The 115,343-nt window shown below is 59.6% G+C and carries 108 protein-coding genes and 1 tRNA gene (2 of these 109 running past the window's edge); 57 read left to right on the forward strand and 52 right to left on the reverse strand.

All coding sequences use genetic code 11. The features are described from left to right. Both FY152_08990 and FY152_08995 read right to left on the reverse strand, forming a co-directional pair. Positions 1-42, reverse strand: partial view of a dual specificity protein phosphatase family protein gene (locus tag FY152_08990; GenBank protein ID UXS32218.1) — the start only. It extends 519 nt beyond the left edge of the window; the window shows 42 of its 561 coding nt (coding positions 1-42); its start codon is at positions 40-42; its stop codon lies beyond the left edge, outside the window. Between the two features lie 213 nt (positions 43-255). Then, positions 256-708 (reverse strand): hypothetical protein, encoded by a 453-nt coding sequence (locus FY152_08995; GenBank protein UXS32219.1) that lies wholly within the window; start codon positions 706-708, stop codon positions 256-258. A 408-nt stretch (positions 709-1,116) separates the two neighbouring features. Here FY152_08995 and FY152_09000 point away from each other — a divergent pair, with 408 nt between their 5' ends. Beyond that, the gene (locus tag FY152_09000) at positions 1,117-1,749 is read left to right on the forward strand and encodes a porin family protein (protein ID UXS32220.1); all 633 of its coding nucleotides are present in this window, start codon (positions 1,117-1,119) and stop codon (positions 1,747-1,749) included. Positions 1,750-1,963: 214 nt separating this feature from the next. Beyond that, on the forward strand, positions 1,964-2,335 hold the full coding sequence (locus FY152_09005) for a hypothetical protein (GenBank protein ID UXS32221.1): 372 nt from the start codon (positions 1,964-1,966) through the stop codon (positions 2,333-2,335). A 157-nt stretch (positions 2,336-2,492) separates the two neighbouring features. Here FY152_09005 and FY152_09010 read toward each other — a convergent pair. Then, positions 2,493-2,568, reverse strand: a tRNA-Ile gene (locus tag FY152_09010). 181 nt (positions 2,569-2,749) lie between these two features. Between FY152_09010 and FY152_09015 the strand changes: the two genes are divergently transcribed. Continuing rightward, on the forward strand, positions 2,750-3,493 hold the full coding sequence (locus tag FY152_09015) for an SIMPL domain-containing protein (GenBank protein ID UXS32222.1): 744 nt from the start codon (positions 2,750-2,752) through the stop codon (positions 3,491-3,493). A gap of 176 nt (positions 3,494-3,669) precedes the next feature. Here the strand turns inward: FY152_09015 and FY152_09020 are convergent, their stop codons facing one another. Both FY152_09020 and FY152_09025 read right to left on the reverse strand, forming a co-directional pair. Next, positions 3,670-4,017, reverse strand: coding sequence for a hypothetical protein (locus FY152_09020; GenBank protein UXS32223.1), 348 nt, complete (start codon positions 4,015-4,017; stop codon positions 3,670-3,672). Between the two features lie 128 nt (positions 4,018-4,145). Further along, positions 4,146-4,568 carry a YjbQ family protein gene (locus FY152_09025; protein ID UXS32224.1) on the reverse strand — a complete coding sequence of 141 codons (423 nt, stop codon included), beginning with the start codon at positions 4,566-4,568 and terminating at the stop codon, positions 4,146-4,148. A gap of 254 nt (positions 4,569-4,822) precedes the next feature. Between FY152_09025 and FY152_09030 the strand changes: the two genes are divergently transcribed. Beyond that, positions 4,823-7,375 (forward strand): GAF domain-containing protein, encoded by a 2,553-nt coding sequence (locus tag FY152_09030; protein ID UXS32225.1) that lies wholly within the window; start codon positions 4,823-4,825, stop codon positions 7,373-7,375. Between the two features lie 189 nt (positions 7,376-7,564). Here the strand turns inward: FY152_09030 and FY152_09035 are convergent, their stop codons facing one another. The 3 genes from FY152_09035 to FY152_09045 form a co-directional block, all read right to left on the reverse strand. Beyond that, positions 7,565-8,488 (reverse strand): DUF930 domain-containing protein, encoded by a 924-nt coding sequence (locus FY152_09035; protein UXS32226.1) that lies wholly within the window; start codon positions 8,486-8,488, stop codon positions 7,565-7,567. Positions 8,489-8,745: 257 nt separating this feature from the next. Continuing rightward, on the reverse strand, positions 8,746-10,800 hold the full coding sequence (gene rpoD, locus FY152_09040; protein UXS32227.1) for an RNA polymerase sigma factor RpoD: 2,055 nt from the start codon (positions 10,798-10,800) through the stop codon (positions 8,746-8,748). A 394-nt stretch (positions 10,801-11,194) separates the two neighbouring features. Beyond that, positions 11,195-13,180 carry a DNA primase gene (locus FY152_09045; protein ID UXS32228.1) on the reverse strand — a complete coding sequence of 662 codons (1,986 nt, stop codon included), beginning with the start codon at positions 13,178-13,180 and terminating at the stop codon, positions 11,195-11,197. A 174-nt stretch (positions 13,181-13,354) separates the two neighbouring features. Between FY152_09045 and FY152_09050 the strand changes: the two genes are divergently transcribed. Then, positions 13,355-13,648: a BrnT family toxin gene (locus FY152_09050; protein UXS32229.1), complete on the forward strand. Its 294-nt coding sequence runs from the start codon at positions 13,355-13,357 to the stop codon at positions 13,646-13,648. Further along, complete coding sequence (locus FY152_09055; GenBank protein UXS32230.1) at positions 13,611-13,940, forward strand: BrnA antitoxin family protein; 330 nt, start codon at positions 13,611-13,613, stop codon at positions 13,938-13,940. Before FY152_09050 ends, FY152_09055 begins: the two co-directional genes overlap by 38 nt. 326 nt (positions 13,941-14,266) lie before the next feature. Here the strand turns inward: FY152_09055 and FY152_09060 are convergent, their stop codons facing one another. Together FY152_09060 and FY152_09065 are read right to left on the reverse strand one after the other, a co-directional pair. Beyond that, complete coding sequence (locus FY152_09060) at positions 14,267-14,776, reverse strand: GNAT family N-acetyltransferase (protein ID UXS32231.1); 510 nt, start codon at positions 14,774-14,776, stop codon at positions 14,267-14,269. Positions 14,777-15,016: 240 nt separating this feature from the next. Beyond that, positions 15,017-15,469, reverse strand: a complete 453-nt coding sequence (locus tag FY152_09065) for a GatB/YqeY domain-containing protein (protein ID UXS32232.1) — start codon at positions 15,467-15,469, stop codon at positions 15,017-15,019. 335 nt (positions 15,470-15,804) lie between these two features. Here FY152_09065 and carA point away from each other — a divergent pair, with 335 nt between their 5' ends. Further along, a complete protein-coding gene (gene carA, locus FY152_09070; GenBank protein UXS32233.1) occupies positions 15,805-17,010 on the forward strand; it encodes a glutamine-hydrolyzing carbamoyl-phosphate synthase small subunit in 1,206 nt (401 codons plus the stop codon). Positions 17,011-17,110: 100 nt separating this feature from the next. Here carA and FY152_09075 read toward each other — a convergent pair whose 3' ends face one another. Next, on the reverse strand, positions 17,111-18,508 hold the full coding sequence (locus FY152_09075; GenBank protein ID UXS32234.1) for an MATE family efflux transporter: 1,398 nt from the start codon (positions 18,506-18,508) through the stop codon (positions 17,111-17,113). 360 nt (positions 18,509-18,868) lie between these two features. Here FY152_09075 and FY152_09080 point away from each other — a divergent pair, with 360 nt between their 5' ends. Then, positions 18,869-20,938, forward strand: a complete 2,070-nt coding sequence (locus FY152_09080; GenBank protein ID UXS33249.1) for a HAMP domain-containing protein — start codon at positions 18,869-18,871, stop codon at positions 20,936-20,938. A 284-nt stretch (positions 20,939-21,222) separates the two neighbouring features. Beyond that, entirely contained in the window at positions 21,223-21,702 is a 480-nt protein-coding gene (locus FY152_09085; GenBank protein UXS32235.1) for a DUF2938 domain-containing protein, read from the forward strand. A gap of 38 nt (positions 21,703-21,740) precedes the next feature. Here FY152_09085 and FY152_09090 read toward each other — a convergent pair whose 3' ends face one another. Further along, on the reverse strand, positions 21,741-22,670 hold the full coding sequence (locus tag FY152_09090) for a zinc metallopeptidase (protein ID UXS32236.1): 930 nt from the start codon (positions 22,668-22,670) through the stop codon (positions 21,741-21,743). Between the two features lie 98 nt (positions 22,671-22,768). Beyond that, positions 22,769-23,254 carry a DUF2306 domain-containing protein gene (locus tag FY152_09095; protein UXS32237.1) on the reverse strand — a complete coding sequence of 162 codons (486 nt, stop codon included), beginning with the start codon at positions 23,252-23,254 and terminating at the stop codon, positions 22,769-22,771. Between the two features lie 49 nt (positions 23,255-23,303). Here FY152_09095 and FY152_09100 point away from each other — a divergent pair, with 49 nt between their 5' ends. Next, a complete protein-coding gene (locus FY152_09100) occupies positions 23,304-24,158 on the forward strand; it encodes a response regulator transcription factor (GenBank protein ID UXS32238.1) in 855 nt (284 codons plus the stop codon). Positions 24,159-24,315: 157 nt separating this feature from the next. Continuing rightward, complete coding sequence (gene carB, locus FY152_09105; GenBank protein UXS32239.1) at positions 24,316-27,804, forward strand: carbamoyl-phosphate synthase large subunit; 3,489 nt, start codon at positions 24,316-24,318, stop codon at positions 27,802-27,804. Between the two features lie 106 nt (positions 27,805-27,910). Here the strand turns inward: carB and FY152_09110 are convergent, their stop codons facing one another. From FY152_09110 to FY152_09120, 3 genes are all read right to left on the reverse strand, one after another. Then, positions 27,911-29,050 (reverse strand): diguanylate cyclase, encoded by a 1,140-nt coding sequence (locus FY152_09110; GenBank protein UXS32240.1) that lies wholly within the window; start codon positions 29,048-29,050, stop codon positions 27,911-27,913. A gap of 146 nt (positions 29,051-29,196) precedes the next feature. After that, positions 29,197-30,645 carry a UdgX family uracil-DNA binding protein gene (locus FY152_09115; protein ID UXS32241.1) on the reverse strand — a complete coding sequence of 483 codons (1,449 nt, stop codon included), beginning with the start codon at positions 30,643-30,645 and terminating at the stop codon, positions 29,197-29,199. Continuing rightward, a complete protein-coding gene (locus tag FY152_09120; GenBank protein UXS32242.1) occupies positions 30,645-31,877 on the reverse strand; it encodes a putative DNA modification/repair radical SAM protein in 1,233 nt (410 codons plus the stop codon). Before FY152_09120 ends, FY152_09115 begins: the two co-directional genes overlap by 1 nt. A 221-nt stretch (positions 31,878-32,098) precedes the next feature. Here FY152_09120 and greA point away from each other — a divergent pair, with 221 nt between their 5' ends. Together greA and FY152_09130 are read left to right on the forward strand one after the other, a co-directional pair. Then, a complete protein-coding gene (gene greA / locus FY152_09125) occupies positions 32,099-32,575 on the forward strand; it encodes a transcription elongation factor GreA (GenBank protein ID UXS32243.1) in 477 nt (158 codons plus the stop codon). 91 nt (positions 32,576-32,666) lie between these two features. Continuing rightward, positions 32,667-33,722: a glycosyltransferase family 4 protein gene (locus FY152_09130; protein UXS32244.1), complete on the forward strand. Its 1,056-nt coding sequence runs from the start codon at positions 32,667-32,669 to the stop codon at positions 33,720-33,722. 31 nt (positions 33,723-33,753) lie between these two features. Here the strand turns inward: FY152_09130 and FY152_09135 are convergent, their stop codons facing one another. Beyond that, complete coding sequence (locus FY152_09135; GenBank protein ID UXS32245.1) at positions 33,754-34,221, reverse strand: Lrp/AsnC family transcriptional regulator; 468 nt, start codon at positions 34,219-34,221, stop codon at positions 33,754-33,756. A gap of 265 nt (positions 34,222-34,486) precedes the next feature. Here FY152_09135 and trxB point away from each other — a divergent pair, with 265 nt between their 5' ends. The 4 genes from trxB (at position 34,487) to FY152_09155 (ending at position 38,517) form a co-directional block, all read left to right on the forward strand. Further along, positions 34,487-35,461, forward strand: a complete 975-nt coding sequence (gene trxB, locus FY152_09140; GenBank protein ID UXS32246.1) for a thioredoxin-disulfide reductase — start codon at positions 34,487-34,489, stop codon at positions 35,459-35,461. 24 nt (positions 35,462-35,485) lie between these two features. Beyond that, positions 35,486-36,382, forward strand: coding sequence for a LysR family transcriptional regulator (locus tag FY152_09145; GenBank protein ID UXS33250.1), 897 nt, complete (start codon positions 35,486-35,488; stop codon positions 36,380-36,382). A gap of 600 nt (positions 36,383-36,982) precedes the next feature. After that, positions 36,983-37,273, forward strand: a complete 291-nt coding sequence (locus FY152_09150; GenBank protein ID UXS32247.1) for a helix-turn-helix transcriptional regulator — start codon at positions 36,983-36,985, stop codon at positions 37,271-37,273. 131 nt (positions 37,274-37,404) lie between these two features. Continuing rightward, positions 37,405-38,517 (forward strand): alkene reductase, encoded by a 1,113-nt coding sequence (locus tag FY152_09155; GenBank protein UXS32248.1) that lies wholly within the window; start codon positions 37,405-37,407, stop codon positions 38,515-38,517. A gap of 58 nt (positions 38,518-38,575) precedes the next feature. On the opposite strand, the gene FY152_09160 is transcribed toward FY152_09155, so the two are convergent. Together FY152_09160 and FY152_09165 are read right to left on the reverse strand one after the other, a co-directional pair. Further along, positions 38,576-38,965 (reverse strand): hypothetical protein, encoded by a 390-nt coding sequence (locus FY152_09160; protein ID UXS32249.1) that lies wholly within the window; start codon positions 38,963-38,965, stop codon positions 38,576-38,578. Beyond that, positions 38,965-40,002: an NAD(P)H-binding protein gene (locus tag FY152_09165; protein UXS32250.1), complete on the reverse strand. Its 1,038-nt coding sequence runs from the start codon at positions 40,000-40,002 to the stop codon at positions 38,965-38,967. The genes FY152_09160 and FY152_09165 overlap by 1 nt, the downstream gene beginning before the upstream one ends. A gap of 89 nt (positions 40,003-40,091) precedes the next feature. On the opposite strand from FY152_09165, the gene FY152_09170 reads away from it, so the two are divergent. Beyond that, complete coding sequence (locus FY152_09170; GenBank protein ID UXS32251.1) at positions 40,092-41,036, forward strand: LysR family transcriptional regulator; 945 nt, start codon at positions 40,092-40,094, stop codon at positions 41,034-41,036. 19 nt (positions 41,037-41,055) lie between these two features. Here the strand turns inward: FY152_09170 and FY152_09175 are convergent, their stop codons facing one another. Beyond that, positions 41,056-41,322 (reverse strand): DUF2188 domain-containing protein, encoded by a 267-nt coding sequence (locus tag FY152_09175; protein UXS32252.1) that lies wholly within the window; start codon positions 41,320-41,322, stop codon positions 41,056-41,058. A gap of 195 nt (positions 41,323-41,517) precedes the next feature. Here FY152_09175 and FY152_09180 point away from each other — a divergent pair, with 195 nt between their 5' ends. Beyond that, positions 41,518-42,624 carry a calcium:proton antiporter gene (locus FY152_09180; protein UXS32253.1) on the forward strand — a complete coding sequence of 369 codons (1,107 nt, stop codon included), beginning with the start codon at positions 41,518-41,520 and terminating at the stop codon, positions 42,622-42,624. Between the two features lie 99 nt (positions 42,625-42,723). On the opposite strand, the gene FY152_09185 is transcribed toward FY152_09180, so the two are convergent. Continuing rightward, positions 42,724-43,413 (reverse strand): hypothetical protein, encoded by a 690-nt coding sequence (locus FY152_09185; GenBank protein UXS32254.1) that lies wholly within the window; start codon positions 43,411-43,413, stop codon positions 42,724-42,726. 218 nt (positions 43,414-43,631) lie between these two features. Beyond that, positions 43,632-44,834 (reverse strand): pyridoxal phosphate-dependent aminotransferase, encoded by a 1,203-nt coding sequence (locus FY152_09190; protein ID UXS32255.1) that lies wholly within the window; start codon positions 44,832-44,834, stop codon positions 43,632-43,634. Positions 44,835-45,044: 210 nt separating this feature from the next. Here FY152_09190 and FY152_09195 point away from each other — a divergent pair, with 210 nt between their 5' ends. From FY152_09195 to FY152_09210, 4 genes are all read left to right on the forward strand, one after another. Continuing rightward, a complete protein-coding gene (locus tag FY152_09195) occupies positions 45,045-45,974 on the forward strand; it encodes an EAL domain-containing protein (GenBank protein ID UXS32256.1) in 930 nt (309 codons plus the stop codon). Between the two features lie 212 nt (positions 45,975-46,186). Further along, on the forward strand, positions 46,187-46,432 hold the full coding sequence (locus FY152_09200; GenBank protein ID UXS33251.1) for a hypothetical protein: 246 nt from the start codon (positions 46,187-46,189) through the stop codon (positions 46,430-46,432). 183 nt (positions 46,433-46,615) lie between these two features. Continuing rightward, a complete protein-coding gene (locus FY152_09205; protein ID UXS32257.1) occupies positions 46,616-47,518 on the forward strand; it encodes a DMT family transporter in 903 nt (300 codons plus the stop codon). A 444-nt stretch (positions 47,519-47,962) separates the two neighbouring features. After that, complete coding sequence (locus tag FY152_09210; GenBank protein UXS32258.1) at positions 47,963-48,178, forward strand: cold-shock protein; 216 nt, start codon at positions 47,963-47,965, stop codon at positions 48,176-48,178. A 95-nt stretch (positions 48,179-48,273) separates the two neighbouring features. Here the strand turns inward: FY152_09210 and FY152_09215 are convergent, their stop codons facing one another. Continuing rightward, positions 48,274-48,918 carry an MBL fold metallo-hydrolase gene (locus tag FY152_09215; GenBank protein UXS32259.1) on the reverse strand — a complete coding sequence of 215 codons (645 nt, stop codon included), beginning with the start codon at positions 48,916-48,918 and terminating at the stop codon, positions 48,274-48,276. 233 nt (positions 48,919-49,151) lie between these two features. On the opposite strand from FY152_09215, the gene FY152_09220 reads away from it, so the two are divergent. The 4 genes from FY152_09220 to FY152_09235 all read left to right on the forward strand — a co-directional run bounded on the left by FY152_09220 (position 49,152) and on the right by FY152_09235 (position 52,730). After that, positions 49,152-49,757: a DUF1236 domain-containing protein gene (locus FY152_09220; GenBank protein UXS32260.1), complete on the forward strand. Its 606-nt coding sequence runs from the start codon at positions 49,152-49,154 to the stop codon at positions 49,755-49,757. A gap of 215 nt (positions 49,758-49,972) precedes the next feature. Next, on the forward strand, positions 49,973-50,500 hold the full coding sequence (locus FY152_09225) for a MarR family transcriptional regulator (protein ID UXS32261.1): 528 nt from the start codon (positions 49,973-49,975) through the stop codon (positions 50,498-50,500). A 2-nt stretch (positions 50,501-50,502) separates the two neighbouring features. Then, positions 50,503-51,216, forward strand: a complete 714-nt coding sequence (locus tag FY152_09230; GenBank protein ID UXS32262.1) for a response regulator transcription factor — start codon at positions 50,503-50,505, stop codon at positions 51,214-51,216. A 134-nt stretch (positions 51,217-51,350) separates the two neighbouring features. Continuing rightward, positions 51,351-52,730 (forward strand): two-component sensor histidine kinase, encoded by a 1,380-nt coding sequence (locus FY152_09235; protein UXS32263.1) that lies wholly within the window; start codon positions 51,351-51,353, stop codon positions 52,728-52,730. A 114-nt stretch (positions 52,731-52,844) separates the two neighbouring features. Here FY152_09235 and FY152_09240 read toward each other — a convergent pair whose 3' ends face one another. The 5 genes from FY152_09240 to FY152_09260 all read right to left on the reverse strand — a co-directional run bounded on the left by FY152_09240 (position 52,845) and on the right by FY152_09260 (position 55,395). After that, positions 52,845-53,186, reverse strand: coding sequence for a tRNA-binding protein (locus FY152_09240; GenBank protein UXS32264.1), 342 nt, complete (start codon positions 53,184-53,186; stop codon positions 52,845-52,847). 11 nt (positions 53,187-53,197) lie between these two features. Further along, complete coding sequence (locus FY152_09245; GenBank protein UXS32265.1) at positions 53,198-54,016, reverse strand: pyrroline-5-carboxylate reductase; 819 nt, start codon at positions 54,014-54,016, stop codon at positions 53,198-53,200. Positions 54,017-54,018: 2 nt separating this feature from the next. Beyond that, positions 54,019-54,519: a hypothetical protein gene (locus tag FY152_09250; protein UXS32266.1), complete on the reverse strand. Its 501-nt coding sequence runs from the start codon at positions 54,517-54,519 to the stop codon at positions 54,019-54,021. A gap of 433 nt (positions 54,520-54,952) precedes the next feature. Next, entirely contained in the window at positions 54,953-55,216 is a 264-nt protein-coding gene (locus tag FY152_09255) for an accessory factor UbiK family protein (protein ID UXS32267.1), read from the reverse strand. Between the two features lie 20 nt (positions 55,217-55,236). Further along, complete coding sequence (locus FY152_09260; protein ID UXS30547.1) at positions 55,237-55,395, reverse strand: hypothetical protein; 159 nt, start codon at positions 55,393-55,395, stop codon at positions 55,237-55,239. A 130-nt stretch (positions 55,396-55,525) separates the two neighbouring features. On the opposite strand from FY152_09260, the gene FY152_09265 reads away from it, so the two are divergent. From FY152_09265 to FY152_09290, 6 genes are all read left to right on the forward strand, one after another. Further along, entirely contained in the window at positions 55,526-56,338 is an 813-nt protein-coding gene (locus FY152_09265; GenBank protein UXS33252.1) for a prolipoprotein diacylglyceryl transferase, read from the forward strand. A 15-nt stretch (positions 56,339-56,353) separates the two neighbouring features. Continuing rightward, positions 56,354-57,454, forward strand: a complete 1,101-nt coding sequence (locus FY152_09270; protein ID UXS32268.1) for a class I SAM-dependent methyltransferase — start codon at positions 56,354-56,356, stop codon at positions 57,452-57,454. A gap of 150 nt (positions 57,455-57,604) precedes the next feature. Next, a complete protein-coding gene (pgeF, locus tag FY152_09275; protein UXS32269.1) occupies positions 57,605-58,399 on the forward strand; it encodes a peptidoglycan editing factor PgeF in 795 nt (264 codons plus the stop codon). Beyond that, the gene (locus tag FY152_09280) at positions 58,400-59,551 is read left to right on the forward strand and encodes an aminopeptidase P family protein (protein ID UXS32270.1); all 1,152 of its coding nucleotides are present in this window, start codon (positions 58,400-58,402) and stop codon (positions 59,549-59,551) included. A 90-nt stretch (positions 59,552-59,641) separates the two neighbouring features. Beyond that, positions 59,642-60,394, forward strand: a complete 753-nt coding sequence (locus FY152_09285) for a hypothetical protein (GenBank protein ID UXS32271.1) — start codon at positions 59,642-59,644, stop codon at positions 60,392-60,394. A gap of 220 nt (positions 60,395-60,614) precedes the next feature. Next, positions 60,615-61,547 (forward strand): ribose-phosphate pyrophosphokinase, encoded by a 933-nt coding sequence (locus tag FY152_09290; protein UXS32272.1) that lies wholly within the window; start codon positions 60,615-60,617, stop codon positions 61,545-61,547. Between the two features lie 313 nt (positions 61,548-61,860). On the opposite strand, the gene FY152_09295 is transcribed toward FY152_09290, so the two are convergent. Genes FY152_09295 through FY152_09310 form a run of 4 tightly spaced genes read right to left on the reverse strand, consistent with a single transcriptional unit; the run spans position 61,861 to position 65,329 of the window. After that, the gene (locus FY152_09295; protein UXS32273.1) at positions 61,861-62,709 is read right to left on the reverse strand and encodes a phosphatase PAP2 family protein; all 849 of its coding nucleotides are present in this window, start codon (positions 62,707-62,709) and stop codon (positions 61,861-61,863) included. Continuing rightward, positions 62,699-64,207, reverse strand: a complete 1,509-nt coding sequence (locus FY152_09300) for a glycosyltransferase family 39 protein (GenBank protein UXS32274.1) — start codon at positions 64,205-64,207, stop codon at positions 62,699-62,701. The genes FY152_09295 and FY152_09300 overlap by 11 nt, the downstream gene beginning before the upstream one ends. Continuing rightward, entirely contained in the window at positions 64,182-64,469 is a 288-nt protein-coding gene (locus tag FY152_09305; GenBank protein UXS33253.1) for a lipid A biosynthesis protein, read from the reverse strand. The genes FY152_09300 and FY152_09305 overlap by 26 nt, the downstream gene beginning before the upstream one ends. A gap of 20 nt (positions 64,470-64,489) precedes the next feature. Next, on the reverse strand, positions 64,490-65,329 hold the full coding sequence (locus FY152_09310; protein ID UXS33254.1) for a glycosyltransferase family 2 protein: 840 nt from the start codon (positions 65,327-65,329) through the stop codon (positions 64,490-64,492). A 190-nt stretch (positions 65,330-65,519) separates the two neighbouring features. On the opposite strand from FY152_09310, the gene FY152_09315 reads away from it, so the two are divergent. Continuing rightward, entirely contained in the window at positions 65,520-67,787 is a 2,268-nt protein-coding gene (locus tag FY152_09315) for a methyl-accepting chemotaxis protein (GenBank protein UXS32275.1), read from the forward strand. A 190-nt stretch (positions 67,788-67,977) separates the two neighbouring features. On the opposite strand, the gene FY152_09320 is transcribed toward FY152_09315, so the two are convergent. The 3 genes from FY152_09320 to FY152_09330 form a co-directional block, all read right to left on the reverse strand. Further along, a complete protein-coding gene (locus tag FY152_09320) occupies positions 67,978-69,495 on the reverse strand; it encodes an aldehyde dehydrogenase (protein UXS32276.1) in 1,518 nt (505 codons plus the stop codon). Positions 69,496-69,719: 224 nt separating this feature from the next. Further along, the gene (locus FY152_09325) at positions 69,720-70,679 is read right to left on the reverse strand and encodes a sigma-54-dependent Fis family transcriptional regulator (protein ID UXS32277.1); all 960 of its coding nucleotides are present in this window, start codon (positions 70,677-70,679) and stop codon (positions 69,720-69,722) included. Positions 70,680-70,787: 108 nt separating this feature from the next. Next, a complete protein-coding gene (locus FY152_09330; protein UXS33255.1) occupies positions 70,788-72,869 on the reverse strand; it encodes a bifunctional diguanylate cyclase/phosphodiesterase in 2,082 nt (693 codons plus the stop codon). A gap of 306 nt (positions 72,870-73,175) precedes the next feature. On the opposite strand from FY152_09330, the gene FY152_09335 reads away from it, so the two are divergent. From FY152_09335 to FY152_09355, 5 genes are all read left to right on the forward strand, one after another. After that, a complete protein-coding gene (locus FY152_09335) occupies positions 73,176-73,781 on the forward strand; it encodes a 50S ribosomal protein L25/general stress protein Ctc (GenBank protein UXS32278.1) in 606 nt (201 codons plus the stop codon). Between the two features lie 241 nt (positions 73,782-74,022). Continuing rightward, positions 74,023-76,410 carry an EAL domain-containing protein gene (locus tag FY152_09340; GenBank protein ID UXS32279.1) on the forward strand — a complete coding sequence of 796 codons (2,388 nt, stop codon included), beginning with the start codon at positions 74,023-74,025 and terminating at the stop codon, positions 76,408-76,410. Positions 76,411-76,426: 16 nt separating this feature from the next. Continuing rightward, on the forward strand, positions 76,427-77,140 hold the full coding sequence (locus tag FY152_09345) for an amino acid ABC transporter substrate-binding protein (protein ID UXS32280.1): 714 nt from the start codon (positions 76,427-76,429) through the stop codon (positions 77,138-77,140). Between the two features lie 98 nt (positions 77,141-77,238). Continuing rightward, positions 77,239-77,955, forward strand: coding sequence for an aminoacyl-tRNA hydrolase (locus tag FY152_09350; GenBank protein ID UXS32281.1), 717 nt, complete (start codon positions 77,239-77,241; stop codon positions 77,953-77,955). 7 nt (positions 77,956-77,962) lie between these two features. Beyond that, positions 77,963-78,436: a GNAT family N-acetyltransferase gene (locus FY152_09355; protein UXS32282.1), complete on the forward strand. Its 474-nt coding sequence runs from the start codon at positions 77,963-77,965 to the stop codon at positions 78,434-78,436. Positions 78,437-78,639: 203 nt separating this feature from the next. Here FY152_09355 and clpS read toward each other — a convergent pair whose 3' ends face one another. Next, positions 78,640-78,951, reverse strand: coding sequence for an ATP-dependent Clp protease adapter ClpS (clpS, locus tag FY152_09360; GenBank protein UXS32283.1), 312 nt, complete (start codon positions 78,949-78,951; stop codon positions 78,640-78,642). A 252-nt stretch (positions 78,952-79,203) separates the two neighbouring features. On the opposite strand from clpS, the gene ychF reads away from it, so the two are divergent. The 4 genes from ychF (at position 79,204) to FY152_09380 (ending at position 82,242) form a co-directional block, all read left to right on the forward strand. Further along, entirely contained in the window at positions 79,204-80,307 is a 1,104-nt protein-coding gene (gene ychF, locus FY152_09365; GenBank protein ID UXS32284.1) for a redox-regulated ATPase YchF, read from the forward strand. Positions 80,308-80,629: 322 nt separating this feature from the next. Then, a complete protein-coding gene (locus FY152_09370) occupies positions 80,630-81,106 on the forward strand; it encodes a MaoC family dehydratase (GenBank protein UXS32285.1) in 477 nt (158 codons plus the stop codon). Beyond that, on the forward strand, positions 81,103-81,570 hold the full coding sequence (locus FY152_09375) for a MaoC family dehydratase (protein ID UXS32286.1): 468 nt from the start codon (positions 81,103-81,105) through the stop codon (positions 81,568-81,570). The genes FY152_09370 and FY152_09375 overlap by 4 nt, the downstream gene beginning before the upstream one ends. A 63-nt stretch (positions 81,571-81,633) precedes the next feature. Continuing rightward, complete coding sequence (locus FY152_09380) at positions 81,634-82,242, forward strand: class I SAM-dependent methyltransferase (GenBank protein ID UXS32287.1); 609 nt, start codon at positions 81,634-81,636, stop codon at positions 82,240-82,242. Between the two features lie 42 nt (positions 82,243-82,284). On the opposite strand, the gene FY152_09385 is transcribed toward FY152_09380, so the two are convergent. The 4 genes from FY152_09385 to petA all read right to left on the reverse strand — a co-directional run bounded on the left by FY152_09385 (position 82,285) and on the right by petA (position 85,870). Further along, on the reverse strand, positions 82,285-82,827 hold the full coding sequence (locus tag FY152_09385) for an adenine phosphoribosyltransferase (protein UXS32288.1): 543 nt from the start codon (positions 82,825-82,827) through the stop codon (positions 82,285-82,287). A gap of 217 nt (positions 82,828-83,044) precedes the next feature. Continuing rightward, complete coding sequence (locus tag FY152_09390) at positions 83,045-83,929, reverse strand: cytochrome c1 (GenBank protein ID UXS32289.1); 885 nt, start codon at positions 83,927-83,929, stop codon at positions 83,045-83,047. A 22-nt stretch (positions 83,930-83,951) separates the two neighbouring features. Further along, complete coding sequence (locus FY152_09395) at positions 83,952-85,277, reverse strand: cytochrome b (GenBank protein UXS32290.1); 1,326 nt, start codon at positions 85,275-85,277, stop codon at positions 83,952-83,954. Between the two features lie 14 nt (positions 85,278-85,291). Beyond that, the gene (petA, locus tag FY152_09400) at positions 85,292-85,870 is read right to left on the reverse strand and encodes a ubiquinol-cytochrome c reductase iron-sulfur subunit (protein UXS32291.1); all 579 of its coding nucleotides are present in this window, start codon (positions 85,868-85,870) and stop codon (positions 85,292-85,294) included. Between the two features lie 310 nt (positions 85,871-86,180). On the opposite strand from petA, the gene FY152_09405 reads away from it, so the two are divergent. After that, positions 86,181-87,113 carry a hypothetical protein gene (locus FY152_09405; GenBank protein UXS32292.1) on the forward strand — a complete coding sequence of 311 codons (933 nt, stop codon included), beginning with the start codon at positions 86,181-86,183 and terminating at the stop codon, positions 87,111-87,113. A gap of 9 nt (positions 87,114-87,122) precedes the next feature. On the opposite strand, the gene FY152_09410 is transcribed toward FY152_09405, so the two are convergent. The 3 genes from FY152_09410 to FY152_09420 form a co-directional block, all read right to left on the reverse strand. Then, a complete protein-coding gene (locus tag FY152_09410; protein ID UXS33256.1) occupies positions 87,123-89,099 on the reverse strand; it encodes an ABC transporter ATP-binding protein in 1,977 nt (658 codons plus the stop codon). 375 nt (positions 89,100-89,474) lie between these two features. Next, positions 89,475-91,325 (reverse strand): ABC transporter ATP-binding protein, encoded by a 1,851-nt coding sequence (locus FY152_09415; protein UXS32293.1) that lies wholly within the window; start codon positions 91,323-91,325, stop codon positions 89,475-89,477. 382 nt (positions 91,326-91,707) lie between these two features. After that, positions 91,708-92,583, reverse strand: a complete 876-nt coding sequence (locus tag FY152_09420) for a phosphodiesterase (GenBank protein UXS32294.1) — start codon at positions 92,581-92,583, stop codon at positions 91,708-91,710. Between the two features lie 225 nt (positions 92,584-92,808). Between FY152_09420 and FY152_09425 the strand changes: the two genes are divergently transcribed. Further along, complete coding sequence (locus FY152_09425) at positions 92,809-93,306, forward strand: tRNA (cytidine(34)-2'-O)-methyltransferase (GenBank protein UXS32295.1); 498 nt, start codon at positions 92,809-92,811, stop codon at positions 93,304-93,306. A gap of 172 nt (positions 93,307-93,478) precedes the next feature. Beyond that, positions 93,479-95,131, forward strand: a complete 1,653-nt coding sequence (locus FY152_09430; protein ID UXS32296.1) for a Na/Pi cotransporter family protein — start codon at positions 93,479-93,481, stop codon at positions 95,129-95,131. Between the two features lie 59 nt (positions 95,132-95,190). Here the strand turns inward: FY152_09430 and FY152_09435 are convergent, their stop codons facing one another. Beyond that, positions 95,191-95,466, reverse strand: a complete 276-nt coding sequence (locus tag FY152_09435) for a hypothetical protein (protein UXS32297.1) — start codon at positions 95,464-95,466, stop codon at positions 95,191-95,193. A 129-nt stretch (positions 95,467-95,595) separates the two neighbouring features. Between FY152_09435 and hemF the strand changes: the two genes are divergently transcribed. The 3 genes from hemF to FY152_09450 all read left to right on the forward strand — a co-directional run bounded on the left by hemF (position 95,596) and on the right by FY152_09450 (position 97,311). Then, positions 95,596-96,507, forward strand: a complete 912-nt coding sequence (hemF, locus tag FY152_09440; protein UXS32298.1) for an oxygen-dependent coproporphyrinogen oxidase — start codon at positions 95,596-95,598, stop codon at positions 96,505-96,507. Positions 96,508-96,630: 123 nt separating this feature from the next. Beyond that, the gene (locus tag FY152_09445) at positions 96,631-96,897 is read left to right on the forward strand and encodes a hypothetical protein (GenBank protein UXS32299.1); all 267 of its coding nucleotides are present in this window, start codon (positions 96,631-96,633) and stop codon (positions 96,895-96,897) included. A gap of 228 nt (positions 96,898-97,125) precedes the next feature. Continuing rightward, the gene (locus tag FY152_09450) at positions 97,126-97,311 is read left to right on the forward strand and encodes a DUF1059 domain-containing protein (GenBank protein ID UXS32300.1); all 186 of its coding nucleotides are present in this window, start codon (positions 97,126-97,128) and stop codon (positions 97,309-97,311) included. A gap of 24 nt (positions 97,312-97,335) precedes the next feature. Here the strand turns inward: FY152_09450 and FY152_09455 are convergent, their stop codons facing one another. The 3 genes from FY152_09455 to FY152_09465 are packed head-to-tail and all read right to left on the reverse strand — an operon-like array spanning position 97,336 to position 99,847. Then, positions 97,336-98,592, reverse strand: a complete 1,257-nt coding sequence (locus tag FY152_09455; protein UXS32301.1) for a CCA tRNA nucleotidyltransferase — start codon at positions 98,590-98,592, stop codon at positions 97,336-97,338. Then, positions 98,589-99,221, reverse strand: a complete 633-nt coding sequence (locus tag FY152_09460) for a CoA pyrophosphatase (protein UXS32302.1) — start codon at positions 99,219-99,221, stop codon at positions 98,589-98,591. Before FY152_09460 ends, FY152_09455 begins: the two co-directional genes overlap by 4 nt. Next, positions 99,218-99,847 carry a DUF1285 domain-containing protein gene (locus tag FY152_09465; GenBank protein ID UXS32303.1) on the reverse strand — a complete coding sequence of 210 codons (630 nt, stop codon included), beginning with the start codon at positions 99,845-99,847 and terminating at the stop codon, positions 99,218-99,220. Before FY152_09465 ends, FY152_09460 begins: the two co-directional genes overlap by 4 nt. A gap of 175 nt (positions 99,848-100,022) precedes the next feature. Between FY152_09465 and FY152_09470 the strand changes: the two genes are divergently transcribed. The 5 genes from FY152_09470 (at position 100,023) to FY152_09490 (ending at position 107,384) form a co-directional block, all read left to right on the forward strand. Then, complete coding sequence (locus FY152_09470) at positions 100,023-101,033, forward strand: MoxR family ATPase (GenBank protein ID UXS32304.1); 1,011 nt, start codon at positions 100,023-100,025, stop codon at positions 101,031-101,033. 25 nt (positions 101,034-101,058) lie between these two features. Beyond that, positions 101,059-101,973 (forward strand): DUF58 domain-containing protein, encoded by a 915-nt coding sequence (locus FY152_09475; protein ID UXS32305.1) that lies wholly within the window; start codon positions 101,059-101,061, stop codon positions 101,971-101,973. Further along, complete coding sequence (locus FY152_09480) at positions 101,970-104,780, forward strand: DUF4159 domain-containing protein (protein UXS32306.1); 2,811 nt, start codon at positions 101,970-101,972, stop codon at positions 104,778-104,780. Before FY152_09475 ends, FY152_09480 begins: the two co-directional genes overlap by 4 nt. 1 nt (position 104,781) lies before the next feature. Further along, the gene (locus FY152_09485) at positions 104,782-106,866 is read left to right on the forward strand and encodes a hypothetical protein (protein ID UXS32307.1); all 2,085 of its coding nucleotides are present in this window, start codon (positions 104,782-104,784) and stop codon (positions 106,864-106,866) included. Positions 106,867-106,955: 89 nt separating this feature from the next. Continuing rightward, the gene (locus tag FY152_09490) at positions 106,956-107,384 is read left to right on the forward strand and encodes a GNAT family N-acetyltransferase (protein ID UXS32308.1); all 429 of its coding nucleotides are present in this window, start codon (positions 106,956-106,958) and stop codon (positions 107,382-107,384) included. A 76-nt stretch (positions 107,385-107,460) separates the two neighbouring features. Here FY152_09490 and FY152_09495 read toward each other — a convergent pair whose 3' ends face one another. Continuing rightward, positions 107,461-108,153, reverse strand: a complete 693-nt coding sequence (locus FY152_09495) for an alpha/beta hydrolase (GenBank protein UXS32309.1) — start codon at positions 108,151-108,153, stop codon at positions 107,461-107,463. Positions 108,154-108,307: 154 nt separating this feature from the next. Further along, complete coding sequence (locus FY152_09500; protein ID UXS32310.1) at positions 108,308-109,261, reverse strand: LysR family transcriptional regulator; 954 nt, start codon at positions 109,259-109,261, stop codon at positions 108,308-108,310. A gap of 87 nt (positions 109,262-109,348) precedes the next feature. Between FY152_09500 and FY152_09505 the strand changes: the two genes are divergently transcribed. After that, entirely contained in the window at positions 109,349-110,314 is a 966-nt protein-coding gene (locus FY152_09505) for an MBL fold metallo-hydrolase (GenBank protein ID UXS32311.1), read from the forward strand. 59 nt (positions 110,315-110,373) lie between these two features. Here the strand turns inward: FY152_09505 and FY152_09510 are convergent, their stop codons facing one another. Together FY152_09510 and FY152_09515 are read right to left on the reverse strand one after the other, a co-directional pair. Then, positions 110,374-111,687 (reverse strand): MFS transporter, encoded by a 1,314-nt coding sequence (locus FY152_09510; protein ID UXS32312.1) that lies wholly within the window; start codon positions 111,685-111,687, stop codon positions 110,374-110,376. Positions 111,688-112,027: 340 nt separating this feature from the next. Further along, positions 112,028-112,597 carry an N-acetyltransferase gene (locus tag FY152_09515; GenBank protein ID UXS32313.1) on the reverse strand — a complete coding sequence of 190 codons (570 nt, stop codon included), beginning with the start codon at positions 112,595-112,597 and terminating at the stop codon, positions 112,028-112,030. 296 nt (positions 112,598-112,893) lie between these two features. Between FY152_09515 and FY152_09520 the strand changes: the two genes are divergently transcribed. After that, positions 112,894-113,886 (forward strand): glutathione S-transferase family protein, encoded by a 993-nt coding sequence (locus FY152_09520; protein ID UXS32314.1) that lies wholly within the window; start codon positions 112,894-112,896, stop codon positions 113,884-113,886. A gap of 13 nt (positions 113,887-113,899) precedes the next feature. Here FY152_09520 and FY152_09525 read toward each other — a convergent pair whose 3' ends face one another. Next, positions 113,900-114,391, reverse strand: coding sequence for an NUDIX domain-containing protein (locus FY152_09525; GenBank protein ID UXS32315.1), 492 nt, complete (start codon positions 114,389-114,391; stop codon positions 113,900-113,902). A gap of 66 nt (positions 114,392-114,457) precedes the next feature. Here FY152_09525 and FY152_09530 point away from each other — a divergent pair, with 66 nt between their 5' ends. Continuing rightward, positions 114,458-115,343, forward strand: the 5' portion of a protein-coding gene (locus FY152_09530) for a metallophosphoesterase (protein UXS32316.1). 65 nt of this gene lie beyond the right edge of the window; 886 of the gene's 951 nt are visible here — the first part of the coding sequence; the start codon lies at positions 114,458-114,460; its stop codon lies beyond the right edge, outside the window.

Here is a 115,343-nt window from a genome sequence, read left to right on the forward strand (position 1 = left end):
GCCGATGGCCGTGATTTTCAAAAACTTCAGAACAATACGCAAAACGTCAACCCGCGATAGTCTTCGGACGGGTTGGCAGATGGCATCGCAAACGGGCGAAAACAAGTCGGGCATCCACCACTGCCATATGGGCGCGCCCCACAGGAAACACCTCAATGGCGGCGCCCCCCCTGCGTAGCAGGGCTTTTCAGACGGTCGCGCAACGGCGCGGAAATTCTCAAAATACCGTGATAGCCGCAAGCGGCGTGGACCTGCTCAGTCGAACTCGGCGGAAATGACGGTGACACGCCATTCCAGCCGTTGCGGCTCTACCCTCTCATTGTTGCGCAGCCGGAATGCACGGCATGCGGCGAATGTTTCGCCAGCCTCGATCCGCCTTTCGCTCACCTGATAGGGATCGAAAGCGACGGAGGCGCGGAAGGCAGGCTCGAAGCCCTCAAGCGTATAGGTCAGGCGCTGCACGGCGACATTATTGTCATTGCGGAAGCTGACGCGAATGGGCAACGCCGTATCCGGGCAGGTCGCGTCGAAGCTCGCTGTCGCAACAATATGGTCGAGCCTCTGGCTGCCGCGCCACCAGTCATAGATGACAAGGGCGGCGGTGGTCGCCCAGATCAGCAGCAGGCAGATGACGACGGGTTTGAGATGCCGCGGAAATGCGATGAGAGTAAGAAGAAGAATGGCACTGAGAACGGCTCCGACGATCACGTCGTCCCTCCCCGGTAAAAACTAACCCTCATGCGATCCTGTCCTCCCTTGCGCGTCTGCCCGGCAAAATACCGTTTCGGGCGCGGCGCAATTGCCGCGCCGAAGCAACCGCATCGCGGCAGACATGCACAACTCTATGGTCGTGCCCCCCTCTGTCAAGACAACCAAGCGTGACACCAACTAACCACGCCGACGGATATTCGGCGAAACCGCAAAGGGAACCAAACACCGCCCAACACGTTCGCCGCATCAGAACACCATGACGGGGCAATAAAAAACGCCGCGATCAAGGCGGGATTGGCCGGCATTCAACGAGGACAGGACACCTCTTGGAACCGCTGAACCCCAACCCATATTAAATGCACCTAATATATGCTATGAAGGTCAATCAGCTCAGGGAGAAACACAATGAAAACGCTGATCGTAACGTCACTCTTGGCCCTTTCGGCCAGCACCGCAATGGCTGCGGATGCCGTCTACGAAACGCCGGCGCCTCCGGTTGCGCAGGAAACCCTGCCGGTCTTCACCTGGTCTGGTCCCTATCTTGGTATCCAGGGCGGCGCAGGCTGGGCGAATGGCGATTTTTCGGCTGGCGGCCCCGTCGCGTCGGATAGTTTCGACGGCGGCGTTCTGGGCGCCTTTGCCGGTTACAATTACCAGTTCGACAATAATCTGGTCCTCGGTATCGAGGGCGACGTCGATTATAACTGGAACGACAATGACTATGCCGGCGTGCAGATCGGCACCGACTGGCAGGGCTCCGTCCGCGGCCGCGTCGGTTACGCCTTCGACCGTGCGCTGCTCTATGGTACCGCCGGCTGGACAGCCACGCGCGGTTTCATCGAAACGCCCGGCGCCGGCAAGGACAGCACCACGTTCAACGGCTATACGGTTGGCGCGGGTCTGGACTATGCTTTCACCGACAATGTGTTCGGCAGGCTGGAATATCGCTACAATGACTATGGCGACAAGGACATCTTCGGCGTCAACACCGATTTCGACCAACACACCGTCAAGGTGGGTCTCGGCGTGAAATTCTGATCCCGACCAAGCTATATAATCCCCAAAAGCCCGGCCATTCGCCGGGCTTTTTCACGCCTGGAAGCTCGTACCGTTTCAGACAAATTGATTTTAGCGCGAGGAAAAATATGAACCCCGCAGAAATGAAACATTCACGGACCGTTCAGCAGGCCCATGCCATCATGCGGGCATAATGAGCCTCTATTCCCAAGGCAGGCTTATGGAGTAGCCCTCGATGAAAAAGATAATTCTTTCCACCATTGCCGCGCTGGTCGCCACCGGCAGCGTCTTCGCTTCCTACGGCACCGCCGCCGCGCAGGACTATCCCTATCGTCCGCGCTATGACCGTGGTTACGACCGTGGCGGCCCGCCCCCGCCGCCTTACCGCGAACACCGCCGTCACAATGATGGCGCAGCGATTGCCGGCGGCCTCGCCGCAGGCGTCATCGGCGGCCTGATCGGCGGCGCCATCGCCAACAGCAATAACGGCCCCCGCTACTACGAACCACCACCGCCGCCCCGCCCGCGCTGCTGGTTCGAAGACCGCCGCGTTCCCAATTCCTATGATGGCGGCTGGCATACAGAGAGCATGCGGGTCTGCAACTGACCGCATCGCTGAAAATTTGCACATGATGATCCGATCAGTCGAAAGGCTGGTCGGATTTTTTGTTGGATGAGCAAGAAATATCGAACACAGCGATGATCGACCGGGTATCGATTCGTTGCACGGAATATCGCTGATCGATCCGAAACATTAGGAAAAATGGTGGGCCCGGAGAGACTCGAACTCCCAACCAAGCGGTTATGAGCCGCCGGCTCTAACCATTGAGCTACAGGCCCTTATCGGAACAAGGTGGTCCGAAACACCGGCTTCGCAATGGTTCGAATCCGGTGGGTCACGCTCTAACGTAATTTTTTGAGCCCGACAAGCCATTGATGCTATCGCGGGTGGGTGCTGCCGTATTAGCTACACAATCTAAGGCAATACCCTCTAAAGGGACACAATCAACGAGGAAACACCATGAAGACAAAACAGGCCCGCCTTTTCGCACTCACAGCTTTGGCCGCAGCGGCGATGATACCGCTCTCTGGTCAGGTGCTTGCGCAGGACGCCACCCCGCGCGAAGCCACCATCAGCGTTACCGGTGAAGGCCAGGCGGCCATCGCTCCGGATATGGCGATCCTGTCCTTCAGCGTCGTCAAGCAGGCGGAAACGGCGGCTGCGGCTCTGACTGAAAATTCCAAGGCGCTTGCCAATGTTCTGAAGGCGCTGAAAGAGGCGGCCATAGAAGACCGGGACCTGCAGACCAGCAATTTCTCCGTGCAGCCGCTTTACAAGCATTATGAGCCCAAGGACGGTGTCTATGTCGCGCCCGAGATCACCGGCTATCAGGTTTCCAACGGCCTGACCGTGCGCGTGCGCGACCTGAAGAAGCTCGGCGCGATCCTCGATACATCCGTCAAGCTCGGCATCAACCAGGGCGGCGATATCAGCTTCACCAATGACAAGCCGGAAGCAACCGTCACCGAGGCCCGCAAGCAGGCCGTGGCTGATGCGCTGGCCAAGGCGAAAACGCTGACGGAAGCAGCAGGCGTGAAGCTTGGCCGCGTCATCCAGATCAGCGAGAACATGCAGCGCCCGATGCCCGTGCCGCAGGGCATGATGCGCGCCGCGATGGCGAAGGAAGCCGACAGCGTGCCGATTGCTTCGGGCGAAAACAGCTATAGCGTTGTCGTCAACGTCACCTTCGCGCTCGGCGAATAAATCGTAGCGGGCGACGGCATTGCCCGTCGCCCGCCATCTGCCGCGAAGGTGGTGTAAAGCTGCCGTGGCAACGCACAAAAAGAAACGCCCCTCGCCTGTCTTTCCGGACGAGCGAGGGGCATTTTTTTGATCCGCCAGAAGGGCGGGGGATTTCGGCGGATCAATATCGGCCGTTTTTAGCGGCGGATTACCGGGCAACCGCGCTCATTGGCGAAAACGATGCGGTCACGGCCGTGACGGTCGAAACCCGCAACCACGACACGGCGCGGCGATACATCGACGACACGCGCGCGGCGCAGGCCCATGCGGCTGGCCTTTTCTTCCGCAAACCGCGGCGAGCAACCGAAACGCGGGCGATCCGGACGACCCCAGCCGGGACCGCGACCTCTGTCATGGCCATATCCATCCTGAACCTGAACTCTGAACTGAACATCCGAGCCGGCGGATGCGGCGGGAGCCGTGACGGAAATTCCACCAAGGGCGATGAGGGCAGCCAGGCCGGCTTTTGTAAAGGTGCTGAACATGAACTCACTCCGTTTGTTTCTGCGCCGGCAGGGAACGTCCCCCGGCGATTGGCGAGACCCTAGACCCGCCCGCCTGAACACGGACCGAACCGCATATTCAGCATAGGTTCATGGATGTTAACGGGAAATCAGGCGGAGATATGCAGCACGATTTCACGACGATGCGGCTGGTCACGGTGTTCGAAAAGATAAATGCCCTGCCAGGTGCCGAGTGCGAGCCTGCCCTCGCTGATCGGCACGCCGATGGAAACCGTCGTCAGCGCCGATTTAATATGGGCGGGCATATCGTCGGGACCTTCGAGCGTATGGATCACCCAGCGCATGGAGGGATTATCCGATGGCGGCACGAGGCGGGAAAAGAACATCGTGAGATCGCGCCTCACATCCGGATCGGCATTTTCCTGGATAAGCAGGGAGCACGACGTGTGGCGCACGAAGACGGTAAGCAGGCCTTCATCCATACCCGCGTCCCTTACGAAACGACCGGCTTCGGCTGTAAATTCGTAAAGGCCCTGCCCTTGCGTGGCGATGGTCATTTTCTTCTGCGGCACATTTTTTCCTTCAAATAATTTGGAACAAAATCGTCCCTGCGACCGTTACAACATGTCAAATTGCGTGCGATGACGATTAGGAATACGACAAACAGATGATTGCGACCTATAGAGCAGAACGGAATACCGACGTCACGGTTGCAAGAAACGGGGAAGGGTTGACACTATCATAATGAACTATTCAGGCTCGCCCATCCCCCCACAGAGAAAAGACTTGCATCGCAAGACAGGCACAGGGTGCGAAAGACTGTTTCATGGCGCCCAGTGACTATCATGTCGACCTGACGAATTGCGACCGCGAACCCATCCATATTCCAGGCTATATCCAGCCGCATGGCTGCCTGATCGCTTGCGATAACGCCTTGCGCATGATCGTGCGGCATTCGGAAAACTGTCTCGATCTTTTAGGCTTCGAAGGCAATATAAACGGCAGGACCGCCGAAGAGGTTCTCGGCAAGGATCTCGTTCACGATCTTCGCAACGCGCTCACCGTAACCGGCAGAACCACGCGTCCCGCCATGTTGCCCAACATGGAAATGCGTGACGGTCGCAGCTTCGATATTTCCCTCCACCGCTACAAATCCACCACGATCATCGAATTCGAACCATCCCGCAGCGAAACGCAGCCGCTCGGCACGGCACGCAAGATGGTGGACCGCATTCGCGAGGCGGACAGTGTCGAGAGCCTGATTTCACGAACGACCCGGCTGATAAAGGCGACTTTGGGTTACGACCGGGTGATGATTTACCGCTTCGAGGAGGACGGTTCCGGCAAGGTCGTCTCAGAGGCAAAACAGCCGGAACTGGAAAGCTTTCTCGGACAATATTTTCCCGCCAGCGACATTCCGCAGCAGGCCCGCGCACTCTACCTCAAGAATACGCTGCGCATCATCTCCGATGCCAGCGGGGCCCGGGTGCCGGTGTTGCCGGCCCTCGATGCCTCCGGTGAACCGCTCGATCTGTCCTTTGCGCATCTGCGCAGCGTCTCCCCCATCCATTGCGAATATCTGCGCAACATGGGCGTTGGCGCTTCAATGTCGATTTCCGTGATTGTCGATGGTGCGCTCTGGGGCCTCATCGCCTGCCACCACTATTCACCGCGCGTTCTGACGATGCCGGTCAGGATCGCCGCCGAAATGTTCGGAGAGTTTTTCTCCATGCATTTGCAGGTGCTGAAACAGAAGCGCCGGCTCGATACGGTTAACCAGGCCCATGCCGCTCTCGACCGTTTCCTGCGGCTTGCCGCCCATCACGCCAACATAGAAGAACTGCTGATAGACAGTTTCCAGGATTTTTCCGATCTCATGCCGTGTGATGGCGTCGGGCTTTGGGTTGGCAATAATTGGCATGGCCACGGCGCGACCCCGCCGCACGACGCCATTCCCCGACTGGCGCGCTTTGTCGCCACGGCGTCCGAAGGCAAGGTCTGGGCGACCCATGCCCTGTCGCAAGCCATACCGGAAGCGGAAATCTATGCCGACTGGGCAGCCGGAATGCTCGCCATTCCGCTTTCGCAGGTCACGAACGATTATCTCCTGTTTTTCCGCAAGGAGATCGTGCAAAGCCTGAACTGGGCCGGCAATCCGGAAAAATCCTATGAGACCGGCCCGATGGGCGACCGCCTCACCCCGCGGAAAAGTTTTGCGATCTGGAAGGAAACCGTTCGCCTGCAGGCGCAGCCATGGTCGGAAGCCGATCGGGAAATAGCCGAAGCCGCGAGAATCGCGCTCGTCGAAGTGGCGTTCCACCACAGCGAGCTGATGGCCGGCGAAAGGGAGCGCGCGGAAGTGCGCCAGCGCATGCTGAACGAGGAGCTCAACCACCGCGTCAAGAATGTTCTGGCCATCATCAAGTCGCTGGTCGGCAATCCATCGCAGGAGGGCAAGACCCTGCAGGAATATGTGACCGCGCTGAAGGGCCGCATTCAGGCATTGTCCTTTGCCCATGACCAGATCATTCGTGGCGAAGGCGGCGGCGCGCTGCGGGATCTTCTGGATGCCGAACTCTCACCGCATCGCTCGCCCGAAACCATGGTGAAGCTCACCGGACCGCAGGTAACACTCGATTCGCGCGCATTCTCCGTCATGGCTCTGGTCCTGCATGAGCTGGCGACGAATGCGGCCAAATACGGGGCGCTGGCGCAGACCGGAGGAGAACTGCATGTCCGCTGGGAAATCAACGAGAACGGCGACTGCGAAATGCAGTGGCGCGAAATTCTCCCCGCCAAACTCCTGACACCGTCGCGCGCGGGGTTCGGCACCGCGCTCATCAGCCGCAGCATTCCTTATGATTTGGGTGGACGCAGCACGATGCGATACCTGCCGGACGGGCTGGAGACGGAAATTCTCCTGCCCGCGCGCCACGTTTCAGCAATGATGACGGCCTCCGACGCGAAAACCGAAGACGAAACCGCGCCGCAGACCAGACGTTACGACCGGGAGGAACCCTTGAAAATATTGCTTGTCGAAGACCAGATGCTGATCGCCATGGATGTCGAGAACATGCTGGAGGACAACGGCATCAAAATGATCGAAACGGCAACCTCATCGGCCATGGCCATTGAAAAGCTGAAAAGCTACCTGCCGGATGTGGCCATCCTCGACATCAATCTCGGTTCCGACACCTCCATCCCCGTCGCCCGGGAGCTTCACCGCCGCGGCGTCCCCTTCCTCTTCGCCACCGGTTATGCCGATGGCAGCATGGTGCCGGATGAATTCGGCAACGTGCCGGTTATCAGGAAGCCCTATGATGAGGATGCACTGATGGCGGGGATTGGGTTGCTGGTGGGCGATACGGAGCGGGTGTGACAAGCCCTTGGGTTTGCAGGCAGGGTGCGCTACGTCTCCCCGTCATGCCGGACTTGATCCGGTATCCAGCCACGGCGCGTCTGCGCCGTGAGAGACGAGTCTTTCGCGATCAAAGACTTGATCGCGCTGGACCCCGGATCTAGTCCGGGGTGACGACGTGCGGATGATGAGGCTCAGCCAACCCCACCCTCACTGAAATCTCGTGAAACCCCGCTTTTTCGCGTCTTCGGGCGATATCGCGTTGCCGATTTTAAACCGGAACGCCGTCACCGCGTAGTTTTCCAGATCGACGTCACACTGGAACGACACATCATACCAGGTTCCACCAACGTTGAATGCACCACCAGTCGCGTCGATCGAACTTCCGGAAATCTTACGGCCGGTATCCGATGTCGGTATCATGCCTCTGGCAGCAAAACCCGCATTTTGAATTTGGGCCAGAGCTTCCGTGCTGCAAAGATTAACAATACGGCGGCGGGGCGGCAGATCACCGAACATCTGACGTCTCTGGGCGGGGGAAAGCAGCGACGAAGAAAGCAGACTTTTGGCAGCAGGAAGTTTAGCGGGCTTTTCTTCCGCCACGTCAGCTGGCTTTCCCTCTGTGAGCTTCGCTTGCGGCACGGGTGCTTGATCCGGCTCAGCCACTTGCCTGACGGGCGAAACCGCAATTTCCCCCTGATCGGCGGAGGCCTGAAGATCGCTATTGGCGGCAGCGGGCGCGGGCTTCTCCTCTGCCGTTTTTTCCGGCTGGCTTTCCGGTTGCTCGGAGGGCTCGGTCTTTTCCGCTTCTTCCGCCTTTCCGGGCTTGTCTTCGGGGTTCGACTGCGCCTCTTCCGGCCTCATGGCGATGGCCGGCAACGTCGCCTGAGGCTGCGGCAAAGGCTTTGCTTCCTCGGCCGGCGGCGCTGGCGGTGGTGGCGGAGGCTGCGGCTTCTCCTCCTGCTTTGCCTCTTCCGCACCGGGCGGTTTGCCTTCCTCTGCCTTCTTCTCCTCAGGCGGCGGCACCAGATCGACGCTGATGCTTTCCGGCTCCTGCGGTTCGGCTATCCGTTCCGGCAGTTCGAAAAGGAAGATCGCGACAACGGCAAGATGCAGCAGCACGGAGACGGGCACAGCCCAACCTCTCCACCGCCATTTTTCTGCCGAAACCTGTTCCATCTCATCGAACCTGAGCATTGCCTGTCGAAGCGGAACCGCCGTCACATCAGGACAATGCGTAAAAACAAAGGGATAAAGCATCTGGCTTTTCAGAGAAAAACGGAGCGCTTTATTTTCACACATAAGGCTTGTCGCAGAGTTCGCCAGTGCGGGAAACAAAAAACCCGGCCAGCGCAAACTGACCGGGTTCAATTTTAAAGGAAACAAACAGCTTAGCTGTCGAGGAAGCTGCGCAGCTTTCTGGAGCGGCTCGGATGCTTCAGCTTGCGCAGCGCCTTCGCTTCGATCTGACGAATACGTTCGCGCGTGACCGAGAACTGCTGGCCGACTTCTTCCAGCGTATGGTCGGTGTTCATGCCGATGCCGAAACGCATGCGCAGAACACGTTCTTCACGCGGCGTCAGCGACGCCAATACGCGGGTCGTCGTCTCACGCAGGTTCGCCTGAATGGCGGCATCGATCGGCAGCAGCGCGTTCTTGTCTTCGATGAAGTCACCGAGATGCGAATCCTCTTCGTCACCCACGGGAGTTTCGAGCGAGATCGGCTCCTTGGCGATCTTCAGAACCTTGCGCACCTTTTCAAGCGGCATGGCCAGCTTTTCGGCCAGCTCTTCCGGGGTCGGCTCACGGCCGATCTCGTGCAGCATCTGGCGCGAGGTGCGAACGATCTTGTTGATCGTTTCGATCATATGCACCGGAATACGGATCGTGCGGGCCTGGTCGGCGATCGAACGGGTGATCGCCTGCCTGATCCACCAGGTCGCATAGGTCGAGAACTTGTAACCACGGCGGTATTCGAACTTGTCGACCGCCTTCATCAGGCCAATATTGCCTTCCTGAATAAGATCGAGGAACTGCAGGCCACGGTTGGTGTATTTTTTCGCAATCGAGATCACGAGACGCAGGTTGGCCTCAACCATCTCCTTCTTGGCGATACGCGCTTCGCGCTCACCCTTCTGCACCATCGAGACGATGCGGCGGAATTCGGCGATGGAAATGCCGGTTTCCGTGGAGAGGTTCTGGATTTCCTGACGGATTTCGCGGATCGTGTTGCTTTCCTCGCGGGCGAATTCCTTCCAGCCGCGGGCGGCCAGATTGGCAATCGACTTCATCCAGTTCGGATCGAGTTCCGCACCGTGATACTGCTCGAGGAAGCTGTCGCGCTTGACGCCATAGGATTCGGCAAGGCGCAGCAGACGGCCTTCGTTCTGCATCAGACGTTTGGAAATGTCGTAAAGCTGCTCGACAAGACTGTCGATACGGTTCTGGTTCAGCGACAGCGACTTGACGGCCGTGATCAGCTGATCCTTCAGTTCCTTGTAACGACGCTCCTGACCGGAAGACAGGGTACCTGTGCAGGCAAGGCGCGCCTCAACCTGCTGGTCCTGAAGCTTGCGAAGCTTCTTGTAGGTGTCAGCGATGGTGTCGAGCGTTTCCATGACCTGCGGGCGCAGTTCGGCTTCCATCGCGGCAAGCGAAAGATTGGACTCGTCGTCGTCCTCTTCTTCCTCTTCCGGCGGCAGGCCATCGCCGCCCACGTCAGTCACATCCTCGTCGCCGGTCGGCGCGCGAAGCTTGCGGGTCTTTTCCTTCTCTTCAGCGGCCTTGCGGTCCGCCTCGATCTTTTCCGGGCTCTGGAACTGCGGCGCCGCCTTGGCTTCCGGGCCGGAATAGGTGGTTTCGAGATCGATGATCTCGCGCAGCAGCGTCGTGCCTTCGTTGAGTTCGTCGCGCCAGATGATCAGCGCCTGGAATGTCAGCGGGCTTTCGCACAGGCCCGAAATCATAGTTTCGCGGCCGGCCTCGATACGCTTGGCGATGGCGATTTCGCCCTCGCGCGACAGAAGCTCGACGGAACCCATTTCGCGCAGATACATGCGTACCGGGTCGTCGGTACGGTCGGTCGGTTCTTTCTTCTTTGCGGTCGCAAGTGCGGTGCCGCCGGAAGGGGCCAGTTCACCACCTTCGGAATCGTCGCTGTCGGAATCGCTGTCGTCGTCGCTCGCGGTCGCCTCTTCGGCATCCTCGTCCTCGATCACGTTGATGCCCATATCGGACAGCATCGCCATCGTGTCTTCGATCTGTTCGGAAGTCACCTCTTCGGACGGCAGGACGGAATTCAGCTCGTCCATCGTCACATAGCCGCGCTTCTTGGCGGCCTTGATCATTTTCTTGACCGCGTCATCCGAAAGATCGAGAAGCGGACCGTCCGTCGCACCGTCGCGTTCGTTTTCTGCTTCTTCGTTTTCTTTGACTTTGGTTGCCATCTATCTCGTCGCTTTCCCTGACGCTAACACCTGTTCCGCCGCATCGCCGTCCGCCCCTTGAGCATCCGGCGCATTGCCGCGAATCACTGTCAGACACCTAACGGAGTGATCTTTAATTGCCGATTAACCACGGCAGCCTCAGGCAGAATGCAAAGACAGTGCACCCGGAAATGCTTGCTCATGCAATTTCTATCCGCCAAGGCTCATTCCACCTTACTTTTCCTGAAATGGTGATTCCCGCTATTTCCCGTCGCGTCAAGCCTTTAGGGGCGAGACAGCCAAGGAAATTCGTAAAAAAGGCCGCATTTTGCGGGTTATCACCAGACTACCCCCTATTTAGGACGCCTGCCGCAAAAGGCAACCCCACACGCCTTTCAATTATTCCCGACCGCCCCTACCCATGGCCGAAGGCAGGCCCCTTCACCCGCCCGGACATGACCCCGAAACCGTCGATAATCGCCTCCTGATTTTCCATGCGGCCGATTTCAAGCTGCACTTCGGCCAGCGCCCGCACCAGAAGTGTGCCGCGCTCGTCATCCGTCGCCTCGGCGATTTCCCGTTCCAGCTCCCGTTTTTGCCAGAGCAGGGATTTCGTCCTCTTATGCAGCGAAAGCGCCTGCACATATCCTTCCCGCGCATCCTCCATTGCCGCCTGTTCGGTGGCCGTCCACAGCCGGGCATTGCGCACCTGCTGGTCCATGGTCTTCAGCAGCACTTCGAAACCCTGCTGCGACAGGCGTTCGATCAGGCCAGCCCGTGATATGTCGGCAGCACTTTCCGCCGCAAAGGTCAGCACCGTCGACCACAGCCGTTGCAGATCGCGGTTCTCGTAATCAATGGCGGCGATCTCGTCATATTCCTCGAGCAGAAGTTCGGGATGATTGACGATGGTAATGGCAAGGACGCTTTCCCTCAGCGACGGTTTTGTCTGGTGTCCCTTGACCAGACCGGATTGCGCCAGCCGGTCAGAAATGCTGCTGGCCGGTGTGCCCATGGCCCCGCCTCTTCCAGAAGCGTTTCGCTGGAAACCGCGCCCGCCTCCCTGGCCGCCGTCCCGTCGAAAATTCCCGCCCTGCGCCCCAGACGGTTGAAAACGCGGCTGGAAGAAGCCATTCAACCTGTCGCGCATATCCTGCTGGTAAAAACGCCGCACCGCCTCGTCACCGATGACGGCAACGATCTGTCGCAGGCGGCTTTCAAGCTGGGCGCGCTTTTCCGGCGTGTCGAAGGTGACACCGGCGGTCTCCCGGCTCCAGATCATCGCGGCGAGCGGCTTTGCTTCCGAAAGCACCCGGTCAAACGGCGCGCGCCCCTCCAGCCGCACGAGATCGTCCGGGTCCTTGCCGTCAGGCAGAAGCGCGAAGCTCACCGAACGGTCCGGCTTGATATGCGGCAGGGCCAGATCCGCCGCGCGATTGGCGGCGCGAATGCCCGCACCATCGCCATCAAAGCAGAGGATCGGCTGCGGTGACATCTTCCAGAGGAGATCGAGCTGGCTTTCCGTCAGCGCCGTGCCGAGCGGCGCGACAGCATTTTCGACACCGGCCTGATAGAGCGCGATGACATCCATATAACCTTCAACGGCGATCACCGAACCGCCGGCCGCCTGCGAGGCACGCCGGGCACGGGCGAAATTGTAGAGAACATTGCCCTTGTGAAAAAGTTCGGTCTCGTTGGAATTCAGATATTTCGCCACCGCATCCGCCGCCATGGCGCGGCCGCCAAAGGCGATCACCTTTTCGCGTGACGACAGGATCGGGAACATGATGCGGTCGCGGAAGCGGTCGTAGGAGACGGGCACATTTTCATGCACCACCAGCCCGCAGGCTTCCATCTGTTCCCGCGACACGCCTTTGCTTGCCAGATGCTCTTTCAGCGCATTGCGGCTATCAGGCGCAAAACCGAGCCGGAAGGTCTCGATGGTGCGCCCGGTCAGCCCACGATCACGCAGATAGGCCCGCGCCCGCGCGCCCAGCGCCGTCTGCAGCTGGTCCTGAAAGAACAGCGTCGCCATTTCCATGACGTCCTGAAGCGAGGTGCGCTCACGCTCACGCTTTTCCGCCTGCGGATCGGGCTGCGGCATCGCGATGCCTGCCATGTCGGCGACCTGCTGCACAGCCTCTGGAAAACTCAGTCCTTCGAGTTCCGTCAGAAACCGGAAATGATCGCCGGAAACACCGCAGCCAAAGCAATGATAGCGCCCCTTGCGGTCCTCACAATGGAAACTGGGACTTTTCTCGCCGTGGAACGGGCAGCAGGCCCAATAATCACCGCGTGACGTATTCGTCTTCTTCTTGTCCCAGGACACACGTCGGCCAATCACATCGGAGATGTGCACGCGGTCGCGTATCTCATCGAGAAAAGAATTGGAAAAGCGCATGGGTTACCCGTTTGAGGCCAGTCTTTCATATAAGCGCAGAACGGCCGCAATACAAAATGGATAGGTAAAGAATACCCACTATTCACAGGCGGCGTTGACATTAATGTATATACAGACGAATATACGCGAGCCGCACATGAGTGCCTTTGAACTGGAATCGGTTTCAGGCGGCTCATGGACATTGTGACGAGAGATTTCATTTCCTTTGAATGGGATGAAAACAAGCGGCTGATTAACATTCAGAAGCACGGTATCGACTTTCCGAGGGCGGCAAGAGCGCTTTCGCAACCGCATCTGGAAAGTCGCTCCGATCAAAACGGAGAGAGTCGCATTCTGGCGATATGCCCGGAAACAGACGATCTGATCGCAATTATCTATACGATGCGGGGAGATATCTGCCGGATCATATCAGCGCGGGCGACGAGGAAAAATGAGCGAAGAACGTATCGTCAGATATTCTCTGGATGAGATCCGGGAAAAGATCGCCAAGGGCGAAGATCGAACCGACTGGGCGCGTGTCGATGCCATGACCGACGAGGATATCGAACGCGCCACACGCGACGATCCGGACTGGGCAGGCTTCGACGATATCGACTGGTCGAAGGCTGAAGTCGTTTTTCCGACAGCCAAACAATCCATTTCCATCCGCGTTGATCAGGATGTGGTGGACTTCTTCAAGTCCACCGGAAAAGGCTATCAGACACGCATGAATGCGGTCCTGCGCCATTATGTGCATGAGCAGAAAAAACGGCAGGGCTGAAGGCAGCAAATCGCCATCGCGCCTGCTTCCGGCAAATTTGTGGCAGTGCACCATCACCAAAAATTATGTTTTTGTAATTTGAGCCGCCCGCTGCGGCAATGTAAAAACATACCTGAAGGCAGTGCTTGATCTCCGCATAAATCTGCCGACGCCCGCAGGCACGTCCCCCGAAAAAAGCCTGTGAAGGACCGCATTTTGATCCGCCGGAATGCGCTTTCGTCGGCAGAAAAAAGGCAGGGTAGCCATGGCTACCCTGCCTTTACTTTTCTCAACATGCGGAAGCATCCGTTTGCAGTCCTTCGGTGCCAGACTAGCAATGCTCCGTCCTATGCCGCGACATGAAATCGGATGATGGCGCCATTCCATTCGGGACGATCCCAGTCCAACTCGGACATGCTGTTTTCAACCGCACTTTTGCGGATCGCACCTTGCCAGAATCTCAGTGCAGCAACGTTCTTTCTGGCGACAGCGACCTCCCAGGCTCCCGGATGCTGTTGAAAAAGTCTTTGCGCCGCAATCAGCCCAAATCCCTGACCACGATACTTACGCACGATGAAGAACTCGGCGACGGAATAGTCGGTAGGCAACGTCGAATGGCTCGCGTCATTTATGAGTGCAAAGCCAACAGGTCTTTCATCTGCCTTTAACAAGAAGGCCGACCAGTGAGGACGATCGAAATAAGCATCGAGTGGATAGTCGGGAAATCGGCCATTTTGCTCAAGTTCCCCACGCGGCGTCCCCGCCCAGAACTGGGAAAAATCATGCGTATATAACTGCATCAGGTTTTGGAAAACGGATGCATCGGCTGGCGATGCTACATCGAGGCTGAAATTCAAAAAAGTGCTCCGTTATTGATGTCCTGCGCCGAGGAGGCCTTACGGGATGTGACAGGCAGAAGGCGCTATCGCGATGCCCCTTTGACGCGTCCGGACCGGGTTCTACGCGGCCCTTGATACCTGCGCATGACAGCATTTGATCTGCCGCGATATATCGTCGTCAGCACAAAAAAGGCGGGGCACCTGTGGCTGCCCCGCCTTTAATTCTTCTGAATGGCAAAAGCCCGCTTCAGCAAATCCTTACTTCAACAGATCCTTGACGACGCCGGAGGCCTTCGCGAAGTCGATCTGGCCGGGATAGCGTTCCTTCAGCGCATTCATGCATTTGCCCATGTCACGCAGGCCGGACGCGCCGGTCTCGCTGATGACGGCCTGGCACAGTTCGCGTACCTTCTCTGCCGGAATCTCTTCCGGCATGAATTCCTTGATGATGACGATTTCCTCGCGTTCCTGAGCGGCAAGCTCGGGCCGGCCGGCGCCGTCATAGATGCTGGCGGACTCTTCCCGCTGCTTCACCATCTTGGTCAGAATCTGCATGATATCCTCATCGCTGACGGGATCCTTGCCCACGCCGCGATTGGCAATGTCACGGTCCTTGATGGCCGTCTGGATGAGGCGCACGGTCGATGTGCGGCGCGCATCACGAGCCTTCAGCGATTCCTTCAAAGTATTTGCGAATACATCGCGCAGCATTTCTTTTTCTCCTTGGGAAAGCGCATTCCGCAGCTTCTTCATACGGAAACTTTCCACCTTATTTTTCGCAACGACATAAACGAGCAAACCCGCTCAAGCAAATCAAATGCATAAGCCCTTGAATGTACGAAGGTTTAATTCCGCGTAAATCTTGAGCCTGCGGTTGACCGCTTGGGCAGCTTTCGTTATTTTCCGGCACCTGCACGAGATTTTAACGAAGGGTCGGAACGCGAGTTTATCGCGCGCCCCTTTATGTCACGAAGCCTGCGACAAAAATGGCCCCTTACCCCCTGCCTTTCAAGAGGCGGGGTGCGAAGCGGCAGAAACGGAACGAGATGACCGAGACAGCGCCCTGGACTACCCGCAAACCGACCGCAATGCTTGTTCTTGCCGATGGCACGGTGATTGAAGGAACGGGTATCGGCGCAACCGGCAAGGTACAGGCCGAAGTCTGTTTCAACACGGCGCTGACGGGTTACGAAGAAATCCTCACCGATCCCTCCTATCTCGGCCAGATCGTCACCTTCACCTTCCCGCATATCGGCAATGTCGGCACAAACGAGGAAGACATTGAAGACCTGACCCCCGCCGCCCGCCGTGGCGCCGTCGGCGTCATCTTCAAGGCCGACATCACCGACCCGTCGAACTTCCGCGCCGTCAAGCATCTGGACGCCTGGCTGAAGGCCCGCGGCGTCATTGGCCTCTGCGGCATCGACACGCGCGCGCTGACGGCATGGATTCGCGAAAACGGCGCGCCGAACGCGGTGATCGCCCATGACCCGAACGGCGTCTTCGACATCGAGGCGCTGAAGGCGGAAGCAAAGGCATGGAGCGGCCTTGTCGGCCTCGACCTCGCCATCGAAGCCACCTCCGGTCAGTCCTCCACCTGGACGGAAACGCCGTGGGTCTGGAACAAGGGCTACGGCACGCTCGGCGAAGCCGATGCGAAATATCACGTCGTCTGCGTGGATTTTGGCGTCAAGCGCAACATCCTGCGCCTCTTCGCCGGTCTCGATTGCAAGGTAACTGTGGTTCCGGCCCAGACTTCGGCCGAAGACATTTTGGCGCTAAAGCCGGATGGCGTGTTCCTCTCCAACGGCCCCGGAGACCCGGCCGCGACAGGCGAATATGCCGTGCCCGTCATCCAGAACCTCATCAAGAGCGAACTGCCGATCTTCGGCATCTGCCTTGGTCACCAGATGCTCGGCCTCGCCGTCGGCGCAAAGACCGAAAAGATGCATCAGGGCCATCACGGCGCGAACCACCCGGTCAAGGACTTCACCACCGGCAAGGTTGAAATCGTCTCCATGAACCACGGCTTTGCAGTCGACACCAAGTCGCTGCCGGATGGCGTCGAAGAAACCCACATCTCGCTGTTCGATGGCACCAATTGTGGCCTGCGCATCATCGGCAAGCCGGTCTTCTCCGTCCAGCATCACCCGGAAGCATCGCCCGGCCCGCAGGACAGCCACTACCTCTTCCGCCGCTTCGTCAACCTGCTGCGCGAGAGACAGGGCGAAGCAGCGCTCGCCGAGCGCTGATAGGCCGTCCCCATACTCCACGTCATCCTCAGGCTTGACCAGAGGATCCATCGAGACCGGGATGACCAGAGTTACATGTAAGAATCATCACGGCCCGCTATCAGCGGGCCGTTCGCATTTCACGCTTCACCAGAATGACGAAACGCACGGTCAGGAGAACGGCTGCCGTCGAAAGGCCGATCACGAAACCGAACCAGACGCCCCGCCCGCCAAAGCCGAGCGGAAAGGCCATGGTCCAGGCAAGCGCCAGCCCGATCGGCCAATAGGAAATCAGCGCCAGCATCGCCGGAATGCGCGCATCCTTCAATCCGCGCAGCAAGCCCGCGGTGACGGCCTGAATGCCATCGACCAGCTGGAAGATGCCGGCAATCACCACCAGGCTGCTGGCATAGGCAAGCACTTCCGCCGCTTCCGGCAGTTTCGCATCAAGGAACCATTTCGCCAGGAATTCCGGAACCGCCGCAAACAGGATGCCGCCGCAAACTGCAATGCCGCACGCAATCGCATAGACCATGATGGAAGCGCGAACGAGGTTTTTGAAATCGCCCTGGCCGCGCGCTATTCCCACCCGAACGGTTGCGGCCTGCGCCAGACCAAGCGGGATCATGAAGGCGATGGACGCAAGCTGCAGGGCAATGCCGTGCGCCGCCAGCTGCACGGTGCCGATCTGTCCCATCAGAATGGAAGCGGCGGCAAACAGCGTCACTTCGGCAAGGATGGTGATGCCGATCGGCAGGCCGAGGCGCAGCACTTCGAACAGCGCATGCCAGTCCGGCCGCCAGAAGCGCACGAACAGCTCGTATTTTTTCGTTTCCTCACGCGTCTGCACGTAAGCGACAATGAAGATGAAGCTGAAGGCATTGACGATGACGGCAACGACGGCAGCACCATTCATGCCCATTGCCGGCAATCCGAAATGGCCGAACACCAGCGCATAGGCGAGCACGCCATTCATCAACAGCATGATGATGGTGACATAAAGAATGATGCCCGCACGGCCGATGGCACTGACAAGTCCGCGCAGCACATAGAAAAGCAGCGCCGGCAGAAGGCCGAATTTGGCGATGGCGAGATAGTGGCCGGTCAGCGCTGCGACATCAGGGTTCTGCCCGAGATAGATCAGGATGCGCTCGGCATTGAAGAATATCGGCAAAGCGAGCACCCAGTAGGCGATCGCCACCCACATGCCCATGCGCAGCGAGCGGCGGGCCGCCGTCGCATCCCCCTGTCCGTAGGCCTGCGCCACCATCGGCACCACGGCCACGGAAAATCCCGAGCCGAAAATGAAAACGACGAAGAAGAACTGCCCGGCCAGCACCATGGCCGCGAGCTTTTCGGCACCCAGCTGGCCGACGATGACCATGTCAGTGGTATGGATGCCAAGCTGCGCGAGCTGCGCACCGATAAGCGGAATTCCCAGCGCAAGCGTAGCCCTGAAATGCGAAAGCCACGACCCCGATCCGGTGGGAACGGTTTCTGCAACAACCGACGAAGACATTGTAATTCACCTGAATTTTGGCCGTTGCCCGCGAATTGCGCAACGGCAGCAGGTCGATGAATAAAATATTCCCCTCCTGCACGCAACCTTTGCGGATCAATGATCAAAATTTACGCAAATGGCCGTCCTAGGTGCGACATCCGTTCAAGATCGGCCGAAACGGCATGACATAAAACAAATTTAGCCGAATTTTACCATTTCACTTTACCCATTAGAACATCGCGAAGTTCTTTAAAATCATAAGCTGCATGACGCAGAATATTCCCGCCATTGAGGCATGTCTTTCCCATCATTATCCAAGATGAACCGAACGGGCATCTGGTTCCAAGGACGTGTAGCTTGCCAAAAAAAACCAATCTCATGACGCGCATTCTGTTTGCGGCGTCATCGCTTGTCGTCGCCGCCTTTGCAGGCTTTTCTTTCTACATCGATAGCCTCCAGCATCGGGTGACGACGGAAGCCGTGGCGGAAAACATTGATTCTTCCGGCAAACAGGCCGCCCAGAGCATCGCCAACTGGCTGAACGGCCGCATCATGCTGACCGACACGGTGGCGAAAACGCTTGCCAAGCTTTCCGATGACGACGCCAAGGTGCAGTTCCTGCAGAACGATGTTCTGACGGCACAATTCATGTCCACCTATTTCGGCAATGCCGAAACCGGCAGCTTCACGACCTTCCCGAAATTGCCGCTGCCGGAAGGTTATGACCCGCGCAAGCGCCCCTGGTATCTGGATGCCGTCAAGGCCGGCAAGCCTGTGCTGACCGAACCCTATAGCGATGCCTCGACCGGCGGCCTCATCATCACCGCCGCCATTCCCGTTTCCATCGACGGCAAGCTTGCCGGCGTTACCGGCAGCGACTTCTCGCTGGAATCGCTGGTCAACATGATCAAATCGGTCGATGCCGGCACGGATGGATATGCATTCCTCGTCAGCAAGGAGGGCAAGATCCTTATTCACCCCGATCCGAAATTTGTCGACAAGCCGATTACCGATCTCTTCAAGGTCGACACACCGGCGATTTCCTCGGCAATTTCGCAGACGGAGATCGACGGCAAGGGCAAGATCACCAGCTTCATCCCGGTCGCCGGCCTGCCTTCGGTCGACTGGTATCTCGGTTTCGTGGTCGATTCCGATGTCGCCTACAGCGCAATCGGCCAGTTCCGTCTGGCGGCAACCATAGCCACCATTCTCGCTGCCGCCATCATGATCGGCCTGCTTGCCACCGTGCTCAGCCGTTTCATCGTTCGCCCGGTCACGCAGATGACCGCCGCAATGGAAGGCCTTGCGGCCGGCAATCTCAACGTCACCATTCCGGGCCAGGAACGCACCGACCAGATCGGCTCAATGGCCGCGGCAGTCGCCGTATTCAGATCGAACGCCACGGAGCGTCTGCGCCTCGAAGGTGACGCCGAGCAGAACCGCACGCTTTCCGAACAGGAACGCAACGACCGCGAAAGACTGGCGGCTAAAGACGCGGCAGACATCCAGTTCGCGGTCGATTCGCTCGCCAAGGGGCTGGCACATCTTTCGAACGGCGATCTCAACTACCGCATCGACACGCCTTTCGTGACCCGCATCGACCGGCTGCGCGATGATTTCAACAATTCCGTCGCCAAGCTCAATGTTGCCTTGAGCACCGTTGGCCAGAATGCGCGGGCAATCGACGCCGGTGCGGGAGAAATCCGCCAGTCCGCCGACGATCTGGCGCGGCGCACCGAGCAACAGGCAGCCTCCGTGGAAGAGACTGCAGCGGCACTCGAGGAAATCACCACGACGGTCAAGGATTCCGCCCGCCGTGCCGAAGAAGTCGGTCGTCTCGTTGACCGCGCGCGCAACAATGCCGAACAATCCGGCATCATCGTTGAAGACGCCGTTCGCGCCATGGAAGGCATCGAAAAATCATCCTCCGAGATCAGCAACATCATCGGCGTGATCGACGAAATCGCCTTCCAGACCAACCTTCTGGCGCTGAATGCCGGTGTGGAAGCCGCCCGCGCCGGCGAGGCTGGCAAGGGTTTTGCCGTCGTCGCCCAGGAAGTGCGCGAACTCGCCCAGCGCTCCGCCAATGCGGCCAAGGAGATCAAGACGCTGATCAACGCCTCGACGTCGCAGGTGCAGTCCGGTGTCGATCTCGTCGGCAATGCGGGCAAGGCGCTGGAAACCATCGTCCGCGAAGTGCAGGAGATCAACCGCCATATCGACGCCATCGTGACCTCATCGCGCGAACAGTCCACCGGCCTTCAGGAAATCAACACCGCCATCAACACCATCGATCAGGGCACGCAGCAGAATGCCGCCATGGTCGAGGAACAGACGGCGGCAAGCCATGGGCTGGCCTCGGAAGCAGCAGCGCTGAACGATCTGCTCGCGCAGTTCCAGCTCGCCACGGCAACGCGGCGGCAGGCGGAATATGGGCGCGCTGCGTGAGGTGAGAATAGCTCACAGGCGAGACCTACAGACTCCGTCACCCCGGACTTGATCCGGGGTCCACGATCAAGTCCTTGATCGCAAAAGGCTCTCCTCACGGCGCAGACGCGCCGTGGCTGGATGCCGGATCAAGTCCGGCATGACGAAGAGAGGTTTCCGCACTTTTCCGCAATATGATGGCCGGAGCGATCCGGCCATTTTTCTTGCCCATCCCGCCAATAGCCTGTTCCCGCCACCGGCACGATCCGATAGAGCTTGATCGATCATGATTTGCGGAGGGATCCATGCTGGAACTGATTTGGCGCGGCATTGCCATGGGCATTGGCGGCACCGTGTTTATGGATATATGGGCGATCGTGCTACACCGGTTTTTCGGTCAGTCCGCCCCGAACTGGGCACCGGTCGGCCGCTGGTTCTGGCATGTGCCGAAGGGCACGATATTTCACGACAGCATCGCCACGGCCGCACCCTACGAACACGAACTGGCACTTGGCTGGATTTCACACTATGCCGTCGGCATTCTCTACGGCGTGGTTCTCGCCCTGATCGTGCCGGCATCGTGGTTTTCCGAGCCGTCCTTCGTCCAGCCATGGATCGTCGGTATCGTCACGGTCGGCGCGGGCTGGTTCCTGCTGCAGCCGGGCCTTGGCATCGGCTGGGCAGCATCGAAGACGCCCAATCCCACCAAGGTTCGTGTCCTCAACCTCGTTGCCCACACGGTCTTTGCGCTCGGCATGTATGCCGTGGCGCTTTTACTGCGTTGAATAAAAAAGGGGGCTGAAAAGCCCCCTCTTACGTCTGCTCAGATATTCGCCGAGAAGGTGTCGCAATCCTCGACACGGCCGCTCTGGAAACCGCGCTTGAACCATTCCATGCGCTGCGCGGAGGTGCCGTGGTTGAAACTATCCGGCACCACATAGCCTTGAGTCTGCTTTTGCAGGGTGTCGTCGCCGATCTGGTGGGCGGCATTGAGCGCTTCCTCGAGGTCGCCGGTTTCGAGAATGCCCTTCTGCTCGGTGAACTTGCCCCAGATGCCGGCATAACAATCCGCCTGAAGCTCCACACGCACGGACATCTTGTTGGCATCCACCTGGCTCATCGACTGGCGGCGGCGGTTGAACTCCGGCAGGACGCCGGTCAGGTTCTGGATGTGGTGGCCCACCTCATGCGCAATCACGTAAGCCTGAGCGAAATCGCCGGCTGCGCCAAAACGCTGGTCCAATTCCTTGAAGAAGCTGGTGTCGAGATAGACCTTGCGGTCTCCCGGGCAATAGAACGGGCCGCTGGCGGCCGAAGCATAACCGCAGGCCGACGATACCTGGCCCGAAAACAACACCAGCGTCGGTTTCTGATAGGTTTCGCCAGCGGACTGGAAAATGCCGCTCCAAGTATCTTCGGTCTCGGCCAGAACAGTGCGCACGAAAGCCGTCGTTTCGTCTGACGACTGACCCTGCGGACGGGTGCCGGACTGCTGGGTGCCGGATTGCTGCGAGGTGCCGCCATCCAATGAAATATCGCCGCCGGAAAGCAGCGTCAGCGGGTTGATGCCGAGCACCCAGCTGATCAGGAGAATGACCAGAATACCGCCGATGCCAATACCGCCACCGCGACGCCCGATCGGCACACGCATCCCGCCACGGGAAAAAGGATCGTTACCCGAAGGCCCCGATCCCGCTGACATGCCGCGCCGGTCCTCGATATTGTCCGACTGGCGACGCCCTCTCCATTCCATGCTCTTCTCCCGGCGTATATCGCCTCAACAAGCTGCCTTATAACGGCACTATAATACATCTTGTTCCGGAAGAAAGCAGAGGCGGCAAATGGAGTCTCTCATACGGTTCTGCGTCTCTTCCTCAACACTGTCAGAAACAGGAAGGCGAAGACGAGTGCGACGGCGGAAAGAGCCGCAAGACCGGCTTTCCCGTCGAACGCAACCTCATGCATGATGCGTCCGGGAACGAAGGTGAAGCCGCCGGCAATCACGATACCACCGAGATAAACGCTCTGCATGATGCGCATATGGCGTGCGATATCGCCACGGCGCGCGAAATAGACCGATTGCAGGCAGCCATATATGGTGAAAATGGAAAGCAGGTGGATCGGGCTAAAACCGTAAAAAATCCGCAATTCATGAATGAAGAAGGTCGAAACGGACGTTACGATCATCAGCGCCACCCAGACCTTGCCCAGCAGCCGGTGAACGGCGGTGCCCTTGGGGCGAAGAAAAACAAAGGCCCCGAGAAACGCTGCGGGCACAACGGTCAGGACATGGAATTGCACGGCAAGCGGTGCATCTAACAAAGGCTGGAGTGACATGGGTTTACTGTTCTGGCCTGGTTGAAATCACCGGCAATTTCGGCAAAACATGCGCGAAAGAAAAATCGATTGGCGTCAATCGCAGGAAAACTTCGTGGATCACCCGTATCTGCAATCCACGCTTCGTGAAATGCACGCCGTCCTGCAATCCCGCAGGCTGTGGCTGACATTTCTTGCCATATTGGCGATCTTCATTCTGACCGGACCTTTCGGGACCAGCGAAACCATGAGCTTCGCCGACCGGCTGCTTTACTGGACGATCGTTCAAACCGGCGCCTGGGCAATCGCCATAGCCTTTTCCATCATCGCCAATGCCGTCCTCGCGGGGAGTATCGAGAGTATGCTGACGCGAATGATGATCGGCTCGCTGCTCTCATCCCTGCCGATCGGATTGTTGCTCGCCCTTACGAACCATGCCTTTTACGACGGGAACATCGGCTTCCTCCCCATAATGAGAGGCAGCCTCACCGCCTTGCCGCTCTGCGCGATCTTTTGCCTGCTGAGCTACCTCACTGCGCGTCAGGCTGTCGAAGCGGCAAAGGACATGGAGGAGGATGAAGACCGCGGCATAAAAAACACCGCACCGCTGCTGGAGCGGCTGTCGCCGCAAAAGCGTGGTGAATTGTTACGCCTTTCCGTGCAGGATCATTATACCGAAATCGTCACCACGCGCGGACGCCAGCTCGTTCTGTTACGCTTTGCCGATGCACTGCGGGAAATCGGCGATACGCAGGGCTTGCAGGTGCACCGTTCCCATTGGGTGGCCGATGCCGGTGTGGTCTCGCTGCTGAGAAAGACGGGACGTCTTTATGTAGTGATGCATGACGGTACGGAAATTCCCGTCAGCCGCTCTTACAGTGCAGCGGTACAGGCCCGTTTTGCCGCCCTTGTCCCTGCCCGTTAAGAGTTTCTGTCGATTCCGGAATTTATGGGGTTCCGTTCTCAAAAACATTTGCCTATAAGCCGCTTCTAGCCTGAAAACATTTGAATTGCGCTCCCCGGCCGGTGATCTTCCACCCTGGCCGGTGTTTTGCGCAACCAAAAAGCGGAACGAGAGAGCCATGCCGAAGCGCCAAGATATCAAGTCCATCCTCATCATCGGCGCGGGACCGATCGTCATCGGTCAGGCATGTGAATTCGACTATTCCGGCACACAGGCCTGCAAGGCGCTGAAGGAAGAGGGTTACCGGGTCATTCTGGTCAACTCCAACCCGGCGACGATCATGACCGATCCGGGCCTTGCCGACGCAACCTATGTCGAGCCGATCACGCCTGAAGTCGTGGCCAAGATCATCGCCAAGGAACGTCCGGACGCGCTGCTGCCGACCATGGGCGGCCAGACCGCGCTCAACACCGCGCTGTCTCTCAAGCGCATGGGCGTTCTCGACCGCTACAACGTGGAAATGATCGGTGCAAAGCCGGAAGCCATCGATATGGCTGAAGACCGCGCCCTCTTCCGCGAAGCCATGGCGCGCATCGGCCTCGAAACGCCGAAGTCCATGCTGGCCAACGCCACCGAGATCAAGGACGCAGACCGCAAGAAGCACGAAGCCGCCCGCACCGAGCTGAAGGGCAAGCTTTCCGGCCCCGATCTCGACAAGGCGCTGGACGATTTGGAAAACCAGTGGAACCTTGGCGAGACCGACCGCAAGCAGCGTTACATGGCCCATGCCATGGCCATTGCCGCCCAGGCCATCGACCATGTCGGCCTGCCGGCCATCATCCGTCCGTCCTTCACGCTTGGCGGCACCGGCGGCGGCATTGCCTATAACCGCTCGGAATTCTTCGACATCGTCTCCGGCGGCCTCGACGCGTCGCCGACCACCGAAGTGCTGGTCGAAGAGTCTGTTCTCGGCTGGAAGGAATATGAGATGGAAGTCGTCCGCGACAAGGCGGACAATTGCATCATCATCTGCTCCATCGAAAACATCGATCCGATGGGCGTCCACACGGGTGACTCGATCACCGTTGCACCGGCGCTGACGCTGACCGACAAGGAATACCAGATCATGCGCAACGCTTCGATTGCGGTGCTGCGCGAGATCGGCGTCGAAACCGGCGGCTCGAACGTGCAGTTCGCCGTCAACCCGAAGGACGGCCGCCTCGTCGTCATCGAAATGAACCCGCGCGTCTCGCGCTCGTCCGCCCTGGCATCGAAGGCGACCGGCTTCCCCATCGCCAAGATCGCCGCCAAGCTCGCCATCGGTTATACGCTCGACGAGCTGGAAAACGACATTACCGGCGGCGCGACGCCCGCTTCGTTCGAGCCTTCCATCGACTACGTCGTCACCAAGATCCCGCGTTTTGCCTTTGAGAAGTTCCCGGGCGCTTCGCCGATCCTCACCACCGCCATGAAGTCGGTCGGTGAAGTCATGGCCATCGGCCGCACCTTCGCGGAATCGCTGCAGAAGGCGCTGCGCGGCATGGAAACCGGCCTCACGGGTCTCGATGAAATCGAAATCCCGGGTTTTGAGGAAGGCGAAGGCTCCAAGAACGCCATCCGCGCCGCCATCGGCACGCCGACGCCGGACCGCCTGCGCATGGTCGCACAGGCGCTGCGCATGGGCATGACGGAAGAGGAAGTTCACGAGAACTCGAAGATCGATCCCTGGTTCATCGCCCAGTTCAAGGCCATCGTTGATACGGAAGCCCGCATCCGCGAGCACGGCCTGCCGCAGGATGCTGAGAACCTGCGCATGCTGAAGGCCATGGGCTTCTCCGACGCCCGCCTCGCCAGCCTGACATCCAAGCGCCCGAAGGAAGTGGCCGAACTGCGCAACAGCCTGAACGTCCGCCCGGTCTTCAAGCGCATCGACACCTGCGCGGCCGAATTCGCTTCGCCGACCGCTTACATGTATTCGACCTACGAAATCCCCTTCGTCGGCGCTGCCCGCTCGGAAGCGCAGGTTTCGGATCGCAAAAAGGTCGTCATCCTCGGCGGTGGCCCGAACCGTATCGGCCAGGGCATCGAGTTCGATTATTGCTGCTGCCACGCCGCCTTCGCGCTGAAGGATGCCGGCTTCGAAGCGATCATGATCAACTGCAACCCGGAAACGGTTTCCACCGACTACGACACCTCCGACCGCCTCTATTTCGAACCGCTGACGGCCGAAGACGTGATCGAGATCATGCGCGCCGAACAGGAAAAGGGCGAACTGGTTGGTGTCATCGTGCAGTTCGGCGGCCAGACCCCGCTGAAGCTCGCCGAAGCGCTGGAAAAGAACGGTATCCCGATCCTCGGCACCGCGCCTGACATGATCGACCTTGCCGAAGACCGCGACCGCTTCCAGAAGCTGCTGATGAAGCTGGACCTCGCCCAACCGAACAACGGCATTGCCTATTCGGTCGAGCAGGCCCGCCTCGTCGCCTCCGAAATCGGCTTCCCGCTGGTCGTTCGCCCGTCTTACGTTCTGGGTGGCCGCGCCATGCAGATCATCCATTCGGAAGGCCAGCTCCAGACCTATCTGCTCGACACGGTTCCGGGCCTGGTGCCCGAGGACATCAAGCAGCGCTACCCGAACGACAAGACCGGCCAGATCAACACCCTGCTCGGCAAGAACCCGCTGCTGTTCGACAGCTACCTGACCAACGCCGTCGAAGTGGACGTCGATGCGCTGTGCGATGGCGAAAACGTCTTCGTTTCCGGCATCATGGAACACATCGAAGAAGCCGGTATCCATTCGGGCGACTCGGCCTGCTCGCTGCCGTCGCGGTCGCTGAGCAAGGAAACGCTCGACGAGTTGGAACGCCAGACGACCGCGCTTGCCAAGGCGCTCAATGTCGGCGGCCTGATGAACGTTCAATACGCCATCAAGGACGGCACGATCTACGTTCTCGAAGTCAACCCGCGTGCCTCGCGCACCGTGCCTTTCGTGGCGAAGACCATCGGCGCGCCGATTGCCAAGATCGCCGCCCGCGTCATGGCCGGCGAGAAGCTGGAGCCGGCGATTGCCGCCTATGGCCAGAAGCCCGATCCGCGCAACCTGAAGCACATCGCCGTCAAGGAGGCGGTCTTCCCCTTCGCCCGCTTCCCCGGCGTCGACATTCTGCTTGGGCCGGAAATGCGCTCGACCGGCGAAGTCATCGGCCTCGACACGGATTTTGCGCTGGCCTTCGCCAAGAGCCAGCTCGGCGCCGGCGTCGACCTGCCGCGCTCCGGCACGGTCTTCGTCTCGGTACGTGACGACGACAAGGAAGGCGTTCTGCCGGCCATCCGCATTCTGGTGGAGAGCGGTTTCAAGGTGCTGGCAACCGGCGGCACCCAGCGTTTCCTTGCCGAGCAGGGCGTCAATGCTGAAAAGATCAACAAGGTGCAGGAAGGCCGCCCGCATATCGAAGACGCCATCCGCAACCGTCAGGTCCAGCTCGTCATCAACACGACAGACAGCAACAAGGCGATTTCGGACAGCAAGTCGCTGCGTCGCGCAACGCTGATGCAGAAGGTGCCCTACTACACGACGATGGCCGGTGCGGAAGCCGCAGCCCTCGCCATTCAGGCGCTGAAGGCCGGCAATCTGGAAGTGAAGCCGCTGCAGAACTATTTCCAATAAGGTCAGGCGCGGAAGCCCCAAAGGGTTTTCCGGCGCGGACATAACAAAACGCCGCGGGTCACCATGCCCGCGGCGTTTTGCTTTGGTCATCGAAGACTGGCAGGCCTCACGCGGCCAGTGCCTCGCGAACGCAATTGCGTCCTTCTGTCTTGGCCCGATAGAGCGCGCGGTCCGCCATTTCCGCCAAAGTCTGGAGATCACACCCCATTTCACCGGTGGTCGCAACGCCGATACTGATCGTCACGCCGACACGCAAACCGCCGCAATCGACCTCCGTTACTGAAACCGCATCGCGAATGCGTTCGCCGATCGTGCAGGCCTTGTGGACGCCGGCGCCCGGCAGGAAGATGATGAATTCCTCGCCGCCATAACGCGCCAGGACATCGCCGCCACGGATGCTGCCGCCGATGCGCTTCGCCACTTCCTGAAGAACGCTGTCGCCGACGGCATGTCCGAAGCGGTCGTTGATCGACTTGAAGTGATCGATATCGAGCAGCATGGCCGCATCGGCGGGATCGGGCACAGCCGGCATTGTCTGGAAAAAGAAGCGCCGGTTCTTCACCCCTGTCAGTGGATCGGTATGCGCGAGAACCAGCAATTTCCGCTCGGACCGTTCGGCCACCAGCACCATTACGAACAGGGCAATGGCAAAGTTCAGCGTGATGATGAAGAAAAACGCATTGACCAGGTCGATGGTGGCGTATTGGGGGAAAAGCACGCTCTTCACCACCGAAAGCGAAATCAGGCCGGAAAAGCCGGAAATTGCGCCGAGCGCCAGACGGGACAGAAGCGGTTCCCTGCGCCACCGGGCAAAAAGCCCGCCTGACCCTGCAAGATAGGCCAGAGCTGCGCAGCCGTTGAACAACGCCGCGCGATAAACATTATTGTCCGCCACCTGCTGCGCGAGAACAATCGCCAGCAGGGCGATGAGACAGACCGCCACTATGGTCCGCTTGCTGGCAGAGCGTCCGTCGCTCAGGATTTTCAGGCCGAGCCAGATCAGCGCATAACCCACAATACCGAAGACGATACTGCCCAACTGCCACAGGACCGGCGACATGATGCCCCATTCGCCGTAACCGGCGAGCGTAGAGCCGATGGTCATGGAAGCAAAGCCGGCCGCCAGGGCAGCCGGTCCACGCAAACCGCGATTTGTGAGTTTCAGATAGATAAAACTCAGCAACCCAACGATGTAGGAACACTTCTGCATCAGTATGACGGTCGCAAGATCAAGTTCACCTAGCATAAGAGGTCCACGCATTGAATAAATAGAATAATTGCAATTATAATATTAAGTATAAAATTTCAATAAGAATAACAAATAATAAAAGGTAAACTATAAATCGATCATCGAGTAAAAATAAATAATAATATTCGAATATAAGAAGAAATCTATTCGAATAAATTTATGAACTCGATCTCCTTTCTAAACATCAGCATTTCCCGTTCTTTTTCCTGCGCATCGGGGAGCCGCAGGAGATAGGATGGATGCACCGTGATAAAAAGCGTCCGCCCCTCCTGCATCGGTATCGGGCGACCCCGTATCTCCGATATCTTTTCCTTGCCGCCCGTCAGCGCATAAAGCGCCGTCGCGCCCATGGCAACGATCAGCTTCGGTCGCACCAGCGCAATTTCGCGGTTGAGCCACCAGCGGCATTGCTCCACTTCACCAGCGTTCGGTCGCTGGTGAATGCGCCGTTTGCCGCGGGTTTCGTATTTGAAGTGTTTGACGGCGTTGGTGACATATAGCTTTTTGCGGTCAATGCCGGCTTCGGCCAGAACCCGGTCTAACAGCTGACCGGCGGGACCGACGAAAGGTTTTCCGGCAAGATCCTCATGATCACCGGGCTGTTCACCGACAATCATGACTTTCGCATCCTCCGGCCCCGTGCCGAAAACTGTCTGCGTGGCCTTGCAATGCAGGGCACAGCGCGTGCATTGGCTGGCCTCCCGCGCAAGCGACGCCAGCGTACCGTCCGGCACCGGCTGCGGCATTTCCCGCGCCGAGGCGGCGGCCTGCAGGCGGTGGTGGAATGGTTGCGGCTGGCTTGCCGCCTTCGCCGCCATCTCCAGCACCCGCGCCTCGGCACCCAGAACGAGACCGGGAATAAGGTCCGCTTCCGGCAGATTTTTCCAGTATTTCTTCGGCATCTCCGCCGTCATCGCCTTTATCTTCAGCCGCGCCGGATTGAATATATTGGCATAATAGGTCCGCCACAGCTCGTCCGTCTCATCCGTCAAGTCCGGCTTGGGAAGCGCCTGCCGCGATGTCTCGAGCACGTCTCCATCCCATTGTGCAGAGCCGTTCGGCGTGGCGATCAACCAATCCATATCGGTAAACCGCCGCTGGAAAAACGGGGCCGTTCGCTCGACGATGAAATGATCCGGCTCGAACCATGCCACGAAGCGCCGCCGCCCGCCCTGCCGCTGCGGCAGGGGCAACTCCTTGAAACGGACGAAGGCCGTCATCTTGTGACAATCCCGGCGCACCGATTTCTCAAGCAGCCGAACCTCTGAAACATCCGGATCGGACTTGAACTGCAACAAAGCCCGATCCCGCTTCAGCCGCCACAGCAGCCGGTAAAGCAGCGCGAAACGGCCCGGATCGCTGTGACAGATAATGGCTTGCGCCAAAGCCACGAAGGAGGCTGGAACGGACACCTGCGCGCCACGCGTGCCCGGAACCGGCAATGCCTCTCCGGCAAAATCGAAAAGCCCGGCGCCGTCATTCCGCAGCTGCCAATCAATCATGTCAGGCGGAATATCGGCGGCAAGCGCCGCACGGGCGGCATCCCGCCACTCGCTGAAGTCGCCCCGCCCTTCCAGAACCGTGCTGTACATCACAACAGCGACAATTGTTCGGGCTGCGGTGCAAACATCGCCCGCAGATCGGGCCGCTCGGTCAGCTTGCCCGGCGTCCAGCCTTCCGCCACGATAAAGGCCTTCACCTTCTTGAGGGAAACGCCAAAGCGGGCAATATCCTCCAGCCGCAACCGCCGGAAGCGGCGTGACGACAGGACTGAGGCCACGGTCTTGGTGCCGAAGCCGGGCACGCGCAGTAGCATTTCCCGATCCGCCACATTGACATCCACCGGAAAGCGCTCGCGATTTTTGAGCGCCCAGGCCAGCTTCGGGTCGATATCGAGATCGAGCATGCCATCGCCGCCGATCGCGGTTATCTCGCCAATATCGAAACCGTAAAAACGATAAAGCCAGTCCGCCTGATAAAGCCTGTGCTCCCGCATCAAAGGCGGCTTGATGAGCGGCAGGTTCTTCGATGAATCGGGAATGGGACTGAAAGCCGAATAATAGACGCGCCGCAAACCGTAACTGCCATAAAGCCGGGCGCTGGTGGAAAGAATGGTGCTGTCATCGGCCCCGTCAGCCCCCACGATCATCTGCGTGCTCTGCCCGGCAGGAGCAAAACGTTTGGTCTTGCGTGTCCGGACGGTCGGCTCCGCCGCCTCCTCGATCTTCAACCGGATATCGGCCATCGAGCGGCGAATATTGGCAGGCTGCTTTTCCGGTGCGAAACGATTGACGCCGCTATCCGTCGGTAGTTCGATATTGATAGACAGCCTGTCAGCGTAAAGCCCCGCCTCCTCAATGAGCTTTGGCGATGCTTCGGGAATGGATTTCAGATGGATGTAACCGCGAAACCCATGCGTAACGCGCAGTTCCCGCGCCACCCGCACCATCTCTTCCATCGTATGATCGGAGGAACGGATAATGCCGGAGGACAAAAACAGCCCCTCGATATAATTCCGCCGGTAGAACTCCAGCGTCAGCCACACCACCTCCTCGGCAGTAAACCGTGCTCGCTCGACATTGCTGGAAGAACGGTTGATGCAATAGGCGCAATCATAGATGCAGAAATTGGTGAGCAGGATTTTCAGCAACGAAATGCAGCGCCCGTCCGGCGCATAGGCATGGCAAATGCCAGACCCCTCTGTGGAACCAAGCCCGCCGGACGCGGCAGAGTTGCGTTTCGTCGTGCCGCTGGAGCCGCAGGACGCATCGTATTTGGCCGCATCGGAAAGAATGGCCAGCCGTTGCCTGATTGACTTCTTCATGATTATGTTCACTATATGTTCTATTGAAAAATGTCAATCTTGTCGGTTAAGGCGCTGAATAAATGAAGAAATATTCCCGCCTCAAATTTGCTGGCATTTCGCTGTCGTCTTCTGATATAGTCGGCTCAGTTATGATTTTGGCATGGTTCCGGAGTTCCTCTCCGGAACCTGTTTCTTTTTGTGTCTGCAAGTAAAGCGACAGGACTGCGAAGGATAAAAAAATGGTAGAAAAAGTACCGATGACTCAGGGTGGGTTCGTCAAGCTGCAGGAGGAGCTGCGTTGGCGCCAGCAGGAGGAACGTCCCCGTATCATCGAGGCGATTGCGGAAGCGCGCGCCCATGGCGACCTTTCGGAAAACGCTGAGTACCATGCTGCCAAGGAAGCGCAGAGCCACAATGAAGGCCGCATCACCGAACTCGAAGACCTGACCGCACGCGCGGAGGTCATCGACCTTTCCAAGATGTCCGGTTCCAAGATCAAGTTCGGCGCCACCGTCAAGCTGGTGGACGAGGATAGCGACGAGGAAAAGACCTATCAGATCGTCGGTGACCAGGAAGCCGATGTGAAGGCCGGCCGCATCTCCATTTCCTCGCCGATCGCCCGCGCCCTCATCGGCAAGGAAGTCGGCGACAGCATCGAAGTCAACGCCCCCGGCGGCGCCAAGGGCTACGAGATTCTCGCGGTACAGTGGGGCTGATGCCCTCACGTGCAATGCGCCCCAGGCGGGCGCATTGCTTTTTTTGACGTCTTCAATCCCCCCGCATTAGCCGCAAAGACGGAAGCCCATCTTGTCCCACGTCAGTCTGAAAGATGTGCAGGTGCTTGCGCCGAACTTCAAACGCAGGCTCTCCGGCGTCACCTCCACCATCGTTCAGCTCATTCCGGTGCAGAACCGGCTGGGGCAGAAGGTGGCCGTCATCGGGCCGGGCCTGCCGCCGCATCTGCCGCATGTGCGCTTCCGCGATCTGTGGCGGCTCTGGCAAAACGGCCCGCAGGGCGGCCCGCGCATCTGGCATGCCCGCCGCAATCTTGAAATGTTGCCGGGTATTTTCATGCGCGATGTGCTGCGCATGAAGGTGAAGCTGCTATTCACCTCGGCAGCGCAAAGGCGGCATTCCGCCTATACCCGTTTTCTGATTTCGAAAATGGACGCCGTGGTCGCGACCAGCACCCGCTCCGGCTCGTTTCTGGAAGTGTCCCATCGCGTCGTGATGCATGGCGTCGATACAGACCTGTTCCATCCCGCAACCACAGCCGAGGACACCATCGCCGCGACGGGTCTTCCGGGCCAGTACCTGATCGGCTGCTTTGGACGGGTGCGCCACCAGAAGGGCACCGATCTCTTCGTGCGCGCCATGATCGAACTCCTGCACGGCTACCCGCAATGGACAGCCGTGGTTTCCGGCCGTGTGACGGCGGAACACAAGGCTTTTGCCGAAACACTCGAGGCCGATGTCAAGGCCGCCGGCCTTTCGGACCGCATCGTGTTTCAGGGTGAGGTGGATGACATCAAGCCGTGGTACCGGCGGCTGACGCTCTATGTCGCGCCATCGCGCAACGAAGGTTTCGGCTTGACGCCACTCGAGGCCATGGCCTCGGAGACGGCCGTCGTCGCCAGCACTGCCGGCGCCTATGAGGAGATGATCGTCAAGTGCGAGACCGGCGCAGTCGTTGAAGCGGGTGACTATGCATCGCTCAGGGATGCGATAAGGACCTATCTTGCCGATCCGGCTCTGGCCGAGAGCCATGCCCGTGCCGGTCTCGCGCATGTGCGCAGCACATTTCCGCTTGAAAAAGAAGCCACGAGTCTCGGCGAAGTCTATGAGGCTTTGCGGCGCGGGTAATGCGTCTCAAGGCAAGAATAAAGCCTGCCGATCAGATTTCCACCAGACCGACGCGCTTGACCTGCCGAATGGTGAGCATGGTACGCACCGTATCGACATTTTCGTCCGCCGTCAGAACCTCGATGACGAAATCCTGAAACTCCGTCAGGTTTCTGGCAACGCAATGCAGCAGAAAATCGCTTTCGCCTGACACCATCCAGGCCTGTCGCACCAGCGACCAGCCGGCGGTTGCCGCGGCAAAGGCCTTCAGATTGCTGTCCGACTGACGCTTGAGACCGACCATGCAGAAGGCGACGAGATCAAAACCGAGCTTCGGCGCGTTCAACATGGCGTGATAGCCCTCGATCACGCCTGCCTCTTCCAGCTTGCGGACGCGCCTGAGGCAGGGTGGAGCGGAAATACCGACCCTTTCGGCCAGTTCCACATTGGTCATGCGCCCGTCGCGCTGCAATTCGCGCAGGATTTTCAGATCGATGGCATCGAGTTCGACGCTGGTCACGGAGACGTTCCTCGTTAAGCTGGAGAAGTTCCTTGTACTATTCGGTGCGGGATTCGCAAGAATATGCCGCCGGCCGGTCACAAAATTGCGCGCACATCCACAACTGCCTTGTTGGTAACGCAAGGCTGCCCTTGAATAAAGGCACTAGACAACCTTAAATACCGGGCAATGAAGGGGTGTGGCCTGTCCGCCGTCATGCGGCTGGAAGGCTCGGTGCAAAAAGGCACCGTTGCGAAAGACCCCGCTATTGAAAGGATTGTTTCCCATGTCTGCCCGCCACACGAAGGTATTGATCATAGGCTCTGGTCCCGCTGGTTATACCGCGGCGATCTACGCGGCCCGCGCAATGCTCAAACCCGTGCTGATTGCCGGCATGGAACAGGGCGGTCAGCTGATGATCACCACCGATGTCGAAAACTATCCGGGCTTCGCCGATCCGATCCAGGGCCCCTGGCTGATGGATCAGATGCTGAAGCAGGCAACGCATGTGGGCGCGGAAATCGTCAGCGACCTCGTCACCGAAGTTGACACCACGACCCGGCCTTTCGTGGCCAAGACCGATTCCGGTCAGGTCTGGACCGCCGACACGCTGATCATCGCCACCGGCGCCAAGGCCAAGTGGCTCGGCATCGAGAGCGAGCAGCATTTCCAGGGCTTCGGTGTTTCCGCCTGCGCCACCTGCGACGGTTTCTTCTATCGCAACAAGGATGTGATCGTGGTCGGCGGCGGCAACTCCGCCGTGGAAGAAGCGCTGTACCTCGCCCATATTGCCAAATCGGTCACCGTCGTGCACCGCCGCGACAGTTTCCGCTCGGAAAAAATCCTGCAGGAACGGCTGTTCGCCAAGGAAAACGTCAAGATTCTCTGGAACACGGAGATCGCTGAAATTACCGGCGCGCCCGCAAAGCCGCCAATGCCGCCTTCCGTTTCCGGCGTGAAGCTGCGCGACACCAAGACCGGCACGATCAGCGAATTCCCCATCGACGGCGTCTTCGTCGCCATCGGCCATGCGCCGGCGGTTGAACTCTTCAAGGGCAAGGTGAAGCTGAAGGACAACGGCTATATGTGGACCGCCCCCGATTCCACGGCAACCGACGTGGAAGGCATCTTCGCAGCCGGCGACGTCACCGACGACATTTACCGTCAGGCGATCACCGCCGCCGGCATGGGCTGCATGGCCGCGCTGGAAGCGGAACGTTATCTCACCGCGCAACAACCGCTCGCGGTCGCAGCGGAATAACCGAAAGGCAGGATAGGCATGGCAATGCCCTTGGACTGGGATAAACTGCGCATTTTTCATGCGGCTGCCGAAGCGGGGTCTTTCACCCACGCTGCCGACAAGCTGCATTTGTCCCAGTCGGCCATCAGCCGTCAGGTCAGCGCGCTGGAGCAGGATGTCGGCGTCAAGCTGTTCCATCGCCACGCTCGCGGCCTCATTCTCACGGAACAGGGCGAGTTGCTGTACCGCACCGCCCATGACGTGCTGCTGAAGCTCGAAACCGTCAAGATGCAGCTCACCGAAACGACGGAGAAGCCGAGCGGCAAGCTGCGCGTGACGACGACCGTCGGTCTCGGCCAGGGCTGGCTGACGGACAAGGTGCAGGAATTCCTGCAACTCTATCCGGAAATGTCGATCCAGCTCATCCTCGACAATGAGGAGCTGGACGTGAACATGCGCCATGCCGATTGCGCCATCCGCCTGCGCCAGCCGCAACAGTCGGATCTCATCCAGCGCAAGCTGTTCACGGTGCACATGCACGTCTATGCCGCACCGTCCTACATCAATCGTCACGGCGAACCGCAGTCGATCGAGGATCTGGACAACCACCGCATCATCTCCTTCGGCGAACCGGCGCCCAACTATCTGCTTGATGTCAACTGGCTGGAGAATGCCGGACGCTCCTCCGACAATACGCGCACGCCGCATCTGCAGATCAACAGCCAGACCTCGATCAAGCGCGCCTGCCTGCTGGGAATCGGCATCGCCTGCTTGCCGGATTATATCGTCGGTCGCGATCCCGGATTGATTCAGCTGTCGCTCGCCGCAGATATTCCCTCGTTCGATACCTATTTCTGCTATCCGGACGAGATGAAAAACGCCGCAAAGCTGAAAGCCTTCAGAGACTTCATCGTGGCAAAAGCCCGAAACTGGAATTTCTGACGTTTAAATAGGCCAACGCCACAAAACATCATACTATTTCATGGAGTTGGCCTGTCTGGCGCAGCCATGCGCCGGGCAGGCTTCATGCCAGCTTTGCACAGAAAATATACCGGAAATATGCAGACCTGCGTGATACGCATGCCTGACCTGCACAAAAAAGAGTTGTTTCGTGCACAAAAAAGCACCATATCGCTCTCAGCTGATGCACACGGTGGCTTTTCCTCCCAGTTCCACCGCATCAGCTGTTCCCCTCTGGAGGTTTTTGACCTTCACACTTAAAGGGCCCTGGATCTATCCGGCGGCCCTCTTTTTTTACCCGCAAGAATTTTCCCCAATTTCGCGAAATATCGCATGATGCAACCTTGTTTTGCATTATTGCCGCTCCCATATTTCAATCAGCTGTCACGCTTGCCTATGCACGCGACAGCTGTTCCCCTCTGGAGGTTTTGACCTTCAAACTTGTCAGGCCGCGGAGAAATCCAGCGGCCTTCTTTTTTGGAAGCCATATGGCGACGGTCGATAGCATTCACGGATACGTGAATTGTATATCGGAAATTATCGATATAAATATCGAACGTACCAGATATTAGAGAAGCGCAGATGAACCCGGAGGAAATCCTCAAAGCCCTTTCCCACCCTGCAAGGCTGAAGTTCCTTGAATGGCTGAAGTGCCCGGAAAACCACTTCTGTCAGGATCATCCGCTCAGCATGGGTGTATGCGCCAACCAGTTCCAGATCAGCGGCCTGTCGCAATCGACCGTGTCGTCCCATCTGGCGGTTCTGCAGGCAGCTGGCCTGATAAGGTCGAAGAAAGTCGGGCAATGGGTGTTTTTCGAACGTAACGAGGAAACCATCGACGCTTTCCGCAATTATCTGCAAGCCAATCTTTGAGCCTCCCAAGCTTCAAGACCAGGGCATCGAACCGAAGACGGTAATCCGGTTTTCACAGGGTTCGATGCCCGAAACAAACAGAGAGCGCGTCCCCCGCGCAATTTCGCCAACCGACCAGAAAGTGAAGTCGCATGACCAGTCTTTTCGAACCGGCACAGGCCGGCGATATCGCACTCGCCAACCGTATCGTCATGGCCCCCCTCACCCGCAACCGTTCGCCGGGGGCAATTCCCAATAACCTCAACGCCACCTATTACGAACAGCGCGCGACAGCCGGGCTGATCGTCACGGAAGGCACACCGATTTCCCAGCAGGGTCAGGGTTATGCGGATGTTCCCGGCCTCTACAAGCAGGAAGCGGTCGAAGGCTGGAAAAAGATCACCGACGGCGTGCATTCGGCAGGCGGCAAGATTGTTGCGCAGATCTGGCACGTAGGGCGCATTTCCCACACGTCGCTCCAGCCGCATGGCGGCCAGCCTGTCGCCCCTTCGGCCATCCCCGCCAAGTCGAAGACCTATATCATCAATGATGACGGCACCGGCGCCTTTGCGGAAACCTCCGAGCCGCGTGCACTGACCATCGACGATATCGGCCTTATCCTTGAAGATTACCGCACCGGTGCACGCGCAGCGCTTGAGGCCGGTTTTGACGGCGTCGAAATCCATGCCGCCAATGGTTATCTGATCGAGCAGTTCCTGAAATCCAGCACCAACCAGCGCACCGATGAGTATGGTGGCTCCATCGAAAACCGCGCCCGCTTCCTGCTGGAAGTCGTGGATGCGGTTGCGGAAGAGATTGGCGCTGGCCGCACCGGCATCCGCCTTTCTCCCGTTACCCCCGCCAACGACATTTTCGAGGCCGATCCGCAGCCGCTTTATAACTATGTGGCGGAAGAGCTTGGCAAGCGGGGTCTCGCCTTCATCCATGTTGTTGAAGGTGCAACGGGTGGTCCGCGCGACTTCAAGCAGGGCGACAAGCCTTTCGATTACGTCGCCTTCAAGGCCGCCTATCGCAATGCCGGCGGCAAGGGCCTCTGGATCGCCAACAATGGCTACGACCGCCAGAGCGCCATCGAGGCCGTGGAAAGCGGCAAAGTCGATGCCGTGGCCTTCGGCAAAGCCTTCATCGCCAATCCGGATCTGGTGCGCCGCCTGAAGGATAACGCACCGCTGAACGAGCCGAACCAGCCAACCTTCTATGGTGGCGGAGCTGAAGGTTATACCGACTATCCTGCTCTTGGCTGATAATCATCGACAAATACAAAACGCCGCACTGCTTCAAAGCAGTGCGGCGTTTGCCGTTTCAGGACAGGCTGCGCGCCTGCCGCGCGGCAAAGTCGGAAAACGCCCCCATAACGAAGGCATTGGCCACATGCAGCGCCTGCAGCAGGCCATTTCCGGTTTCCCGCCCGATGCTCATCAGGGCCACCTGGAGGCAGTAGAGAGCCAGCAGCGCGACGGCACGGGCAAGGTTGGGTCGGACCTCGTCGTAGCGCAGGGCAAGGACCACCAGCGACACGATGGGAATGGCGATCAACATGCCAAGCCCCTTGTGCAGGGAAATCAGCGATCCATCATAATAGATCGACAGTCCGGCTAGCAGCACCTGCGCAAAAATCAGCACCGGCACAATGGCCGAAATCACCGCGAATAGTCGACGCCGAGCGGACATCCCGTTCACCGCGGTCGCCATCACACCCTGCCCCCGGCATCGGCCGGATGGTGAAGGCCCGCCGCTTTCGGCACCTCTTCAAGGCAGCCGAGGCTCGCCAATGTCGTGGATACCGCTATATCGATGGGTGTTTTCGGTTCCGTTCCGAGAAAATCCGTGAGCTTGCGGTTGCTCATCCGGATCGGCATCTGCCAGAGATATTGCATTTCCAGCACCTCCCGGAACAGGGGAACGAAGGGCGCCGCCAGCTTTATGCCCAACCAGGATAGCCGCCGCCGCTTGACCGGATGGCCAACGGCCCGTTCGATCGCACCGGTCAATTGCATCCCGTCGAAATCCCAGAAACCCTCCATGTGATAGACCGCAAAGGTCGAAAGCTCCTCGGCGCGGTCAAGCAGCCGCCCGATCGTCTCGGCTACGTCAGGCAGATAGGCCCATTGATGCCCGGCATGGGGCGCTGCGGGATTCTGGACGCTGCGAACCGGCTTGCCCGGCCGCACCAGCATCTGCGAAAACCAGTTGTTTTTCGCGTCCGGGCCGAAAAAATCACCCGCGCGGACGATCAGAACGGGAATGCCGCGCATTGACGCCATTTTCAGCCGTCGTTCCATCTCCACACGCAGCGTACCCTTGCGGGTAAAGGGCTTTTGCGGGCTGTCTTCCGTCAAAAGCGGAAAGGCGTCCGGGCCGAAATTATAGACGCTGCCGGGAAACACGATCCTCGCTCCACAGGCTTCAGCAGCGGCAATGCTGTTGTCCAGCATTGGCAGCACCTGCCTGTCCCAGTTGCGATATCCGGGAGGATTGACCGCATGGACGACAAGCTGCGCGCCTTTTGCAGCCTCCACCACATCCTGCCGGTTCATGGCATCGCCGGTCACGCGCTCGACACCATCTGTCGCAGAGGCGGACACCGGCTGACGTGTCATCGCCCTCACCCGCCAGCCGCGCAGCAGCAGCATCTTCGAAATCTGGCTGCCGACACCGCCATTTGCCCCGACGATCAGGGCCAAAGGCCTAGCATTCTCAGCCGCATTTGCCTGGTTTTCATATATCATCGCCGTACTCCTTGTTATGGGCTGGAGTATCGTCCCGTTCCGCGGTATACGAAATTATCGAAATCAGTGGAGCGGCTATACAAAATATTATGACGAGAAGCCGTGACATCAGCTGGGATTTTTACCGCACCTTCCTCAGCGTGCTAAGCGACGGTTCGCTTTCCGCCGCCGCCCGCGAACTCGGCATCACCCAGCCGACGGCGGGACGCCATATCGGCGCGCTGGAAGAGGCTGTCGGCTTTCCGCTCTTCATCCGCTCGCCGCACGGCCTGATGCCGACGGAAGCAGCGCTAGCACTCCGGCCCTATGCGGAAAATCTGGCCGCGACGACCGCGGCCCTCATGCGCGCGGCCTCGGGTGAGGTCGGCAAGATCGAAGGCACCGTGCGTATCAGCGCATCGGATATTATCGGTGTGGAAATGCTGCCGCCGATCATCGCAGCCATGCAGGAAGTTCATCCGCGGCTTGAAATCGAGCTTTCGCTCTCCGATACGCTGGAAGACCTTTTACGACGTGAAGCCGATATAGCCATTCGTATGACCGAACCGCAGCAGGATGCGATCGTCATGCGCTATATCGGCAATTTTCGCCTGGGATTTCATGCGACGCGCGATTATCTGGCGAAAGCCGGCGCGCCGGAAAGCATGGAAGACCTCAACCACCACCGCATGGTCGGTTTCGACCGAAAGACGCCCTTTATCCGGGCGGCTATTCAGCGGATGCGTTCACTCGATCCGGAAATACCCGATATTGAAGAGATTTCCTTCGAAATCCGCGCCGACAGCAACCTCGCCCAGCTTGCCATGATCCGCGCCAGCGCGGGCATCGGCGTCTGCCAGATCGGTCTGGCGCGCAAGGATCCGCGTCTCGTCCAGGTCCTTCCGAAAATCGACATTCCGCTGCACACCTGGGTCGCGATGCACGAGAACCTCAAGACCTCGCCGCGATGCCGTGCCGTGTTCAGCGCCCTTGTCGAAGGCCTCAAGCTCCATCTCAAGGAAACCGATCCGAACGCCCCGCCGCAACGGCGCTAGGACTGTTCACGCCTGTTTTTCAAAAAGGTCTGGCCGGAGATGAAGTCTTGTCGACCACCTCGGCTTCCGGCCGATCACCGCCCTGGCTATATTCCTCGTGCCATTGGCCACGCTCGTCCTGATAGCTGATTTCCTCGTCATCACCCTCCACCTGCTGCTCGGCAGCAACGATGCGTGCAGCCTCGACCGCATCGGCATAGGAAGGGAAGGTTTCTGAATAAGCGCCATTCATGCGGTAGGCGAAGCCTCCGTCATGCTCGACGATTTCATAGACCACTTTGGTCATGCATGTTCCTCCTGTTTCAGTAGGCGACATGGCAACCACAACCGCGTTTCAAGCATTGCATCCGACGGGAACACCACGGCATGAGCAGCATGTCCTGCAACACCACTATCCTACCAAAAGCACTCAAGCGCAAATCCTGCTTGATCTGAAGGACGATACGTCACAGCCTGGGACTGGCACGGGGAAGGGAAATCGATGGCGGGTTCTATTCTGAAGCAGGAGCGCATGCTGCTCCTGGCAATACCGGCGGCAATCGTCGCCTATATGGCCGAACATACAATATTCGAAGCTGGCAAAACGGCGTCTCTCATAGCCGCCATCGCGCTCATCGGCATGATCATTCTGGTGTCGATGCGGGTTGCCCATCACGCCGAAATCCTTGCCGCCAAGGTCGGCGATCCCTATGGCACCATGATCCTGACACTGTCGGCGGTGGCGGTAGAGGTGCTGATCCTTGCCATCATCATGAGCGAATCCAGCTCGCCAACCCTGGTGCGCGACACGATCTATTCCGCCGTGATGATCGACATCAACGGCATTTTGGGCCTGGCCGCCCTGCTCGGCGGCCTGCGCCACGGCGAACAGCCCTATAATGACGATTCAGGCAAGACCTATGGCGTCATGATCCTGACTGCCATGGGTATCTCGATGATCGTGCCGGAATTCATTCCCGATGAAAACTGGCATGTCTACTCCGCCTTCACCATCGTCGCCATGATCGCGCTTTATGCATTGTTCCTGAAAATGCAGGTCGGTCCGCACAGCTATTTCTTCAGCTACGCCTATCCCCGCAAGGCGCACCCGGCCGGTCAACCTTCCGACAACCATGCAGAAGAGGAGGAGGAAGGCAGCGTCTCCCTCTCCATCGGCCTCATCATCGCCGGTGTGGTGCTGATCGGCGTGCTGGCGGAATTCATGGCGGCCTTCCTGAGTGAGAGCCTCGAAGGCACGAGCGCCCCACCGGCACTGATGGCGGTCGTGGTAGCGACGATCTCCGCCTCACCGGAAATCCTGACCGCACTCCGATCCGCATTGCGCAACCGCATGCAGGCCGTCGTCAATATCGCCATGGGCGCGTCACTGTCGACGGTCATCCTCACCGTCCCGGTCATGGAAGGCATCGCGCTTTATACCGGCCAACCCTTCATCATGGCGATGACACCGGTTCAGACCGTCATGGTCTTCATCACCCTCATCGCCGCCGCCATCAATCTCAATGACGGTGAGACCAACGCGATCGAGGGAATGACCCATTTCATTCTCTTCGCCACCTTCATCATGCTGCTGTTTCTTGGGCTTTAGAGTCTGATCACCGGTCGATATGCGAGCAGCAAAGGCATCGAAAAATATCAGCCGCGAAGCTTTGACGTTTTCGACTGGCCAGCGATGATACATGCTCACCTATCTTGCGGCGAAGACTGGCGCATTGAAATACGGGTAGTCCTCATTGCTCCCCAAAATGACGGCAACTGGACGCGACAGTAGATCGCGAGGCGCACAATCCCGCAATGCCAAGTATATCAAAACGACGATATAGCACGCCCCCAACACTCTTGCGGTTTGCGATTCCGGTTCGGTGATCCCCTTCAATAAATAAACGGCGCCATAGAGGTCGGAAATGCCGTTGATCTGGACTGTGTCATCAATCTCCTCAAATCCCCCTTGCCAAGCGCATGAGTATTGATCGTATCCCGAAAGAAGACCGGCGCGGTCGGAAGTAGAGAAAGGCCATGTGTCGTCCGAATAGAAGTTCGTCTCGATGACGGGATCAAGCAATCCGTCGTCGTTCGGCTCTAGCCCTATATGCCCTGGCCAGCTTAGATCGATTCCGATCGCACTAATCTCGTTGTCACCACGATCGTAGTCCGTGATGCGCGCTGGCAAATTTGACCACCCGATCAACTCAATGCTTTTTGGGCTGACGCTTAGAAAGCGTGAAGGAAGCGGGCGGCCTGGGCCGCAAACTGCGCTAAGCAGCGACTTGAGGCGATCGGCAGCCACATCAGCTTCGTCTCCTCTGAGTAGATCTTCAATTTCCTTACAGAATTTTCTCTCAGGCAGCCCGTCAACAACTAATTCGTCAAGCATCATAAAATACTCTTTTTTAGAAAAAATCGAAATACAAATACGATATTATTCAACTATAAACAAAATAACAACAATTATAATCAATAAATAAAATCAGTAATTATTTAGAATTAATACCAAATTATTCTAATTTATAGTTTTGCAAAATGCGAAAGACGCTAGTTATTAAACAAAAAAAGCCCGGCATCGCTGCCGGGCTTCCTTCAAGACTGTATAACTTATCAGCGGCAATCAGCGCAGAAGCGCTGGATGCGCTTGCAGGCCTCTTCCAGCAGGGCTTCCGACGTGGCGTAGGAAATGCGGAAGTTCGGGCCAAGGCCGAAGGCCGACCCCTGCACGACGGCAACGCCTTCGGCTTCCAGAAGCTCGGAGACGAAATCCACATCCGACTCGATGACCTTGCCCGACGGCGCAGTCTTGCCGATCATGCCGGCGCAGGACGGATAGACGTAGAACGCGCCTTCCGGTGCCGGGCAATTGATGCCCTTGGCCTGGTTGAGCATGGAGACGACGAGATCACGACGGCCTTCGAAGATTTTCTTGTTGGTCGGAATGAAATCCTGCGTGCCGTTCAGCGCTTCGACAGCCGCCCATTGCGCGATGGAGCTGGCGCCCGAGGTCTGCTGGCCCTGGATCATGTCCATGGCCTTGATCAGCGGCAGCGGGCCGGCGGCATAGCCGATACGCCAGCCGGTCATGGCATAGGCCTTGGAGACGCCATTCATCGTCAGCGTGCGGTCATAGAGCGAAGGCTCCACTTCGACCGGCGTGACGAATTTGAAATCGCCATAGGTCAGGTGCTCATACATGTCGTCGGTCAGCACCCAGACATGCGGATGCTTGACCAGCACGTCCGTCAGCGCCTTCAGCTCGTCATGCGAATAGGCAGCACCCGAGGGGTTGGACGGCGAGTTGAACACGAACCACTTGGTCTTCGGCGTGATCGCCTTTTCCAGCGCTTCCGGCTTCAGCTTGAAATTGTCTTCCAGAGTGGTGTCGACGAATACGGGCGTACCACCGCAGATCGCCACCATTTCCGGATAGCTGACCCAATAGGGCGCCGGAATGACGACTTCGTCACCCGGGTTGAGGGTGGCCATGAAGGCGTTGAAAAGGATCTGCTTGCCGCCCGTGCCGACAATCGTCTGCTCCGGCTTGTAGTCCAGGCCGTTTTCGCGCTTGAACTTGTCGGCAATCGCCTTGCGCAGTTCCGGAATACCGGAAACGGGCGTGTATTTCGTCTCGCCGCGCTTGATGGCCTCAATGGCCGCTTCCTTGATGTTTTCGGGCGTATCGAAATCCGGCTCGCCCGCGCCAAGGCTGATCACATCACGGCCCTTCGCTTTAAGCTCGCGGGCTTTCTGGGTAACAGCGATGGTGGCGGATGGCTTTACGCGGGAGAGAATGTCGGCAAGGAAGGCCATTTTTAATCGGTCCTGTTGTGGTTGACATCGGCAGAGGCAGAAAATCCCATCTTCTGCGGCATTTTCTATGTCGAAAGACAGACACTCTTTCAAGGCCAAAAGCGGCATATGTGACATAGCGAAGAATTTAAAGCTTGCTTAACCCGGAAGTAACGCTTGATCCGCTACATTAGCGAGCCTAGGGGTCGTGTCTCTATAGCTGGTTGAAAAATGGCGCCCAAAAGCATCTTTTCCAGTCTTGTCCGCGAGGTCGATGGCACATGGTCCACGGCCTATAGCCCCTTCAACCTGAAATCGGCCCTGCAGCCCATTTTCCGCCGAACGATGAGCGGTGCGCTCGACATCGATTCCTTCGAAGGTCTGGTGCGACCCCACCGCAACGGCGAACCGGTGACGCCAGGTGAATTCTTCTCGCTGGTGGCGCCCGAAGATATCGAAAATATCGACAGTATCCTGCGCACCATCCATATCCTCAATACCGGCAGGCTCAATCGTTCCCGCGCCCGCATCTTCGTCAATTTCCATCCGGGCCTGTTCCAGACACCTGCCAAGATGCGCCAGGAGGTGGAGCGCATGCGGCTGGCCGCCCACGAGGCCGGCATGACCGCAGACCGCATCGTCTGTGAAATCTCCGAGAAAAAGGCGTCTGACACGCAGATAGTCGCCGATTTCGCCTATCACATGCATGATATCGGCTTTCGCGTGGCGCTGGACGACTATGGTGCCGGCGATTCCGACATCGACCGGGTGAAACTCATCAAGCCCGACTATGTGAAATTCGAAGCGGGCTGGGTGCGCGATTTCATGCAGAATTCGGCGGGCGCCGCCCTTCTGCGCGTCATCGTCAGCCAATTCCGCAACGATGGAATAGAGCCCGTGTTCGAAGGGCTGGAAACCAGCTGGCAGGTCGAGCTGTGCGAGGAACTGGGCGTCCTGCTGATGCAGGGTTACGTTCTGGCGAAACCCGAGCTCGCGCCGACAACATTCGACGCCCGCTTTCCCGAACTTGGCAGCGAGTATTTTTCCCCTTCGCCGAGAGCGGACAGGAACGCGGCCGCACCGGCATTTTCCCGGGACGAACGCACGCCTGAAGCGCATCCGCTGCGCCAGACCCGGACCTTCGGAAAACGCGGCCTCTGACGCCATTGGCGGGGGCAACGGCCCCATAATCGGCCTTGCCGCAATATCGCCACAATAAATACTCTGGAACGCCAGAATTCGGTCTCCAAGCCGTCCATTTCGAAGCCTCTTTTATCCTTCAGGAACAGGGACAAGAGGCAATCGCCATGTTTACCAACGATCGGACTTCCGTTGAAAGGTTGAGGGCGCAGAGAACGCTGTTCTCGCTCTGGATGGCGGTCGCGGCGTTTCTTGTCATTGTCACCATGGCAGCCGGCATTGCAACCTCGGCAAATGCAGCGGCTCAGGCGGTCGATACCCTGCACACATCCGCTATCCCGCAGGTGGCGACAACATCGCAGGCCGGTCCTCACATCCTGCTTATCATTCTGTCGGCCGCAGCCTTCATCGGCCTCGGCATAGGCGGCCTCACACTCACCCGGCGAAGCCTGAAGGATGAAGCCCGCCGCTTCAAATAGGCCGCCACCATAAAGGGCGGCATCGGCTCCCGCACCCGCTATGGCCATCTCCCCTGACTTGCGGCATCGGCAGCTTGCTGCTAAAGCACCAGCGAAACCGTCGGATCGACATTTCAAAAAATCCCCGAATTTCCAAGGCCGTGACTGACTGATCTTCCGGCCCCTGCTGTGCTGGTGCCAATCATGACGCGTATTCAGGCCAATATGCTGCTTCTGCTCGCCGCAGCGATCTGGGGAGGTGGCTTTGTCGCGCAATCCTCCGCCATGGCCTCGATCGGCCCGTTCTGGTTCGTCGGCCTGCGTTTCGCCATTGCCGCAATCGCCGTGCTGCCCTTTGCGATGATGGAAACCCGTTCGAAAAAGTCGCCGCCGCGCCGCAAGGAGATCGGCAGCTTCATTCTCGTGGGACTGGCCCTGTTCGGCGGCGCCACCACCCAGCAGGTCGGGCTTTTGACCACGACCGTTACCAATTCCAGCTTTCTCACCGGGCTTTACGTCATCTTCGTTCCGGTCATTGCCGTCATCCTTTACCGGCGCCATCCCCACTGGATCGTCTGGCCCTGCGCCCTGATGATGCTGGGCGGCATATTCCTGCTCTCCGGCGGCGCATTCGAGACGCTGACGCGGGGCGATATTCTCAGCATCATCTGCGCCTTCTTCTGGGCGATCCAGATCACGCTCGCCGGCCGCTTCGTTTCCGAAAGCGAGCGTCCGCTTGCGCTCTCCTGCACCCAGTTTGCGGTTTGCTCTCTTTTGAGTTGCATGATCGGGGTGGTCTTCGAACCCATCAGCCTGGCTTCGATAGAAGCGTCGATGGCGGAAATTCTCTATGTCGGCCTTGTTTCCTCCGGCCTCGCCTTCGTGCTGCAGGTCATCGGCCAGCGTTACACGACGGCGCCGCAGGCTGCGATATTCCTGTCCTCAGAAGCGCTTTTCGGCGCTTTGCTGGCCTCGGTTTTCCTGAAGGAGACCATTTCAAATGCCGGCTATATCGGCTGCCTGATCATTTTCGTCGCCATATTGATCGTCGAACTGGTGCCGGAACTGACGCGAAAGCGGCAAAAATCCATGGCTGGAGCGGCCTGACGCCAAAAGAACGTATTTTTCTCATTCGCTGAAAAATCGGGGTTCGATGTTCAAATTTTGCCCGGAAAACCAAAGGCGAACGGCAATTATTTCATCAATAATCGATTATGCGGAAAAAATATGCGATTCCACGCAGTAATTCTACCGCAGGTTTTTTATCTGACAAAAAGCCCGTGAAAACTTTTGCTTGCCAATTTTCGATAAACGCATCACTCTACCGCGGTTCGGGCAATTTGCGAGCATGGGAAGGCCTATAAATTTGCGCACTGGGGACGCTATAAACCTCGGGCGGTGGGACGAAAAACGTTGGATGAGAACGCCATTACTTCCCGCTGTGAAGGTCCTTTTTCTCAATAGTCAAGAACTGCCTGCCAACGCCCTCGCGGGGCAAAACTGTAATGCTGCCTGTAGCTGAACGCGGGCAGAGCGAAAAGGACCTGATGCATGGCCGAAACTGGCACCGTAAAATTCTTCAATACAGACAAAGGCTTCGGCTTCATCAAGCCAGACAATGGTGGCGCTGATATCTTTGTTCACATCTCTGCTGTACAGGCTTCTGGCCTGTCCGGACTTTCAGAAAATCAGAAAGTGAGCTTCGACACGGAACCGGATCGTCGCGGCAAGGGCCCGAAGGCAGTCAATCTGCAGATTGCTGGCTGACCCTAAAACGGCTTTCTTTTCTAGTTGAAGCCCGGCAGGAATGCCGGGTTTTTTTGTGCCTGCCCGACGCGGGCAGGCGTCACAACACGGGAAACTCAGATACCCTTGAGATAAGGATTGGTCCGCCGCTCCTCTCCAAGCCGGCCGCCGGGACCGTGACCGCAGATGAAACCGACATCATCTCCGAGCGGCAGCAGCTTGTCGCGAATGGACGCCATCAATTGTTCATGGTTTCCACCGGGCAGATCCGTACGGCCGACCGACCCCGCAAACAGCACATCGCCGACATGGGCGAACTGCTGGTCGCGATTATAATAGATGACATGGCCAGGGGCGTGGCCCGGGCAATGATATACCTCGAAGACATGATCCCCGAAAGAGACCTTGTCACCCTCCTTCAACCATTGGTCCGGCAGGACGTTGCGAAGACCGGTGATCCCGTATTTTTCGGCCTGCGTCTCGATCCTTTCGAGCAACGGCCGGTCGTCCTCGTGCGGGCCAATGACCGGTAAAGAGAGCTTTTCGCGCAATTCTTCAGCGCCGCCGGCATGATCGAGATGCCCATGCGTCAGCCAGATTTCCTTGAGCGTGATACCGTTTTCGGAAACCACCTGGAGAATGACGTCCACATCCCCGCCGGGATCAACGACGACACCTTCCTTCGTGTCCTGATCGAAGAGAATGGTGCAGTTCTGCTCGAACGGCGTGACCGGGATAATGCCCGCCTGTAACTTTCCCATTTCCCGTATCTCCCTGTCTGACAAATCCTGCCTCCTATAGCCCGCGACCGGTTTCGACACAATGGCGACGGAAACCAATCACCTCCCAACGGCTTTAATGACTCTAAAAATATTATTTAATTTCAACAGGATAAAGGATAAACGCGGGTGAGTTTCAGGAGCCCGCCGCGAAAAATGTGGAACGCCCGGAAGGCTGCGACGTTGTAGCTCCAGTCTTGAAAGGAGTGAGACACATGGACAAGACGCTTAAAATGCTCATGGCTGGCGGCGCTTTCGCACTGATGGCCGGTTATGCAAACGCCGCCATGGTCGCCACAACCGCATCGGACATTTCCGTTCGTTCAGGCCCGGGTGAGGACTATCCCGAACTCGGCCTCGCCACCCGTGGCAGCAACGCGGTTCTGGACGGCTGCATGGAAGGCAGCAGCTGGTGCCGTATCGAAGTCAACGGCCTGCGCGGTTGGGCACATGCCGATTATCTGAACGTCATGTATGAAGGTTCTCCGGTCATTCTCGAGCAACGCCGAACGGATATCGAAGTGCCGGTCGTGACATACGAAAAAACTGCGAGCGTGCAGGCCGAACCCAATCCCGGCGATCCGAACCTTGGCCGTGTTGGTGATGTGGACATTACCCCGCCCGAAGCGGTCATCACCTACATGGACGAGCACCCTGCGGACACCGTCACCTTTGATGGTGACGTCGTGGTCGGCACCACCCTGCCCTCCGACACCCGGCTGGTCGAAGTACCCGACTACCAGTACCGTTATGTCCGGGTGAACGACGTGCCGGTTCTGGTCGAACCGTCGACACACCGGATCGTCTACGTCTACCAGTAGGCCCAGCCGGCATTCATCAGGCCGGATAGATGGCATCAAACCATTGAAGAGCGCGGGCATTCCGCGCTCTTTTCTATTTGCGGTAAAGGTCGGTCAGGATTCCAGTTGCACCCGCACCCGCAGCATATTATCCACCGCAACAGAAAATGATCGGCGGCATTCTCCCGAGCGGACGCATTTTCGGCTATGTTTACAGAATATTGGCGCATCGACGCATGTCAGCCGCAGAATATGAAGGAACCGCAGTGCCACCGCAATCGCTCAAAACCGCAGCCGCCAGGCAGACACCGGCACTCCCGAAGGTTGACGACGGCAAGATCGACTTCGATACGATCGAGGCGCTGTTCTTCGCCTATCGCGATTTCGTCTCCGATCCCGACGTCATTCTGTCAAAACTGGAATATGGCCGGGCGCACCACCGCGTCGTCTATTTCGTCAGCAGACAGCCCGGCATGACGGTCGCGGATTTGCTCGACACCTTGCAGATCACCAAACAAAGCCTCGCCCGCGTACTCAAGCAATTGATCGACGACGGCTATATCCGCCAGATGGCAGGCCCGGAAGACCGCCGCCAGCGCAGGCTCTATCCGACGCTGACAGGCCGAGAACTGGCGCTGGCGCTGAGCGAGCCGCAATCGCGCCGCATTGACCGAGCGCTGGAAGGCTTGGGGCCCGAGGCCCGGGCCTGCGTGCGCCAGTTCCTGGCGCAGATGCGCAGCCCGACAACCCCGGAAGGCGATTGATCATGGCGACAGCGACGACAAAACGCCCGCCGGCTGATGACGACGCCGCCCATCTCCTGATTGTCGATGACGACGCCCGCATCCGCGATCTCCTGCAGCGCTTTCTTGGCGACAAGGGATACCGCATCTCCGTGGCCGCGGATGCAGCCGAAGCCCGGCGCAAGATGATGGGCATCCGTTTCGACCTCCTCATCCTCGATGTGATGATGCCGGGGGAAAACGGATTGTCGCTCACCCGCTCGCTGAACGAGAACAAATCCGTGCCGGTCATCCTCCTGACCGCCCGCTCGGAAGCGGATTCCCGTATCGCGGGCCTGGAGGCGGGTGCGGATGATTATCTGGCCAAGCCCTTCGATCCGCGTGAGCTTGTGCTGCGTATCAACAATATCCTGCGGCGCAACACGTCGCCCGACACACCCAAGATCGAACAGATCATGTTCGGCCCCTACAGCTTCTCCATTCCCAAAAAGGAATTGCGGCGCGGCCCGGAAACGATCCGCCTGACGGACCGAGAGCAGGAAATCATGCTGCTTTTCGCGCTGCGCGCCGGCGACACCATTCCGCGGCACGAATTGGTCGAGGCAGAATCCGAGGTGGGCGAGAGAACCATCGACGTGCAGATCAACCGTCTTCGCCGCAAGATCGAGGACGACCCTGCCAATCCGGTCTATCTGCAGACAGTCCGCGGCATCGGCTACCGGCTGAGTGTGGACTGACAAGCAACAGAGCGCCCGTGCACCTTTCCAACACACAAAGGGCGCTCTGACACTTTAAATCCGTGCATCGTCCCGTCGACAATCGGTTTCGTTTTTCGACAGGGCGCGGCACCAGCGAAAGGCGGGCTGACGGCATGGCGAGCCTCGATTTTCTTGGCACGGTCAGAAAAAGCGGCATAGCGAAAGCCTGGCGCACCTCCGGCAGGTGGCTGCGCCACTGGTTGCCCACCGGGCTTTATACCCGTTCGCTGCTCATCATCATCCTGCCGATGATCCTGCTTCAGGCCGTGGTCGCGGCCGTCTTCATGGAGCGGCACTGGCAGCTGGTGACGGAACGCCTTTCCGCCGCCGTGACGCGCGACATTGCCGCAATCATAGAGCTTCTGCAAACCGACCCGGAAGAAGACGATTATCAGCGCGTCATCCGCATTGCCCGCGAAAGACTGGATCTCAGCGTCTATATCGAACCGAAGGCGGACCTGCCCGCCCCAAAACCCGAGCCGCTGTTTTCCATTCTCGACAGGATTCTGGCAGATCAATTGACCCAGCAGATCGGCAGGCCGTTCTGGATCGATACCTATGGCAATGGCTCGCTGGTTGAAATCCGCGTCCAGCTGGAAGACAAAACCCTGCGGGTCTTTACCAGCCGCAGCGCGGCCTACGCATCCAACACCCATATCTTCCTTGTCTGGATGGTCGGCGCGTCGCTGGTCCTGATCGCCATTTCCATTCTGTTCCTGCGCGGGCAGATAAAACCCATCGAATCGCTCGCCAAGGCGGCAGAGAATTTCGGCAGGGGACAAAAGGTCAGCGCCTACTCCCCGCGTGGTGCAGACGAGGTCCGGCGGGCAGGCCTCGCCTTCATATTGATGCGTGAACGCATCGAGCGGCAGATGGAACAGCGCACCGCCATGCTGAATGGCGTCAGCCATGACCTGCGCACAATCCTCACCCGTTTCAAGCTGCAACTTGCCTTAGCGGGCGACAATCCGGACCTTGAAGGGTTGGACAAGGATGTCGAGGACATGCAGTCGATGCTGGAGGCCTATCTCACCTTCGCCCGCACCGACGTCGGGGAAGATGTCGGCACACTCGAACTTCCAGCCCTTCTGGAAAAGATCGGCCATGATTTCGAGCTTCACGGCAAGACATTCAGCTACGAGCTTTATAATATCGAACGGATCATCGCGCGTCCGAATGCTCTTTCTCGCCTCGTCGCCAATCTGGCAGAGAATGCTCGACGCTACGCCACCAATCTCCATATCGACATACGCAAGGCGCCACGCTCGATCATCATGACCTTCGACGATGACGGGCCTGGCATTCCGGAAGCGTCACGCGAGGATGTCTTCAAGCCATTCTTCCGGCTGGATGAGGCGCGCAATCTCAACGCCTCGGGCACGGGACTTGGCCTCTCCATCGTGCGAGATATCGCCCGCAGCCACGGTGGAGACGTATCGCTGGATCAAAGCCCGATGGGCGGATTGCGGGTAATCGTCAAAATCCCGGCCTAGGCCATCCGAGTGAAGAGGGTAACGCGGTTCGCCTGTCCCGTCATTCCGCCCTGAGCTGGAATGACGGAAACAAAGTCACCTTCATAATCTTTGTCTGCGCGCCGTTGTGCCCTGTCAGCACATTTTCTCGCCATTCGGCACCGGCCGCTCCACGGCGGCAAGCACGATGTCGCCATTGCCATCGGCAAAACCCAGGGTCAGAACCTCAGAGCGGAACGGGCCAATCTGGCGCGGCGGAAAATTCACCACACCCAGCACCTGTCGGCCGACAAGACTTTCCAGCGTATAATGCACGGTGATTTGCGCGGAAGATTTCTTGATGCCGATCTCCGGCCCGAAATCGATCTTCACCTTGAACGCTGGCTTGCGCGCTTCGGGAAAAGGCTCTGCCTCAATGATCGTGCCGACACGAATATCGACCCTCTCGAAATCGGCATAGGAAATTTCGCCGCTCATGCCCCGCCCCTTTAACCCGCCAGCTCTTCGGCGCGTGTTTTCGCCGCAGCGACTGCCTTGTCGAACAAGGGCTGCATCCCGTCTTCGGCCATCAGCACCGAAAGCGCCGCCGCCGTCGTGCCGCCCGGGGATGTCACGTTCTGGCGCAGACGCGCGGCCTCATCGGAGGACTGGTGCAACAATTCGCCTGCACCGGCCACGGTTTCGCGTGCGAGACGCATGGCCACATCGGCCGGCAGACCGGCCTTGCGGCCCGCTTCCGCCATGCATTCCACCAGATAAAAGACATAGGCAGGACCACTTCCCGAAACGGCGGTCACCGCGTCGATATCACCTTCGGTCTCCACCCATTCCACCGGGCCGCTGACCTTCAGCAATCCGTCCACCACAGCCTTCAGCTCCGGCGTCACCAATTCATTGGCATAGGCTCCTGTTACGCCACGGCCCACCATGGCCGGCGTGTTGGGCATGGCCCGCACGGCGGCAACGGCACCGAAATGCGCAACGAAAGTGCCGATTGTGGTGCCGGCGGCGATAGAAACGACGACCGTATCCGGCCCCAGCAGGGGCTTGAGAGACGGCAGCACGACGTCCATGATCTGCGGCTTCACCGCGACGAACAGAATGCCCGCCTTGACGCCATCAGGGACACTTTCGCTATGGGCCGCACCGGCTTCCGCAATCGTCGTTCGCATGGCATCGGAGGGGCGTGGATCGACGACAATCACCTGAGATCCTGGCACGCCCTTTTTCAGCCAGCCCGAAAGCAAAGCGCCGCCCATATTGCCCGCGCCGACGAGGACGAGCGGACCGGAAGCCTTGTACACCATCTTCACGCTTCTCCGACGGTCTCGAACATGACCGCTTCGATTGCACTTTTCGCATCCAGCCCCGACCAGACGACGAACTGGAATGCCTGGTAATATTGTTCGCAGGCCTCCAGCGCGCTGGAAAGCAGCACTTCAACCTGCTGATTGTTCGGTTCGGCACCGCCAGCCAGCAGCAGCGACTGGCGGAAGATCACCACGTCTTCCTGCCGCCACAGATCGAAATGACCCATCAGCACCTGACCGTTGACCTGCGACAGCAGGCGAATGACTTCGTTGACGCGTTGATCGGGAACCTTGATGTCGAAGGCGCAGGCCAGATGCAGCGCCTCAAATTCCTCCATCCACGAAAAGGAAACGTGATAGTCGGCCCAGTGACCCGCCACCGTCATGGCGATCTCGTCTTCGCCCGAACGCTCGAACGACCAGTCGTTCGAGGCAGCGACAATCTCGATCATGTCCACGGGATTGGACTGACGCTCAATTTCAAATTCCATCAGGCTCATGCGGCACCTTCTCAGCCGGTATTGAATGTTCTGTTTTGAACGCCGGGCACAAAACGCACACACAAACCGGATTCAACACTTGAGACGATTGCCCGACACCAAAAGAGTTACACATTCACCCTGTCTGGAGCTTACCAGGTTCGTTTCGAATCATCATTTAAAATCAGTGTATAATGGCCGAGTCCTGCTGCCACCCCTTGGGCCCCATTTTTGCTTTTTGAGCAGTGGATATCTTCTCCCCCATCACCTCAGGCGAGATACATAAGCGACTCTGGCGATTGCGTTTTTTGGAAGTGTCCACAGGCCTCAAAAAATTCGCGGGCGGAGGCCGGTTTCGAACAAGCGAGGACTATTTCGAGTTGCATGGCCCGCAAACAAAAAGTCCCGGAATCGCAGGCGATCCGGGACCCATCAGGAAAAAGCGCTAAAAAAATCAGTCCTTGACGGCGGAAAGCTTCGCTTCCAGAGCCTCAATGCGGGCGCGCAGCGCATCGTTTTCGTCACGCGCCTTGATGGCCATTTCGCGCACCGCGTCGAATTCCTCGCGCCGCACCACATCCAGGCTGTTCAGCCAGCGATCCGCCTGCGCATGAAAAGCGGCCTCCGCTTCCTTGCGCACGCCCTGCGCCGCGCCCGCCGCATCGGTCATCAGCTTGGCGAATTCATCCAGAAAACGATTGGTGCCTGTCGTGCTCATGGCGCTGTTCCTTCGTCGGTTCAGGGAGTATTTTTATCCCCGCTGTTGATGCCATTCAGGTAGGCACTCGACAGCCGCCTTGCAAGCAAAATCGAAAAATGATGACCTTTCGGCAGCGGCTCGGGCATCGCAATCCGCTCACGAAGATTAGCCTTGACCACCGCCTCGGCAATCGCCATTTTCCTTGGCGTCAGGGAGACCGGTGAGCATCATCGCCCGGCCCCTTGAGGCAATGGATCATTCTGTTGTCCGCCCAGCAACGATGACGGAATATACGGATTGATAGCCGCTCCCACCCAACTAGCCATCATGCCATTTCCCAATATCGACCCGGTTGCCCTGTCCATCGGGCCTCTGGCGATCCATTGGTATGGCATTGCCTATGTCGCCGGCATCATGCTCGGCTGGTTTTATGCCCGCCGTCTCGCCCGTACGGATCGCCTCTGGCCAAACAATGTCTCGCCGATCTCGGCGCAGCATCTTGACGACTTCATCCTGTGGGCGGCCGGCGGCATCGTGCTCGGCGGGCGCATCGGCTATATCCTGTTTTACGATCTTGGCGCCGTCGCCGCCAATCCCATAAGGGCGCTTGAGATATGGAACGGCGGCATGTCGTTCCATGGTGGCCTCATCGGCACTACCATCGCCATGATCCTCTTTGCCCGCAAGAACGGCATCCCCGTCTGGAGCATGTTCGACGTCGTCGCCGCCGTCGCGCCCATCGGCCTGCTGTTCGGGCGCATCGCCAATTTCATCAATGGCGAATTGTGGGGCCGTATAGCCGACGTTCCCTGGGCGGTCGTATTCCCGACCGGCGGCCCGTTCGCGCGGCACCCGAGCCAGCTTTATGAAGCCGGCCTCGAAGGCCTCGTGCTTGTCGTCATTCTGGCAATCGCCATCTACGCCTTCAGGGCGCTGAAGATACCCGGCATCGTCACCGGCATCTTCGTCTGCGGTTACGCGCTGTCGCGCATCTTCGTGGAATTCTTCCGCGAGCCGGATGCCCAGATCGGTTATCTCGCCGGTAACTGGCTGACCATGGGCATGGTGCTTTCCACGCCGATGTTCCTTTTGGGCCTCTGGGCAGTCCTGCGCGCACGCAGCGCGAAAATAAGCGCCTAAGCGGTATGGCCTGCCATGACGACACCGCTTGCGCAACGCATCAAATCCCTTATCCGGCTCAACGGTCCGCTCAGCGTCACCGACTACTTCTCGCTTTGCCTCGCTGATCCCGAACACGGTTATTACAAGAGCCGCGAGCCCTTCGGCCGCTCGGGCGACTTCATCACCGCACCGGAGGTCAGCCAGCTTTTCGGCGAAATGCTCGGCGTTTTCGTGGTCCATGCCTGGCAGCGCCATGGCGCACCCGCGCAGACCCGGCTGGTGGAAATAGGCCCCGGCCGCGGTACGATGATGTCGGACATGCTGCGCGTCATCCGCCGCATCGCGCCGCCGCTCTACGAGACGATGCGGGTCCACCTGGTGGAGACCAGCCCTCGCCTTTCCGCCATCCAGAAGGAAACGCTTACCGCCCACGCCGACCGGCTGACATGGTATGAAAGCTTCGACGATGTGCCGGAAGGCTTCCTGCTCGTCGTCGCAAACGAGCTTTTCGATGCCATCCCGATCCGGCAATTCGTCAGGACGCCGCAGGGCTTTCGCGAACGCGTCGTCAGCCTCGATGTTAATGACGAACTCGTCTTCTCGACAGGCCTTGCCGGCATCGATCCGACGCTGCTGCCGCCCCTGCCCGAACGGCAGCCGGTCGGCACCATATTCGAAATCTCTCCCGCCCGTGAAGCCGTCATGACGGCGATCTGCCAGCGTCTGTCGATCCATGGCGGCACGGCGCTCGCCATCGATTACGGCCACCTGGTCGCCGGATTTGGTGACACATTGCAGGCGATGCGCGACCATGCCTTTGATCCGCCACTTGCCCATCCGGGGCAAGCGGATCTCACCAGCCATGTCGATTTCGAAAGCCTCGTCAGAACTGCCGAGGCAACCGGTGTGCATGTCAATGGCACCTTGAGACAGGGCGACTTTCTTTATGGTCTCGGCCTCAAGGAGCGGGCAGCTGCGCTTGCCGCAAAGGCGACACCCGACCAGACGCTTGAAATCGCCGAAGCCGTAAACCGTCTCGCCGGCGAAGGCGCCGGCAAGATGGGGGAACTTTTCAAGGTCATCGCCGTTTCAAGTCCCGCGCTCCATCTCCTGCCGTTTCGCGCGGTGGATTGACAGCGCAATAACCTCTGGGCCAACATCGCCGCGACACACGAAGCAGGCACACTGCATCACACGCGCCGCGCAACGAAGCGGCAACAGGAAACATCTCGCTTGACCCATCCCACTGGCCAAAGGCGATATTCTCCAAGGAACTCCCGCACCATGCAGAACGACACCTTGCCGCTCCCGATCCAGAGCCCCCTGCTCGCCGCCTTCAGTGAAAACCGCGTCCGTCACGGTTTTTTCACCCGGCAGGGCGGCGTCTCCGAGGGTCTTTATCAGGGTCTCAATGTCGGCCTTGGCTCCAATGACGAGCCGGAGCTGGTGCAGGAAAACCGCCGGCGCGTTACGCAATGGTTCGGCCTGTCCCCGGAACGCCTCGCCACCGTACATCAGGTCCATTCCCCTGATGTCCTGGTGGTCGATGAAAGCTATGACGGCAGCCGCCCGCAGGCCGATGCGATGGTGACGGCGACGCCGGGCTTCGTACTTGGCGTGCTGAGCGCCGATTGCGGCCCGATCCTCTTTGCCGATGCGGAAGCTGGCGTCGTGGGAGCCGCCCATGCCGGCTGGAAGGGCGCCCTCTTCGGCGTGCTCGAAAACACCATCGAGACCATGGTAAAGCTGGGCGCCAACCGCGACCGCATCGCCGCCTCGCTTGGCCCTTCCATCAGCCAGGCGAATTACGAGGTCGGACCGGAATATAAGGCCCGCTTCACCGATTTCGATCCCGCCTATGCGGCCTACTTCACCGCCTCCGAAAAAGACGGCCACGCCCTGTTCGACCTCAAGCAGTTTACGGTGGACCGTCTGGTCAAGACGGGTGTGCGGGCGGAAAATCTCGGCCTCTGCACCTATCCCGACGAAGAACGCTTCTATTCCTACCGCCGCACGACCCACAGAGCCGAGCCCGATTACGGGCGGCAGATTTCCGCAATCGCAATTCTGGAGGACTAAATGGCCCTGCACTTCGAGCTCTCGGAATTCGATGCCCGCCGCGAACGGCTGATTGCGAAGATGGCGGAAGAGAAACTGGACGCCATGCTGCTTTTCGCGCAGGAAAGCATGTACTGGCTGACCGGTTACGACACTTTTGGCTATTGTTTCTTCCAGACGCTGGTGGTCAAGTCGGACGGCTCCATGACGCTTCTGACCCGTTCGGCGGATCTGCGTCAGGCCCGCAATACCTCGACCATCGAAAATATTCTCATCTGGGTCGACCGGCCCAACGCCGACCCCACACTCGATCTTAAAAACCTCCTGAGCGATCTCGACCTGCTCGGCGCCAAGATCGGCGTTGAATACGACACCCACGGCATGACCGGGCGCGTCGCCCGCCTGCTGGACAACCAGCTTGCCAGCTTCTGCCAGATGATCGACGCCTCCTATCTGGTCAGCACCCTGCGGCTCATCAAAAGTCCCGCCGAGATCGCCTATGCCAGAAGGGCCGGCCAGTTGGCGGATGCGGCTCTGGACGCAGCCCTGGAACTCATCAAGCCGGGTGCCGACGAAGCCGCCATCCTTGCAGCGATGCAGGGTGCGGTTCTGGGCGGCGGCGGCGACTATCCCTCCAATGAATTCATCATCGGCTCGGGCGCAGATGCGCTTTTGTGCCGTTACAAGGCCGGCCGCCGCAGGCTTGATGACAAGGATCAGCTGACACTGGAATGGGCTGGCGTCAGTGCCCATTACCATGCCGCCATGATGCGCACCGTGGTGATCGGCGAACAGGATTTCCGCCAGAAGGAGCTTTACAGCGCCTGCCTGCAAAACCTCACCGCCATCGAGGAAGTATTGCAGCCGGGCAAGACCTTCGGTGATGTCTTCGACGTGCATGCCCGCGTCATGGACGAACGCGGCTTGACCCGCCACCGGCTGAATTCCTGCGGTTATTCGCTGGGCGCACGTTTCGCCCCCTCCTGGATGGAGCACCAGATGTTCCACACCGGTAATCCGCAGGAGATAACCAGCGACATGACGCTGTTCGTGCACATGATCGTGATGGACTCCGATTCCGGCACGGCGATGACGCTCGGCCAGACCTATCTGACCACGGACGGCGCTCCCGAGCCGCTCTCACGCCATAGTCTCGATCTTCTCACAGCTTAAATCGCCACCGGGTTTGACAGAGCGGGAAAACCGGCCCTACATTGCCGCCACCTTGGGCAAGAAGGAGCGGAACATGAGAGGGAACATCGCATGAGCCGGAAGGGGTTAGGCCCCCTTTTCCCAGCCCTCGTCGTCCCGGCGCTGGTGCTGGGCCTGTCGGCCTGCAACACGACAGAGGCGCTGACGCCGCAGGTGGATGTCGGCCACAACGGCTCACAATCGGGCCCGGTGACACAGGGCGATCTCGACCAGATGGCCGCCGCCGCCGACCGCGCGCCCGCCGGCGCTCCGGCAACAGCATCTTCCGTGCCCGCTTATGCACCGCAGAATTCCCTGCAGGCGCAGGCACAGGCGCTTTCCAACGGCAACCAATATGGCGAGCCTCTCAGCCAAAGCCAGCCACCCGCCCAATCCTTGCCTGCCAGCCAACCACAGCCGGCGCAGCAGACGGCAGCGCTGACCCCCGCCGCTTCCTCCGGCAACACCATCCGTTTCCTGCCGATCATCGGCGCGCCCGTTCAGGCCGTCACGCCGCTTTCGCGTCAGCTGGGGGCCGAGGCACGGGCAAAGGGACTGACAATCCGCGCGTCCAACGACAATTCGGCTGAGAACATCCTGAAGGGATATTTCTCCGCCTTCGCCGATGGCGGCAAGGTCAATGTCATCTATGTCTGGGATGTGCTGGACGCCAATGGCGTCAGGCTTCACCGCCTGCAGGGGCAGGAAACCATAGCCGCCAGGGGCAGCGATCCATGGGCCGCCGTAACCGACAGGGTCATGCAGGATATCGCCGCAAAAACGCTGAACGACTATTCGTCATGGAAGCAGTCTCAACGCGGATGAGGTGAAACGACGGGAGAAGTCACAGAGATTTCACGAAAATCATTGCGAAAGCGCGGAGTCCTCTTGCAATCGGAAGCAACAGCGCTATTAAGGCGCGCATGGCAACAAGGCGTATCCGGCAAAGGCTTTTCGGCCGGATGTTCCTCCCCTTGAACGACGCTTGGTTACGGCAAACACTTTTCCGTGGCGCAAGGCGATGGCATGGAAACAGGCGGCCGCAATGAAGGTTTTCGCAGGCAATTCGAACCGGCACCTTGCCGAAGCGATCTGCAAGTATCTCAACGTTCCCTTGGGAAATGCCACCGTAAAGCGGTTTGCTGACCAGGAAATTTTCGTAGAAATCAGTGAAAATGTGCGCGGCGAGGACGTTTTCCTCGTCCAGTCCACATCGTTTCCGGCAAACGATCATCTGATGGAACTGCTCATCATGATCGATGCCATGCGCCGCTCCTCGGCAAAGCGCATCACGGCGGTGCTTCCCTATTTCGGTTACGCCCGCCAGGACCGCAAGGCCGGCCCCCGCACTCCGATTTCCGCCAAACTCGTTGCCAATCTGATTACCGAAGCCGGCGCCGACCGCGTTCTCACCCTCGATCTCCATGCCGGCCAGATCCAGGGTTTCTTCGATATCCCCACCGACAACCTCTTCGCAGCGCCCATCCTGGCCCGCGATGTGAAGGATCATTACGACACCAACAACGTCATGGTTGTTTCGCCCGACGTCGGCGGCGTTGTCCGCGCCCGTGCGCTGGCCAAGCGCCTCGACTGTCTGCTGGCCATCGTTGACAAGCGCCGTGACCGTCCGGGCGAATCCGAAGTCATGAACGTCATCGGCGATGTTTCCGGCAAGGATTGCATCCTCATCGACGATATCGTCGATTCCGGCGGCACGCTCTGCAATGCGGCGGAAGCACTTCTCAAGAAGGGCGCCACCAGCGTCACCGCCTATATCACCCACGGCGTGCTTTCCGGCGGCGCGGTTGCCCGCGTTGCCTCCTCGAAGCTGCGCGAACTCGTCATCACCGACAGCATCCAGCCGACCACCGCCGTCCAGTCCGCGCATAATATCCGCGTGGTCAGCACAGCCGGTCTGCTCGGCGAAGCGATCAACCGCACAGCGCAGGAACAGTCGGTTTCCGGCCTGTTCGACTGATACGCTCTCGGTCTCTGCATGCTCGGGCCTGTCCCGAGCATCTGCAGCCTATTGATTTTGAGCTACGTTGGTGAATCCTCGGTACAAGACCGAGGATGACGTCGAGTATCGAGACAGGGTCGTCAACAGCCTGAACGTCCGCCAAATACAAACGCCTTTCAAGCAAACGCATGAAATGTTTGATCAAGGCGACGCTGGATATAGCGGCGTTCCACCGAGCAATGCGTGTCCCTGAAGGACAAGGCTCTGCCCTCCTCCCCGAAAACCCGCGCAAGCGTCCAGGGCACCATCAGCAACTATGCTTGATTGCCGCTCAGGACGATGCCGTCCCCGCACCCGGAGGCCCTTGCAGGCGTGTGGCGGCGGCTTTGATTTTCGGCCACCAGCGCCGGAAGCGGGCACGGACAGCATGGCTGCCATTACGCCACAGGCTGATTGCGTCGGCTGTCACGGCATCGCCGGTAAATACCTGGCGGTGGCGGGAGATCGCCAGCACCCGGTAGAGAAACAGCGTCGTCAGGGCCGAAAACAGAACCGACATCACCACATCGCTGAGGAAATGCCCGCCGGCTGCAATGCGCAGGCCTGACATGAGGATTATGGCGCCGGCGGCGGCGCTGCCCATGACAAACCGCCCGCGCCATTGCAGGCGATGCCAGACCAGCACACAGAGCGGCAGGAAAAAACTCGCGATGAGTGCGGTTTCTCCCGAGGAAAACGAACAGTTCGAATAACACTGCGTACTGAACTGGAAAGGCGGCGTGAACAATTGCTGCCCGCCAAAATCGCTGACGCTGAATGGCCGGGCACGGCCAATATTGGCTTTCAGCACCCCGTTCACCAGCAGCCCGGCGCAGAGAACCACCGGCCCCCAGAGAAAGGCCCAGACCCGCCAGCCCGTACGCTGCAAAGCGCCCAGCCGGATATTGCCGACAAAGACGATGAAGGCCAGAAGAGCGGCGAGTTCCGTCAGCTCGCGCAATGTGTCGCGGAGCCATTCGGGAAGCGGCTCGCGACCTGCCCACAGACGCCCTTCGGGAGAAAAGAACAGCGACGAGACCGCAAGATCGATCGACGGGAAGGTCGCGAACAGGATAACGAGCGCCAATGTGGCGAACATCACCCAGATCGTGATCCGCATATGCGAGAGATCATCGTCCATTAGCGCTCTCCGGAGTGCATTGCGGGAGCAGACGCCAGATTCCGATTTCCCTGCCTTCCAGAAAACCCGGCCCGGCAACCCAGCGGGAAAGCGGTGCCTCACCGGCAAGGCAAGCCGGCAGGGCATCCGAAATCGCCAGAAATACCGGAGTTCTCGCCTCGCCGGATTTCAGCGGATAAAGAAGAGCATAGTGGCTGGAAGGAACACCGGTTTCCGGCAGCGCCCGCAGCATGATCCCCTTCTCGTCCCGCAGCTGATAAAAAAGCTCGGCCAGAATGGAGCGATCAGAGGCAACGATGGCATCCGCCCCCGCCTCACGCGCCCGCGCGAAGCCTGTAGACACCAGCTCGGAGCGGCCGAGATACCGCTTCATCGCCAGTTCACCGCTCGGCAGGCGCAATTCGGTTCCGGCAATCGTCATCACCGGCAGGGCGATGGCAACGATGCCGCCGAGCACAAGGGTGGAAATGGTAAGCCAGCGCCGGGATGCCAGCACGGGCACCGCCAGAAGCACGCCCGCCGCATAGGCCCCCACCGCCCAATTGGCAAGCGCCCGCGACATCAGCCCCTGTGCCGTTATCAACAGCACGATCGGCACCGAAAGGGCGACCAGCGCCCGGGTTTCAGCACTCTTCGCGCGGAAGGTCGCGATGATCATGGCGACGAAGACGAAAGGCCCGACAACGCCCGCCTGCGAGAAGAAAAACTCAAGCGCCGGGCCGATTTTCAGCTGAACGCCGTGCCAGTTCGCATTATCCGCCGTGTGGCGCGCCGTCATGAAATCATGGGCCGCATTCCACCACAGATTGGGAGCGATGACGGCGACGCAAACAAGGGCGGCGATGCCCGCGTCACGCAGCCGGATGCGCCAGGCTTCGCAAAGCCAGCCGGCGGCGATGAAACAGGGCAGGAAATAGATCATCGCATATTTCGACATCAGGCCGAGGCCGAAACAGAGACCGAGAGCAAGGCCCCAGCCCATCGCCGGTTTGCCCGCGCTTCGGGCCAATGCCAGCTTGCGCACGCAGATCATCGACAGCACGATGAACAGCATCATCGGCGTATCGGTCGAGATCAGCAGGCTGCCCAGCGTCACGGCGGGCAATGTCAGATAGATGACCGCAGCCAGCGACGCGAGCCTGATATCATAGATCATGCGCCCGAGCACAAGAATGGCCGCTGCCGCCACACCATGGACCACGGGTGCGGCAAACCGCACCTGAAATGTGCCCTCGCCGCCGCCCAGAATGCTGAATGCGCGAATGAGCCAGCCGATCAGGGGCGGCTTGGAATAGGCGCCGAGCGCCATCTCGCGGCCCCATAACCAATATTGCGCCTCATCAACGAAGAGGTCAGTTCGGTTGAGGGCAAGACCGAGGATACGCAGCACCGTCACAAGCACGATTGCCGCAAGCGCAAGCGTCATCCATCGGCGCTGCTCGCTTGCCTGTAGATGGGGCAACGCCGCCACATCATGCATGCTGGCGGCGTTCTGCATGGATCAACCAGAGATTACGGGCATAGATGAACAGGCCGGACGCCTGCCCCATGACGAAAACCGGGTCGCGGCGCCAGACGGCATAGGACAGGAGCACCAGACCACCGAGAACGGAGAAATACCAGAAGGCCACCGGCATGACCGAACGGTTCGCCCGTTCCGACGAAATCCATTGAACCAGAAAACGCATGGTGAACAGCATCTGGCCCATGAAGCCGATGCAGACCCAGAGAAATTCCTTCCAGCTGTCCACATGCAGCATGGACCATAAGGCCGGTGTATTCACGGCGATGTCTCCGTTTTGAAAGTTTCAGCCCAGCTTGCCCGCTTGCGCCGCCGCAACAGCCAGGCAACGCCGATCAGATCGTGGATGCCCACAAGCGCGCGACCGATATTGGTGTAGTGGGAATTGCCATGCAGGCGCGCTCGATGCGTGACGTCGACATGGGCGACCTGCCAGCCGTCACGGTTGAACAGCGCCGGGAAATAGCGGTGGTGATGGTCGAAATAGGGCAAGGCGAGATAGGCGTCGCGGCGGAAGGCCTTGAGGCCGCAGCCGGTGTCACGCGTGCCGTCCTTCAATATCCGCGCCCTCAAGCCATTGGCGAAGCGGGAGGAAAGGCGCTTTCCAAGCGTATCACGCCGGCCGACGCGCTGGCCGGCCACGAGCCCGAGCCGGCTCGGGGCACTGGCGGTAAGAAGGGGTGCGAGAAGTGCCGGCAGATTGTCCGGCGGGTTCTGCCCGTCTCCGTCAAGCATGCAGATGATCGGTGCACGCGCCGCCTGCACACCGCTATGGATTGCCGCCGATTGCCCGCCCTGACGGTCGTGCCTGACCAGCCGCAGCATGGGATAACGCCCGCCAAGCGAAAGTGCGACATCCGCCGTGCGGTCGGAGGACGCGTCATCAACCACGACGATCTCGAACCGGCCGACCGGCTGACAGGCGGCCACAATCTCCGCCACGAGTGTTTCGACACTGGCTTCTTCATTGTGCATGGGCACGACAACGGCGAAATCCGGGGTCGGTCTCAAGGTGGCTCCGTCATATCCGTCTGCGCGAGTTCCGCAAACATCGTCGATAGTGGCGGGAGAAGGAGCGCGAAAAGCTTGCATGAATATGAACAGCCGTTGAACTTCGCACGGTATGCGCCCGTTCTGTTTCAGTTTTATTACGGGTTACGACGCCTCCGGGGTCGGCAATTTTCTCGCGGTATGCGGGAAATAATCATACAATTCTCCGGCTCCTTAACGCGACCGTAAACAATTGTTGCGACGCTGCGGCAACGTTCTTTTGGGGGGAGGAAACAGGATGCCGGGTGCAAATCCGACTGCTGTCAAAGCTAAATCATTGTCTATAAAAGCCAAATTCGCAGCGCTCGTCACGGGCGCGACGCTGGTTTCATGCCTTTCGGTAGGGCTGCTGTCATATGAGATGGGCAAGTCCGGCCTGATCGACGCCAGCGAAATCAGGCTCGAAACGGTTGCAGGAAATCAGTCCAAGCAGCTTGATGCCTATACGCTGCGCGTCGAACAAAGCATTTCCGAGCTGTCGCAGAATGCCGCGATCGCACAGGCGCTGGAAACCATGACCACCGTTGTGCCGACGGAAAAGGAAGCGATCATCCAGGCTTTCCGCCGCGAAAACGTATCCGAGGAAGAGCGCGCCTCCTTCAGCGGCGAAGGATTGCGGCTGCTTTACGCCATCCGTCACGCGACAATCAACGCGGCCATTGCCAGCGTCTGGCGCAACACCCGGGTCAGCGACATCTATGTGATCGACAAGGCCGGTCTCATTATCTATTCCGTGACCAAGGGCAAAAACTTCCTGACCAATGTGTCGGAACCGCAAAACAGCACGATCAAGGAATTGTTCGACCGTATCGAAGCGGGCAAGGATGGCGTCGTCAGCACCACCGGGTTCGGCGTTGGCGGGGCCAATGATTCTGCCTTGGTCGGCATGCCGCTCGCGGTCTCGAACTGGGGCCAGCTGCAGCGCAAGGGTGCTGTCATCATGCGCATTTCACCCGACCGGATCGGCGCGGTGGTCACCCCCGAGGAAACAGGCAAGTCGATCGATGACGCCGTTCTTCTGAGCGCGGAAGGCAAGCTGCGGGCGGGTGTTCTCTCGGCCGGCGCCGATGCCGCCGTTTCCGAAAGCCTTGTGGCCCTTTCGAACACCAGCGAAGCCGGAACGGTGATGGCGCAGACGCCTGCGGGCAACATCTTCTACGCCTATCGCCCGGTCTCCGTCTTCGGACAGAAGCATCTTCTGGCGATCGGTCAGCAGGAAAGCAAGGTTCTCGCCGCCGCCAACGATCTGGCCTTCTGGGCGACGCTGGCGACGCTGGCGGTCCTTGCCGTCATGACGCTCGTCGGCATCTTCGTTTCCGCCAGCCTGACCAAGCCGCTGACAGGTCTTGCCGGGCTGATGGAGCGCCTGAACGGCGGTGAAAACGATATCGAAATCAAGGCGGTCTCCCGTGGCGACGAGATCGGCACCATGGCGCGCGCACTGGAATCCTTCCGCCAGGGCATTCTCGACAAGCAGCACATGGAAGCCGAGTCCCATCGCAAGAGCGAGGAGCTGGACGAGGAACGCGCCCAGCGTGAAATGGAAAAGGCAAGAAGCGCCAGGGAACTGGAAGAGGCTGTCGACGCCCTTGCAACCGGTCTCGCCAATCTTGCGGCCGGCAGGCTCGATCTTCGCATCGAAAAATCCTTCGTGCCGTCGCTCGACCATCTGCGCATCGACTTCAACAACTCCATCGCCGGGCTGGACGCGACGATCTCCAGCATCGGCGAAAGCGCCAATGCCATCCGCTCCGGCTCCGGCGAACTGAAAAGCGCTTCGGAAGACCTGTCGCGCCGCACGGAACGCCAGGCTGCGGCACTTGAAGAAGCCGCAGCGGCACTCGGAGATATGACGCAGGCCGTCAATGTCTCCCTGTCACGCTGCAACGTCGCCGTCGAGGCAACGGCGGGCACGATGCAGGACGCCCATAAATCCACGGCCGTCGTGAAGGAAGCGATCGTCGCCATGGAACGCATCGAGACCTCATCGGCCAAGATTCGCCAGATCATCGACGTCATCGACCAGATCGCCTTCCAGACCAATCTGCTGGCGCTGAATGCCGGTGTGGAAGCCGCCCGCGCCGGCGAGGCCGGCAAGGGCTTTGCGGTCGTGGCGCAGGAGGTTCGCGAACTCGCCCAGAAATCGGCGGCCGCCGCCCGTGACATCACGACGCTGATCGCCACGTCCGCAGGCGATGTGGAAAGCGGTGTGGCGCTGGTGCTGAAGACCGGCGAAAGCCTCGAGCAGATCCAGAAACGCATCCAGTCGGTCAACGACCAGATCGGCGAAATCGCCACGGCGTCGCGCGAACAGTCCGGCCGCCTCAGCGAAATCAATGCCTCCGTCAACGAACTCGACCATGTCACCCAGCAGAATGCGGCGATGGTGGAGGAAACGACGGCTGCTGCCTTCTCGCTGGCGAACGAGGCGGACGGCCTGACCGAGCAGGTGGGACAGTTCTCGGTAGGCGAAACCCGGCAGCGGGACCAGCGCTACGCGGCCTGATCGGAACAAAAAGAGCGAGGATGACGGAGGGGAGGTTTTCCGCTCCCCGTCATCAAAAAGGCCGGAGGCAAAACCTCCGGCCTTTTATTTTGCCTGAGAACCCGATCCGGGCTCCCAGGGGCCGAAGCCCCTGGGAACACGCCGGCGGCGCAGGATCACGATGATCCGTCGCCGGCTTCCGGGGAGGAACTCAGAAGAAGCCAACCTTGTTCGGGCTGTAGGATACGAGCAGGTTCTTGGTCTGCTGGTAGTGATCGAGCATCATCTTGTGGGTCTCACGACCGATACCCGACTGCTTGTAACCGCCGAAAGCCGCACCCGCCGGATAGACATGGTAGCAGTTCGTCCACACACGGCCCGCTTCGATGCCCCGGCCCGCCCGGTAGGCGACATTGGTATCCCGGCTCCAGACCCCGGCGCCCAGACCGTAAACCGTGTCATTGGCGATTTCGAGCGCTTCCTCCACCGTCTTGAAGGTGGTGACGGAAACAACCGGGCCGAAGATTTCTTCCTGGAAAATCCGCATCTTGTTGTTGCCTTCGAAGACCGTCGGCTGGATGTAATATCCGTCTTTCAGGTCGCCGGTCAGCGTCTTGCGGTCGCCGCCGGTCAGAACCCTTGCGCCTTCCTTCTTGCCGATATCAAGATAGCTCATGATCTTGTCGAACTGTTCCTGCGAGGCCTGTGCGCCAAGCATGGTCGACGGATTGAGCGGATCGTCCTGGCTGATGGCCTGAACGCGCTTGATCGCCTTCTCCATGAAGCGGTCATAGATCGATTCATGCACCAGCGCACGCGAGGGGCATGTGCAGACCTCACCCTGGTTGAGCGCGAAGAAGGCGAAACCTTCTAGCGCCTTGTCGAGGAAGGCGTCGTCTTCGTTCATCACATCGGCAAAGAAGATGTTCGGCGACTTGCCGCCCAGTTCCAGCGTGATGTTGGTGACGTTGTCAGCCGCATAACGCATGATTTCCTTGCCGACCGAGGTGGAGCCGGTGAAGGCGATCTTGGCGATGCGATTGCTCTGCGCCAGCGGCTTGCCGGCTTCAAGACCGGTACCATTGACGATGTTGAGAACGCCGGGCGGCAGCAGGTCTTCGATAAGCTCCATCACGACGAGAATGGAGGCAGGCGTCTGTTCGGCCGGCTTCAGCACGACGCAATTACCGGCGGCAAGAGCGGGCGCGAGTTTCCAGGCGGCCATCAGGATCGGGAAGTTCCACGGTATGATCTGACCGACGACGCCGAGCGGTTCATGGAAATGATAGGCGACCGTGTCGTTGTCGATTTCGCCGATCGTGCCTTCCTGTGCGCGGATGCAGCCCGCGAAATAACGGAAATGGTCGATCGTCAGCGGAATATCCGCATTGGTTGTTTCACGCAGCGGCTTGCCGTTATCCCAGGTTTCGGCCCGCGCGATGAGGTCGAGATTGTCCTCGATACGCTGGGCGATCTTGAGCAGGATGTTGGAGCGTTCCGTAACGCTCGTCTTGCCCCATTTTTCCCGTGCCTTGTGGGCCGCATCCAGTGCGAACTCGATATCGGCCGCATCCGAGCGCGGAACCTCGCAGATCTTGTGACCCGTCACCGGTGACAGATTGTCCATGTAGCGGCCGGATTTCGGCTCCACCCACTTGCCGCCGATGTAGTTGCCGTATTTCAGCTTGAAGGGCGCTTCGCCGGCTTTCTGCTGAACCTGAATATTCATGATTTCATCCTCCCTGATGAAAACGATCCGCGACGGACCGCATGGGAGAAAGGTGGGCCTAGATGGCGGCGGCCGGTAGTGGGGCGTCGTGGTTCCGCATCGCACATTGTCTCACATCTGCGACAAACCCGCGCGACAGATCGGTTTAACGGCAAATGAGGCCGGTTTCTGCGTGAAATGAGGCCTGAACTCGGTCTGAAACCTCTATTTCAAGGGTTCTGCCCTCAGTGCACGGCAAGCTTCTTCATCTTGCGGTGAAGCGTCGCCCGGCTGATACCGAGCAGGGATGCGGCCTGCGTGACATTGCCATTCGTGCGGGAAAGAACGCGGCGCAACGCCGAGCGCTCCGCTTCCGCAAGATCGGAACCGCCATCGTGACGCTGCTCCTGCAAAACATCCGAAGCTGGCACCCCCTGCGCGATGGCATGGTCATCGAGCTTCAGCGCCAGACGCGCCGCACGTGTCGCCCCCAGAACAAGATCGTCCTGATCCACGGCAAGCAGCGAAAGAGCCGCGCCAAAGCTCGTCGGCACCACAACGATGCGTGCGCCGGGAAAGGCGCGGCGGAAAAGATTGCCCTCGATGCGCTGCGCCGCATCCCTCACCGCCTGGGTGACGAAGGAGAAGGTCATCTCATTGATGTCGTCGCGGCAGGTGGAGATATCGAGCGCACCGGTCACCCTACCCGTGTGGTCGCGGATGGGCGCCGTGGTGCAGCAGAGTTCCGTATTGGATGTGAAAAAATGCTGATCGCGATAAACCACCACCGAACGCTCGTCGACAAGCGCCGTACCGATACCGTTGGTGCCCACGCTTGCCTCGCTCCAGACCGCACCGGACCAGAGGCCGAGCGCACGGAAATCGCGGTCATCACCGGCGGCACCGCGCCGTTCCAGCGCAACGCCCTGCGCATCGGTCAAAAGCAGGCAGCAGCCGGACTTGCCGACGCTGTGGAAAATACGGTCGAGTTCGTCGCTGCTTTCGGCGATCAGCCCGGCAGAGCTTTCGCGGGCGCGGCGAAATTCGAACTCGCTGAGGAAGATCGGTTTGCGGTTTTCCTCTGGCGCAAGGCGATGCTTGACCATGCAGCGGCGCCATGAGGCGATGATCGGGGAACTTGCGGCTGCGGAACGCTGGCGTGCTGTTTCATACACGCGTTCTGCATGGGCGATGTCTGTCGGCATTCGCTCCTCCCAAAGCTTTTCGGCGATGGTGCGCTGGAAGCGTTCCCGTTTCAACTAAAAACTTCGCGACCGGCATTCCTCGGCGCAACCGCGGGCTGCGCCGGACAATCAGACAGCCTTGAAGTAACGCCGCCCCGTGGTGATTTTCGGCTCGTCTTCCACCGTCAGGAAGGTATCGTCCACAAGATTGGCGATGGAGGTCAGTGGCCCGGGTCTGCCGAAGAAGAAGCCCTGCACCTGCAGGCAGCCTTCCCGTCGCAGGAATTCGATATGGGCCTTGGTCTCCACCCCTTCCGCAAGCACGGGAATATTTAGGCTGTGCGCCAGAATGAGCGTCGAACGGACAATCGCCTCCGACTGTACGTTGGTCGACAGGCCATCGATGAAGGCACGGTCGATCTTGATCTTGTCGAAAGGGAAGCTTTGCAGGGTCGACAGGGAGGAATAGCCGGTGCCGTAGTCATCCATGGCGATCTTGACGCCAAGCGCCTTGAGCTTGCGGATGGTGACGAGCGCATGGCGGTGGTCGGCGATAATGCTGCCTTCCGTGATTTCCAGTTCCAGCCTCTCCGGCGCAAGCCCGGTATCGGCGAGAATTCTCTCGACCTTCTCGGGAAAATCATTATCCGCAAGCTGCTGCGGCGCGACATTGACAGCGATGGAAAGCGATTTCTTCCAGAGAGCCGCCTGCGCACAGGCTTCACGCAGAACCCATTCGCCCAGATCGACGATGAAGCCGGTCTGTTCGGCGATCGGAATAAATTCGGCAGGCGAGACCATGCCGCGCTCCGGATGGTTCCAGCGCAAAAGCGCCTCAAAACCGACGATACTGCCGCTCCTCGTATCGTTCTGCTGCTGGTAATAAAGCTCAAACTCATTACTGGCGAGGCCGCTGCGCATGGCAATCGCCAAGACGTTGCGCGCGCGGGCCGCCTCGTCCATGGACTTATCGTAGAAGCAGATCGTATCCGAAGTCCCGCTTTTCGCGCGGTACATGGCGACATCGGCCTGCGCCATCAGCGTATCGGCGTCGATGGCGCTGGTATTGCGCACCGATATGCCCACGCTCGCGCCCACGCAGAATGTCTGCCCGTTCCATTCGACCGGCTTGCTGATCTGTTCGATCAATCGCTGGGCAAATTCCGCGCCATCGGCACGGGTGTAATAGGAATGGGTCATCGCCACGAACTCGTCACCGCCCATACGGGCCAGAAACTCGCCGGCTTTCAGGACGGAACTCGCCCGGTCGGCGATGGCGCGCAGCACGGCATCGCCCGCCGCATGACCATGCACGTCATTGATTTCCTTGAAACGGTCGAGATCGATGGACAGGAGCGCCGTATGTGCACCCATGGAAAGATGGCGCGTGCGGCGATTGAGATGCTCAATGAATGCCGCCCGGTTGGGAATGCCCGTCAGCGGATCATGCAGCGAAAGATGGCGATATCGGGCAACCGCCTGCTGGGTGGACTGGGCATCGATGACATAGGTGGAAAGCCCGAGCGCCAGAAGCAGAAGCGTCACCGCGATGGCGCCGCCACCCATGACGGCCGGCGGCAGGAGATTTTCCGGAATGACGATGCGCGGATCAAACGCGAAGGACATCGAGGCCATGCCGGTATAGTGCATCGAGGCGATGGCAAGGATGAGAAAGGTTACCGCGCTGTACTGGCAGAACCAGTTGACCGGGCGCGCGACGCGATTGATTGCAATGGCGCCCAGCACCGCTCCCAGCACCAGCGAGGCGATGACATAGCCCTGGTTCCAGAAAATCATGCCCTGAACATTGTAGGCAGCCATGCCGGTATAGTGCATGGCGGCAATGCCGAGGCCGAGTATCAACCCGCCCGCTTCCACCAGCACGCTGCGCCCGCCATAGGCTGAAATGCCGAAACCCGCTGTTGTGGTCACAATGGCGATAAGCAGCGACAGTCCCGTCAGATAGGGATCGTAACCGACATCGCCGGCAGCGACATAACCCAGCATTGCCACGAAATGGGTTGTCCATATCGCCGCACCGCCGTTCACGCCTGCCAGAAACAGCCAGTTGATCTTCTGCACGCCCGTTGCCAGACGCGCCCTTGAAAAAAGACGTATGGTAACGAAGCTTCCTAACATGCAGACGAAGACCGCTGCGGCGGTATATCGATAGTCGTGATCGACGGCGAGGCATTGCAGAACTTTGAGCATTGTCATCTACACAATTGGAATTCCGGGATGCTTTATCATTTGCCAAGTTTGCAGCGGGTTTATATGCATGGATAAGCATAGATTAAACTTTTCACCGCCTGCTTGAATTAGAATAATCTAATTAAATCAAGGCATGATATTCCGGCGAGAGACGCGGCCCTTGTCTTTATGTGCCGTTTGTATTATAGCGCCCGCACCCGTGTAGACACCCTTGGAGGCAACGCGGGCGGGATGGCTTCAAAGCCTCTCCAGTTCAGGCCGCTCTGTTCGGCGTGAACTCTCCATATAACCTCGAAAGGAATTGCCATGAGCAAAGAATCGTATGAGCTCAAGGCCGAGGCGCGCGAACGAGTTGGTAAGGGGTCCTCTCGTGAACTTCGCCGCAACGGTTTGATTCCCGCTGTCATCTATGGTGACAAGCAGGCCCCCATTTCCATCGCCCTGTCGACCAATGAAGTCACCAAGCGTATCCACGCTGGCGGTTTCATGACGACGGTTGCGATCATCGACGTCGACGGCAAGAAGATCAAGGTTCTCCCGAAGGATTACCAGCTTGATCCGGTCCGCGACTTCACCATGCATGTCGACTTCCTGCGCGTTTCGGGCAACACGCTCGTCAACGTTGAAGTTCCGGTTCACTTCGTCAACGAAGAAAAGTCGGACATCAAGATCGGCGGCGTTCTGAACATCGTTCGTCACACGGTGGAATTCCACTGCCCGGCCAACGACATTCCGGAATTCATCACGGTTGATCTCTCTGGTCTGAAGATCGGTGACAACGTTCACATTTCGAATGTGAAGCTGCCGAAGAACATCACGCCTGTGATCGCCGACCGTGACTTCACGATCGCAACGATCGTTGCTCCGGCTGGCGGCGTTGCAGAAGAAACGGCTGAAGAAGCTTCCGAATAATAATCGGCGGCCGCAAGGCCGGACAGCTCCAGACATTTAAGCCCGTTCCGTTTTCGGAACGGGCTTTTTAGTTTTTATGAACTTTAAAGACAGAAACCCTTCTGCCCCGTGCATGATGCCGGACCTGTTTCAGCGTCGATTAACAATTCCATGAAACGATACCCTTGCGCTGTCATGAAAACACCGGACGGGTGGAAAATGCGGCGCAGCAATTCAGGGGCAAGGGTAACTGCAATAGAACATGGCTCATTCCGTCGAAAGCCGCTTCATCGCGATTGTTTCCGGCGCACTTCTTACAGTGGTCGCTCCGCTATTCACGCTTTTGCTGACGCTCTCCTATCACGAGGCTATTCGCAGCCAGCGCAATCACCTTGAAATTCTGCTGTCGACAAATGCCCAGGCGCTTGCCCGCCCCCTGTGGGATCTCGACGACGACACGATAAACCAGATTACCGGGACCCTCGTTTCCGACCCCATGATCAAGATGGTCGAGGTCAAGGACACCTCCGGCCAGCTCGACATCGTTCAGACAGCCGGCAGCGACATCATTCAGGACGCCTCCTCGACGACGCGCGACGTCGCCTACAAAACCACCAAGGGCTCCGTCAAGGTCGGGCAGCTGACGATCTATTATGACGATGTCAGCCTTCTGACCTCTCTCAGTCGCACCGAATTGTCGTTCATCACGATTTTCATCCTTGCCATTCTCACCATTGTGCTGGCGGCCATTGCCGGTAACCGCTTCATGGTCATCCGCCCGCTGATGCGGCTCGCAGCCGCCATTGAGGCGACCCGGCGCCTCGGCTCGCGTCACCACGTCGACTGGCGGTCGAAGGACGAGATCGGCAGGCTGGCGAAGAGCTTCAACGAGATGCAGACCCAGCTCGAAAAGGAAGAGCTGGAGATCAAGAACGCCCATGAGCGGAAGACGGAAATCTACAACCGGACGCCCGCCATGCTGTTCTCGCTCGACAGACACGACCGCATCGCCGCCGTCAGCGACTATTGGGTGCAGGCGACCGGTTACGACCGCGCGAAGATACTTGGCCTGAATTTCGCCGATCTCATCCACCCGGATGATCGCTTCCTGTTCCAGAAACGCAAGGCTGCCCAGCAGTTGCCGGACGCCGCGCATACCGGCATCACCGTCCGCTTCCATTGCATGGATGGCGACGTCATGGACGCGCTCATCCTCGAAAAAGCCCTAGATTCCGGCGATGCCACACAGCAGAGCACATGTCTCTGCGTCATGACTGATGTGACCGAGTTGCGCCAGTCGGAAAAGCGCAACCGCCAGCAGGCCATTTCCGACCATCTGACCGGCCTTTTCAATCGCCAGGGTTTTGAGGCGATCCTCGACCTGCAGATTCGCGATGCGGACCGGAACGGCAGCGAACTGGCTTGCCTGTTCATCGACCTCGATCGGTTCAAGGCCATCAACGACAATCTCGGCCATGCGGCGGGCGACGCGGTTCTGCGGGAATTCACAATGAAGCTCGAGCCGCTGCTGACGCCGCTCGACAGCGCCTCGCGCCTGGGCGGCGACGAATTTGCCATTCTGCTCGCCGGCGACAAGGTGGAAGAGCGCGCCCTGCAGTTCTGCGAACGCGTCTGCACCATGCTGGACACGCCCTTCGAGATCGAGAACAACAGCATCCGTCTCAGCGCCAGTATCGGCATGGCCGTCTATCCTCTGCATGCTTCCAGCGCCTCGGAGCTTTTGCAGAATGCCGACATGGCCATGTATACCCGCAAAAGAACCGGCAAGAACGGTTCGCAGGTCTTTGACAGCTCGATCATGGACCGGGCGCGCGAGCATGCGGAACTGGAACGGGATATAGCGCAGGCGCTCTCCGACGACTGGTTCGAGGCTTATTTCCAGCCGATTCAGGACCTTGCAAGCGGCCGGACGGCGGGTTTCGAGGCGCTGTTGCGTCTTAACCACCCGGAAAAGGGTCTGCTCTCCCCCGCCGCCATCATCAGCCTTGCGGAGGAAAACGGCACGATCCACCGCATCGGCAACGTCATCCTCGATCAGTCGATCGCCAATCTCGCACGGCTGTCGCGCCTGCCGGGTATGGAGCAGACATATGTGGCGGTGAATTTTTCGCCGTTGCAGTTCGAGCCGGGATTGCCGACGCGTATTGCCGGCGTGCTGCATCGGCACGGTATTCTCCCCAAACGGCTGGTCATCGAGATCACCGAAGCTGTGATCATGAAGGACGACCCGCAAATCCGGGCGATCCTCAACGCCATTCATCAGCTGGGCTGCCGCATCGCACTGGACGATTTCGGAACAGGTTACTCGTCGCTCAGCTATCTCAGCCGTTTTCCAGTCGATATCGTCAAGATTGACCAGTCTTTCACCCGCTCGATCTGCGACGACACAATGGAGATAAGACAGCGCAACCGCATGCTGGTGGAGGGCATCGCCGCCATCTCCCACAAGATGAACTGCGCCGTCATCGCCGAAGGCGTTGAGACGGAAGAGCAGAAGGAGCTTCTGACGGCGATAGGCGCGGATTACGGACAGGGCTACCTGTTTGCACGTCCGCAACCCATCGGAAAACTGATCGACGCATTGGACGCGGCTTCCGGCGCAAGCCACCCCGCGGCGCGACAAGCCTGAGCCGGTGGGAGCAACGATGAGATTGATCCGCTTTTGTCTGATCTTTCTTGCTCTCGCCAATCCGGCCTGTGCGGCCAAGCTTTTCCTGACGACCGAGGTCTATCCGCCGTACAATATGCAGGCCGGCGACGGCAGCGTGCGGGGGGTTTATATCGACCAGCTCAAGATCGTGCTTGAGGAAACCGGCACGGATTACGAAGTCGCCGTCATGCCCTGGGCACGCGCAATCGCCATGGCAACGACGCAGCCCATGCATTGTGTCTTCGCGGCGGCAAGAACCGCCGAACGTGAAAAGCTCTTCAAATGGGTCTCGCCGATCCACAGCGACCGCAATATTCTTGTGGCGCGTCGCGAGGCGGATATCGATGTTTCAAGCCTTGAGGACGCCAAGAAATACCGGGTCGGCACCCAGCGCGGCGACTATACCGAAAGCCTTCTGGAAAGGCTCGGTTTCCCGCAGGTCGACGTCGGCGCGGACTTCCAGATCACGCTTCATAAGTTGAGAGTTGGAAGAATCGACCTGATGCCCATGTCGGAAAGCACCTTCAAAAGCCTGCCGGCAGATACATTCAAGGAAGTGATAACCTTCACGCGGCAACAGCTGGGTCTTGCATGCAATAAAAGCGTTCCCGACGCAGTGATCGCGAAATTGCAGGCCCGGCTGGACAGGCTGATCGCCGATGGAACACAGCAGCGCATATTCGACCGCTACAATCTCGTCAGCCCCTGAGCATCGCGCAACAACGCGAAAATCCATAAAAAGATTGACAGGCAGCGGATTTCGGGGTGGTGACAACAGCATCGTCAGGCAAAACGCGGACATGCCCCATGAAGATCATCGCAGGACTCGGTAATCCCGGCTCGCAATATGCGGGAAACCGCCACAATATCGGTTTCATGGCCGTCGATGCGCTACAGCGCCTGCCCTCCTTCTCGCCCTGGGCGAGAAAGTTCAAGGCGGAGATTTCCGAAGGCGAGATCGGCGGCGAGAAAGTTCTGCTGATGAAGCCGCTCACCTATATGAACCTTTCCGGCGAATCCGTCGGGGAGGCCATGCGCTTCTTCAAGCTCACGCCGGCGGACATCATCGCCATCCATGACGAACTCGATCTCCCCGCCGGCCGCGCACGCATCAAGACCGGCGGTGGCCATGGCGGCCATAATGGCCTGAAATCGCTCGATGCCCATTGTGGCAAGGAATATCGCCGCCTGCGTCTCGGCATCGGCCATCCCGGCGACAAGGAGCGCGTGCATGGACATGTACTCGGCGATTTCGCCAAGGCCGACCGTGTCTGGCTGGAGCCGCTGCTGGACGCCATTGCCGACAATGCCGCCATGCTGGTGAAGGCGGAGGATTCGCAGCTGATGAACAAGCTGGCGCTGGCCACCGGCAGCAAGCCGGAAACGGAAAAACCTGCTAAGGCGGCCAAACCCGCGGCACAGTCCCACATCCATCAGGCGCGCAACAACGCCCAGCCGAAGAAGCTGCCTGAAACCGGACCCATGGCCGAAATGCTGAAGCGGATGTTCGGCAAGAAGGACTAGGTTTCGCATGTCTTCAGCAACCCTCGTCCTGCGCGAAGCCGGCTCCGCCGATCTGCCCGGCCTGCTTGAACTTTATCGGGCACTCAATCCGTCCGACCCGCAATTGACGGCACAAGAGGCAAGAGCCGCTTTCACCGCAATGCTCGGCCAACCCGGCCTTACCGTGTTTCTGGCAACGGAGGCCGGAGAACCGGTCGCGACTTCCACGCTTCTGGTCGTTCCGAACCTGACACGCGCCGCCCGCCCCTATGCCCTCATCGAAAACGTGGTGACGCTGGAAAGCCATCGCGGCCGCGGCTATGGCCGCGCGGTGGTGCACCATGCCATCGAGGCCGCCTTTGCCGCAAATTGCTACAAGGTGATGCTGCTGACCGGCCGCCAGCGTCCCGAGGTTCACGCCTTTTACGAAAGCTGCGGCTTTGTCCAGAACAAGACCGGTTTCCAGATCCGGCAGGACTCAGTCGGAAGCAAAGGGCGGTAATTTCACGCTCCATTGGTCCCTCACCCTCATTCCTGTGCTTGTCACAGGAATCTAGCCAGCCCAAGTCCTTGGGCTGAAAGCAGTCCCTTCGCCGCGCAGACGCGCGTCGGCTGGATTCCTGTGACAAGCACAGGAATGAGGGTGGGTAAGAACAGAGTGCAACCAAAGCATCCAGTTTGCCACGCCCGACATCCAGCAAAGGTTCACTCCTCCGGTTCGGTGGTGAACATCAGCGGAAAACCCGCCTCCTTGCCAAGATCGGTCGCCTCCTTGGCCTTTGTCTCGGCAATATCGCGCTCGCAGACGACGACGACCGCGCTGCCGAAGCGATGCGCCGTCATCATGACGCGGTGGCCGGTGTCCTCGCTCATGCGGAACACGGCTTTCAGCACCACGGTTACGAATTCGCGCGGCGTATAATCGTCATTCAGCAGGATGACCTTGTAAAGTTTCGGCCGTTCCAGCTTCGGTTTGACTTTCGGTTTCGGTTTGAGATCGACAGGACTGTCACTCATCATTGTCGCCCGTGATTGTCACTCAGATATTGCGCATGGGGAAATCCCCATTGATGACGAAAGATCGGTCGCTCGACCGGCGCATATTGCGCCGCAACCGCAGCATCGACAAGCCCGGCATGTCGCCCGCGCGAAATTCCGCACCATTCGCAGGGCTTTGCCCGCCCAAATCGGCCCACGGGCTTGACCTTGCCCTGCCCTTTCCTCAAAAGGCTCCTCAACGAATTCTTTCAAACGGACAGGTTTCAAGCCATGGGCTTCAAATGCGGTATCGTTGGATTGCCAAATGTCGGCAAGTCCACCCTCTTCAACGCGCTGACGAAAACGGCCGCCGCGCAGGCCGCCAACTATCCCTTCTGCACCATCGAGCCCAACACCGGCGAAGTGGCCGTGCCGGACCCGCGCATGCAGCAGCTTGCAGCCATCGCCGGATCCAAGGAAATCATTCCGACCCGCATTTCCTTCGTGGACATTGCCGGACTGGTGCGCGGCGCGTCGAAGGGTGAAGGTCTGGGCAACAAGTTCCTGGCCAATATCCGCGAAGTCGATGCCGTCGTGCACGTTCTGCGCTGCTTCGAGGACGACGATATCACCCATGTGGAAGGCCGCATCAATCCGGTCGGCGATGCCGACACGATCGAGACGGAGCTGATGCTCGCCGACCTCGAAAGCCTGGAACGCCGCGTCGAGCAGACCCGCAAGCGCGCCAGCAGCAAGGACAAGGAATCCCTCGCCCAGCTGCCTGTCATGGAAGCCGTCATCGCGCTGCTCAACGACGGAAAGCCGGCACGCCTGCTTTTGAAGACGCTGGCGGCCGAGGAGATCGAAATCCTCAAGGGCCTCAACCTTCTGACGTCGCACCCGGTGCTTTATGTCTGCAACGTCTCGGAAGCCGATGCATCCTCCGGCAACGAGCACACTGAGGCCGTCGCAGTGATGGCAAAGCAACAGGGCGCCGAATGCGTGATCATCTCGGCGGCGATCGAGGCCGAAGTCGCGCAGCTTCCCGCCGATGAAGCTGAGGAATTCCTCTCGGCGCTGGGGCTTACCGAAGCGGGTCTCGACCGGCTGATCCGCGCCGGCTATCACCTGCTCGACCTCATCACCTATTTCACCGTCGGCCCGAAGGAAACCCGCGCCTGGACGATCGTGCGCGGCACCAAGGCCCCCGCCGCCGCCGGCGTCATCCATACCGATTTCGAACGCGGCTTCATTCGCGCCTTCACCATCAGCTTTGACGACTACATCGCCTACAAGGGCGAAGTCGGCGCCAAGGAAGCCGGCAAGGGGCGCGACGAAGGCAAGGAATATGTCGTTCAGGACGGCGACGTCATCCATTTCCGCTTCAATACCTGATCTGGAGCGGAGCCTGCTTGCGGTCAGGTCACTTCCTTTGAAGGCGATAAGTGGGCGCAGATCTGGCCGCTTGTTTCTTCTCCCCGCCGGGGAGAAGGTGGCCCGAAGGGTCGGATGAGGGGGCACCCTCCCCCGAATATCTCGACGCTCGCCCCCTCATCCCGCTGCCGCGACCTTCTCCCCGGCGGGGAGAAGGCGAAGGACGCGCCCACTCGCGCCACAACATTTCCCTGCTCCACATCGCGCCCCAGATTTGACCTTTACGTAAAGGGAAAAATCATTTTAGATGCCGGCGATATTGACTGTGCGAAGGGAGGAAACCATGGCGCCGGTCGCGACATATGCCTACGAAGATTTTTCCGCCGGGCGGGAATTTCCGCTTGGACCGCAATCGATTTCCGCGGAACAAATCATCGCTTTTGCCAGTGAGTTTGACCCCCAGCCCATGCATCTTTCGGAAGAGGCGGGCCGGCAGAGCATTCTCGGCGGACTGGCAGCTTCCGGCTGGCACACCTGCAGCCTGCTGATGCGGATGATGGCGGATAGCTACATCTCCGATTCCACCTCGCAGGGCAGCCCCGGCATTGATTATGTCGACTGGAAGAAACCGGTTCTGGCGGGAGATACGCTCTCTGGAAAGTCCATCGTGCTGGAACAGCGCACCTCTGGCTCCCGCCCCGGTATCGGCCTCGTGAGATTCCGTCACGAACTCTATAATCAACGCGGCATTCTGGTATCGCACGGAGAAAACACCGTGATGTTCCGCATGCGTGCCGCGGATGGAGGCGTTGCAGCATGAGACTGGCAGAACTCTCTCCCATCGGCGAACGCGTCACCCTCGATACGCTGCATTTTTCCGCTGAAGACATCGTCCGTTTCGCCCGCGATTTCGATCCGCAGCCCTTTCATCTCGATGCCGAAGCAGCAAAGGAAAGCGTTTTCGGCGCGCTGTGCGCCTCCGGCTGGCACACCGGCGCGGGCTGGATGAAATGTTTTCTTTCCCATTGGGCGAAAGAGGTCAAAAGACTGAAGCAACAGGGTCTTGAACCGCCGAAACTTGGCCCCTCCCCCGGCTTTCGTGAACTGAAATGGAAGAAACCGGTATTTGCCGGCGACGATGTAACCTATTTCGTCACCCTGCTTGAAACCCGCCCACTGGAAACCCGCGCCGGCATCTGGCTCAACACCACTTTCAATGAGGGTGTGAACCAGTCGGGAGAGACCGTGCTGACCTTCCGCAGCGGGGTTCTGGAATTCGAATAGGTGCTGGCCGACATCACTCCGCCGCGATACCTTTGAAACAGGAATCGCGGCGGGCAGGTCAATATGGATGATATTCTCGAAGGGTATGCTGCGGCAGCGACACCGGAGCTGATTTCCAGATTCGACAATCTGGACTGCGAGGAGATTTACGCACCCGTCATCGATCTCCTGCCAGCGACACCGTGCCGGATCGCGGATATCGGCAGCGGCACCGGGCGCGACGCCGCCTGGTTTGCCGCGCAGGGCCATGATGTTCTGGCCGTGGAGCCGGTTGAAGAGCTTCGTGAACCCGGCATTCGATTACATCCATCGGACAGAATAACGTGGCTGGATGACGCTTTGCCCGAATTGGCGAAGGCTCGCCGCTACGGCGTCTTCGATCTGGTTGCCCTGTGCGGCGTCTGGCACCACATCGATTACGGGGCGAGGCAGACGGCAATGCAAAGCCTCTCGGAAATGACGGCGATGGGCGGATTGCTGATCATGTCGCTGCGTCACGGCCCCGCACCCGCAGGCCGCCGCGCCTTCACCATTTCACCGGCCGAAACCATAGACCACGCCACCCGCCTCGGCTTCACCCTGATCCGACAGGTGGATGTTGGCTCTATTCAGGCGGGAAACCGCGCTCTGGGTGTTCGCTGGACATGGATCGCTCTGCAAAAGACCAGTTAAAAGAGCGGGCTGCCGCAGCAGCCCTGCCCCGTTCTTTCGGCCTCAATGGCCTGAAAATTCCACCAGCGTCCGCACCTCTACACCGAGGTCTTCCAGCTTCTTGCGCCCACCGAGATCGGGCAGATCGATGACGAAGCAGGCCGAAACGATTTCCGCCCCCATCTGCCGCAACAGCTTCACCGCGCCTTCGGCGGTGCCGCCGGTCGCAATCAGGTCATCGACAAGAATGACCTTCTCGCCGGGCTGCACGGCATCCACATGCATTTCCATTTCATCGACGCCGTATTCGAGGCTATAAGCGACGCGCACAGTGGTGTGCGGCAGCTTGCCCTTCTTGCGGATCGGCACGAAACCGGCCGAAAGCTGATGCGCCACCGCTCCGCCCAGAATGAAGCCGCGTGCTTCCATGCCGGCGATCTTGTCGATCTTCGTGCCCGCATAGGGCTGCACAAGCTCGTCCACCGCCCGGCGGAAAGCGCGCGGATTGCCGAGCAGCGTCGTGATGTCCCGGAAGATGATGCCCGGCTTCGGATAGTCGGGAATGGAGCGGATGGCAGCGGAAAGCTCCGAAGCGATAACGGTCATGGTATTTCCAGTTACAATGGGAAATGGATCAGAAGGTTCGGGGCACCCTATCAACTTGGCGGCTGCGGACCAACTAAAAAGGGACCGACGACCGTCAGCGCGCGATGCCACTGGCAGATATCGGGATGCGGATCACCGTCATGACATCCCTCAACACATGAAAAGGCCCCCAGGGTAAGACCATGGGGGCCAGTGATTGCAGCCATTTAAAACCGGCTCAATGTTCCTTGCGGGCGTAGACCGATTTCTTGGTGAGATAGATCAGCGCCGTGAAGATGAACAGGAACACCATGACCATGAAGCCGGTGCGCTTGCGCTGTTCCAGATGCGGCTCTGCGGCCCACATCAGGAATGCCGACACGTCCTTGGAATATTGATCCACGGTCTGCGGCGCACCGTCATCATAGGTGACCTGATCGGCACTGATCGGCGGCGCCATCTTCAGCGCCACGGCGCTGACGAAATACGGGTTGAAATGCGTGCCTTCCGACACTTCAACGCCGGCAGGTGCATCCTGATATCCGGTCAGCAGCGCATGGATGTAATCCGGGCCGCCTTCCTGATAACCGCCGATAATGGGGATCATGTCGATGATGAATTGCGGGAACCCGCGTTCAACACCGCGTGCCTTGGCAAGCAGCGACATGTCGGGCGGGGCGGCTCCGCCATTGGCGGCGGCTGCCGCCTCATGGTTCGGGAACGGCGAGGGGAAATGATCGGAAGGCACGGCCTTGCGATTATACATTTCGCCTTCGGCATTCGGCCCGTCCTGCACTTCATATTCAGCGGCGAAAGCCTTCACCTGCTCTTCCGAATAACCGAGATCCCCGAGCGTGCGGAAAGAAACAAGGCTCATCGAATGGCAGGCGGAGCAGACTTCCTTGTAGACCTTGAGGCCACGCTGCAGCTGGCCCTTGTCGTATTTGCCGAAAGGTCCGGCAAAGGACCAGCTCTGCTCCTCGGGCTTGATGACCGGGAAGTGACCGCCGGCAATCGCGTGTTCCGTCTTGGTGGCGAGATCATGGCTCTCCTCCGCCGCAAAAGCGGCGGCGGAACAGCCAATGGCGGCGATAAGCGCGATGCTCGTGAGAAGCGTCTTCATTGTCGTCATCCTTCCTTCGCGCTCAGATCTGGGCAGCCGCTGGCGCGGCACCCTTCTTGGCGGCGTTCTTTTCAAGAACGGCCTCGGTAATCGAATTCGGAATACGCCGCGGCGTTTCGACCAGACCGAGGATCGGCATGATGACGAGGAAGAACCCGAAATAATAGAACGTACCGAGCTGGGAAAAGCCGACGTAGTTACCTTTGATATCGCCTCCGAATATCAGGCCGATCAGGCCGCTACCTTCCGCAGGGCGCGAACCCAGCCAGCCGAGCACGATGGCGTTGACCACGAACAGCCAGAAGAACATCTTGTACCAGGGACGATAGACGGCGGAGCGAACCTTCGACGTATCGAGCCAGGGCAGGAAGAACAGCACGATGATCGCGCCGAACATCACGAGAACGCCACCGAGCTTGGAATCGATCGGCCCGATGTTGACGGTAACGGCGCGCAGCATCGCGTAGAACGGCAGGTAATACCATTCCGGCACGATATGCGCCGGCGTCTTCAGCGGGTCCGCCATGATGTAGTTATCAGGGTGGCCGAGGAAGTTCGGCATGTAGAAGATGAACCACGCATAAGCGATCAGGAACACCGAAACGCCGAGCGCATCCTTCAGCGTCGCATAGGGCGTGAAGGGAACCGTGTCGGTCTTGCTCTTCACTTCCACACCGGTCGGGTTGGTCTGGCCGGTCACATGCAGCGCCCAGATGTGCAGGATGACGACACCCGCGATCATGAAGGGCAGCAGGTAATGCAGCGCAAAGAAGCGGTTGAGCGTCGGATTGTCCACCGCAAAGCCGCCGAGCAGGAACTGCTGGATCCATTCACCCACGAGCGGGAAAGCCGTGAAGAAGCCGGTGATGACGGTGGCGCCCCAGAAGGACATCTGGCCCCAGGGCAGAACGTAGCCCATGAAACCCGTCGCCATCATCAAAAGATAGATCACGCAGCCGAGAATCCAGAGGATTTCGCGCGGCGCCTTGTAGGAGCCGTAATAGAGGCCACGGGCGATGTGCAGGTAAACCGCGATGAAGAAGAAGGATGCACCGTTGGCATGCATGTAGCGCAGCAGCCAGCCATGATTGACGTCACGCATGATCTTTTCGACGGAATTGAAGGCAACCGTCGTTTCCGCAGCATAATGCATGGCAAGCACGACGCCGGTGAGGATCTGCACGATCAGCATCACCGAAAGCATCGCACCGAAGGTATAGGCGTAGTTCAGGTTACGCGGGACAGGATAGGCAACGAAGCTGTCATAGATCAAGCGCGGCAAGGGAAGCCGCGAATCGATCCACCTCTCGATGCCGGTGGACGGCTGATAACTGGAATGGCCACTCATGAATATCTGTCCCCTTATCCGATCTTGATCACGGTATCGGATGTGAATGCAAATGTCGGGATGGCGAGGTTCTGCGGCGCCGGACCCTTACGTATGCGGCCCGCCGTATCGTAGTGCGAGCCATGGCAGGGACAGAACCACCCGCCGAAATCGCCGGCCTGGCCGAGCGGAACACAACCGAGATGGGTACAGGAACCGACCATGACGATCCAGTTCTCCTTGCCCTGCCCGGCGGAACGGTCGATATCCGTCGCCTGCGCGTCTGCGGCAATATTGGCATTGCGTGCCACCGGATCCTTGAGATCACCAAGAGCGACGGCCTTGGCTTCCTCGATTTCCTTTTCCGTGCGGTTACGGATGAAGATCGGCTTGCCGCGCCACTTCACGGTGAGTGACATGCCCGGCTCGACCGCCGCCACATCCACCTCGATGGAGGCGAGCGCCAGCGTCGATGCGTCTGGGCGCATCTGGTCGATAAAGGGCCATGCGACGGCGGCGGCACCGACGGCGCCCGCCATTCCGGTTACTAGATATAGAAAATCGCGACGGGTCGGTTCACCCGAGGCGTCGTGATTGGTTACGTGCTCGCTCACCGCTACACCATCCTCTGCGCTGTTTTTGCCGTAAATCGCATGAGTCCTCCCGCTATGATTTGATCCAAGACAAACTCCGTCCCATCGTCTCGGTCATTCTCGCGGCGTTTGAGAAACCGCGTCATTCTGTTTGATCGCAAAATATTGACTGACTTGGCAAGAGCAAAGCACACAAAGCTGCCGTAATTCTGCCTGAGGGGCCCGATTTGTTTCTCATTTTTTCACAAGGCTTGGCAGGCGGGCAACATTGTGCGCACCCCGGCGCCGTGTTAGGAGACGCGAAGGGAGAGCTTGGAAAGCAGGGATTCGGATGACGGCGAAGCTCGCTTGCATGGTCTCCACCGTGGTGGCTGCCGTTCTTTTTATCGCCAGCCTGCGTTATGTGACCGATTTCTGGCTTTTAGCCTTCGTCACAAGCTTTCAGCTTCACATCGCCATTGCCTGTATCCTGCTGTCATGCCTGATATTCTGGCTCACGCGTGACGCGATTTCCGCTGTTCTGGTCGTCTGGTCGCTTGCGCTCGCCATCCATGCCGTGGCCATGCTCATGGAATTTTCCACCTCCGCCACCGCTGCACCCGGGGCCAAGCCCTTTCGACTATTGTCCTTCAACGTGCTGATGGACAATGCCGCCAATGCGGATGCGATTGCCGATACAATCCTCGAATCGGGCGCCGATGCGGTCTATCTGTTCGAGGCGACGGCGCTGCAATCGGTTCTGCCGCGCCTGCAGCAAACCTACCCATACAGGCTCGGCTGCTTTTCCGGCACGCCGACCTGCGACCTGTTGATCCTGTCAAAGCGGCCTTTGCTGGAAGGCCGTTTCCACAGCCTCAGCGATCTGCGCCGCGACCGCTTCGCCATTGCCAGCATCGACCTTGACGGCACGGAACTGACGCTTGCCGCCGGCCACATCACCAAACCCTATTTCGACGATTATCACCGCGACGAGCTGGACGAAGTCAGTGAGATTCTCTTTCGCGTCACCGGGCCGCTTATTCTGGCCGGAGACTTCAATTCGGCAAGCATCGCCCCCGACATGCGTGATTTTCTTGCCGCCAACGATCTGAAGAAAGCGGTCTGGGAACCTGCCACATGGCCAACCAGGGCGGGCCTCTTCGGCATCGCCATTGACCACATCTTCGCCCGCGAACCGGCGACGCTGATGAAAACCACACGCCTGCCCAACCGCCTTGGCTCCAATCACTATGGGCTGGTGGCCGATTTCATGATCGGAAAATAATCGCCGGGCTTATTGGGCGGCCTCATCGGCGGCAAGAAAACCGCCCGACTGCCGTGCCCAAAGCTCCGAATATAGACCGCCCTTCGAGACCAGATCGGAATGGTTGCCCTGTTCCACGATCCGGCCCTGATCCATCACGATCAGCCGGTCGAGAGCGGCGATCGTCGATAGCCGGTGGGCGATGGCCAGCACCGTCTTGCCATGCATCAATTCGTCGAGATTGCTCTGGATCGCGGCTTCCACCTCAGAATCGAGTGCCGAGGTTGCCTCGTCGAGGACGAGAATAGGCGCGTCCTTCAGCATCACGCGGGCAATGGCGATGCGCTGCCGCTGGCCGCCGGACAGTTTCACCCCGCGCTCGCCGACATGCGCGTCGAAGCCCAAGCGGCCGCGCTGGTCCACCAGCCTGGCGATGAAATCATCCGCCTTTGCCCGGCGCGTCGCCTCCAGCAATTGCGCTTCGGTGGCGTCGGTGCGGCCGAACATGATGTTGTCGCGGATGGAACGGTGCAGCAGCGACGTATCCTGCGTGACCATGCCAATATGGGCGCGCAGCGATTCCTGCGTCACTCCGGCGATATCCTGCCCGTCAATCAGGATGCGGCCTTTCTCGACATCGTAAAACCGCAGAATCAGGTTGACGAGGGTGGATTTGCCAGCGCCGGAGCGCCCGACGATGCCGACCTTTTCCCCCGCCTTGATATCGAGATTGAGATGATCGATGACGCCATTCGCCCGCCCGTAATGGAAGCTGACATTCTCAAAGCGAATGCTCGGCTTCTTCACTTCCAGCACCGTCGCATCCGGCGCGTCCACGAGACCGATCGGCTGCGAAATCAGCTCCGCGGCATTCTGCACCGTGCCGAAATTGCGCATGATGCCGTTGAACTGCGTCATCAACCGCCCGAGCAGGAAATTGAGGCGCAGCACCAGAGCCAGCGTAAAGGCAACCGCACCGGAACTGATCCTGCCGGACAGCCACAGGTCGATGCAGAGGGCGGCCATTGACGTGATCATCACGCCCGACAGCAGCGCCATGGAGGCGCGCACGCCGGTGATGAACCGCGTAAACGTCATGGTGGCGTTCTGGAAAATATCGAAGCCCTGCCGCATGTAGCGGTCATTGGCGTCGTCGCGCCCGAACAGCCTGAGTGTCTGGATATTGCTGTAGGCGTCCACCATGCGGCCGGAGAGCATGGAGGCGGCTTCCGCCGTCTCTTTCGAATGGTAGCGAATGCGCGGCACGAAATAACGCGCCAGCGCCGAAAAGATCAGCACCCACACAAGCACGACAAGCGCAAGCCGCCAGTCCAGCCCGCCGATCAGAAACAGCATCGAAACGGAATAAATCCCGACGAACCAGACGCTTTCCATCAGCGAGGTGACAAGATCACCCGCCGCCTGCCCGCCCGACCAAACCTTGGTGACGATGCGGCCGGAAAAATCGTTCTGGAAGAAGGTCAGCGATTGCCGCGCCACATGCATGTAGGATTGCCAGCGCACCAGATTGTAAAAACCGGGTGTAATGATCTGCTGGTCCACCAGCGCGGTGATCATCGTGACGATGAAACGCACGACGCCGATCAACACCAGCATGCCGACAAGTTCGCCGCCATGGGCGGCAAGCAGGCCGGCCCAGCCTTCATCCGGCTTCACGGTCGAGAGAATATCCACCAGCCGCCCGACGAACCAGAACAGCGCCGCCTCAATGGCCGCCGTTAGCCCGCCCAGCACCAGCATCGCGAAAAACGGCGCCTTGGCCTGAGAAATATAGAACCAGATGAAGGCGAATGTGTTTTCAGGCGGCCGCAGATCGTCCTTTCGGGCGAAGGGCTTGATCCAGTTCTCGAAGAACTCGAAGATGCGCGTAATGACCATGATCCGGATATAGGCGGATTCCCGTTGAGGGAACAGCCGCCGAGCCTTGGGGAAGAGATTATATTTCGGTAACGTTGGGGAAATGAAAATGGGCGCGAAACGTTCCACCGGCCTCTGGATCGCAAACAACATAGGCCGCTTTCAGCCGTCATCCTAAGTTCGTCGTCGCCATCCTCCCCTTCCGCCGTCTCATCCTCGCCCTTGAGGCGAGGATCCACCCACACCCGGAAAACATGGATCCTCGGGTCAAACCCGAGGATGACGTCGCGTCTGCCGAAAAGGCCAAGAATATTCATTGCGCGGAAATCGCCCGCGAGCTTATGCGCGGTGCATGTCTAGAAGAGCTTTAGCTTCCACACTCCATCAATGCAGACACGCCGTGGCTGTGCGGTCATGACGGAGGAGAGGTTTAGCGCACTTGCCTGCGTAAACGCAGGCCGCAAGCGTGAGGGCGGGAAACCATGCCCCGCCCTCACATTATTCTTATTCCGCAGCCACATCAGCCTCGTGGTCAGCAATGAAACCGCCGGACTGGCGCCGCCACAGATCGGCATAGATACCGCCCATCGCCACCAGTTCCGCATGGCTGCCGGCCTCGACGATCTGGCCCTTGTCGAGGATGATGAGCCGGTCCATCTCGGTCAGCGTCGAAAGGCGATGGGCGATCGCAATCACGGTCTTGCCTTCCATCAGCGAGAACAGGTTTTCCTGGATCGCCGCCTCGACTTCACTGTCGAGCGCCGAGGTCGCTTCGTCCAGCACCAGAATCGGCGCATTCTTGAGGAACACACGGGCAATCGCGATGCGCTGACGCTGGCCGCCGGAAAGCTTCACGCCGCGTTCGCCAACCTGCGCATCGAGGCCCTGACGGCCATGCATGTCGACAAGCGTTTCGATGAAGTCCCAGGCATTCGCCCGCTTCGCCGCCGCAATCACCTGCTCGTCCGTGGCCTCGGGATGGCCATAGGCGATGTTGTCGCGGATCGAACGGTGCAGCAGCGACGTATCCTGCGTCACGACGCCGATCAGCTCGCGCAGGCTGTCCTGCGACACCTTGGAAATGTCCTGCCCGTCGATGGTGATCCTGCCCGCTTCCAGATCGTAGAAACGCAGCAGCAGGTTCATCAGCGTCGTCTTGCCCGCGCCCGAACGCCCGACCAGACCGACCTTCTCGCCCGGCTTGATATCAAGCGTCAGCCCGTCAATCACGCCCTTGTTCTTGCCATAGTGGAAACGGACGTTGTCATAACGGATGGCGCCCTGGGGTGCCGCAAGCTGCGGGGCCTTGGCGACATCGACGATATCGTGCGGCTTCGTCATCATCGACATGCCGTCATAGACCGTGCCGATATTTTCGAACAGCGAGGTGACTTCCCACATGATCCACTGCGACATGCCGTTGACGCGCATGGCAAGGCTGATGGCGATGGCGACCGAACCGGCGGTGACCGAACCCTGCATCCAGAAATAAAGACCGAGCGCCGCCGTGGAAAACAGCACCACGGCATTGTTGAGGTCGATCAGGATGTTGAAGCCGGAAATCTTGCGCATCTGGCGGTGAACGGTTCCGAGAAACACGTTCATGCCCTCACGCGCATATCTTTCCTCGCGGCCCGCATGGGAAAACAGCTTGATCGTCGAGATGTTGGTGTAGCTGTCGACGATGCGGCCCGTCATCATCGAACGCGCATCCGCCTGCTCCTGCGCCAGCCGTCCGAGCTTCGGAACGAAATAGGCAAGGATGCCCATATAGATACCGAGCCAGACCAGCAGCGGAATGACCAGCCGCCAGTCCGCGGCCGCAACCATGAACAGCATCGAGACGACGAAGCTGATCGCATAGACGAAGACGTCGATCACCTTCAGCGCCACTTCGCGGATCGCCAGCGCCGTCTGCATCACCTTGGTCGAAACCCGGCCGGCAAATTCGTTGGCGAAGAAATTCATGGAATGGCGCAACAGGAAACGGTGCATCTTCCAGCGCGCAATCATGCCGAAATTGCCGGCAAGCGTCTGGTGCATCGTCATGGTGTGGATCGCGCCCATCAGCGGCAGCACGAAGAGCACCAGTCCGGCCATGACAATCAGATGCCAGCCCTCATCGGCAAAAAACGTCTCGCGATTGGCCGTGGACAGCCAGTCGACGATATTGCCGAGGAATTTGTAGAGCATGGCTTCCGCAACGGCGATGCCCATGGACATCAGGCCAAGCAGCAGCAGCCAGGGCCATGCCGGCTTCACATAGTGCCACAGGAACGGCAAAAGCGTCTTCGGCGGCACGGACGGCGTCGAAGAGGGAAAAGGATCGAGGCGTTTTTCAAACCAGCCAAACATAGGCCAAGCTCCGGCAATCAATCGCTCCATCGTGACATGGTGAGCGGACACAAATATGGCTCACGACGGAACGGAAAAGTCTTTGGATATGGCCGTGACAGCCACATGACGAATCGAGAAATGGGAAACGCGGCCGAACCGCGGAGTAACACCTAGGCCAGCAGCGGCACTACTGGGGCCGGGAGGCGAAAGCGAACGTAAATATCCATAATAACCTCCCTGAGCTGGTGTTGAAGATGTGGCCTTGTAGCGCAAAAATTAATCGTTGACCAGTCGGAAAGACCAGGATGCGCTAGAAAACTCCCGATTGTGGCGAACACCGCCAAATGGGTGGATTTACCCGCAGAGGTTTCCACCCATCACCGGCCTTGAATGTATCGCCTTACTCGGCAGCATCCTGTGACTGCTCACCTTCATATTCCGCAACCAGCTCGGCCATATCCGCCTGCGTATGACGTTTGAGTTCCCGGCGGTCGCTGGGCTGAGGCGCGAAAGCGACGGTCAGGCCCGTATCCCGCACCGTGCCGATGGCGAAGGATGCACCCGACAACATGCGCACGCCCGCATGCAACCACAGGGGATCGGTGGCGAAATGTTGGCCGATGCCGACGACGACGGGAATACCCTGCCAGTGCGACATGCGGTCGTAGTGGATATGGCCCGCAAGAATACCGATGACATCATGCTCGAACAGCACCTCGTCGAGGGCCTCGGTATCGTCAAAGGACAGGGATTCCCACTCCGCATCGGGACGGTCGAAATCGAGCGCCGGTGCATGGTGCATCACCAGAAGCTTCGGCAGGTCGGGATGGTTTTCGAGTTCCTCCTCCAGCCATTCGATTTGGCCGGGCTCGAAAGCGCCGCCGACCTTGCCCGGAACGCTGGTATCCATCACGATGACATGGAGACCGGCAATCACCGCGGCATGGTCGTAGGGCGCGTCCAGCTCCTCGTCACGGCCGAGCATGACAGGATAAAAGCCATCACGGCGATCATGATTGCCAAGCGCGAAGAGCACTGGCACATCGAGTTCAGCCGCGTCCAGCAGACGCTTGAGCTCCTCGTAGCTGCCGGCATCGCCCCTGTTGGTCAGATCGCCGCTGACAACGATGAATTCGGGCGCCGGCTCCAGCGCCTTGATCTGCGCCAGCGTGTCGGCGAGCCTCGTCGACGTATCGGAATAAAGATCATCATCCTGCACCTGCGGATTGCCCACATGCAGATCGGTCAAATGGACGAAATTCACCCGTTCGGACATGATATCTTCCTGTTTTTGCGGCACAGAATATCCGGCCTGAAAGCGCGCCGTCACAACTCATGCCGGCGTTCGGACGGCCTGACGACCCATTGGTTAATGGGTAGCCCGCCTGTGTGTCATGCGAATGAATACGGCGCTCTTCGAGACCGACTTTTCATGCTGCATCTGTCACAGGTCATCCGCCCGTGCTAATCGCTCCAGCATTCCAACCGCGACGGGAAGACCATGTCCGACATCAAGCCTGAAATCGGGCCCAATATCAGGCCAAGCATCAGGATCGCCCTTTACCAGCCCGATATTCCCGGCAATACCGGCACCATCCTGCGGCTGGCCGCCTGTCTTGGCCTCGGCGTCGATATCATCGAGCCGGCCGGCTTCGATATTTCCGACCGCAACCTGAAACGGGCGGGCATGGATTATATTGCGGCGGCGGCGCTGACACGCCATGTCAGCTGGGACCGTTTTGAGGAATGGCGCGCAACCACGGGCCGCCGCCTTGTTCTCGCCTCGACCAAGGCCGCCCTGCCCTATACGCAAATTGCCTATCGTGAGGACGATATCCTGCTTTTCGGCCGTGAAAGTGCGGGTGTACCCGACCACGTGCATGAGAAGGCGCAGGAGCGAATCATCATACCGATGGTGGCGGGACAACGTTCAATCAACGTGGCCATGTCGGCGGCGATGATCACCGGCGAGGCTTTGCGTCAGACCGCATGGGCTTGAGTGCCCTTTTTAACGCCATTTTTTCGGGCAAATACAAAATTTGACCGTTTTTGCTTCAAAACTGTCGCAACCCGGCCTGTACCGAAGGCGTTCAGGCTCCTATACTCATTAGCCGGACAACAAAAATCACCCTCGCCGGAACCGTTCGCCGGCGGGTGTGAGGAGACGTAGCATGCAATCCACCATTGTCATCGTCAACCTTCTCGGCGCAGTCGCGCTGCTGCTCTTCGGCCTTGCCCAGGTGAAGGACGGGGTCACCCGCGCCTTCGGCATGAAACTGCGAAGCGTGCTGGCGACCGGCACCCAGAACGGCCCGCGTTCGTTCTTTTCCGGCTTTTTTGCCACCGTCGCATTGCAAAGCTCGACGGCGACGGCACTGACCGTCACCTCCTTCGCCGAGCGTGACCTCATCAAACCGCGTATGGCGCAGGTGGTGCTGCTTGGCGCCAATGTCGGCACCGCCGTCACCGCCTGGATCGTGGCCGCCGGCGTGGAATGGCTGTCGCCTCTTCTGATCCTTGCGGGCATTATTTTTAAAAAGGGCAGTTCCAATGCCAGACAGGGCGGCGGAACCGCCTTGATCGGCATCGGCCTGATGCTTCTTTCCCTGCATCTGCTGAGCGGTGCGACCGAGCCGATGCGCGCCTCGCCCGCTCTCGGCGTCTTCATCGGCCTGCTGGATGGCGCATGGCCCGTGGCGCTGATCTTCTCCGCCGTACTGGCCTTCGTCTCCTCCTCCAGCCTCGCCGTTGTCGTGCTGATCCTGTCGCTGGCGGCCACCGGCACGCTGTCGGCCGGCCTCATCATCGTTCTCATCCTGGGCGCCAATCTCGGCGGTGCCATTCCGCCCGTCATCGCCACCCTGTCGGGCCCCGCCTCGGCGCGGCGCATCACCATCGGCAACCTCCTCGTGCGCACCATCGGCTGCCTCATTGCGCTGCCGCTCGCCTCCTATGGCGCGACGCTCCTGCAGCAACTGCCGATTTCGCCGGCCAAACTGCCGGTAGACGCCCACCTGATCTTCAATGTCATCCTCGCGGCGCTGGCCTGGCCCTTCTCCGGCCTGATATCCGATCTGATGACAAAGCTGGTGCCGGGCGATCCGAAAGCCGAAGACGGCCCGAATTTCCTCGACCAGCAGGCGCTGGACATGCCGGTCGTGGCGCTCGCCAACGCCACCCGCGAGGTCTTGAGCGTCGGCGACAGCATCGAGCGCATGCTGATCCGCGCCGAAAACGCCTTCAAGCACAATGATCTGGCACCGCTTCAGGAAGTTTCCCTGCTTGAAAACAAGGTCGATCGCCGTCAGCAGGAGGTGAAGGTCTATCTGTCGCAGCTGGGGCGCAAGGGGCTAACCGACGAGGAAGCGCGCCGTTCAATCGCCATCATCGATTATGCCATCAACCTCGAACATATCGGCGACATCATCGAAAAGGGCATTTGCGAGCAGATTCGCAAGAAGGTGCTGAACAGCTTCAAATTTTCCGACGACGGTTATGAGGAGCTGAAGACCCTGTTCGACATGACCATCGAGAACCTGCGTGCCGCCCAGAGCATTCTGGTGACCGGCGATTTCGATCTTGCCCGCCGGCTGATGGAAAGCAAGGTGGATATACGCCGCCTCGAAAAACAGTCTTCCAACCGCCATCTCGAGCGCCTGCGCGACGGGCTTGCGGAAAGCATGCAGACCAGCTCGCTGCATCTCGACATGCTGCGGGATCTGAAGCGCATCAACGCCCATATCGTCACGGTGGCGCATCCCATTCTGGATGAAAGCGGCGTGCTGATCGAAAGCCGCCTGCGTTATGCCGAGCCCCGCGCCTGAAAGCATTTTCAAGGAAAAGCGGTCCCGGTTCCGTTCGGAAAGGCAAAACGCCCTAAACTTCAATCGGCCGAAGGAAGCCGCCGCATGGTGAATTCGATGCGGTCGCCTTCCAGCTGTCGCCAGCTTTCCACTTCCGTCCAGTAGGCCGCTTTCGGAAAGCTGTCGAACCATTCGCGCGCCTTGGCGCGGGCTTCCTCGCGCCCGAGACAGAAGGTTTGCCGCACGAACATGCCATTGCGCGTCTTGTCCTCGCCCGAGCCTTCACGCGCCTTGCGGTGATTGGCGATCCTGCGCTTCAGCCCGTCCAGGGGCGGCGGTCCGGTAAATTTCGTCATGATATTCACCTCTGGCACCTACATCGATAAAGATAGTGCCCGCATGTGAACTTGGCGAGTCGAATTTGTGCGCGGGGCCTGCACCTGCTAGACGCGACAGGGAATCGACTTCACCTAAGGAGAATACGCATGGAACGGCCAATCTTGCCGAAGGGCTTGCCCGACGACATCGAGGACAAGAAGGCCCTTGCCCAAGCCTGGTTCCAGCATCTGCGCGACACCATCGTCGCCTCCTTCGAGACCCTAGAAAACGACCTGACCGGCCCTCTTTCCGATCAGGAGCCCGGCCGTTTCGTCCAGAAAGACTGGCTGCGCGACAATGGCGAGGGCGGCGGCGGCAGGATGTCGATGATGGAAGGCCGCGTCTTCGAGAAGGTTGGCGTCCACACCTCCACCGTCTATGGCGAATTCTCGCCGGAATTCCGCAAGCAGATACCGGGAGCGGAAGAAGACCCGCGTTTCTGGGCCTCCGGCCTCTCGCTGATCGCCCATCCCGTCAATCCCAATGTGCCGGCCGTGCACATGAACACCCGCATGGTCGTCACCACCAGCCACTGGTTCGGCGGCGGCGCGGATCTGACGCCGGTGCTGGGGCGCAGACGTGACGAACAGGACCCGGACACCCAGCTTTTCCACCGCGCCTTCCAGATCACCTGCAACCGCCATCCGGTCGCCGATTATCCGCGCTACAAGACATGGTGCGACGACTATTTCTTCCTGAAACACCGCAACGAGCCGCGCGGCACCGGCGGCATCTTCTTTGACTGGCTGCATCCAGAAGAAGAGAAAGGCGGCTGGGACGCCAATTTCGCCTTCGTGCAGGATGTCGGCCGCGCCTTTAATCTGGTCTATCCGAAAATCGTCCGCGCCAATTTCAACCAGAACTGGACGGAAGAGGACCGTGACGAGCAGCTTATCCGTCGCGGCCGCTATGTGGAATTCAACCTGCTTTATGATCGCGGCACGATCTTCGGCCTCAAGACCGGCGGCAATGTCGAATCGATTCTCTCCTCTCTACCGCCGGTAGTGCGCTGGCCCTAAAAAAACTCACGTAAATTTGACGCTCATCAGCCATTTGGTCGCAAATAGCGCAAATTAGGACTTATGGAAAAATCAAGGCAATGATAGTCTCCTCCTCGCAGACGTACTGGAGGAGCTATCGTCATGATTACTTCGAACAGCATGCCTATCTCTGCTTCCCCCGAGGAAGCCCAGCATTCCATTGATACCCCTGATTTGATCGATCGCCTGGCAGCGGAAATGCGTGCCACGGGTGATCGCGAACTGCCGCATTCCTTTTATGTCGAACAGGTAAAACGCACGCTGGCCGGAAAAACGGTGAAGCGGGCGGACAATGACGAAATGCCTCGTACAAAAATTCCGGCAGCCGGCACATCCTCTGTTTTCCAGTGCTGGGCGATGCCCGAATAGGGGCCTGAATAAGGTCGAAGGACGCCGCTCTGGAACATAAGCGGTGAACATTCGTTTCTTGTCGGAGGGACAGCAGGCGATTGAATTGCTGTCCCTCACTCTCGCACATTCTCCCTGTCGAAAATCGATTCCGGTTTTCGACAGGGAGAATGTGCAGACTCAAGATGTTAGAGCGTCCTTTATGCGTCCGAACGGACTCATGGCGCTCTAAAACAGGGAGGCAAGACCATGAGACTGTTTGAATGTGGAACGCTTGTGCCCGGCTGTGCTTGGCACACGCGCGCAGATGACGACGCTGAAGTTGTGCGTCGCACCGTGGAACATATGCGATCGGCGCACGGCGAAACCGTCATCCGCGAGAACATGATCGAAAACATCAAATCCCGCATTCGCGACGAGGCAAATGCGGCCTGAGCCGCAACGCCGCCGTCGCTGACCTCAATTTTCCAGCATATCCTTCAGCCGGGCGGTCAACGCTGCCCGGTCGAGTGAGAAATTGACGTCGATCCACTTTTCCTCAAGGCTTTTCAGCACTTCGCCCACCTTCGGGCCGGCCTCGACGCCCGCAGCCATCACATCCGCGCCGCTCAGCGGAAAGCCCGGTTTGTGGAATTTCTCCGCCCGCGTCAGCAAAGTCGAAAGCCGCGCCACTTTCTGCATGGCCGTGTCGCCGGCAGAAAGATCGGCACGGGCCGAAGCAAGCGCCAGTTTCAGCCGCGTCTTCACGCCCTCGACGCCCTGACGATAAAGTAGTCGGTCGAGCGCTGTCTCCTTCTGCTCCGGGTCAGCCGCCGGAGCCGAGGCCCAATAAGCAAGATAAGCCGCTTCGGCTTTCGACAGCCGGAGGCGCGCGGCAAGGGCAGCCAGCCTGTCCCTGTCCGGCGGCACGATGGCGGCAAGCCGCAGCATCGGGTCCACCGCCCAGCCGAGAGCCTGCTCCGTCGCCACCAGCCCGTGAATGGCGTCGATGCCCCATTTTTCCGTTTCGGGAAGAATTTCCGCCAGAACGCCCGATTGCCGCATCCACAAAAGGGCGCGGGAAGGATCGCGGGCGGAAAGCAGCTTTTTCAGCTCGCTCCACACCCGCTCGGCCGAAAGGGTGCCCAGCTTGTCCTTGGCCCGCGCGCTTGCCCGCAAGCCGTCCGCATCCGGGCGGCCGGAGCCGTAATGGGCGAAAAAGCGGAAAAACCGGAGAATCCGCAGGTAATCTTCCGAAATCCGCATCGCCGCATCGCCGATGAAGCGCACCGTGCCGGTCTCGATATCGGGAAGACCATCGATAAGGTCGATGATCTCACCCTTTTCGTCGGCATAAAGAGCATTGATGGTGAGGTCTCGCCGCTCGGCATCGGCCTGCCAGTCGGTGCCGAAGGCCACCTGTGCGTGGCGGCCATTGGTTTCGACATCGCGGCGCAACGTCGTCACCTCGAAACCTTCGCCATCGATCACCAGCGTTACCGTGCCGTGTTCGATGCCGGTCGGCACCGCCTTGATGCCCGCAGCCTTGGCCCGCGCAACAACCACATCAGGGGTTAGCGTCGTCGCCATGTCGACATCGACGACCGGCAGGTCCATCAGCGCATTGCGCACCGCGCCGCCAACGATCCGCACCTCGCCGCCATCGGCATTCAGAAGCGTAAAGATGCGCTTGAGCGCCGGTTTTTGAAACCAGTCCCGCCCGGCAAGGCTGCTCATGAATAAAACCTCTCGTAAATCGTCCTGACGATGCCCGCCGTAATGCCCCAAATGTAGCGTTCGCCATAGGGCATTTCATAGAAAAACCGCTCCTTCCCCTGAAAGATGCGGCTGCCGCGCCCGTGATTGGCCGGGTCCATCAGAAAGGACAGCGGCACTTCGAAAACCTCATCCACTTCGGTTGGATTGAGCGTCAGGTCGAAGCCGGGCCGAACGATCGACAGCACCGGCTTGATGCGAAAACCCGTCCCGGAAATATAGTCCGGCAGGCGCCCGACCGTTTCCACGAAGGACCTGGAAAGGCCGATTTCCTCTTCCGTCTCGCGCAGCGCCGCCTCTTCCGGCGTCCGGTCCTCGGCATCGATGCCGCCGCCCGGAAATGAAATCTGGCCGGAATGTTTGCGCAGGGTGGCCGTGCGCTGGGTGAAGATCACCCGCGCATCGTTGCCATCGTCAATGACCGGCACCAGCACGGCGGCGTCCTTCAGCCTGATGCCGTTTCCAGACAGCACCACGCCCGGATTGAGCACATGGTCGCCATGCTCCCGTTCCGCCACGCCCTCGCCTTCCTGCAGCACGCGGCAGCGGAAATCGGCGGCGGTAAAAGTCTTGAATGCCGTTGTCGTCATTGCGAAAGCCGTTCCAGTTCCTTGGCGGGCATCACCGGAAAAGTCACCCCGCCCGAGCGCACGGCGAACATGTCGACGCCCTCCACTTCGATCACCTCGCCAAGTGCGACGAGATCATACATCACCGCCCGCGACACGAGCGCTTCCAGCCTGCCGCGCACCAGAAGATAGGGCTTCAATTCCCGGTTCTCACCGAAAACCTCGAACCGCAGCGGATGCTCCGGCCCCACCTCCACCACATCGCCGACATTGGTGCGGAAGGTCAGCAGCGGCTCGCCATCATCCTCACCCGCCGTCAGCTTCATTTCCACGGCGACGAAAGGCGCATCCACGACGCGGATGCCGACTTTTTCCACAGGAGTTACGAGATAGGTTTTGCCGTCCTCATCCTTGCGCAGAACCGTGGAAAACAGCCGCACCAGCGGCGCCCTGCCGATGGGTGTACCGAGGTAGAACCAAGTGCCATCGGCGCGGATTTCCATGTCGAGATCGCCGCAAAAGGGCGGATTCCAGCGTTCCACCGGGGCCGGCCCGCGTTTGGCGACGCCGGTCTGTTCGGCGGCGCGGGAAATCATCGCCGCAAGCCCGGCCGCATCATCAGCCGAATTTATCGTCTCCGCTGCCATATTCGAGTCTCGCTTTGCCGATAAGGAAATACTAAGTCACGACATAGTCATTCGAATGGCGCTTGTCAGCGGCCAAGAGAGCAATAAGCTATATGCAGCGCAAAATCCGTCCCGGCCGACTGCCAGCAAAACCGGGATGTGACTGTGACAGCGGCGAAGGTATGAGGAGAGCGACATGGGCGTGATGAATACCGGCGAAACCCTCGATGAAAAGGCCATCGTCGCCGCGGCTGAAAAGGCGCTTTCCGACATTGCGGCCATCCGCACGGAAGTCTCCAAGGTCATTTTCGGCCAGGAAAAAGTGGTACAGAACACGCTTCTCGCCATCCTCTCCGGCGGCCATGCGCTGCTCGTCGGCGTTCCCGGCCTCGCCAAGACCAAGCTCGTCACCACGCTCGGCACCGTGCTCGGCCTCGATGCCAATCGCATCCAGTTCACGCCGGACCTGATGCCCTCGGACATCCTCGGTTCCGAAGTCATGGATCAGGACGAAAACGGTCGCCGTTCCTTCCGTTTCATCAAGGGTCCGATTTTCGGCCAGCTGCTGATGGCCGACGAAATCAACCGCGCCAGCCCGCGCACGCAGTCCGCACTTTTGCAGGCCATGCAGGAATATCATATCACCATGGCCGGCCAGACCTATGAGCTGCCGAAGCCGTTCCACGTTCTCGCCACCCAGAACCCGCTGGAGCAGGAAGGCACCTATCCGCTGCCCGAAGCGCAGCTCGACCGCTTCCTGCTTCAGGTCGATGTCGGTTATCCCGAGCTTGCCGCCGAACGCCAGATCCTGCTCGACACGACGGGCACCGCCTCCGGCGAAGCACGCGGCGTGATCGATGCCGGGCGCCTGATGGAAATCCAGGCCCTCATCCGCCAGATGCCGGTCAGCGACAAGGTGGTGGATGCGATCCTCTCGCTCGTCCGCTCCGCTCGCCCCGGCCATGGCAACAAATTGACCGACAAACACGTTGTCTGGGGTCCGGGTCCGCGCGCCGGCCAGTCGCTGATGCTGACGGCCCGCGCCCGTGCGCTCTATGAAGGCCGGCTCGCGCCGTCGCTGGACGATGTCCATGCGCTGGCCGAACCGGTGCTGGAACACCGCATGGCGCTGACCTTTGCGGCCCGCGCCGAAGGCATGTCGGTGCGCGATGTTATCGCAGCCCTCGTGGAGCAGGCGAAGAACTGAAGCGACGTTCGCGAAAGGACTGCATGTGGCATCCATCGGCCAGATCGTAGACAAGACGCCGGGTAGCGAAGTTCTGGCGCGTGCACGCCAGCGCGCAGCCCTGGTGCCGGACTGCATGGTCGAGGCAAAGCGCATCGCCAACACCGTCACCGCCGGCTGGCACGGCCGTCGCAAGCGCGGCATCGGCGAAAATTTCTGGCAGTTCCGCCCCTATGCCGAAGGCGAAAGCCTGTCGCGCATCGACTGGCGGCGCTCGGCCCGCGACGACCATACCTATGTGCGCGACCGGGAATGGGAAGCCGCCCACACCATCTGGCTCTGGGCCGACATGTCGCCATCGATGATGTTCAAATCCACCCTCGGCTCGGTCTCCAAGGAAAGCCGCGCATTGGTGCTGATGCTGGCGCTGGCGGAAATCCTCGCGCGCTCGGGCGAGCGCATCGGCTGCCCCGGCATCATGGAGCCGGTTTCGGCCAGAAATGCCGCTGAACGGCTGGCCGCCGCCATCATGCATGCACCGCTGACGACAGGTATGCCGGAAACGGGCATGATCCGTGGCGCGAGCGACATCGTCCTCATCGGCGATTTTCTCGATGACGCCAAAGCCGTGATGGAGCGGATTTCGCCTCTGGCGCGGCGCGGCCTGCGCGGCCACGTGGTGGAAATTGCCGATCCGGCCGAAGAGACCTTCCCCTATTCCGGCCGCACCGAATTCACCGACCCGGAAACCGGCGAAAAACTGGTGTCCGGCCGTGCGGAGACCATTCGCGAGGATTACACCCGCGCCTATCTCGCAAGGCGTGAGGCGCTGTCCTCGTCGCTGCGCCGTCTCGGCTGGAACTTCGTGTTCCACCGCACCGATCATCTCGCTTCCGAGGCGCTCGTCGCCATGCACATGTATCTTTCCGGCGCGCCAGCACAGGGCGGTGGGCACAGATGAGCGCATTGCCTTTCGTCTTCACCAGCCCCTATATCCTCTTCGGCCTCTTGGCGCTGCCCGCCATCTGGTGGCTGCTGCGGCTCACCCCGCCGCGCCCCAAGGCGGAAGTGTTTCCGCCGCTGAAAATCCTGGCGACGGTGCTGAAACGCGAGGAAACGCCCTCGAAAAGTCCGTGGTGGCTGACCCTGCTGCGCATGGCGCTTGCCGCCGCGGTGATTTTCGCGCTGGCCGATCCGGTGGTGAACCCGCGCAACAACAGCATTGCCGGCAGCGGCCCGCTAGTGCTGGTGGTCGACAATAGCTGGGCCTCCGCGCCCGACTGGGAAAGACGCGTGGCCACCGCTCAGGCCCTGATCGGCGATGCGGAGCGCGCCGACCGCCCCGTCTCCATCAGCTTCACCGCCGATGCGGAACATGACGCCGTACCGGGAACGACAGCCGTTGCACTGGAAAAACTCGCCGCAGCAAAGCCGAAGCCGCTCGTTCCAGATCGTATCCGCACGGCGGAAGCCATCACTGAGGCGCTGAACGGCGCGGCCCCCGGCACGATTGCCTATATTGCCGATGGTGTTCAAACCGCGCAGGATGAAAGCGCGATGAGAACGCTTGCCAGCCTCTCCCCCGCCGAATTCCGCATCGTGAAGGGCGACGGCAAGGCGATCGCCGCCATTACCGGCGCCACCAATAATGCCGATGCCATGAGCGTCACACTGTCGCGCCTCGATACCACCGAAGCCACCCGGCTGACCGTCAATGCACAGGACAGCCAGGGCCGCATCCTCGCCAACGGCATCGCGCACTTCGCGCCCGGCGCGGCCGAAACCACTGCGACGGTGGAAGCACCTTTCGAACTGCGCAACGATTTCGCCCGCCTCTCCCTCGAAGGCGTGTCGACGGCGGGTGCGGTGCATCTTCTGGATGACGGTTTCCGCCGCCGCCGCGTGGCGCTGCTCGCCGGCGAAACCGGCAATGATTTCCAGCCGCTGCTGCAGCCGCTTTATTACATCAGCCGCGCGCTTCAGCCTTTCGCCGATCTCATTCCGCAGCGGCAGGCCGATCTGGCGCAGGCGATCCCGGAAATCCTGCAATCTAACCCTTCCGTCATCGTCATGGCCGATATCGGCCGCCTGCCGCAGGAAACCTATGAGCCGATGCAGCGCTGGCTGGCCGGCGGCGGCACGCTCATCCGTTTTGCCGGGCCGCGCCTTGCCGCAGCGCCCGCCGACGATCCACTGGTGCCGGTGACGCTCCGGCAGGGTGAACGCGCGCTTGGCGGCGCGCTCTCCTGGGCCGAACCGCAGCCGCTTGCCGATTTCCCGAATTTCGGCGCCTTTGCCGGCATGCCGAAGGCCGACGGCGTGCTCGTCAAGCGTCAGGTTCTGGCCGAACCGACACCGGATCTGGCCGAACGCACCTGGGCAAGCCTTGCCGATGGTACGCCGCTCGTCACCACCCGCACCGTCGAGGCGGGCCGCATCGTGCTCTTCCATGTCAGCGCCGAAGCGAGCTGGTCCGACCTGCCGATCTCTGGCCATTTCGTCGATATGCTGCGCCGTATCGTGCAATTGTCGAAGGCGGGTGGCGCTTCCGCCAACGCCAATGCGCCAGCCGCCGCCCTGCCGCCCTTCCGGCTGTTGACGGCCGAAGGCGCGCTTTCAGCCGAAATCGGCGCGGCCCGGCCGCTGGAAATGCGCGCCGGCCAGCCGCCCCGCACCGGTTTCGACAATCCCCCCGGCCTCTATGGCACAGAGGATGGTTTCGTGGCTCTCAACCTCCTGCCGGCAGGCGCGACGCTGCGCCCGCTCGATACGTCCGCCGCCGGTGTCAGCACCACCAGCGAAGCCCTGATCGGCGAAACGGCGAAATCGCTGCGCCCCGCGCTCTTCATCGCCGCCTTCCTGATGTTGATTGCCGACAGCCTGATCGTGCTCTTCATGAACGGCGCCTTCGCACGCCTGCCGAAAGCCCGCAGCGCCACCGCCGCCGCCGTGCTTCTGGCGCTTGGCGCCTTTGCCGCCATGTCGCCAACCGATGCCCGCGCCGACGATCCCAAACCCGGCGACGAGCAGATTTTCGAGCGACTGGACACCACCCATCTCGCTTATGTCCGCACCGGCGAAGACGATGTCGACCGCATTTCCGAGCAGGGTTTGCAGGGGTTAAGCGAATTCCTGACCTGGCGCACGACGCTGGAGCCCGGCCAGCCGGTCGGCCTCGATATTTCCAAGGATGAGCTATCCTTCTATCCCATCATCTACTGGCCGGTTTCCGCGACGGCACCCATGCCCTCAAGCGCCGCCATCTCACGCATCGACGCCTATATGCGCGCCGGCGGCACCGTGCTGTTCGATACACGCGACCAGTTCTCTTCGCTCGATACCGGTGCGACCAGCCCTAACGGCGAACGTCTGCAGGCGATCCTCGCCAATATCGATATCCCACCGCTGGAGCCCGTGCCGGAAGACCACGTTCTGACGCGCTCTTTCTACCTGCTCACCAATTTCCCCGGCCGTTACAACGGCTCGCCGCTCTGGGTGGAATCGCGGCAGGGGGCGGCGAAGACCACCTCCGGCCTCTCCTCCTCCGGCGATGGCGTGACGCCGATCATGATAACGGGCAATGATTTAGCGGGCGCATGGGCCGTCGATCCGCAAGGCGCGCCGGTTCTGCCAACGGTGCCGCCGGATGAGATGCAGCGCGAACATGCCTTCCGCTCCGGCGTCAACATCATGATGTATATGCTGACCGGCAACTACAAGGCCGATCAGGTTCACGTTCCCGCACTTCTCGAACGGTTGGGGCAGTGACATGACATTGACCTTCGCACCCTTCCTGCCGTGGATCGTGATCGCCGTTCTGGCCGTCGCCGCCCTTCTCCTCTCCTTCATCGGCCTGTGGCGCGGTGTGCGTGGCGCATGGCTGCGCGGGCTGGCGCTTGCCGCCCTGCTTGCGGCCATCGCCAATCCGCTGCTGACGCAGGAGGAGCGCGAGCCGCTCTCCACCATCGTTCCCGTCATCGTCGACCGTTCGCAGAGCCAGGACGTGCAGGACCGGCCGCAGATGACCGATACGGCGCTGGAGACGCTGAAAGACCGGCTGTCCCGCTTCCCGCGCATCGAACCGCGCATCGTGGAAGTGCGCGACAATGGCGAGAGCGATTCGCCCTCGACGCAGTTGTTCTCGGCGCTTTCCTCCGCCGTTTCGGATGTCTCGCCGTCGCGCGTCGGCGGCGCGATCTTCCTCAGCGACGGCCAGATTCACGATATCCCGAATGCCCTGCCCAATGCCGAACAGGCGCTCGGCTTCCGCGCTCCCGTTCACGGGCTGATCACCGGCAAGGCCGACGAATTCGACCGCCGTATCGAAATCGTCCGCGCCCCGCGCTTCGGCATCGTCAATGAGGAACAGCAGCTGACGCTGCGCGTCTTCGACGACGGCCGCCCCGCCGGCGGCGGTTCGGCGGAAGTGACGGTAAAGATGAACGGGCAGGAAATCGCCACGCTGCAGGCCACACCCGGCCAGCCGACGCCGTTCAATTTCAAGGTTCCGCGCGGCGGCAACAATGTCATGGAATTTTCCGTCGCCGAGCTTCCCGGCGAAGTGACGGCTGCCAATAACCGCGCCGTTCACCTGATCGAAGGCATCCGCCAGAATCTCCGCGTGCTGCTGGTCTCCGGCGAACCCCATGCGGGCGAACGGGCGTGGCGCAATCTCCTGAAATCCGACGCCTCGGTCGATCTGGTACATTTCACCATTCTGCGCCCGCCGGAAAAACAGGATGGCACGCCGATCAACGAACTCTCGCTGATCGCCTTCCCCACCCGCGAATTGTTCGTCGAAAAGATCGAGGATTTCGACCTCATCATCTTCGACCGTTACCAGCATCGCGGCGTGCTGCCGATCCTCTATTACGATTACATCGCCCAATATGTCGAAAAGGGCGGCGCGCTCTTGATCGCCGCCGGGCCGGAACATGCCGGTCAGGATTCGATCGCCATGACGCCGCTCGCCTCCGTTCTGCCGGCGCAGCCGACCGGTCAGGTGCATCAGGCCGCCTTTTATCCGCGCCTTTCGGAAGCGGGCAAGAAACACCCCGTCACCCGTGGATTGGATGGATCTGGCGTTGAGCCGCCGCAATGGGGCCGCTGGTTCCGCACCATCAGCGTCGACCCGCCGCAGGGCCAGACCGTGATGCTGGGCGACGGGCAGGACCCGCTTTTGGTGCTCAACCGTCAGGGCGAAGGCCGTGTCGCCATGCTGCTGTCCGATCAGGGCTGGCTGTGGGCGCGCGGTTTTGAAGGCGGCGGCCCGCATGTGGCGCTTTACCGCCGCATCGCCCACTGGCTGATGAAGGAACCCGAGCTTGAGGAAGAAGCGCTGACGGCGCGCGCCAATGGCCGCACCCTGCAAATCACCCGCCAGACCATCGGCGACGATCCCGGTCAGGCGAGCGTGCGTTTCCCTTCCGGCAAAACCGAAAACATGGCCTTCACCAGCACGGAGCCTGGTCTTTACAGGATCGAGCGTCGCATGGACGAAACCGGCCTGTTCGAAATCAAAAACGGCGATTTCACCACCCTCGTCCATGTCGGCGCGGTGGATGCGCCAGAATTCAAGGCGATGATTTCGACCACCGAAACGCTGAAACCGCTGGCCGATGCCACCAAAGGCAGCGTGCACCGTGTCGCCGACAATTCCGGCCGTATCGCGCTGCCAGATATATTGCCGGTGCGGGGAGATATCAGGGTTGCCGATGAGGATCGCATGCTGATACGCATGACCGACGAGACGGTGCTGAAAGGCGTCAACACCCTGCCGCTCTTTGCCGGTTTTGCCGGGCTTGCCGCCCTGCTGCTCGCCTTCTCCGCGCTGTGGTGGCGTGAGGGCCGGTAAGGGCGTTTCCAGCGAAGAGCTTAAGGCGCTTCACGTCTCGGATTGGAAACGAGGAAACGGCCGCCTCCCGGCGGCCCGGGAAGATCAACATGAATTTCATTTTGAGCGACGTCGCGGATGCAGAGGCCGAAAAGGCCATTCGCGATCCGCTGGTGGCCTATAATCTCGCCCGTTTCGGCGAAAGCGACAAACGCGAACTCAACATCACCATTCGCGGTGACGACAATACCGTCACCGGCGGTCTGGTGGGCTATACCGCTCGCGGCTGGCTTTACGTGCAGCTTCTTTTCGTGCCGGAGGCCATGCGCGGTCAGGGCACAGGCCCGAAGCTGCTTGCCATGGCGGAGGAGGAAGCCAGAAAGCGCGGCTGCATGGGTGCCTATATCGACACGATGAACCCGGATGCCCTGAGAACCTACGAACGCTACGGTTTCACGAAGATTGGCTCGCTTGCGCCGCTTTCCACGGGCCAGACGATCACATGGCTCGAGAAACGTTTCCAGGCGGTCGATTCATAATCGCGCTGCTACGGCCCCATCGAGGCGCATTGGACCATGGCCTCCATACGGTAAACGCGCAAATTCGGGCAGCTGGTTACCCTTGCGCCGCCTCGAGGATGAGCGCAGTGACTTCAACCGGGTGCGAAGCCAACGATGCGTGACTGGCTTCAAGTTCGATCTTCTTAATCGGCTTCATTCGATCGGCCATCATCTGTTCGTTTTCCGGGTTAATCATCCGGTCGTTGGTCGAGACCTGATAATAGCTCGGCTTCTTCCGCCAGGCGGGCGCCGTAACATTGTCGCCAAAAGTGCTCCCGACCGGAGCCTTTTGGGTCACGGCCATGACGAGCGCTTCCTCTTCCGACAAATCCTGACAGAAGCTCTCCCGAAACTTCTCGGGCTTGATCCACAAGAAGCCGTCGCTGTCCGGCGCGATATTCGCAAAAGCCGCCGGCGGCTTGGCCTGCGAAATTCCGCCCGCGCTCTCACCGGCGTCCGGTGCGAAGGCGGCGATGTAAACGAGCGCCTTCACATTGGGCATGTCGCCCGCTTGCGTAATCACCTTGCCGCCATATGAATGCCCGACCAGAACGACGGGACCTTCAATCTGAGCAACCATCTTGCTGGTGCGCGCCACATCGTCCGCGAGAGACGTGAGGGGGTTCTCGACCGCGTGGATATTCTTGGCCCCATAGCCATTCTTGCTTAACTCATTGATGACCTTGGCCCAATGGGCTGCGCCGCCCCAAAAACCATGTACCAGTACGATGCTTGGCTTGTCAGGCATGTTTCCCTCCCAGGAAAGGCGTTAAAGGCTGCGGGAACGATACAATATGATGCCGTTCAAGACACGCACATTGTTGCCAGACCGCTCATCTGAGGCAGCTTTTGACCCAACGCGGCAATCCCGCATTATGGGTTCGCAACCTTGGAATTCCCATCTAGGCCGCGATACCCGATATCCCGCAATCAACGGTCCGGCCCATAGCCTCGCGGATTTGCTGGCGAAGCCACACGGCTCCGGCATCCGCGTCCGTCTGCAATGTCCAGACCATGGCGACCGGCGGGAAACTCAGCGTCACCGGTACCGGGCTTATTTCCAGCCCCAGCATTGGCGCATAACGCAGCGCGATACGTGAGGACACGGTCGCCAGCACCGCCGAGGATCGCGCCGTCGCCAGCACCGAGAGGAAATCCGGCGCGGCCGCAACGACGTCGATTTCCAAGCCGCTCAGTTCCAGCGCATCCTTGATGCAGCCATGCAGGCTGTCCGTCTGCGATATGACCGCATGTTTAGCCTCCATATAGGCGTCCAGCCCTACGGGATTGGGCAGATCGAGCAAGGCCGGATTGAAACAGCAGAGCACGCTGGAGGAATAAAGCGGCTCGCAATGGTGGCGTTGCTCCTTCGAATAGGCGCATCCGACCGCCATGTCGATCACACCCGTATCCAGCATCGCGGTAATTTCCTGCTCCTGCCCGCTGCGGGCCAGAATGCGAATACCGGGCGCAATCTCCCGCAGCCGCGCCGTCAGATCCGGCAAAAGCAACAGCTCCACCTCGCTTGACATGCCCAGCCGGAATGTGCGGCGCTCGGTGGCCGGATCGAACACATCCGCTGTCAGCACCGCCGCCTGCGCCTGCCTCAGCGCCTGCCGCACAGGGCCGGCCAGATTAAGCGCCCGCGCCGTCGGCTTCATCTCCTGTCCCACGCGGATGAAAAGCTCATCCTGAAACAGGGTGCGCAGGGTGGAGAGATTATGGCTCATGGCCGGCTGCTGGATTTTCAGCCGCCGCGCGGCGCGCGTAACGTTCATCTCCTCCATCATCGCATCGAAAGCGATGAGAAGATTGAGATCGAAGGAACGGAGATTGAAATGATCGATAGTTTGCATAAGTCACATCGATTTGATTGCTGGCCTGCCTACACTTAGCTGGAGTGCGGAAAGTTTCAAGACATTCCCTCAAACCAGGAGCTCCCAATGCCGTCCCGTCGCTCACTTCTCAAAGGCGCCGCCAGCGCCATCTTCGCCGCCCCTTTCGTTGCACCCGCCGTCGCATTCGCCAAGGCGCCGCTTGCCGCCACGCAGGCACCCGGCTTTTATCGGCTGATGGTCGGCAAGGTGGAAGTCACCGCCCTTTCGGACGGCGTCATCGCGCTGCCGCTCGCCAAGATTTACACCAACACCACGCCGGAACACGCCTCGAAGGTCTTGCAGGATGCCTTCCTGCCGGAAGAGACGCCCACCTCGGTCAACGCATTTCTCGTCAACACCGGCGACAGGCTGGTGCTGATCGACGCCGGCACCGGCGCCTATCTCGGCCCGTCCCTCGGCAGGCTCGTCGCCAATATCGAGGCCTCCGGTTATAAAACCGCGGATATAGATGACGTTGTCCTCACCCATATCCATACCGACCACTCCGGCGGCCTATCGGCTGATGGCAAACGCGTCTTTGCCAATGCGACCCTGCACGCTAACGAGCGTGAAGCCGCTTTCTGGCTCGATGCGGCAAAGGCCAAGGCGGCCCCTGAAGCGCTGAAGAAGGGTTATGCCGAAGCGAAGGAAAGCATCCAGCCCTATATCGATGCCGGCAAGTTCGAGACATTCGGCGACAATGCCGCACCGGTTCCCGGCCTCGGCTCTATCCTTTACGCCGGCCACACGCCCGGCCACAGCGCTGTCGTTCTCGAAAGCGACGGCCAGAAAATCGTCTTCTGGGGCGATATCACCCATGGCGATATCCTCCAGTTCGATGAGCCTGACGTGGCCATCGAATTCGACGTCGACCAGAAGGCCGCCGTCGTCGCGCGTGATCTAGCGTTTAAACAGGCGGTAGAGGGCAAATATCTGGTTGCCGGCGCTCACATCGCTTTCCCCGGCATCGGCCATGTGCGCACCGACAGCACCAATTACGATTGGCTGCCGGTCAACTACACGGCGCTGTAAGGTGCGAAACAGCCTGGCCTGATCCTCAACGGGTCAGGCCATTGCGCGGGAAGGGCGCGTCAAGTCAGCGCCACCTGCCGCGTTTCCGCATTGATCATCGTCGCGGCAATGGCGGCAAGCACCAGCAGACCGGCGAAAATGCCGATTGCGACGCCAAAACCCTGCGCTATGGCATAACCGAGCAGAGACGGCGCCAGCAGGCCGCCGAGCCGTGCCATGGCGCCCGCAGCCCCCATGCCGGTCGCCCGCGATTCCGTCGGGTAAAGCTCCGGCGTATAGGCATAAAGCGCACCCCAGGTACCGAGCAGTGCAAAGCTCATGATGAGAAGCGAAGCGGCGATCATCGCGCCGGCTGAAGCCAGCGTGAAGAGCAGGCATCCGAGCGCCGAGAGCAGGCAGAAACCGATCAGCGTCGGCTTGCGGCCCCATTTTTCGACGCCATAGGCGGCAAGTGCATAGCCGGGGATCTGCGCCAGCGCCACCAGCACCAGAAAACCATAACCGCGCACGAAACCGAACCCGTCTCCGGCCAGTTTCGCCGGCATCCACGTAAACACGCCGTAATAGGAAACGGAAACAAGGAACCAGATGGCGAGGATCATGATGCTGCGCTGCCGGAGCGCCGGTGAAAATATCCCCTGCCCCTTGCCCACGTCAGGCTGGAAAAGCCCGGTCCCGGCATCGAGCGGCGCACGCCCATTCGTCACCAGCATGCGGTTGACGACGGCCTTGGCTTCCTCCAACCGCCCGCTGCGCAGCAGGTAAAGCGGCGATTCCGGCACCAGAAAGCGTAGGCCAAGGCCGAGAACCGCCGGAAAAGCCGTCACGGCGAAAATATAACGCCAGGCATCGGCGACACCGGCAAGGCTGGCGCCCCAGGCCGCCAGCGCCACGATCAGCGTTCCGACAGCCCAGAAACCCTCGAGAAAAACCAGCCAGCGGCCGCGATTTTTGGCGGGCAGGAACTCGGCCATCATCGCATAATCCACCGGCAGCGTGCCGCCCACGGCAGCACCGGTGAGAAAGCGCAGAACAAGCAGGATGGTGAAATCGGGCGCGAACACCGAAAGCACGCCGAACAGCGCATCGCAGGCCACGGTGACGATCAGCACACGGCGACGCCCGTAACGATCCGCCAGCCGCCCGAAACCGGCAGCACCCAGCAGCATGCCGAAAAAGAACGCCGTGCCGGTCTGCAACGCCTGCGGCACCGTCAGCCCGAAGGTTGCGGCAATCGAGGCGGCGGTGAAGCCAACGGCCAGAACCTGCATGGCATCAGCGGCCCAGACGAGGCCGAATATGCCCATCAGCCGCCGCTGATAGGCGCCAGCGCCAGCGCGCTCCAGCGCATCATTCATGGTGATAGCCGTCATGCCCCGCCCCTTTGCAGAAATCGACTTTGACTTGCTATCGTATAGGGGGAGGAAACGGAATTGAATTCTGTGGAGGGAGACGCGTTGTTTCGAAACAGGCTACCGGAAGAAGATTTTACCACACAAGGAGATGTGGCACGGCAGTCTTGATGTTTGCCACAGCGCGCAACGCCCCTTCCGTCATGCCGGACTTGATCCGGCATCCAGTCACGGCGCGTCTGCGCCGTGGGAAGAGTCCTTTCAGCCCAAAGACTTGGGCTGGCTGGATTCAGGCTTAAGGCCGGAATGACGGGGGGTTTTATGTTGCGCTAAAAAGCGCAAAGCCCCTTCGGATACCCCCTCAGCCGTAAACCCTGAGCGGCTCCTCAAAACCCTCATCTTCCGCCGTGGCGGCCGGCATCACGGCCTCGCATTTGCGCCAGCCGATCTTGCCCTTCAGCCGCTGGTGCACGTCATCGCCAATCGGCACGACGAGCACCCGGTTCGGGTCGACCGGGCCGGGAAAATCGAGCGCCGCATAAGCGACCTTCGCGAAACCGAGCGGCATGTAATAGGGCGGATCGCCGATCAGGATCACGGCTTCGGAACCCTTCCGCCGGGCGGCGGCAATGGCGATCCGGACGAGCTCCCGGCCGATGCCCTTGTTCTTGTGCGAGGGCCGCACCGCAAGGGGCCCGAGCATATGGCCCTTCACCCCGCCCGCCAGAACCGGCGTCATGCGCACCGAAGCAATGGTTTCGCCATCGTCGGCGCAGACAAAGGACAGCGACCGGTCATGCGGCCCCTGCTCGCGGATGCGCGCTGCGGCACGGGTATGCCGGCCGGGACCGAATGCTTCTTCGTTGATGACGTCGATGATGGCGTCGTGCGACGCGTCCTCGGTGAGGTAGACAAGATCGTGCTTGGACATGAAGAGACCGAAACTTCCAGGATGCGGATGCGACAATAGATGACGGCTGCGCCGGTAAGGGCGTTCAGGAGCGTCAGCGTCGTCGGAGCATCCGTGGTTCGATCATAGTCAGCAATTTCCTCAGAATTGTGAAAATTGCAGTTATCAGGAAAATTCCCACCCGTCCAGAACAAATCTCTGCTCTATCCCATTCAGTTTCCACAGGACCGGAAACGCATTGTTCAACGCCTTACGGGTTCGCGGGAGAGTGCAGAACGGTTAGGATCGCTCAAAAGGAAACAATCAAGGAGATCGTCATGGGCATGCTGGTGGAAGGCGTATGGAAAGACGTCTGGTATGACACCAAGGAAACCAAGGGGCACTTCAAGCGCAGCGCCTCGCAATTCCGCAACTGGATCACAGCGGATGGCGCAGCCGGCCCTTCCGGAGAAGGCGGGTTCGAGGCCGAGAAGGACCGTTACCACCTCTATGTCTCCTTCGCCTGCCCCTGGGCACACCGCACCCTGATTTTCCGCAAGCTGAAAAAGCTGGAGGACCTGATCTCCGTTTCCGTCGTCGACCCGCTGATGCTGGAAAACGGCTGGGAATTTAAGCCTGAGGGCGAGCGCACGCCGGGCGCGACCGAGGATCACCTCTTCGGCTCCTCGACGCTCTGGCAGGTCTATACAAAGGCGGACCCCAAATATTCGGGGCGTGTCACCGTGCCGGTGCTCTGGGATAAAAAGCGCGGCACCATCGTCTCCAATGAATCAGCGGAAATCATCCGCATGTTCAATTCCGCCTTCAACGATCTCACCGGCTCGCAGGCCGATTATTATCCCGAAGCGCTACGCGCCGAGATCGATGCGCTGAACGACGTCATCTACGACACTGTCAATAACGGCGTCTACAAGGCCGGCTTCGCCACCACGCAAGATGCTTATCAGCAGAATGCCGTGAAGGTGTTCGAAACGCTGGATATGCTGGAGGATCGCCTGAAGGACCGGCGTTTCCTGTTCGGTTCAGAACAGACGGAAGCGGACTGGCGCCTGTTCACCACGCTGGTGCGGTTCGACCCGGTTTATGTCGGCCATTTCAAGTGCAACATCCGCCGCATCCACGACTATCCGCACCTGACGGGTTACCTGCGCGATCTTTACCAGACGCCGGGCGTGCCTGACACGGTGGATATGCGCCACATCAAGGAACACTATTACCGCAGCCACCGCACCATCAACCCGACCGGCATCGTGCCCGTCGGCCCGGAACTGGACCTGACCATGGCCCATGGCCGCGAGGCGCTCTCCTGACGGAGAGCCGTTACTACCAGTGGTCGGCGATCGCCGCTTCGCCGGCAAGCTCGGCAAGGCGGCGGCGGGTTGCGGCCGTCACCCCTTCCGGCAGCTCCGACAGGTCGAAAAAGCCGCTTTCGGCAATTTCATGATCGGGCTTTTTCGGTTTGGTCTGGGAGACGTCAAGCCGGTAGAGCGCCACGTGGTCGCGATTGCTGCCTTCCATATTGAGATAGACATGGAAAAGCTCCGGTTTGGAGGCAGCTTCGAGATTGCCCTCCTCGCGGATTTCCTTGTGCAGCGCCATCAGCAATGTCTCGCCACGCTCCACACCGCCGCCCGGCAGATACCAGCCCGGCAGATAGGTGTGCCGCACCAGAAAAATCCTGCCTTTTTCATCGAAACAGGCCGCACGCACACCAAGAGTTGCGCCGCGCGTGAACAGAAAAACGAAATGCAGCAGGCGAATGAGGACGCTCATATGGAACGGACGGGCCTGCCGCCCGGTTGTTTCGTCATTCACCCTGGTTTCTCCCCGCCTGCCGGCTTTTATTGGACGCGCGGCATATCATAGGTTATCTCTGCCGCCATGTTCAAACTTGCGCATATTTCAGACGTCCATTTGGGGCCACTGCCAAAACTCACTTTCCGGGAACTTGCATCCAAGCGTATCACCGGTTTTGTTAACTGGCACCGCAACCGCCGCAAGCATCTCTTCACCGATACGCTGGAAAAACTGCTCGATGATCTGGAGACAAAGTCACCGGATCATCTGGCTATTACCGGCGATCTCGTCAATCTTGCGACCGGCATTGAAATCCGCGCCGCCGCCGACTGGCTGGAGGAAGTGGGCGATCCCGAAAGAACCTCCGTCGTTCCCGGCAATCACGACGCCTATGTTTCCGGCGCGCACGACAAGGCCATGCAGGCCTGGTACCCTTATGTACGCGGCGATGGCGACCCGCTGGAATGGGACGACGACCGCAAGATTTTTCCCTATATGCGCGTGCGCGGTCCCGTCGCACTGATCGGCTGCTCCACCTCGATTGCGACGCCGCCCTTTTCGGCAACCGGTTATTTCGGCAACCGGCAGGCCCGCGCCACGGCGGAGCTTTTGAAAAAAGCCGGAGAACAGGGGCTATTCCGCGTGGTGATGATCCACCATCCGCCGATCCGGGGCGCCACTGCCGCCCATAAACGCATGTTCGGCGTTCGTCGCTTTGCCGCCGCTCTCGGCGTCGGCGGCGCGGAACTCGTGCTGCATGGTCATACCCATTTGAATACGGTCTATTGGCTGAACACCCACCATGGGGAAGACCACATTCCGGTCGTCGGCATTTCTTCCGCCAGCCAGGGACCGGGCGGTGAAAAACCGCGTGCGGCCTATAATCTCTTCCATATTTCCGGTGGCCCCGGCACCTGGAATGTCGCCTGTGAGCGCCACAGCCTCAATGAGACGGGGACGGGTGTGGCGC

The sequence above is a fragment of the Agrobacterium tumefaciens genome (assembly GCA_025560025.1).
GTDB lineage: Bacteria > Pseudomonadota > Alphaproteobacteria > Rhizobiales > Rhizobiaceae > Agrobacterium.

Coding starts and splice junctions, on each gene's coding strand:
- FY152_09200 (UXS33251.1), top strand. CDS start 46,187: ATGGCGGTCGCGGCGTTTCTTGTCATTGTCACCATGGCAGCCGGCATT.
- FY152_09355 (UXS32282.1), top strand. CDS start 77,963: ATGTCTTCAGCAACCCTCGTCCTGCGCGAAGCCGGCTCCGCCGATCTG.
- FY152_09370 (UXS32285.1), top strand. CDS start 80,630: ATGGCGCCGGTCGCGACATATGCCTACGAAGATTTTTCCGCCGGGCGG.
- pgeF (UXS32269.1), top strand. CDS start 57,605: ATGCAGAACGACACCTTGCCGCTCCCGATCCAGAGCCCCCTGCTCGCC.
- FY152_09260 (UXS30547.1), bottom strand. CDS start 55,395: ATGGCGATTGCCGAGGCGGTGGTCAAGGCTAATCTTCGTGAGCGGATT.
- FY152_09460 (UXS32302.1), bottom strand. CDS start 99,221: ATGACGACAACGGCATTCAAGACTTTTACCGCCGCCGATTTCCGCTGC.
- FY152_09435 (UXS32297.1), bottom strand. CDS start 95,466: ATGACGAAATTTACCGGACCGCCGCCCCTGGACGGGCTGAAGCGCAGG.
- FY152_09340 (UXS32279.1), top strand. CDS start 74,023: ATGGCTCATTCCGTCGAAAGCCGCTTCATCGCGATTGTTTCCGGCGCA.
- FY152_09080 (UXS33249.1), top strand. CDS start 18,869: ATGACGCGCATTCTGTTTGCGGCGTCATCGCTTGTCGTCGCCGCCTTT.
- FY152_09495 (UXS32309.1), bottom strand. CDS start 108,153: ATGCCTGACAAGCCAAGCATCGTACTGGTACATGGTTTTTGGGGCGGC.
- FY152_09240 (UXS32264.1), bottom strand. CDS start 53,186: ATGAGCGGCGAAATTTCCTATGCCGATTTCGAGAGGGTCGATATTCGT.
- FY152_09020 (UXS32223.1), bottom strand. CDS start 4,017: ATGTTCAGCACCTTTACAAAAGCCGGCCTGGCTGCCCTCATCGCCCTT.
- FY152_09215 (UXS32259.1), bottom strand. CDS start 48,918: ATGGGAAAGTTACAGGCGGGCATTATCCCGGTCACGCCGTTCGAGCAG.
- FY152_09170 (UXS32251.1), top strand. CDS start 40,092: ATGACGAGAAGCCGTGACATCAGCTGGGATTTTTACCGCACCTTCCTC.
- FY152_09000 (UXS32220.1), top strand. CDS start 1,117: ATGAAAACGCTGATCGTAACGTCACTCTTGGCCCTTTCGGCCAGCACC.
- FY152_09455 (UXS32301.1), bottom strand. CDS start 98,592: ATGAGCAGCCTTGCCGGGCGGGACTGGTTTCAAAAACCGGCGCTCAAG.
- FY152_09030 (UXS32225.1), top strand. CDS start 4,823: ATGGCGCCCAGTGACTATCATGTCGACCTGACGAATTGCGACCGCGAA.
- FY152_09415 (UXS32293.1), bottom strand. CDS start 91,325: ATGTTTGGCTGGTTTGAAAAACGCCTCGATCCTTTTCCCTCTTCGACG.
- FY152_09335 (UXS32278.1), top strand. CDS start 73,176: ATGAGCAAAGAATCGTATGAGCTCAAGGCCGAGGCGCGCGAACGAGTT.
- FY152_09015 (UXS32222.1), top strand. CDS start 2,750: ATGAAGACAAAACAGGCCCGCCTTTTCGCACTCACAGCTTTGGCCGCA.
- FY152_09220 (UXS32260.1), top strand. CDS start 49,152: ATGGACAAGACGCTTAAAATGCTCATGGCTGGCGGCGCTTTCGCACTG.
- FY152_09325 (UXS32277.1), bottom strand. CDS start 70,679: ATGCCGACAGACATCGCCCATGCAGAACGCGTGTATGAAACAGCACGC.
- FY152_09235 (UXS32263.1), top strand. CDS start 51,351: ATGGCGAGCCTCGATTTTCTTGGCACGGTCAGAAAAAGCGGCATAGCG.
- FY152_09245 (UXS32265.1), bottom strand. CDS start 54,016: ATGGTGTACAAGGCTTCCGGTCCGCTCGTCCTCGTCGGCGCGGGCAAT.
- FY152_09265 (UXS33252.1), top strand. CDS start 55,526: ATGCCATTTCCCAATATCGACCCGGTTGCCCTGTCCATCGGGCCTCTG.
- FY152_09375 (UXS32286.1), top strand. CDS start 81,103: ATGAGACTGGCAGAACTCTCTCCCATCGGCGAACGCGTCACCCTCGAT.
- FY152_09350 (UXS32281.1), top strand. CDS start 77,239: ATGAAGATCATCGCAGGACTCGGTAATCCCGGCTCGCAATATGCGGGA.
- FY152_09270 (UXS32268.1), top strand. CDS start 56,354: ATGACGACACCGCTTGCGCAACGCATCAAATCCCTTATCCGGCTCAAC.
- FY152_09165 (UXS32250.1), bottom strand. CDS start 40,002: ATGATATATGAAAACCAGGCAAATGCGGCTGAGAATGCTAGGCCTTTG.
- FY152_09085 (UXS32235.1), top strand. CDS start 21,223: ATGCTGGAACTGATTTGGCGCGGCATTGCCATGGGCATTGGCGGCACC.
- FY152_09005 (UXS32221.1), top strand. CDS start 1,964: ATGAAAAAGATAATTCTTTCCACCATTGCCGCGCTGGTCGCCACCGGC.
- FY152_09055 (UXS32230.1), top strand. CDS start 13,611: ATGAGCGAAGAACGTATCGTCAGATATTCTCTGGATGAGATCCGGGAA.
- FY152_09290 (UXS32272.1), top strand. CDS start 60,615: ATGAAGGTTTTCGCAGGCAATTCGAACCGGCACCTTGCCGAAGCGATC.
- FY152_09155 (UXS32248.1), top strand. CDS start 37,405: ATGACCAGTCTTTTCGAACCGGCACAGGCCGGCGATATCGCACTCGCC.
- FY152_09110 (UXS32240.1), bottom strand. CDS start 29,050: ATGCTAGGTGAACTTGATCTTGCGACCGTCATACTGATGCAGAAGTGT.
- FY152_09315 (UXS32275.1), top strand. CDS start 65,520: ATGCCGGGTGCAAATCCGACTGCTGTCAAAGCTAAATCATTGTCTATA.
- FY152_09285 (UXS32271.1), top strand. CDS start 59,642: ATGAGCCGGAAGGGGTTAGGCCCCCTTTTCCCAGCCCTCGTCGTCCCG.
- FY152_09385 (UXS32288.1), bottom strand. CDS start 82,827: ATGACCGTTATCGCTTCGGAGCTTTCCGCTGCCATCCGCTCCATTCCC.
- rpoD (UXS32227.1), bottom strand. CDS start 10,800: ATGGCAACCAAAGTCAAAGAAAACGAAGAAGCAGAAAACGAACGCGAC.
- FY152_09090 (UXS32236.1), bottom strand. CDS start 22,670: ATGGAATGGAGAGGGCGTCGCCAGTCGGACAATATCGAGGACCGGCGC.
- FY152_09160 (UXS32249.1), bottom strand. CDS start 38,965: ATGGCGACCGCGGTGAACGGGATGTCCGCTCGGCGTCGACTATTCGCG.
- FY152_09485 (UXS32307.1), top strand. CDS start 104,782: ATGACATTGACCTTCGCACCCTTCCTGCCGTGGATCGTGATCGCCGTT.
- carB (UXS32239.1), top strand. CDS start 24,316: ATGCCGAAGCGCCAAGATATCAAGTCCATCCTCATCATCGGCGCGGGA.
- carA (UXS32233.1), top strand. CDS start 15,805: ATGACCGAGACAGCGCCCTGGACTACCCGCAAACCGACCGCAATGCTT.
- FY152_09480 (UXS32306.1), top strand. CDS start 101,970: ATGAGCGCATTGCCTTTCGTCTTCACCAGCCCCTATATCCTCTTCGGC.
- FY152_09420 (UXS32294.1), bottom strand. CDS start 92,583: ATGTCCGAACGGGTGAATTTCGTCCATTTGACCGATCTGCATGTGGGC.
- FY152_09045 (UXS32228.1), bottom strand. CDS start 13,180: ATGCGCTTTTCCAATTCTTTTCTCGATGAGATACGCGACCGCGTGCAC.
- FY152_09425 (UXS32295.1), top strand. CDS start 92,809: ATGTCCGACATCAAGCCTGAAATCGGGCCCAATATCAGGCCAAGCATC.
- greA (UXS32243.1), top strand. CDS start 32,099: ATGGTAGAAAAAGTACCGATGACTCAGGGTGGGTTCGTCAAGCTGCAG.
- trxB (UXS32246.1), top strand. CDS start 34,487: ATGTCTGCCCGCCACACGAAGGTATTGATCATAGGCTCTGGTCCCGCT.
- FY152_09445 (UXS32299.1), top strand. CDS start 96,631: ATGATTACTTCGAACAGCATGCCTATCTCTGCTTCCCCCGAGGAAGCC.
- FY152_09430 (UXS32296.1), top strand. CDS start 93,479: ATGCAATCCACCATTGTCATCGTCAACCTTCTCGGCGCAGTCGCGCTG.
- FY152_09330 (UXS33255.1), bottom strand. CDS start 72,869: ATGCTCAAAGTTCTGCAATGCCTCGCCGTCGATCACGACTATCGATAT.
- FY152_09470 (UXS32304.1), top strand. CDS start 100,023: ATGGGCGTGATGAATACCGGCGAAACCCTCGATGAAAAGGCCATCGTC.
- FY152_09255 (UXS32267.1), bottom strand. CDS start 55,216: ATGAGCACGACAGGCACCAATCGTTTTCTGGATGAATTCGCCAAGCTG.
- FY152_09205 (UXS32257.1), top strand. CDS start 46,616: ATGACGCGTATTCAGGCCAATATGCTGCTTCTGCTCGCCGCAGCGATC.
- FY152_09210 (UXS32258.1), top strand. CDS start 47,963: ATGGCCGAAACTGGCACCGTAAAATTCTTCAATACAGACAAAGGCTTC.
- FY152_09120 (UXS32242.1), bottom strand. CDS start 31,877: ATGAAGAAGTCAATCAGGCAACGGCTGGCCATTCTTTCCGATGCGGCC.
- FY152_09250 (UXS32266.1), bottom strand. CDS start 54,519: ATGAGCCTGATGGAATTTGAAATTGAGCGTCAGTCCAATCCCGTGGAC.
- FY152_09230 (UXS32262.1), top strand. CDS start 50,503: ATGGCGACAGCGACGACAAAACGCCCGCCGGCTGATGACGACGCCGCC.
- FY152_09405 (UXS32292.1), top strand. CDS start 86,181: ATGACGGCGAAGCTCGCTTGCATGGTCTCCACCGTGGTGGCTGCCGTT.
- FY152_09175 (UXS32252.1), bottom strand. CDS start 41,322: ATGACCAAAGTGGTCTATGAAATCGTCGAGCATGACGGAGGCTTCGCC.
- FY152_09115 (UXS32241.1), bottom strand. CDS start 30,645: ATGTACAGCACGGTTCTGGAAGGGCGGGGCGACTTCAGCGAGTGGCGG.
- FY152_09510 (UXS32312.1), bottom strand. CDS start 111,687: ATGACGGCTATCACCATGAATGATGCGCTGGAGCGCGCTGGCGCTGGC.
- FY152_09390 (UXS32289.1), bottom strand. CDS start 83,929: ATGAAGACGCTTCTCACGAGCATCGCGCTTATCGCCGCCATTGGCTGT.
- FY152_09320 (UXS32276.1), bottom strand. CDS start 69,495: ATGAATATTCAGGTTCAGCAGAAAGCCGGCGAAGCGCCCTTCAAGCTG.
- FY152_09225 (UXS32261.1), top strand. CDS start 49,973: ATGTCAGCCGCAGAATATGAAGGAACCGCAGTGCCACCGCAATCGCTC.
- FY152_09180 (UXS32253.1), top strand. CDS start 41,518: ATGGCGGGTTCTATTCTGAAGCAGGAGCGCATGCTGCTCCTGGCAATA.
- FY152_09515 (UXS32313.1), bottom strand. CDS start 112,597: ATGTCCAAGCACGATCTTGTCTACCTCACCGAGGACGCGTCGCACGAC.
- FY152_09500 (UXS32310.1), bottom strand. CDS start 109,261: ATGCAAACTATCGATCATTTCAATCTCCGTTCCTTCGATCTCAATCTT.
- FY152_09295 (UXS32273.1), bottom strand. CDS start 62,709: ATGGACGATGATCTCTCGCATATGCGGATCACGATCTGGGTGATGTTC.
- hemF (UXS32298.1), top strand. CDS start 95,596: ATGGAACGGCCAATCTTGCCGAAGGGCTTGCCCGACGACATCGAGGAC.
- FY152_09190 (UXS32255.1), bottom strand. CDS start 44,834: ATGGCCTTCCTTGCCGACATTCTCTCCCGCGTAAAGCCATCCGCCACC.
- FY152_09095 (UXS32237.1), bottom strand. CDS start 23,254: ATGTCACTCCAGCCTTTGTTAGATGCACCGCTTGCCGTGCAATTCCAT.
- FY152_09100 (UXS32238.1), top strand. CDS start 23,304: ATGCGCGAAAGAAAAATCGATTGGCGTCAATCGCAGGAAAACTTCGTG.
- clpS (UXS32283.1), bottom strand. CDS start 78,951: ATGAGTGACAGTCCTGTCGATCTCAAACCGAAACCGAAAGTCAAACCG.
- FY152_09465 (UXS32303.1), bottom strand. CDS start 99,847: ATGGCAGCGGAGACGATAAATTCGGCTGATGATGCGGCCGGGCTTGCG.
- FY152_09345 (UXS32280.1), top strand. CDS start 76,427: ATGAGATTGATCCGCTTTTGTCTGATCTTTCTTGCTCTCGCCAATCCG.
- FY152_09145 (UXS33250.1), top strand. CDS start 35,486: ATGCCCTTGGACTGGGATAAACTGCGCATTTTTCATGCGGCTGCCGAA.
- FY152_09065 (UXS32232.1), bottom strand. CDS start 15,469: ATGCTGCGCGATGTATTCGCAAATACTTTGAAGGAATCGCTGAAGGCT.
- ychF (UXS32284.1), top strand. CDS start 79,204: ATGGGCTTCAAATGCGGTATCGTTGGATTGCCAAATGTCGGCAAGTCC.
- FY152_09300 (UXS32274.1), bottom strand. CDS start 64,207: ATGCAGAACGCCGCCAGCATGCATGATGTGGCGGCGTTGCCCCATCTA.
- FY152_09185 (UXS32254.1), bottom strand. CDS start 43,413: ATGATGCTTGACGAATTAGTTGTTGACGGGCTGCCTGAGAGAAAATTC.
- FY152_09380 (UXS32287.1), top strand. CDS start 81,634: ATGGATGATATTCTCGAAGGGTATGCTGCGGCAGCGACACCGGAGCTG.
- FY152_09050 (UXS32229.1), top strand. CDS start 13,355: ATGGACATTGTGACGAGAGATTTCATTTCCTTTGAATGGGATGAAAAC.
- FY152_09490 (UXS32308.1), top strand. CDS start 106,956: ATGAATTTCATTTTGAGCGACGTCGCGGATGCAGAGGCCGAAAAGGCC.
- FY152_09305 (UXS33253.1), bottom strand. CDS start 64,469: ATGCTGCATGTGGACAGCTGGAAGGAATTTCTCTGGGTCTGCATCGGC.
- FY152_09450 (UXS32300.1), top strand. CDS start 97,126: ATGAGACTGTTTGAATGTGGAACGCTTGTGCCCGGCTGTGCTTGGCAC.
- FY152_09195 (UXS32256.1), top strand. CDS start 45,045: ATGGCGCCCAAAAGCATCTTTTCCAGTCTTGTCCGCGAGGTCGATGGC.
- FY152_09150 (UXS32247.1), top strand. CDS start 36,983: ATGAACCCGGAGGAAATCCTCAAAGCCCTTTCCCACCCTGCAAGGCTG.
- FY152_09280 (UXS32270.1), top strand. CDS start 58,400: ATGGCCCTGCACTTCGAGCTCTCGGAATTCGATGCCCGCCGCGAACGG.
- FY152_09520 (UXS32314.1), top strand. CDS start 112,894: ATGGGCATGCTGGTGGAAGGCGTATGGAAAGACGTCTGGTATGACACC.
- FY152_09075 (UXS32234.1), bottom strand. CDS start 18,508: ATGTCTTCGTCGGTTGTTGCAGAAACCGTTCCCACCGGATCGGGGTCG.
- FY152_09395 (UXS32290.1), bottom strand. CDS start 85,277: ATGAGTGGCCATTCCAGTTATCAGCCGTCCACCGGCATCGAGAGGTGG.
- FY152_09505 (UXS32311.1), top strand. CDS start 109,349: ATGCCGTCCCGTCGCTCACTTCTCAAAGGCGCCGCCAGCGCCATCTTC.